The 106,858-nt window shown below is 62.0% G+C and carries 105 protein-coding genes, 2 tRNA genes and 4 pseudogenes; 68 read left to right on the forward strand and 43 right to left on the reverse strand.

Features of this window, described 5'->3' with window-relative positions:
• The 4 genes and pseudogenes from AC13QO_RS20835 to AC13QO_RS20850 all read left to right on the forward strand — a co-directional run.
• Positions 1 to 340: transposase (locus AC13QO_RS20835; protein WP_488541681.1), on the forward strand; the 340-nt coding region annotated here is incomplete at its 5' end.
• Entirely contained in the window at positions 337 to 690 is a 354-nt protein-coding gene (tnpB, locus tag AC13QO_RS20840; RefSeq protein ID WP_488541682.1) for an IS66 family insertion sequence element accessory protein TnpB, read from the forward strand. The genes AC13QO_RS20835 and tnpB (AC13QO_RS20840), both read left to right, overlap by 4 nt.
• Before the next feature lie 116 nt (positions 691 to 806).
• Positions 807 to 2,167 (forward strand): annotated as a pseudogene (tnpC, locus tag AC13QO_RS20845) (IS66 family transposase); the annotation flags it as partial.
• A gap of 42 nt (positions 2,168 to 2,209) precedes the next feature.
• Positions 2,210 to 2,305, forward strand: a complete 96-nt coding sequence (locus AC13QO_RS20850; protein ID WP_488541733.1) for a hypothetical protein — start codon at positions 2,210 to 2,212, stop codon at positions 2,303 to 2,305.
• On the opposite strand, the gene AC13QO_RS20855 is transcribed toward AC13QO_RS20850, so the two are convergent.
• Positions 2,302 to 2,745 (reverse strand): hypothetical protein, encoded by a 444-nt coding sequence (locus AC13QO_RS20855; protein WP_488541683.1) that lies wholly within the window; start codon positions 2,743 to 2,745, stop codon positions 2,302 to 2,304. The two genes, AC13QO_RS20850 and AC13QO_RS20855, sit on opposite strands and share 4 nt — an antisense overlap.
• Before the next feature lie 186 nt (positions 2,746 to 2,931).
• Between AC13QO_RS20855 and AC13QO_RS20860 the strand changes: the two are divergent.
• The 5 genes and pseudogenes from AC13QO_RS20860 to AC13QO_RS20880 all read left to right on the forward strand — a co-directional run.
• A pseudogene (locus AC13QO_RS20860) lies at positions 2,932 to 3,142 on the forward strand (IS66 family transposase); the annotation flags it as partial.
• Positions 3,143 to 3,314: 172 nt separating this feature from the next.
• Entirely contained in the window at positions 3,315 to 3,725 is a 411-nt protein-coding gene (gene tnpA, locus AC13QO_RS20865) for an IS66-like element accessory protein TnpA (RefSeq protein ID WP_488541684.1), read from the forward strand.
• Positions 3,722 to 4,069, forward strand: coding sequence for an IS66 family insertion sequence element accessory protein TnpB (gene tnpB, locus AC13QO_RS20870; RefSeq protein ID WP_221123262.1), 348 nt, complete (start codon positions 3,722 to 3,724; stop codon positions 4,067 to 4,069). The genes tnpA and tnpB (AC13QO_RS20870) overlap by 4 nt, the downstream gene beginning before the upstream one ends.
• Positions 4,070 to 4,114: 45 nt before the next feature.
• Positions 4,115 to 5,769, forward strand: a protein-coding gene (tnpC, locus tag AC13QO_RS20875) for an IS66 family transposase (RefSeq protein WP_488541685.1) whose coding sequence is annotated in 2 segments (ribosomal slippage) — positions 4,115 to 5,237 and positions 5,237 to 5,769 — 1,656 coding nt in all. Because the reading frame shifts where the segments join, the coding sequence is not laid out codon by codon here.
• 8 nt (positions 5,770 to 5,777) lie between these two features.
• Entirely contained in the window at positions 5,778 to 6,053 is a 276-nt protein-coding gene (locus tag AC13QO_RS20880) for a hypothetical protein (RefSeq protein ID WP_488541686.1), read from the forward strand.
• Positions 6,054 to 6,360: 307 nt separating this feature from the next.
• On the opposite strand, the gene AC13QO_RS20885 is transcribed toward AC13QO_RS20880, so the two are convergent.
• The gene (locus tag AC13QO_RS20885; protein WP_488541687.1) at positions 6,361 to 7,224 is read right to left on the reverse strand and encodes a hypothetical protein; all 864 of its coding nucleotides are present in this window, start codon (positions 7,222 to 7,224) and stop codon (positions 6,361 to 6,363) included.
• Positions 7,225 to 7,304: 80 nt separating this feature from the next.
• A pseudogene (locus AC13QO_RS20890) lies at positions 7,305 to 7,409 on the reverse strand (DapH/DapD/GlmU-related protein); the annotation flags it as partial.
• 672 nt (positions 7,410 to 8,081) lie between these two features.
• Here AC13QO_RS20890 and AC13QO_RS20895 point away from each other — a divergent pair.
• Positions 8,082 to 9,026: a glycosyltransferase family protein gene (locus AC13QO_RS20895; protein ID WP_488541688.1), complete on the forward strand. Its 945-nt coding sequence runs from the start codon at positions 8,082 to 8,084 to the stop codon at positions 9,024 to 9,026.
• A 57-nt stretch (positions 9,027 to 9,083) separates the two neighbouring features.
• Here the strand turns inward: AC13QO_RS20895 and AC13QO_RS20900 are convergent.
• Positions 9,084 to 9,153 (reverse strand) — tRNA-Gln (locus AC13QO_RS20900).
• 147 nt (positions 9,154 to 9,300) lie between these two features.
• On the opposite strand from AC13QO_RS20900, the gene AC13QO_RS20905 reads away from it, so the two are divergent.
• On the forward strand, positions 9,301 to 10,323 hold the full coding sequence (locus AC13QO_RS20905; protein WP_488541689.1) for a class I SAM-dependent methyltransferase: 1,023 nt from the start codon (positions 9,301 to 9,303) through the stop codon (positions 10,321 to 10,323).
• A 68-nt stretch (positions 10,324 to 10,391) separates the two neighbouring features.
• Here AC13QO_RS20905 and AC13QO_RS20910 read toward each other — a convergent pair.
• Positions 10,392 to 10,465, reverse strand: a tRNA-Gln gene (locus AC13QO_RS20910).
• A gap of 244 nt (positions 10,466 to 10,709) precedes the next feature.
• Between AC13QO_RS20910 and AC13QO_RS20915 the strand changes: the two genes are divergently transcribed.
• From AC13QO_RS20915 to AC13QO_RS20925, 3 genes are read left to right on the forward strand one after another with little or no spacing between them, the layout of a single operon-like run.
• Complete coding sequence (locus AC13QO_RS20915) at positions 10,710 to 12,266, forward strand: Ppx/GppA phosphatase family protein (protein WP_488541690.1); 1,557 nt, start codon at positions 10,710 to 10,712, stop codon at positions 12,264 to 12,266.
• Between the two features lie 10 nt (positions 12,267 to 12,276).
• The gene (locus tag AC13QO_RS20920; protein ID WP_064800779.1) at positions 12,277 to 12,996 is read left to right on the forward strand and encodes an RlmE family RNA methyltransferase; all 720 of its coding nucleotides are present in this window, start codon (positions 12,277 to 12,279) and stop codon (positions 12,994 to 12,996) included.
• Positions 12,997 to 13,027: 31 nt separating this feature from the next.
• Positions 13,028 to 13,411 (forward strand): VOC family protein, encoded by a 384-nt coding sequence (locus AC13QO_RS20925; protein ID WP_488541691.1) that lies wholly within the window; start codon positions 13,028 to 13,030, stop codon positions 13,409 to 13,411.
• A gap of 5 nt (positions 13,412 to 13,416) precedes the next feature.
• Here AC13QO_RS20925 and AC13QO_RS20930 read toward each other — a convergent pair whose 3' ends face one another.
• Positions 13,417 to 14,841: an MFS transporter gene (locus AC13QO_RS20930; RefSeq protein WP_488541692.1), complete on the reverse strand. Its 1,425-nt coding sequence runs from the start codon at positions 14,839 to 14,841 to the stop codon at positions 13,417 to 13,419.
• A gap of 239 nt (positions 14,842 to 15,080) precedes the next feature.
• Between AC13QO_RS20930 and AC13QO_RS20935 the strand changes: the two genes are divergently transcribed.
• The 3 genes from AC13QO_RS20935 (at position 15,081) to AC13QO_RS20945 (ending at position 18,390) form a co-directional block, all read left to right on the forward strand.
• Complete coding sequence (locus AC13QO_RS20935) at positions 15,081 to 16,073, forward strand: MBL fold metallo-hydrolase (RefSeq protein ID WP_221126948.1); 993 nt, start codon at positions 15,081 to 15,083, stop codon at positions 16,071 to 16,073.
• 275 nt (positions 16,074 to 16,348) lie between these two features.
• Positions 16,349 to 17,833, forward strand: coding sequence for an IMP dehydrogenase (guaB, locus tag AC13QO_RS20940; RefSeq protein ID WP_488541693.1), 1,485 nt, complete (start codon positions 16,349 to 16,351; stop codon positions 17,831 to 17,833).
• Between the two features lie 2 nt (positions 17,834 to 17,835).
• Positions 17,836 to 18,390: a hypothetical protein gene (locus AC13QO_RS20945; RefSeq protein WP_488541694.1), complete on the forward strand. Its 555-nt coding sequence runs from the start codon at positions 17,836 to 17,838 to the stop codon at positions 18,388 to 18,390.
• A 7-nt stretch (positions 18,391 to 18,397) separates the two neighbouring features.
• On the opposite strand, the gene AC13QO_RS20950 is transcribed toward AC13QO_RS20945, so the two are convergent.
• On the reverse strand, positions 18,398 to 19,315 hold the full coding sequence (locus AC13QO_RS20950; RefSeq protein WP_488541695.1) for a LysR family transcriptional regulator: 918 nt from the start codon (positions 19,313 to 19,315) through the stop codon (positions 18,398 to 18,400).
• Between the two features lie 93 nt (positions 19,316 to 19,408).
• Between AC13QO_RS20950 and AC13QO_RS20955 the strand changes: the two genes are divergently transcribed.
• The 3 genes from AC13QO_RS20955 to AC13QO_RS20965 all read left to right on the forward strand — a co-directional run bounded on the left by AC13QO_RS20955 (position 19,409) and on the right by AC13QO_RS20965 (position 21,582).
• A complete protein-coding gene (locus AC13QO_RS20955; protein WP_488541696.1) occupies positions 19,409 to 20,164 on the forward strand; it encodes an SDR family NAD(P)-dependent oxidoreductase in 756 nt (251 codons plus the stop codon).
• 105 nt (positions 20,165 to 20,269) lie between these two features.
• Positions 20,270 to 20,686 carry an MAPEG family protein gene (locus AC13QO_RS20960; protein WP_488541697.1) on the forward strand — a complete coding sequence of 139 codons (417 nt, stop codon included), beginning with the start codon at positions 20,270 to 20,272 and terminating at the stop codon, positions 20,684 to 20,686.
• Between the two features lie 263 nt (positions 20,687 to 20,949).
• Positions 20,950 to 21,582: a TetR family transcriptional regulator gene (locus AC13QO_RS20965; RefSeq protein WP_488541698.1), complete on the forward strand. Its 633-nt coding sequence runs from the start codon at positions 20,950 to 20,952 to the stop codon at positions 21,580 to 21,582.
• A gap of 6 nt (positions 21,583 to 21,588) precedes the next feature.
• Here the strand turns inward: AC13QO_RS20965 and AC13QO_RS20970 are convergent, their stop codons facing one another.
• Positions 21,589 to 22,545 (reverse strand): LysR substrate-binding domain-containing protein, encoded by a 957-nt coding sequence (locus tag AC13QO_RS20970; protein ID WP_488541699.1) that lies wholly within the window; start codon positions 22,543 to 22,545, stop codon positions 21,589 to 21,591.
• A 307-nt stretch (positions 22,546 to 22,852) separates the two neighbouring features.
• On the opposite strand from AC13QO_RS20970, the gene AC13QO_RS20975 reads away from it, so the two are divergent.
• Positions 22,853 to 23,152, forward strand: a complete 300-nt coding sequence (locus tag AC13QO_RS20975) for a DUF1127 domain-containing protein (protein WP_097597819.1) — start codon at positions 22,853 to 22,855, stop codon at positions 23,150 to 23,152.
• Positions 23,153 to 23,273: 121 nt separating this feature from the next.
• Here AC13QO_RS20975 and AC13QO_RS20980 read toward each other — a convergent pair whose 3' ends face one another.
• The 5 genes from AC13QO_RS20980 to AC13QO_RS21000 all read right to left on the reverse strand — a co-directional run bounded on the left by AC13QO_RS20980 (position 23,274) and on the right by AC13QO_RS21000 (position 28,635).
• Positions 23,274 to 24,137, reverse strand: a complete 864-nt coding sequence (locus AC13QO_RS20980; RefSeq protein ID WP_097597818.1) for a DUF937 domain-containing protein — start codon at positions 24,135 to 24,137, stop codon at positions 23,274 to 23,276.
• A gap of 151 nt (positions 24,138 to 24,288) precedes the next feature.
• Positions 24,289 to 25,662 (reverse strand): glutamate--cysteine ligase, encoded by a 1,374-nt coding sequence (locus AC13QO_RS20985; protein ID WP_285194815.1) that lies wholly within the window; start codon positions 25,660 to 25,662, stop codon positions 24,289 to 24,291.
• Between the two features lie 144 nt (positions 25,663 to 25,806).
• Entirely contained in the window at positions 25,807 to 26,544 is a 738-nt protein-coding gene (locus AC13QO_RS20990; protein WP_085777081.1) for a 16S rRNA (uracil(1498)-N(3))-methyltransferase, read from the reverse strand.
• Positions 26,545 to 26,561: 17 nt separating this feature from the next.
• Positions 26,562 to 28,058, reverse strand: a complete 1,497-nt coding sequence (locus AC13QO_RS20995) for an inorganic phosphate transporter (protein WP_488541700.1) — start codon at positions 28,056 to 28,058, stop codon at positions 26,562 to 26,564.
• A gap of 64 nt (positions 28,059 to 28,122) precedes the next feature.
• Complete coding sequence (locus tag AC13QO_RS21000; RefSeq protein ID WP_285194812.1) at positions 28,123 to 28,635, reverse strand: NUDIX hydrolase; 513 nt, start codon at positions 28,633 to 28,635, stop codon at positions 28,123 to 28,125.
• 261 nt (positions 28,636 to 28,896) lie between these two features.
• Here AC13QO_RS21000 and AC13QO_RS21005 point away from each other — a divergent pair, with 261 nt between their 5' ends.
• Positions 28,897 to 29,775, forward strand: a complete 879-nt coding sequence (locus AC13QO_RS21005) for a LysR substrate-binding domain-containing protein (RefSeq protein ID WP_085777084.1) — start codon at positions 28,897 to 28,899, stop codon at positions 29,773 to 29,775.
• A 97-nt stretch (positions 29,776 to 29,872) separates the two neighbouring features.
• Positions 29,873 to 31,030 carry an adenosylhomocysteinase gene (locus tag AC13QO_RS21010; RefSeq protein ID WP_488541701.1) on the forward strand — a complete coding sequence of 386 codons (1,158 nt, stop codon included), beginning with the start codon at positions 29,873 to 29,875 and terminating at the stop codon, positions 31,028 to 31,030.
• 87 nt (positions 31,031 to 31,117) lie between these two features.
• Here the strand turns inward: AC13QO_RS21010 and AC13QO_RS21015 are convergent, their stop codons facing one another.
• Positions 31,118 to 32,014 carry a LysR family transcriptional regulator gene (locus AC13QO_RS21015; RefSeq protein WP_085777086.1) on the reverse strand — a complete coding sequence of 299 codons (897 nt, stop codon included), beginning with the start codon at positions 32,012 to 32,014 and terminating at the stop codon, positions 31,118 to 31,120.
• Positions 32,015 to 32,171: 157 nt separating this feature from the next.
• Here AC13QO_RS21015 and AC13QO_RS21020 point away from each other — a divergent pair, with 157 nt between their 5' ends.
• The 4 genes from AC13QO_RS21020 to AC13QO_RS21035 all read left to right on the forward strand — a co-directional run bounded on the left by AC13QO_RS21020 (position 32,172) and on the right by AC13QO_RS21035 (position 36,870).
• Positions 32,172 to 33,611, forward strand: coding sequence for an FAD-linked oxidase C-terminal domain-containing protein (locus AC13QO_RS21020; RefSeq protein ID WP_285194809.1), 1,440 nt, complete (start codon positions 32,172 to 32,174; stop codon positions 33,609 to 33,611).
• Positions 33,608 to 34,807, forward strand: coding sequence for a glycolate oxidase subunit GlcE (glcE, locus tag AC13QO_RS21025; protein ID WP_488541702.1), 1,200 nt, complete (start codon positions 33,608 to 33,610; stop codon positions 34,805 to 34,807). Before AC13QO_RS21020 ends, glcE begins: the two co-directional genes overlap by 4 nt.
• A gap of 271 nt (positions 34,808 to 35,078) precedes the next feature.
• On the forward strand, positions 35,079 to 36,389 hold the full coding sequence (gene glcF, locus AC13QO_RS21030) for a glycolate oxidase subunit GlcF (protein ID WP_488541703.1): 1,311 nt from the start codon (positions 35,079 to 35,081) through the stop codon (positions 36,387 to 36,389).
• A 43-nt stretch (positions 36,390 to 36,432) separates the two neighbouring features.
• Positions 36,433 to 36,870, forward strand: coding sequence for a hypothetical protein (locus tag AC13QO_RS21035; protein ID WP_488541704.1), 438 nt, complete (start codon positions 36,433 to 36,435; stop codon positions 36,868 to 36,870).
• 143 nt (positions 36,871 to 37,013) lie between these two features.
• On the opposite strand, the gene AC13QO_RS21040 is transcribed toward AC13QO_RS21035, so the two are convergent.
• The 3 genes from AC13QO_RS21040 to AC13QO_RS21050 all read right to left on the reverse strand — a co-directional run bounded on the left by AC13QO_RS21040 (position 37,014) and on the right by AC13QO_RS21050 (position 39,483).
• The gene (locus AC13QO_RS21040) at positions 37,014 to 37,688 is read right to left on the reverse strand and encodes an outer membrane protein (protein ID WP_085777091.1); all 675 of its coding nucleotides are present in this window, start codon (positions 37,686 to 37,688) and stop codon (positions 37,014 to 37,016) included.
• A 121-nt stretch (positions 37,689 to 37,809) separates the two neighbouring features.
• Entirely contained in the window at positions 37,810 to 38,502 is a 693-nt protein-coding gene (locus AC13QO_RS21045; RefSeq protein ID WP_085777092.1) for a L,D-transpeptidase, read from the reverse strand.
• A 234-nt stretch (positions 38,503 to 38,736) separates the two neighbouring features.
• Positions 38,737 to 39,483: a L,D-transpeptidase gene (locus AC13QO_RS21050; RefSeq protein ID WP_488541705.1), complete on the reverse strand. Its 747-nt coding sequence runs from the start codon at positions 39,481 to 39,483 to the stop codon at positions 38,737 to 38,739.
• Positions 39,484 to 39,711: 228 nt separating this feature from the next.
• Here AC13QO_RS21050 and AC13QO_RS21055 point away from each other — a divergent pair, with 228 nt between their 5' ends.
• On the forward strand, positions 39,712 to 40,341 hold the full coding sequence (locus AC13QO_RS21055) for a DNA-3-methyladenine glycosylase I (RefSeq protein ID WP_097597804.1): 630 nt from the start codon (positions 39,712 to 39,714) through the stop codon (positions 40,339 to 40,341).
• Positions 40,338 to 40,838, forward strand: coding sequence for a hypothetical protein (locus tag AC13QO_RS21060; RefSeq protein ID WP_085777095.1), 501 nt, complete (start codon positions 40,338 to 40,340; stop codon positions 40,836 to 40,838). Before AC13QO_RS21055 ends, AC13QO_RS21060 begins: the two co-directional genes overlap by 4 nt.
• A gap of 12 nt (positions 40,839 to 40,850) precedes the next feature.
• Here the strand turns inward: AC13QO_RS21060 and AC13QO_RS21065 are convergent, their stop codons facing one another.
• Positions 40,851 to 41,555: an HAD family hydrolase gene (locus AC13QO_RS21065; protein WP_183702912.1), complete on the reverse strand. Its 705-nt coding sequence runs from the start codon at positions 41,553 to 41,555 to the stop codon at positions 40,851 to 40,853.
• A gap of 255 nt (positions 41,556 to 41,810) precedes the next feature.
• Between AC13QO_RS21065 and AC13QO_RS21070 the strand changes: the two genes are divergently transcribed.
• The gene (locus AC13QO_RS21070; protein WP_488541706.1) at positions 41,811 to 42,860 is read left to right on the forward strand and encodes an aldo/keto reductase; all 1,050 of its coding nucleotides are present in this window, start codon (positions 41,811 to 41,813) and stop codon (positions 42,858 to 42,860) included.
• A gap of 71 nt (positions 42,861 to 42,931) precedes the next feature.
• Here the strand turns inward: AC13QO_RS21070 and copM are convergent, their stop codons facing one another.
• From copM to AC13QO_RS21085, 3 genes are all read right to left on the reverse strand, one after another.
• Positions 42,932 to 43,291: a CopM family metallochaperone gene (gene copM / locus AC13QO_RS21075; protein ID WP_488541707.1), complete on the reverse strand. Its 360-nt coding sequence runs from the start codon at positions 43,289 to 43,291 to the stop codon at positions 42,932 to 42,934.
• A gap of 75 nt (positions 43,292 to 43,366) precedes the next feature.
• Positions 43,367 to 43,735 carry a hypothetical protein gene (locus tag AC13QO_RS21080; protein ID WP_488541734.1) on the reverse strand — a complete coding sequence of 123 codons (369 nt, stop codon included), beginning with the start codon at positions 43,733 to 43,735 and terminating at the stop codon, positions 43,367 to 43,369.
• 79 nt (positions 43,736 to 43,814) lie between these two features.
• Entirely contained in the window at positions 43,815 to 44,579 is a 765-nt protein-coding gene (locus tag AC13QO_RS21085; protein ID WP_488541708.1) for a hypothetical protein, read from the reverse strand.
• Positions 44,580 to 44,707: 128 nt separating this feature from the next.
• On the opposite strand from AC13QO_RS21085, the gene hisS reads away from it, so the two are divergent.
• From hisS to hisG, 3 genes are all read left to right on the forward strand, one after another.
• Positions 44,708 to 46,279: a histidine--tRNA ligase gene (hisS, locus tag AC13QO_RS21090; protein WP_488541709.1), complete on the forward strand. Its 1,572-nt coding sequence runs from the start codon at positions 44,708 to 44,710 to the stop codon at positions 46,277 to 46,279.
• Between the two features lie 180 nt (positions 46,280 to 46,459).
• Complete coding sequence (locus AC13QO_RS21095) at positions 46,460 to 47,581, forward strand: ATP phosphoribosyltransferase regulatory subunit (RefSeq protein ID WP_085777102.1); 1,122 nt, start codon at positions 46,460 to 46,462, stop codon at positions 47,579 to 47,581.
• Positions 47,578 to 48,273, forward strand: coding sequence for an ATP phosphoribosyltransferase (gene hisG / locus AC13QO_RS21100; protein ID WP_488541710.1), 696 nt, complete (start codon positions 47,578 to 47,580; stop codon positions 48,271 to 48,273). The genes AC13QO_RS21095 and hisG overlap by 4 nt, the downstream gene beginning before the upstream one ends.
• Before the next feature lie 77 nt (positions 48,274 to 48,350).
• On the opposite strand, the gene AC13QO_RS21105 is transcribed toward hisG, so the two are convergent.
• Positions 48,351 to 48,770: a DoxX family protein gene (locus tag AC13QO_RS21105; RefSeq protein WP_085777104.1), complete on the reverse strand. Its 420-nt coding sequence runs from the start codon at positions 48,768 to 48,770 to the stop codon at positions 48,351 to 48,353.
• A 202-nt stretch (positions 48,771 to 48,972) separates the two neighbouring features.
• On the opposite strand from AC13QO_RS21105, the gene AC13QO_RS21110 reads away from it, so the two are divergent.
• The 3 genes and pseudogenes from AC13QO_RS21110 (at position 48,973) to AC13QO_RS21120 (ending at position 51,777) form a co-directional block, all read left to right on the forward strand.
• Positions 48,973 to 49,683, forward strand: a complete 711-nt coding sequence (locus AC13QO_RS21110; RefSeq protein WP_488541711.1) for a glutathione binding-like protein — start codon at positions 48,973 to 48,975, stop codon at positions 49,681 to 49,683.
• A gap of 446 nt (positions 49,684 to 50,129) precedes the next feature.
• Positions 50,130 to 50,873 (forward strand): SDR family NAD(P)-dependent oxidoreductase, encoded by a 744-nt coding sequence (locus AC13QO_RS21115; RefSeq protein ID WP_488541712.1) that lies wholly within the window; start codon positions 50,130 to 50,132, stop codon positions 50,871 to 50,873.
• Positions 50,870 to 51,777, forward strand: a pseudogene (locus tag AC13QO_RS21120) (sigma-70 family RNA polymerase sigma factor). Before AC13QO_RS21115 ends, AC13QO_RS21120 begins: the two are co-directional and overlap by 4 nt.
• A 316-nt stretch (positions 51,778 to 52,093) precedes the next feature.
• Here the strand turns inward: AC13QO_RS21120 and AC13QO_RS21125 are convergent.
• From AC13QO_RS21125 to groES, 3 genes are all read right to left on the reverse strand, one after another.
• Positions 52,094 to 52,540: a hypothetical protein gene (locus AC13QO_RS21125; RefSeq protein ID WP_488541713.1), complete on the reverse strand. Its 447-nt coding sequence runs from the start codon at positions 52,538 to 52,540 to the stop codon at positions 52,094 to 52,096.
• A gap of 588 nt (positions 52,541 to 53,128) precedes the next feature.
• Positions 53,129 to 54,766: a chaperonin GroEL gene (groL, locus tag AC13QO_RS21130; protein ID WP_085777109.1), complete on the reverse strand. Its 1,638-nt coding sequence runs from the start codon at positions 54,764 to 54,766 to the stop codon at positions 53,129 to 53,131.
• Between the two features lie 72 nt (positions 54,767 to 54,838).
• The gene (groES, locus tag AC13QO_RS21135; protein WP_004675403.1) at positions 54,839 to 55,135 is read right to left on the reverse strand and encodes a co-chaperone GroES; all 297 of its coding nucleotides are present in this window, start codon (positions 55,133 to 55,135) and stop codon (positions 54,839 to 54,841) included.
• 341 nt (positions 55,136 to 55,476) lie between these two features.
• On the opposite strand from groES, the gene AC13QO_RS21140 reads away from it, so the two are divergent.
• The 4 genes from AC13QO_RS21140 (at position 55,477) to AC13QO_RS21155 (ending at position 61,276) form a co-directional block, all read left to right on the forward strand.
• Positions 55,477 to 56,325 carry a TIGR01459 family HAD-type hydrolase gene (locus AC13QO_RS21140; protein WP_488541714.1) on the forward strand — a complete coding sequence of 283 codons (849 nt, stop codon included), beginning with the start codon at positions 55,477 to 55,479 and terminating at the stop codon, positions 56,323 to 56,325.
• 14 nt (positions 56,326 to 56,339) lie between these two features.
• Positions 56,340 to 57,323, forward strand: coding sequence for a bifunctional riboflavin kinase/FAD synthetase (locus AC13QO_RS21145; RefSeq protein WP_085779972.1), 984 nt, complete (start codon positions 56,340 to 56,342; stop codon positions 57,321 to 57,323).
• Positions 57,324 to 57,608: 285 nt separating this feature from the next.
• Entirely contained in the window at positions 57,609 to 60,515 is a 2,907-nt protein-coding gene (gene ileS, locus AC13QO_RS21150) for an isoleucine--tRNA ligase (RefSeq protein WP_488541715.1), read from the forward strand.
• 131 nt (positions 60,516 to 60,646) lie between these two features.
• Positions 60,647 to 61,276 (forward strand): hypothetical protein, encoded by a 630-nt coding sequence (locus AC13QO_RS21155; protein ID WP_085777111.1) that lies wholly within the window; start codon positions 60,647 to 60,649, stop codon positions 61,274 to 61,276.
• A gap of 112 nt (positions 61,277 to 61,388) precedes the next feature.
• Here the strand turns inward: AC13QO_RS21155 and AC13QO_RS21160 are convergent, their stop codons facing one another.
• Complete coding sequence (locus AC13QO_RS21160; protein WP_097597863.1) at positions 61,389 to 61,826, reverse strand: nucleoside deaminase; 438 nt, start codon at positions 61,824 to 61,826, stop codon at positions 61,389 to 61,391.
• A 90-nt stretch (positions 61,827 to 61,916) separates the two neighbouring features.
• On the opposite strand from AC13QO_RS21160, the gene AC13QO_RS21165 reads away from it, so the two are divergent.
• From AC13QO_RS21165 to AC13QO_RS21175, 3 genes are read left to right on the forward strand one after another with little or no spacing between them, the layout of a single operon-like run.
• Positions 61,917 to 63,752 carry a pseudouridine synthase gene (locus AC13QO_RS21165; protein ID WP_488541716.1) on the forward strand — a complete coding sequence of 612 codons (1,836 nt, stop codon included), beginning with the start codon at positions 61,917 to 61,919 and terminating at the stop codon, positions 63,750 to 63,752.
• On the forward strand, positions 63,733 to 64,293 hold the full coding sequence (rsmD, locus tag AC13QO_RS21170) for a 16S rRNA (guanine(966)-N(2))-methyltransferase RsmD (RefSeq protein ID WP_285194786.1): 561 nt from the start codon (positions 63,733 to 63,735) through the stop codon (positions 64,291 to 64,293). The genes AC13QO_RS21165 and rsmD overlap by 20 nt, the downstream gene beginning before the upstream one ends.
• 15 nt (positions 64,294 to 64,308) lie before the next feature.
• Positions 64,309 to 65,190, forward strand: a complete 882-nt coding sequence (locus AC13QO_RS21175; RefSeq protein ID WP_488541717.1) for a patatin-like phospholipase family protein — start codon at positions 64,309 to 64,311, stop codon at positions 65,188 to 65,190.
• On the opposite strand, the gene AC13QO_RS21180 is transcribed toward AC13QO_RS21175, so the two are convergent.
• From AC13QO_RS21180 to AC13QO_RS21190, 3 genes are all read right to left on the reverse strand, one after another.
• Positions 65,179 to 65,658, reverse strand: a complete 480-nt coding sequence (locus tag AC13QO_RS21180) for an EVE domain-containing protein (RefSeq protein WP_488541718.1) — start codon at positions 65,656 to 65,658, stop codon at positions 65,179 to 65,181. The genes AC13QO_RS21175 and AC13QO_RS21180 overlap by 12 nt on opposite strands.
• 3 nt (positions 65,659 to 65,661) lie before the next feature.
• Positions 65,662 to 66,033 carry a VOC family protein gene (locus AC13QO_RS21185; RefSeq protein WP_085777117.1) on the reverse strand — a complete coding sequence of 124 codons (372 nt, stop codon included), beginning with the start codon at positions 66,031 to 66,033 and terminating at the stop codon, positions 65,662 to 65,664.
• Between the two features lie 112 nt (positions 66,034 to 66,145).
• On the reverse strand, positions 66,146 to 67,960 hold the full coding sequence (locus AC13QO_RS21190; protein WP_085777118.1) for a monovalent cation:proton antiporter-2 (CPA2) family protein: 1,815 nt from the start codon (positions 67,958 to 67,960) through the stop codon (positions 66,146 to 66,148).
• 119 nt (positions 67,961 to 68,079) lie between these two features.
• On the opposite strand from AC13QO_RS21190, the gene AC13QO_RS21195 reads away from it, so the two are divergent.
• The 6 genes from AC13QO_RS21195 (at position 68,080) to lpxK (ending at position 73,916) form a co-directional block, all read left to right on the forward strand.
• Positions 68,080 to 69,426 carry a TldD/PmbA family protein gene (locus tag AC13QO_RS21195; RefSeq protein WP_085777119.1) on the forward strand — a complete coding sequence of 449 codons (1,347 nt, stop codon included), beginning with the start codon at positions 68,080 to 68,082 and terminating at the stop codon, positions 69,424 to 69,426.
• A 25-nt stretch (positions 69,427 to 69,451) separates the two neighbouring features.
• A complete protein-coding gene (locus tag AC13QO_RS21200) occupies positions 69,452 to 70,261 on the forward strand; it encodes a 3'(2'),5'-bisphosphate nucleotidase CysQ (protein WP_085777120.1) in 810 nt (269 codons plus the stop codon).
• Between the two features lie 62 nt (positions 70,262 to 70,323).
• Positions 70,324 to 70,572, forward strand: coding sequence for a DUF4170 domain-containing protein (locus AC13QO_RS21205; RefSeq protein ID WP_085777121.1), 249 nt, complete (start codon positions 70,324 to 70,326; stop codon positions 70,570 to 70,572).
• Between the two features lie 159 nt (positions 70,573 to 70,731).
• Positions 70,732 to 72,051 (forward strand): lipid IV(A) 3-deoxy-D-manno-octulosonic acid transferase, encoded by a 1,320-nt coding sequence (waaA, locus tag AC13QO_RS21210; RefSeq protein ID WP_085777122.1) that lies wholly within the window; start codon positions 70,732 to 70,734, stop codon positions 72,049 to 72,051.
• A 9-nt stretch (positions 72,052 to 72,060) separates the two neighbouring features.
• Entirely contained in the window at positions 72,061 to 72,783 is a 723-nt protein-coding gene (locus AC13QO_RS21215) for an HAD family hydrolase (protein WP_085777123.1), read from the forward strand.
• An 89-nt stretch (positions 72,784 to 72,872) separates the two neighbouring features.
• Positions 72,873 to 73,916 carry a tetraacyldisaccharide 4'-kinase gene (lpxK, locus tag AC13QO_RS21220; RefSeq protein WP_085777124.1) on the forward strand — a complete coding sequence of 348 codons (1,044 nt, stop codon included), beginning with the start codon at positions 72,873 to 72,875 and terminating at the stop codon, positions 73,914 to 73,916.
• On the opposite strand, the gene AC13QO_RS21225 is transcribed toward lpxK, so the two are convergent.
• Positions 73,913 to 74,143, reverse strand: a complete 231-nt coding sequence (locus tag AC13QO_RS21225; protein WP_010010632.1) for a DUF2093 domain-containing protein — start codon at positions 74,141 to 74,143, stop codon at positions 73,913 to 73,915. The two genes, lpxK and AC13QO_RS21225, sit on opposite strands and share 4 nt — an antisense overlap.
• A 67-nt stretch (positions 74,144 to 74,210) precedes the next feature.
• Entirely contained in the window at positions 74,211 to 76,013 is a 1,803-nt protein-coding gene (gene mutL, locus AC13QO_RS21230; RefSeq protein ID WP_488541719.1) for a DNA mismatch repair endonuclease MutL, read from the reverse strand.
• A 183-nt stretch (positions 76,014 to 76,196) separates the two neighbouring features.
• On the opposite strand from mutL, the gene AC13QO_RS21235 reads away from it, so the two are divergent.
• Together AC13QO_RS21235 and AC13QO_RS21240 are read left to right on the forward strand one after the other, a co-directional pair.
• Entirely contained in the window at positions 76,197 to 77,927 is a 1,731-nt protein-coding gene (locus tag AC13QO_RS21235) for a response regulator (RefSeq protein ID WP_488541720.1), read from the forward strand.
• A gap of 138 nt (positions 77,928 to 78,065) precedes the next feature.
• The gene (locus tag AC13QO_RS21240; RefSeq protein WP_488541721.1) at positions 78,066 to 79,430 is read left to right on the forward strand and encodes a putative bifunctional diguanylate cyclase/phosphodiesterase; all 1,365 of its coding nucleotides are present in this window, start codon (positions 78,066 to 78,068) and stop codon (positions 79,428 to 79,430) included.
• 98 nt (positions 79,431 to 79,528) lie between these two features.
• On the opposite strand, the gene AC13QO_RS21245 is transcribed toward AC13QO_RS21240, so the two are convergent.
• The 5 genes from AC13QO_RS21245 to AC13QO_RS21265 form a co-directional block, all read right to left on the reverse strand.
• Positions 79,529 to 80,134, reverse strand: coding sequence for a PRC-barrel domain-containing protein (locus AC13QO_RS21245; RefSeq protein WP_488541722.1), 606 nt, complete (start codon positions 80,132 to 80,134; stop codon positions 79,529 to 79,531).
• A 213-nt stretch (positions 80,135 to 80,347) separates the two neighbouring features.
• Positions 80,348 to 81,235 (reverse strand): SMP-30/gluconolactonase/LRE family protein, encoded by an 888-nt coding sequence (locus tag AC13QO_RS21250; protein WP_183702987.1) that lies wholly within the window; start codon positions 81,233 to 81,235, stop codon positions 80,348 to 80,350.
• 4 nt (positions 81,236 to 81,239) lie between these two features.
• Positions 81,240 to 81,872, reverse strand: coding sequence for a 2-dehydro-3-deoxy-6-phosphogalactonate aldolase (locus tag AC13QO_RS21255; RefSeq protein WP_488541735.1), 633 nt, complete (start codon positions 81,870 to 81,872; stop codon positions 81,240 to 81,242).
• A 13-nt stretch (positions 81,873 to 81,885) separates the two neighbouring features.
• Positions 81,886 to 82,803 (reverse strand): 2-dehydro-3-deoxygalactonokinase, encoded by a 918-nt coding sequence (locus AC13QO_RS21260; RefSeq protein ID WP_488541723.1) that lies wholly within the window; start codon positions 82,801 to 82,803, stop codon positions 81,886 to 81,888.
• The gene (locus AC13QO_RS21265) at positions 82,803 to 83,573 is read right to left on the reverse strand and encodes an SDR family NAD(P)-dependent oxidoreductase (RefSeq protein WP_488541724.1); all 771 of its coding nucleotides are present in this window, start codon (positions 83,571 to 83,573) and stop codon (positions 82,803 to 82,805) included. Before AC13QO_RS21265 ends, AC13QO_RS21260 begins: the two co-directional genes overlap by 1 nt.
• 129 nt (positions 83,574 to 83,702) lie before the next feature.
• Between AC13QO_RS21265 and AC13QO_RS21270 the strand changes: the two genes are divergently transcribed.
• The 11 genes from AC13QO_RS21270 (at position 83,703) to AC13QO_RS21320 (ending at position 95,045) form a co-directional block, all read left to right on the forward strand.
• Positions 83,703 to 84,497: an IclR family transcriptional regulator gene (locus AC13QO_RS21270; RefSeq protein ID WP_183702993.1), complete on the forward strand. Its 795-nt coding sequence runs from the start codon at positions 83,703 to 83,705 to the stop codon at positions 84,495 to 84,497.
• Between the two features lie 221 nt (positions 84,498 to 84,718).
• A complete protein-coding gene (locus AC13QO_RS21275) occupies positions 84,719 to 85,453 on the forward strand; it encodes a LuxR family transcriptional regulator (protein WP_183703084.1) in 735 nt (244 codons plus the stop codon).
• A gap of 615 nt (positions 85,454 to 86,068) precedes the next feature.
• On the forward strand, positions 86,069 to 87,238 hold the full coding sequence (locus AC13QO_RS21280; RefSeq protein ID WP_285194767.1) for an Mrp/NBP35 family ATP-binding protein: 1,170 nt from the start codon (positions 86,069 to 86,071) through the stop codon (positions 87,236 to 87,238).
• A gap of 450 nt (positions 87,239 to 87,688) precedes the next feature.
• Positions 87,689 to 88,663: a magnesium transporter CorA family protein gene (locus AC13QO_RS21285; protein WP_488541725.1), complete on the forward strand. Its 975-nt coding sequence runs from the start codon at positions 87,689 to 87,691 to the stop codon at positions 88,661 to 88,663.
• Positions 88,664 to 88,681: 18 nt separating this feature from the next.
• On the forward strand, positions 88,682 to 90,580 hold the full coding sequence (locus AC13QO_RS21290) for a potassium transporter Kup (RefSeq protein WP_085777138.1): 1,899 nt from the start codon (positions 88,682 to 88,684) through the stop codon (positions 90,578 to 90,580).
• 337 nt (positions 90,581 to 90,917) lie between these two features.
• A complete protein-coding gene (locus AC13QO_RS21295) occupies positions 90,918 to 92,129 on the forward strand; it encodes a cell wall hydrolase (protein WP_488541726.1) in 1,212 nt (403 codons plus the stop codon).
• A 272-nt stretch (positions 92,130 to 92,401) separates the two neighbouring features.
• Complete coding sequence (locus AC13QO_RS21300; RefSeq protein WP_085777140.1) at positions 92,402 to 92,737, forward strand: AtpZ/AtpI family protein; 336 nt, start codon at positions 92,402 to 92,404, stop codon at positions 92,735 to 92,737.
• 63 nt (positions 92,738 to 92,800) lie between these two features.
• Positions 92,801 to 93,553 (forward strand): F0F1 ATP synthase subunit A, encoded by a 753-nt coding sequence (locus tag AC13QO_RS21305; RefSeq protein ID WP_085777141.1) that lies wholly within the window; start codon positions 92,801 to 92,803, stop codon positions 93,551 to 93,553.
• 68 nt (positions 93,554 to 93,621) lie between these two features.
• Positions 93,622 to 93,849: a F0F1 ATP synthase subunit C gene (locus tag AC13QO_RS21310; protein ID WP_003588243.1), complete on the forward strand. Its 228-nt coding sequence runs from the start codon at positions 93,622 to 93,624 to the stop codon at positions 93,847 to 93,849.
• A 77-nt stretch (positions 93,850 to 93,926) separates the two neighbouring features.
• Positions 93,927 to 94,550 carry a F0F1 ATP synthase subunit B gene (locus AC13QO_RS21315; RefSeq protein ID WP_085777142.1) on the forward strand — a complete coding sequence of 208 codons (624 nt, stop codon included), beginning with the start codon at positions 93,927 to 93,929 and terminating at the stop codon, positions 94,548 to 94,550.
• A gap of 3 nt (positions 94,551 to 94,553) precedes the next feature.
• Positions 94,554 to 95,045 carry a F0F1 ATP synthase subunit B gene (locus AC13QO_RS21320; RefSeq protein WP_085777143.1) on the forward strand — a complete coding sequence of 164 codons (492 nt, stop codon included), beginning with the start codon at positions 94,554 to 94,556 and terminating at the stop codon, positions 95,043 to 95,045.
• A 148-nt stretch (positions 95,046 to 95,193) separates the two neighbouring features.
• On the opposite strand, the gene rnhB is transcribed toward AC13QO_RS21320, so the two are convergent.
• Positions 95,194 to 95,883 carry a ribonuclease HII gene (rnhB, locus tag AC13QO_RS21325; RefSeq protein WP_183703011.1) on the reverse strand — a complete coding sequence of 230 codons (690 nt, stop codon included), beginning with the start codon at positions 95,881 to 95,883 and terminating at the stop codon, positions 95,194 to 95,196.
• A 167-nt stretch (positions 95,884 to 96,050) separates the two neighbouring features.
• Positions 96,051 to 97,208, reverse strand: a complete 1,158-nt coding sequence (locus AC13QO_RS21330; RefSeq protein ID WP_488541727.1) for a PA0069 family radical SAM protein — start codon at positions 97,206 to 97,208, stop codon at positions 96,051 to 96,053.
• 140 nt (positions 97,209 to 97,348) lie between these two features.
• Between AC13QO_RS21330 and AC13QO_RS21335 the strand changes: the two genes are divergently transcribed.
• Positions 97,349 to 97,867: a glycosyltransferase family protein gene (locus AC13QO_RS21335; RefSeq protein ID WP_285194735.1), complete on the forward strand. Its 519-nt coding sequence runs from the start codon at positions 97,349 to 97,351 to the stop codon at positions 97,865 to 97,867.
• A gap of 394 nt (positions 97,868 to 98,261) precedes the next feature.
• A complete protein-coding gene (locus tag AC13QO_RS21340; protein ID WP_488541736.1) occupies positions 98,262 to 98,594 on the forward strand; it encodes a hypothetical protein in 333 nt (110 codons plus the stop codon).
• An 80-nt stretch (positions 98,595 to 98,674) separates the two neighbouring features.
• Here AC13QO_RS21340 and moaB read toward each other — a convergent pair whose 3' ends face one another.
• The 4 genes from moaB to AC13QO_RS21360 all read right to left on the reverse strand — a co-directional run bounded on the left by moaB (position 98,675) and on the right by AC13QO_RS21360 (position 103,099).
• Positions 98,675 to 99,226 (reverse strand): molybdenum cofactor biosynthesis protein B, encoded by a 552-nt coding sequence (gene moaB / locus AC13QO_RS21345; RefSeq protein ID WP_097597764.1) that lies wholly within the window; start codon positions 99,224 to 99,226, stop codon positions 98,675 to 98,677.
• Complete coding sequence (locus AC13QO_RS21350; RefSeq protein WP_488541728.1) at positions 99,226 to 100,110, reverse strand: 4-(cytidine 5'-diphospho)-2-C-methyl-D-erythritol kinase; 885 nt, start codon at positions 100,108 to 100,110, stop codon at positions 99,226 to 99,228. Before AC13QO_RS21350 ends, moaB begins: the two co-directional genes overlap by 1 nt.
• Before the next feature lie 12 nt (positions 100,111 to 100,122).
• Positions 100,123 to 101,955, reverse strand: coding sequence for a tetratricopeptide repeat protein (locus AC13QO_RS21355; protein ID WP_488541729.1), 1,833 nt, complete (start codon positions 101,953 to 101,955; stop codon positions 100,123 to 100,125).
• Between the two features lie 127 nt (positions 101,956 to 102,082).
• Positions 102,083 to 103,099, reverse strand: a complete 1,017-nt coding sequence (locus AC13QO_RS21360; RefSeq protein WP_285194730.1) for a polyprenyl synthetase family protein — start codon at positions 103,097 to 103,099, stop codon at positions 102,083 to 102,085.
• Between the two features lie 108 nt (positions 103,100 to 103,207).
• Here AC13QO_RS21360 and AC13QO_RS21365 point away from each other — a divergent pair, with 108 nt between their 5' ends.
• Positions 103,208 to 103,435 carry a putative signal transducing protein gene (locus AC13QO_RS21365; RefSeq protein WP_085777151.1) on the forward strand — a complete coding sequence of 76 codons (228 nt, stop codon included), beginning with the start codon at positions 103,208 to 103,210 and terminating at the stop codon, positions 103,433 to 103,435.
• A gap of 7 nt (positions 103,436 to 103,442) precedes the next feature.
• A complete protein-coding gene (locus AC13QO_RS21370; RefSeq protein ID WP_488541730.1) occupies positions 103,443 to 104,234 on the forward strand; it encodes a tRNA1(Val) (adenine(37)-N6)-methyltransferase in 792 nt (263 codons plus the stop codon).
• Here AC13QO_RS21370 and AC13QO_RS21375 read toward each other — a convergent pair.
• Positions 104,224 to 105,564, reverse strand: coding sequence for an Nramp family divalent metal transporter (locus tag AC13QO_RS21375; protein WP_430957119.1), 1,341 nt, complete (start codon positions 105,562 to 105,564; stop codon positions 104,224 to 104,226). The two genes, AC13QO_RS21370 and AC13QO_RS21375, sit on opposite strands and share 11 nt — an antisense overlap.
• A gap of 182 nt (positions 105,565 to 105,746) precedes the next feature.
• Between AC13QO_RS21375 and AC13QO_RS21380 the strand changes: the two genes are divergently transcribed.
• Together AC13QO_RS21380 and AC13QO_RS21385 are read left to right on the forward strand one after the other, a co-directional pair.
• On the forward strand, positions 105,747 to 106,607 hold the full coding sequence (locus tag AC13QO_RS21380; RefSeq protein WP_488541731.1) for a S49 family peptidase: 861 nt from the start codon (positions 105,747 to 105,749) through the stop codon (positions 106,605 to 106,607).
• Between the two features lie 18 nt (positions 106,608 to 106,625).
• Entirely contained in the window at positions 106,626 to 106,817 is a 192-nt protein-coding gene (locus tag AC13QO_RS21385; protein ID WP_488541732.1) for a hypothetical protein, read from the forward strand.
• Positions 106,818 to 106,858: the final 41 nt, after the last annotated feature.

Raw genomic sequence — 106,858 nt, forward strand, 5'->3', positions numbered from 1 at the left:
GGTGCATCGGCAATGGCCAGATGAGGTGAAGGCGCAAATCGTTTCGGAGAGCCTTCGACCAGGTGCGATAGTGAGTGAAGTCGCCGAGCGCTACGGCTTAAAGCCGAACCATCTGTCGACTTGGCGAACCATGGCGCGGCAGGGCAAGCTAGTTCTGCCTGCTCCGGAGGATACGGTCGAATTCGCAGCGATGATTGTTGATCCACGCGTCCCGGAACCGCCGATCAAGAAAGTCAGTCGCCCCGAGATCATCGTCGGGTCCGTCATTATCCGTCTGGAAGAAGGCGCATCTGCCGTCCGCATCGCCGCTGTCGCTCGTGCCTGCGCGGTCCCAGCATGATCTTTCCGTCGAACCGGGTTCGGATCATGGTGGCCACCAAGCCTGTCGACTTCCGCAAGGGCCATGATGGTCTAGCGGCGCTGGTTAAGAACGAGCTGCATAAAGACCCTTTTACTGGAACCGTCTTTGTCTTCCGGTCTCGGAAAGCAGACCGATTGAAGCTGATCTACTGGGATGGCAGCGGCCTGGTGATGGCCTACAAGCGGCTGGAAGAGCACACCTTCACCTGGCCGGGCATCAAGGACGGCCTGATGAGCTTGGGCCATGCACAATTCGAGGCGTTGTTTGCTGGCCTCGACTGGCGGCGAGTCCGGTCCGTAGAGGCAAGACCGCCGGATGCCATCGAATAGATGCGGCACGATGACTCGGGCGGTGGATTCTTCCCGCAGAGCGTGACGAGGTTTGATAGACTTCGAGCATGTTGGATGTCACCGATCTTCCCGACGATATTGCTACCCTGAAGGCGATGCTGGTCGCGGCGCAAGCACGTGAAGTCCGCAAGGATGACCGGATCGAGCGACTGGAGAAGCTGGTCGCCGCTTTCAAGCAAGCAGCCTTCGGCCGCAAATCCGAGAAGGCCGATCCTGAACAATTCGATCTCGCATTGGAGGACCTGGAAGCGGCCATCGCGGCCATCCACGTTGAGGACGAGGCCGATAGCCCCTCTGGGAAGCCGCAGCCTAAACCCCGTGCCACCAATCGCGGCTCTCTGCCCGCTCATCTTCCTCGTGTCGAGGAAATTATCGAACCAGAAAGCTTGATCTGCACCTGCGGCGGCGGCCTGCATTGCATCGGCGAGGACGTCTCCGAGCGGCTGGATGTCATCCCAGCGCAATTCCGCGTTGTCGTCACGCGTCGTCCCAAATATGCCTGCCGTGCCCGCACTGACGGCGTTGTCCAGGCTCCCGCACCCGCCAGACTGATCCACGCCGGATTGCCGACGGAGGCGACCATCGCGCATGTGCTGGTCTCCAAATATGCCGATCACCTGCCGCTTTACCGACAGGCCCAGATCATGAGCCGCCAGGGCGTTGATCTCGACCGCTCCACGCTCGCCGACTGGGTCGGCCGGGCGGCATTCGAGCTTCGCCCGGTCTTCGACGCTCTCATCGCCGACCTAAAGCGGTCCACCAAGCTGTTCATGGACGAGACCCGTGCACCGGTGCTCGATCCCGGTTCGCGCAAGACCAAGACCGGGTACTTCTGGGCGCTGGCCCGCGATGACCGACCGTGGGGCGGAGGTGCTCCACCCGGCGTAGCCTTTACCTACGCTCCAGGGCGTGGCGGGCAGCATGCCGAACGGATATTGCAAGGGTTTCGGGCGTGCTTCAGGTCGACGGCTACGCCGGATATAATCGGCTAATTGCGCCGGATCGTGTCGGTCCTGACATCCAGCTAGCCTATTGTTGGGCACATGCTCGGCGCAAGCTGGTCGAGATCACCCGTACCGGCAAAGCGCCGATTGCCGAGGAAGGGGTGAAGCGGATCGGCGAACTCTATCGCATCGAAGCAGAAGTGCGCGGTCTCGACGCCGACGGTCGCCTCGCTGGGAGGCAAGCACGGTCAGCGCCGTTGATCGCCGACATACGGACTTGGCTCACGCATCATCGTGCCCGCGTCGCTGGCAAGTCGCCCCTCGGCGAAGCGCTCGCCTATGTCGCTAAATACTGGGATGGGCTCTGCGCCTACCTGATCGACGGTCGCGTCGAGATCGATAACAATTCCGTCGAACGAACCATCAGGCCAATTGCCCTCAATCGCAAGAACGCTCTCTTCGCCGGACACGACGCCGGAGCGGAGAACTGGGCTGCCATCGCGTCGCTGATAGGAACCTGCAAACTCAACGCCATCGATCCACTGACCTATCTGATCGACACTCTCACCAGCATTGTGAAGGGCCACAAGCAAAGCCAGATCGAGGAACTATTGCCGTGGAATTGGGTGAGCAAGATAGCTCAAAATTAGCGCCCTTTTTGGTTTGAAGGGCCAAATCTCGCTGTTCTTCGCCGCTCAATGACGGGGTCGTGCGGCCGAACAGTTATGTTGCGTTCGCTCCGGTAAACCCTGCCGAGATCAGAAACGATTTTAATTTCGCAAGTCGCTTTTGATGGGGCGACAATCGAAACCTTTATGGTCCCGTCCGCAAACCACGCGTGCGGCATCGCATTCGCCTCCATCATTCGAAAAACTGCGCCTCGATAATACTTCGCAGCGATGGCAACGCCAGGACCTTCAGGCTCCACAGTTGTGTCCCCTAACATCAACAGTATTTGACGTTTGCCGACGCGGTCGAGAAACGCGACGTATTGGCCCAAAGCCCAATAACCATCGAGATCATTGTACCGGCTAACGAATGTTTCGATGATGTCGTGACAAATCCCTCTAAATTGCGTTCTTCTGGACATCTGGAATCTAATGTTGTCGCCTGCTCATAGCAGGATATCGGGCAACGCCGCGATAGCAACGCCCATGCCCGTCTTTTGTCTTACAAGGTTACCCGATGTTGAGCAGCAGGCTTAATTCGCTTCAGGTTGGAAGCCGGTTACAGAGCAAGGCGGCCAAGCCAACGTGGGAGCCAAACACCGGTTACGGCGGACGCCAGCCAGGACGAATTGGCCGCTGAACTGGCGGCACGATCCTCGACGGGTCCGAGCCTTCGAGCGCAAGCGTCCATCGCGTAAGCAGGTTCCCGAGCACCTGCCGCGCGAACGTGTCGTCATTGCCCCGCCAACAAGCTGCCGATGCTGCGGCTCGGCCAAGCTGGCAAAGCTGGGCGAGGACATCACCGAGACATTGGAAGTGGAAATACTCTGCCCAGCATCAACAGTGCCAGATGGGGTCTGTTTGCCGCTTACATAAATGCTGGCATCGCTGACACCGTGCTGGCGGAAAGCTCGTAAGCGTCCGGTGAGGGTCGCCTTGCGAGGTTGATGCGAACATCGGAAGTCCTAGTGCAAACACTAGGAGTAGTCCTATGACCAAGCATCCAATTGAAGTCATCACGTCTGTGGGGCGCCGGCGGCGCTGGTCTCGAGAGGACAAGGAGCGGCTTGTGGCAGCATGCCTTGAGCCAGATGCTGTTCTCTCGGAGATCGCGCGGTCGGCCGGTATTCATGTGAGCCAGCTCTTTCGGTGGCGCAAGGAGCTTTGCAAATTTGAGGAACCGAGGACCGAGGCGGCGAACACATTGGTGCCCGTGATCGTGTCGGAGGCCGTCCCAACAGCCCAGCCCGCTGCTTCGGAAGCGGCGGCCTCATCGCATCCTCGCCGGAAGCGCAGTGATGTGATGATTGAGCTGGGCCGTGGTCGTCGCATCCGGGTGGACAGTGATATCGACACGGACGCGCTCGGCCGCATTCTCGATTGTGTCCTGGGACGGCGATGATCCCTGTTCCTGCTGGTGTGAAGGTCTGGCTAGCGACCGGCCATACGGACATGCGCAAAGGCTTTCCCGGCCTGTCTCTGATGGTGCAAGAGACACTGAAGCGCGATCCGATGTGTGGACATCTATTCGTATTCCGCGGGCGTGGTGGCGGTCTGATCAAGGTCATCTGGCATGATGGCCAGGGAGCTTGCCTGTTTACGAAGAAGCTGGAACGAGGACGCTTCATATGGCCGTCAGCGGCCGATGGTACCGTTATTATCACGCCTGCGCAGCTCGGTTATTTGCTGGAAGGTATCGACTGGCGGATGCCGCAAAAGACCTGGCGACCAACCTCGGCCGGATGAGCAAAAACACTGGAATGGCGGGAGCGAATACGATTCCATCTCGCCATGAACAACCCCGCCGAACAGCTACCGGACGACCTTGCGAGTGCGCTGACGCTGCTGGCCGAAGAGCGTGCGCGGCGTGTTGCTGCCGAGGTGGAAGCGGCGACGGCCAAGGCGGAAGCTGCCAGCGCAAAGGCGCTCGTGTCACATTCCGAGGCGCTGATTGCACGGTTGAAGCTGGAGATCGAGAAGGTCCGTCGGGAGCTTTACGGCAGCCGCTCTGAGCGCAAGGCGCGGCTTCTCGAACAGATGGAACTGCAACTCGAAGAACTCGAAGCTGACGCAGGCGAAGACGAGCTTGCGGCGGAGATGATTGCCAAAGGCTCGACCGTCAGGGCCTTCGAGCGCAAGCGTCCATCACGCAAGCCCTTTCCTGAACACCTGCCGCGCGACCGTGTCGTTATTGCCGCCCCAGCCAGTTGCCCCTGCTGTGGATCGGCCAAGCTGTCGAAGCTCGGCGAGGATGTCACCGAGACCTCGGAGGCCATCCCGCGTCAGTGGAAGGTCATTCAGACCGTTCGGGAGAAGTTCTCCTGCCGTGAGTGCGAGAAGATCACGCAGCCGCCGGCACCCTTCCATGTGACACCCCGCGGCCTTGCCGGTCCGAACCTTCTGGCAATGATCCTGTTCGAGAAGTTCGCCCAGCATCAGCCGCTCAATCGCCAAAGCGAACGCTATGCCCGAGAGGGTATCGACCTTAGCTTGTCGACGCTGGCCGACCAGGTCGGCTCGTGTGCTGCAGCCCTCAAGCCAATTCATTCGCTGATCGAGGCCCATGTCCTGGCGGCCGAGCGACTGCATGGCGATGACACGACCGTGCCGATCCTAGCGAAGGGAAAGACCGATAGCGGCCGCATCTGGACTTACGTTCGGGACGATCGGCCGTTCGGCGGACAGTCACCGCCCGCCGCTCTCTACTATGCCTCGCGAGACCGGCGTCAGGAGCATCCCGAGCGCCATCTGAAGACCTTTGCCGGCATTCTGAAGGCGGATGCCTATGGCGGCTACAATCCGCTGTTCAAAGTTGATCGCGATCCCGCGCCTCTGACGCAGGCACTGTGCTGGGCACATTCGCGCCGCAAGTTCTTCGTGCTGGCCGATATCACCACGAACGCCAAACGTGGAGCAAAGCCGCGCCGATCTCACCGACGGCATTGGAGGCCGTCAAACGGATCGATGCCTTGTTCGACATCGAACGTGAAATCAACGGACTTGCGGCCGACCAGCGTTTGGAGCACCGCCGAAGGGACAGCCAGCCACTCGTCGGAGAACCGCGTGATTGGCTCCAAAGCGAGCGGGCGAAGCTGTCGCGCAGTTCTCCCGTCGCCGAGGCAATCGACTACATGCTGAAGCGCTGGGATGGCTTCACGTCGTTCCTCGATGACGGCAGGATTTGCCTGACGAACAATGCTGCCGAGCGCGCACTGAGAGACTTTGCTCTCGGAAGGAAGTCATGGCTCTTCGCCGGCTCGGATCGCGGTGCTGATCATGCCGCCTTCATGGCGACGCTCATCATGACCGCCAAGCTGAACGACATAGACCCGCAGGCTTGGCTTGCCGACGTTCTCGCCAACATTGCGGACACGCAGCTCAGCAGGCTGGAGCGATTGCTGCCGTGGAACTGGACACCGACGCAAACAGCAGCCGTTGCGGCATAGGATCAGCGATGGCTCGCAAAGCCAACCGAACTATCATTCAGAAAATATTGCTTACCGAGTGGGATCCCATCGGGGTGTCGGACATTCCTGAAGCGCAGGACGAATATGATGCCTATGCCGATACCGTCTCCGGTATGATGGCCAATCAAACCGCCTCAGTTGATGCCATCAGGCAGTATCTCTTTAAGATCGCAACCGAGCATATGGGGCTTTCATACCCAGGACTTGCTGAGCGTTGCGACAAGGCTGCAAGAGCTGTCGCGGCACTTCAGTCAGACCGCTGAACCTGCACACCACTAGCGCCAGGTGCGGTAATCACCGGATGCTTACGAAAGCTCCGAGACCTGCGTGCTTCTTCAAAATGCCGATGATCTGTTCGTCTGCGAAACGATTGCGCTCATTCCCTAGTCCTCTCAATGGGCAGAGCTTACGAGCTTACTTCAAAGTGGATTATTTCGACGGCACAAGGTCAATGGAAATCGAGCAGGCGCGACGTCGAGACATTGAAGCGGATCTTACATCAAATTTAGCCATCATCGCCGGTAGCCTGGATGAGATCCGGGCAGGTGTGGGGAACGGAGCAGGTCACCACTACAGAGTGACAGTTTCACCCGTCGCCACGTTCACGACGGGGAGCCTGTTCAGTAAAGCTTTAGCCTCGCTGTATGTTTTGAAGGCGAGGCTACCGTCCTGATTGCGAACCTCTCGCATGCGGCATGGCCATTCGTGACGCCGTGACAGCATGTTTTCGAGCCTGTGGGAGTAGCGATTATCTATAAAGAAAGCGTTCGTTCCAGCCCTGTTGGTGCCGACGAATTCATAATCCCGGCCTTCCAAAAGATGCCTGAATGCTGCCAGGGAGGCGCCCCAATACATCCCAGAATAATGCTTGTTCAACCTCACGAACGATGGATCGTATGGGACACTGAGGGGCGCCTCGCCAAAGGCATGGTTGTATTCGACGATAATGATCGCTGCCCTCTGAGGGATTGTTTCCAGCACCCAATAATCAACGCCGTCGATATCGACACTTAGAATTCCGAGGTCACCTTCATATCCTGCCGACGAGATCAACTCTGCGATATTGTCACGGTCGATAAATGCCGTTTTGGTCTGAAGGTCATACTTATAAGCGATATCATCAGAGCGGACGGAGGCAATGTTGGTTTCCGAGCCGTCAATGATGAGCCCCGACCAATAGCGCGACATGAGCAGGAACCGAGTATTGCTCTCTCGGTAGTCCTCAACGCCGAACTCGACGAATGTCGTTGCAGCTGGCTGGATGGTGTCGACCAGCCATGAAATAATCCCGTCCTCTCCCCATTGCGAAAACACGGAGAACTCGGCGTCGGCCAACGTGTCCAGCGTTCCCTGCAGCACGATCTGGTGGGCGCGACTCTCCCCTTGCAATACCAGCAATTTTTCTAACCCGACCAGCCGGCGCGTCTGAAACATGAAATTTCGGAATTTTCGGCGGAGGCGGGTCTTCATCCATTCGGCTCGCTGATCGGGGAGGGCACAAAGCCATCCGCGGGGACATCGGTTCTGACAACTGATCGCGCACCAATAATCGCGCGATCGCCAATTGTCACGCCCTTCATTATGATGGCGCCCATGCCAATCCACACATCATTTCCGATGCGTACCGGCTTCGTCTTTACGCCCGGATTTTCTCGGGGGTGGCCCGAAGTGAGGATTTGCTTCGTCTGTCCGAAGCGCAGATGAGGGTCGGTCGGGTGGCTGTCGCTGTCATGGATCGCAACTGAATGTGATATCAGAACCCGATCGCCAATGGTGATTTCGCTGGCCGACCATATCGTTGAAAGTGGGCCCAGATAAAACCAATTCCCCACCTCAATTCGTCCGCCAAAGCCGAAAGTCAGCAACTCCCCACGGATGATGCCGTTCTCGCCGACCAGGATCGCGGCCTTGTCGTTGCGAATATTGAAGACCCGGCCTTCCGAGCTGAGTTTCGTGGAAATCGCTATGGAGGCGTCATGCCTAGCGGCGGACGTCGCAAGGCTTGCGAGCACCCTCTCACGGACTTTTAGGATAAATTTTGCCAGCACTCTGCCGCCCTTTGCCGTCAAACTAGAACTATCATTGTCGCCAGCGCTCGATTTTAGTAATACGCGACTTCCAACTGCGAGCCACCAAATGGTCATATGATGCGCGTATTTCAGAATTTTGGCCTATACCCCGCTTACATGCGAAGACTCAATAAACTTGCGTCATCGGCAAGCTCTTTTTCTGAAAGGCGGCAAATTTTCCTGTCGGATTCTTTCGGAGCTTGCCACCTGCTGAAGCCCGTAATGGATGGTGACCGCGACGCATTCTTCACAACTGGCGATGATCAGCTCACGCAGCGATTTTGGGCCCAGGAACAGGGGATGCCAGCGTCAACGACGCTAGAGCAGATTCTCTTAAGCCAGGTAGAGCACCATAGGACTGAGATTTTTTACAATTTGGATCCAATGCGCTACGGTAACGAGTTTCTCAAGAACTTGCCGGGATCGGTGAAGAAATCGATCGCGTGGCGAGCTGCGCCATCTGGCGATATTGATTTTGGTGCGTACGACCTTCTCGTTTGTAATTTCCCTACGATTCTAGAGAGCTACAGAAGCCGTGGGTGGAAGGCGGAATATTTTGCACCGGGCCACGACCCTGCAATGGACGCATACGCTGCGAACGATGGTCGACCCATCGATGTTCTTTTCGTCGGCGGTTATAGTCGCCATCATCGCAAGCGCGCGGAAATCCTGGAGGCGGTCTCTGAGCTCCGCAACGATTTTCGGATTGCCTATCATCTGGATCGCTCGCGTCTTACGCGTCTCGCCGAAAGCCCCATCGGCTGGCTCGTGCCGCTGAGGGAGCACCGACGTCCAAAGGGCATCAGAGCGGTCAGTCGGCCGCCGATCTTCGGACAGGACCTGTATGACGCTATCTCCAAGTCAAAGATAGTGCTCAACGGAGCTGTTGATATGGCTGGGTCAGATCGCGGCAACATGCGTTGCTGGGAGGCGCTGGGCTGCGGAGCGCTTATGGTTTCCGATGTCGGCAACTACCCCGAAGGCATGACAAGCGAAAACAGCATCGTGACATACGAGGACGCGAGATCCGCCGCCGCATCAATCCGCAACATTCTAGGGGATGAAGACAAGCTTCGCCGTATCGCTCGTGCTGGGAACGAGATGGTCAGAAACCTATATAGCAAAGATGCGCAGTGGCGAAGATTTACTCAGCTAGCAGGGGCGTGAAGACGTTCTCCCATTGCGGCACCCATATCCCGGCAAATCACATCAGGGGGCAAGGTCATGGGGAACATGGATTCGAACCAAGATCCACGGAGGCAGAGTCCGATGTCTACCATTGGACTATTCCCCAGCAAACGGATCGGCAGCACAACCTGGTGATCATGGCGGGGAACCCGATGGGGTTAGCGCGGGGAGTATTGTAGAATATGCGGATCTAAGCATAATTCTGCGGCTGGCGCGCTGCCAGGCACGATCGGACGAGGCTCTGGGGGATTCCATGGAAACAATCGTCGAGGACGCCGGCGCTGGCGTCGTGTCGCCCGAACTCGTGGTCGATGCCCTGTTTGCATGCCGAAAGACGGCAGCGATCAGGGCGGCCATCGAGCTTGATCTCTTTACTCACATCGGCGAGGGCAAAACGGCGGCAGGGCTGGCGTCGGCAACAAGCGCCTCGGAGCGAGGGGTGCGCATCCTCTGCAACTATCTCGTGGTCCACGGCTTCCTGACCAAGGACGGCGGACAGTACCAAATGACGCCCTCGACCAGAATGTTCCTCGATCGCAATTCGCCGGCCTTTATGGGCTCTGCCGTCGAGTTTACCGCTGCACCCGAAGTACTGGATAATTTTCTGCGCGATCCGGCCGCCGTCGTGCGAAACGGCGGTTCGCCCGGCCTTGCGAATATGTCGCCGGATAATCCCGTCTGGTTGAAGTTTGCCCGCGGCATGGGCTCTTTCACCGGCCTCAGCGCCAAAATACTGGCTGACGAAATCTCCGGCTGGCCGAGATCTCCCAAAAAGGTCTTGGACATCGCGGCAGGTCCGGGCCTCTTCGGGATCGAAATTGCCAGGGCCTTTGCATCGGCGGAGATTGTCGCCGTCGACTGGGGCGCCGTCTTGGAGCTGTCGAGGCAGAATGCGGAAAAATCAGGCGTGGCGGACCGCTACCGGACGATCGCCGGCAGCGCCTTCGACGTTGACTGGGGCACGGATTATGATCTCGTCCTGCTCCCGAATTTTCTGCATCATTTCGATTTGCCGACATGTGCTGAGCTGCTGCGAAAGATCACCGCGAGCCTTGCAAAGGGTGGCCGGATCGTCGCGGTCGATTTCGTGCCGAACGAAGATGGCGTATCGCCGCCTTTTCCAGCGGCCTTCTCCTGGGAGATGCTCGCCAGCACGCCGGCGGGCCAGGCCTATAGCCAAAGCGAGCTGACCGAGATGGCAAAACTGGCCGGCCTCGCCGGCGTCACGGTCAAACCGATGCCGCCGACGCCGGCAAGCATCATTCTCTTTGAATAGCCGCAGCAAAAATCCCTCTGTCAAATTTCGTCGACAGAACCGAACTGATCTGAGTTTTTAAGAATAATTGGCTGGGGAACCTGGATTCGAACCAAGATCGACGGAGTCAGAGTCCGCTGTTCTACCATTGAACTATTCCCCAGCAAGCGAACCGGCGGGCGGTTCGGCTGATGTGCGGCGCTTATAAACAAAAGCCCGGCGATTGCAAATACCTGTTTTGAAAAAAATCGGTCGTACCTGCCGGGGCTGAAACTCTTCGGCAAAGTCCTCTGTCAAAAAAGAATTTGGTGATTTTGGCGGGCGCTGATATTCTTGCGGCAACGCAAAAATCGAATGAGCGCCTGCTGCATATCTCAAGGACTTGCGCGGCGCGGTGGAAAAACAACGTGGAAGACCCCGAAGGCGGCGCGAAGCCGCAATTTGACGGGGCGACGGCGGCAGGGCGCAGGGACGGCAAGAAGTCCAGGCGTCGCAAGGGCAAGCGCGGCGGGCAAACCCGCAGCGCAGCTCAAGCCGCTCCGCATGAGCTCTCCGGCAGTGCCGGGCAGCCGGCGCGCCCCATGGACGATGCGGCCGGACATCCGGCTCGCAAGCGAAAGCGCCGCCGTCGCGGCGGTCAAGGTGTTTCGCAGGACGGTTCGCTTCAAGCCCAGGCGATCGAACAGACAGGCGCGGCAGCCAGTGCCGCCCGGTCCGATGGCGAACAGGCATCGAGCCGGCGCAACCGCCGCAAGCATCGCGGCAAGCGCGGGCTGCAGGGCCGGCCGCTGTCGTCGGCAAAGCCTTCCCATGTCACGCTGCAGGAAATCCGCGTCGAAGAGACGGCGCGCAGTGCCATCCTGCGCGAGATGCAGAACGGCGCGGCCGCCGGCCGCAAAGGTCGCCAGGAGAGCAACGGTCACCAGGGGGATCGCCAGGCTGGCGAGCACGCATGGCCGGAAGAACTCTATGCCGCGCTCGATCTCGGCACCAATAATTGCCGCCTGCTCATTGCCCAGCCGACCCGGCCGGGTCAGTTCCGCGTCGTCGATGCCTTTTCCCGCATCGTACGTCTCGGCGAGGGTCTTGCCGCCAGCGGCCGTCTCTCTGACGAGGCGATGGAAAGGGCGATCGAGGCGCTGAGGATCTGCGCCGGCAAGCTCAGGAACCGGGAGATCCGCCGCATGCGGCTGATCGCCACCGAAGCCTGCCGTCAGGCGGTCAATGGTGCGGAATTCCTCGGACGCGTCGTTGCCGAAACCGGCCTCGAGCTTGAGATCATCGACCGGGAAACCGAGGCGCGGCTTGCGGTCTCCGGCTGCTCCTCGCTTGTCGGCCGCGAGACCCGTTCCGTCGTCCTCTTCGATATTGGCGGCGGCTCATCGGAGATCGCCGTCATCCGTATCGGCGATAGTCGCTTCAGCCGGCTCGCCAATCACATCACCCACTGGACCTCGCTGCCGGTCGGCGTTGTGACGCTGTCGGAACGTCACGGCGGGCGCGACGTCACGCCGGAACTATTCGAAGGCATGGTGCGCGAGGTCGAGGCCATGCTCGGATGCTTCGATTGCCCGGAGATCGAGATCGCTGAGACCGGCGATTTTCACCTCATCGGCACGTCGGGCACGGTGACGACGCTTGCGGGCGTCCATCTCGACCTGCCGCGTTACGACCGGCGCAAGGTCGATGGCATCTGGCTCTCGGATGACGAGGTTTCCGCCATGCAGGCAAAGCTCCTCTCGTGGGATTTCGAAAGCCGCGCCGCCAATCCCTGCATCGGGCCGGACCGGGCCGATCTCGTGCTGGCTGGTTGCGCCATCCTCGAGGCGATCCGCCGCCGCTGGCCGAGCCCGCGCATGCGCGTTGCCGATCGCGGCTTGAGGGAAGGCCTGCTCACCGACATGATGGCCGACGACGGCGTGTGGCGGCGAAACCGCAACCGCCGGGGCCAGCGGGCGAAATAAGGGGAAGGGCATGACAAAGGCACCGATCGCGGGAAACCGCACCGGCCGCAAGCTCGGTCAGCGCGTCAAGAACAAGAAGATGAAGGCATCCTCCCGCCAATGGCTGCAGCGCCACATCAACGATCCCTATGTGCAGCGCGCCCAGCTCGAAGGCTATCGCGCCCGCGCCGCCTTCAAGCTCCTCGAGATCGACGAGAAATACCACATCCTGCGCGGCGCCAGGCGAATCATCGACCTGGGGGCGGCTCCCGGCAGCTGGTCGCAGATCGCCGCCAAAGTCACCGGTTCGACGGATGAGGACGTGCGTGTGGCCGCGATCGATTTCCTCGAAATGGCCCAGCTTCCCGGCGTCAAGATCCTGCAGCTCGATTTCCTCGACCCCAGTGCGCCGGAAAAGCTGATGGAGGCTGTCGGCGGCACGCCCGATCTCGTCATTTCCGATATGGCTGCGCCGACCACTGGCCACCATCGCACCGATCACCTGCGCACCATGCATTTGTGCGAAGTCGCGGCCCATTTCGCCATCGAGGTGCTTGGGGAAGGCGGGCATTTCCTCACCAAGACCTTCCAGGGCGGTACCGAGCGTGATCTGCTTGCCATGCTGAAGCAGAACTTCCGCCAGGTCGTCCATGTCAAGCCGAACTCGTCACGCGCCGAATCTGTCGAGATGTTCCTGCTCGCCAAGGGCTTCAAAGGCCGAAAGGCGGAAGCTGACGCAGAGCAAGCTTGATCTCGGGGCGATCCCGACCGATGATGATCCCATGCTTCTTTACGTCACCCTCGGAACCAACGACCTCGACCGCGCCGGGCATTTTTACGATGCCGTTCTGTCGGTGCTCGGCTATCGTCGCCAGCATTTTTCGCAGGAGGAAATCGGCTATTCCGCCGCGGGCGATACGCGCTGCCGCTTCTGGGTGGTGACGCCCTTCAATCGCCGGCGGGCCACATCAGGCAATGGCGCCATGGTCGCATTCACAGCCGAAACGCGGGCAGCCGTCGATGCCTTCCATGCGGCGGCTATTGCGGCAGGCGCCGCTGATGAAGGCGGGCCGGGTCTGCGCTCCTACCATGCCCATTTCTACGCCGCCTATGTCCGCGATCTCGACGGCAACAAACTCTCTGCCGTCTGCGAGAGCCCTGAATAGGAAGCTCATTTCACTGCTTGCTGCTCGGCCTCGATCGCAGATGCCGCCACGCGTCTCGAGCGGTGGCCGGAAACGAGCGCGCCTGCATTGCGATCCATGCGGATGAAGGGAATGGTCGCAATCACCGTCAGTCCGGCAATGATATAGAAAGCCAGGTGGAAATCGGCCACATCAAGCGCCTCGCCCCTGACATAGATCGAGGTCTCCAATATTGCGGCCGCCACCGCGACGCCGAGCGCCAAGCTGACCTGCTGCATGACGGAGCTCATCGATGTCGCCTGGCTGGCTTCGGCATCGTTGATATCGGCGAAGGCAAGCGCATTGACGCCGGTGAACATGAAGGAGCGGGAGAAGCCGCCGAGAAGCAGCACGCCGATAATGACGAGATGCGGCGTTGCCGGCGTGAAGAGGCCGGTGACGATAGTCACGAGCGTCGTCACCATGGCGGCGCCGATCAGCGTCGTGCGAAAGCCGGTGGCGGCGAAAACGCGCTTGGCCATGAACTTTGTGGTGATCGCCCCGATCGCTCCGGCAAAGGTGATGAGACCGGATTGGAACGGCGTCAGCCCGAAGCCGAGCTGCAGCATCAGCGGTGTCAGGAACGGCATGGCGCCGACGCAGATTCGAAAGAGATTGCCGCCCATGGTCGAAGCCCGGAACGTCGGATTTTTGAACAGATTGAGGTTGAGGATCGGCGCCGGGTGGCGCTTCGCATGGCTGATGTAGAGGACGCCGCAGCCAAGGCCGACCAAGGTCGCGCTGATGCCGATGATCGGCGGCAGGGCCGGCAGGCTGACCACCGACAGGCCGAAGACGACGCCCGCGGCTGAAAGCGAGGTCAGCACGAAGCCCGTGAAATCGAGCTTCGGCGGCGCCATTGCTTCCACCTCCGGCAGGAAGATCGTCGCAAGCCATATACCGGCGATGCCGACCGGCACGTTGATCAGGAAGATCCAGTGCCAGCTGAAATAGGTGGTGATGAAGCCGCCGAGCGGCGGGCCGGTGAGCGGGCCGACAAGGGCGGGAATGGTGAGCAGCGCCATGGCGGAGACAAGGTCGCTGCGCTGCGTGGTGCGCACCAGGACGAGACGGCCGACCGGCGTCATCATCGCGCCGCCCATGCCCTGCAGGAACCGGGCGAAAACGAATTCGACGAGATTGGAGGAGACGGCGCAGAAGATCGAGCCAATGACGAAGACCGAGATGGCAAGGCGGAAGATCTTCTTGGCGCCGAACCTGTCGGCCATCCAGCCGCTGACCGGGATGAACACCGCCAGCGCCACCATGTAGGAGGTCAGCGCCAGCTTCAGCGTGATCGCCCCGACATTGAGATCCCTGGCGATTGCCGGGAGCGCGGTCGAAATCACGGTGGAGTCCATCTGCTCCATGAAGAGAGCGAAGGCAAGGATCAGCGGGACGATGCGGTTCATAGGCGGGAGCCTTGATAGGCTGCGGATCGGAGCAGGAAAGGCACTTGCTGTGTAGACCCAGTTCCAGGGCCTGCCAATCCTTCAATCTGCTTCGATCGCACGTTTGGTTCACGTCTGCGTGAGATGGCTTGCACGAAAACCTTCCCTATCAAGATTGGCAGATGTTCCGGACAGAAAATCCGGGCAGACACATCGTCGGGGCAGCGCGGCGGCACACTGCGCATCAAAGGGGAGTGGATATGGCAATCTCAACGCATATAAAGCGGCGCACGCTTTTTGTCGCAAGCCTCGGACTCTTGGCGGCGCCGATGATTTTAAGAGAGAAGGCCGAAGCGGCCGTGACTGGAGAAAGCAGCACTATGGATGCAGCGCCTTTGCCCGAAATCGATCAATTCAAGCTTGGTTCCTACAAGGTTACCGTCGTGCGCGACGGCATCAACATCTCCGAAAAGCCCCATGAAACCTTCGGCACCAATCAGGACCCCGAAACGGTCAAGGCATTGCTGACCGCAAACTTCCTGCCGGCAGATAAATTTCTCAACGGATATTCGCCTGCCCTCATCGATACCGGCTCGGATGTCATTCTTGTCGATACCGGCTTCGGTGCAGCCGGGCGGGTGCGCGGCGCCGGCCGCCTTGCCGAAGGCTTGAAAGCCGCAGGATATTCAGCCGACGACGTCACCGTCGTGGCGCTCACCCATCTGCACGGCGATCATATCGGCGGCCTGACGGAAAATGCCGCAGCTGCCTTCAAGAATGCCCGCTATGTCATCGGCCAGGCGGAATATGACTTTTGGTCGAACAAATCACGCGAAGGTACGCCCGCCGAAGGCGGCCACAAAGCCGTGCTCGCCAACGTGACGCCGCTCGTCGAAAAAGCCACCTTCATCAAAGACGGTGACAGCGTTGCGCCCGGCATGACAGCGATGCTGGCAGCCGGTCACAGCCCGGGCCACATGGTGTTCCATGTTGAATCCGAGGGTAAACGCCTGGTGCTGACCGGCGATACGGCCAACCATTATATTCTGTCGCTGCTGCGCCCGGATTGGGAAGTGCGCTTCGATATGGACAAGGCACAAGCGGCAGCCAGCCGCCGCAAGGTTTTCGACATGATCGCCACCGAGAAGATCGCCTTCCTCGGTTACCACATGCCTTTCCCGGCGGTCGGTTTCGCCGAGAAGCAGGATGGCGGCTATCGTTTCGTGCCGAAGACCTATCAGTTCGACATTTGATCCAGGGCGGTTCAGCTTTCACCGAAGGAGGAACCGCTCGATCCCCTTGTTTGGCGCGATTTCCGGCAAACCTGCTTCGCGATTTAGCTGGGAATTGCTCTCCGTGCATGGCACCCATGACGAGCCCGGCCGATGTACCGGGCTTTTTGCTATTTCCTTCCTGTCATAGACGTGTTACCAGCCCTCGCCAACTTCCAAGCAACTCATGCACACCGCCGGGGCGGACGATTCGTTTCCGGGGCCGGTTGCATTTTCTTAAACGAAGGAATTTGGCCATGGCACGCATCATTGAAACGGCAACCGGCGCGGACGCGCTTACCTTCGACGACGTGCTGCTGCAGCCGGGGCACTCCGAGGTCATGCCCGGCCAGACGAACATCGCCACCCGCATCGCCCGCGACTTCGATCTCAACATCCCGATCCTCTCTTCAGCCATGGATACCGTCACCGAAAGCCGGCTGGCGATTGCCATGGCCCAGGCGGGCGGCCTCGGCGTCATCCACCGCAACCTGACGCCGATCGAGCAGGCCGAAGAGGTCCGCCAGGTGAAGAAGTTCGAAAGCGGCATGGTGGTCAACCCCGTCACCATCGGCCCGGAAGCGAAGCTTGCCGAAGCGCTCTCCCTGATGAAATCGCATGGCATCTCCGGCATCCCGGTCGTCGAGAAGTCCGGCCGCCTCGTCGGCATCCTCACCAACCGCGACGTCCGCTTCGCCTCGGATCCGGAGCAGAAGATCCATGAACTGATGACCAAGGACAATCTGGTCACCGTCAAGGAGAGCGTCGATCAGCAGGAGGCCAAGCGCCTGCTGCATTCGCATCGCATCGAGAAGCTGCTGGTCGTCGACGCCGAAGGCCGCTGCGTCGGCCTCATCACCGTCAAGGATATCGAGAAGTCGCAGCTGAACCCGAACGCCTCCAAGGATGCGCAGGGCCGGCTTCGCGCCGCCGCCGCCATCAGCGTCGGCGACGACGGCTTGGAGCGCGCCGAACGGCTGATCGAGGCCGGCGTCGACCTCCTGGTCGTCGATACCGCCCATGGCCATTCGCAGCGCGTCCTCGATGCCGTGACCCGCGTCAAGAAGCTTTCCAACTCGGTCAGGATCATGGCCGGCAACGTCGCAACCTATGACGGCACCAGGGCGCTGATCGATGCCGGTGCGGACGCCGTCAAGGTTGGCATCGGCCCGGGTTCGATCTGCACGACGCGCATTGTCGCCGGCGTCGGCGTTCCCCAACTCGCCGCCATTATGTCGGCCGTCCAGGCCGCCCAGGATCAGGATGTGCCCGTTATCGCCGATGGCGGCATCAAATTCTCCGGAGACCTTGCCAAGGCAATCGCCGCCGGCGCCTCCGCCGTCATGATCGGCTCGCTGCTCGCCGGCACCGATGAGAGCCCGGGCGAGGTCTATCTTTACCAGGGCCGTTCCTTCAAGGCCTATCGCGGCATGGGCTCCGTCGGCGCCATGGCCCGTGGCTCGGCTGACCGCTATTTCCAGGCTGAGGTGCGCGACACGCTGAAGCTCGTCCCGGAGGGCATCGAGGGTCAGGTGCCCTACAAGGGACCGGTCTCGGCCGTCGTCCACCAGCTCGCCGGCGGTCTCAAGGCCGCCATGGGTTATGTCGGCGGCAAGGACCTGAAGGATTTCCAAGAGCGCGCCACCTTCGTGCGCATCTCCGGCGCCGGCCTTCGCGAAAGCCACGCCCATGACGTGACGATCACCCGCGAGAGCCCGAACTATCCGGGCGCCGGCCTCTGATCATGAAGGCGGGCAGCGCAATTCCGCTCTGGATCGTTGCGCTGCTCGCCGCCCTTTGTCTTGCCGTGCTCGCCTGGACGACCTTCGGCTTCGTCGTGCCTTTCAAGCACGAAACCGGGCAGGCGGTACTCGACACCTATTTCGCCGGTTACGACGAATCGGCCGTCTTCCACATGCAGAAGCTGCTCGATGAAAACGAGACGGCGGCCAAATTGCTCAGCGCCATGTATTTCGGGCCGGAGCTGATGTTTCCGGCATTGCTCACGACGCTGCTGTTCCTTGTCTTCGTGAGGCTCGGCCCCGTCGGCTCGTGGTTCGGCCGGTCACTTCATCCGCTCATAGCCAAGGCGATCTATCTGCTGCCTTTCATCTACGGCATCTCGGACTACGGCGAGAACATTTCCAGCCTGATTGCTTTCGGCAACGGCGCATCTGCAGGTCCTGCAATGCACGTGCTGCCGTGGATGACGCGGTTGAAATTCGCAAGCCTCGCTATCTGCTTCATCGTCGCCGCCCGGCTTGCCGTCGCCCGTTGGCTGTCGACAGGCCAGGACTGAAGCGGCATCAGCTCTTTCGCCGCCAAACCGGATTTGACAGTCTCGCCATCATGAAATCGGAAAGGACCTCGACCTTCGCTGGCCGGTTGCGAGCAGAAGGTGTGACGAAATACACTGCGCCTGTTGGCAGCGTCCAGCCGGGAAGGATCGGCTTCAGCCGGCCGTCTATGAGATAGTCATGTGCGAGAAACTCGGGTAGCTCGATGATCCCGAGGCCGCGTAGCGCCATTGGCACCAAAGCTTGCGAATTGGTGGCCTTGAGAGAGCCACTTGGTACGATGACCTCCTCCTTACCTTCACTGTTGCGCAGGCGCCAGACATCCTGCCGCGCCCTGTAGGAGTATCCGAGGCAATGATGAGCCGCTAGTTCGCTCGGATGTTCCGGCACGCCGTACCGATCGAGATATGCGGGTGCAGCGAGAATGAAGCGATCCACCGGCGTCAGCCTGCGCGCGACCAATGACGAATCCGGCAGCACCGCGATTCTGAGCGCCGCATCAAAGCCTTCTCCTACGATATCGACGACGGCATCGCTCATGTGCAGGTCGATCGAAATCTCCGGAAAGAGCTCGAAAAACTCAGGCAGGACCGGCGCCAGCCAGCGTGTCCCGAAGGCCATCGGTGCGGCAAGCCTGATGAGCCCCTTCGGCCGGGTGGCAATCTCCCTGGCAGTGTCCTCTGCCATCTCGGCTTCCGCATAGATTCGTGCGGCGCTGTCGACCAGTCGCAGGCCGAATTCAGTCAACGCGAGCTGCCGAGAGGTGCGGTTAAAGAGCCTTGCCCCCAGCCTGTGCTCAAGACGGCTCACGGCGCGCGAAACGGTCGGCACTGACACGCCGAGCGTCTGTGCAGCCCGAAGGAAAGAACGCTCTTCGGCGACCTTCGCAAACATCGCCAGACCCTCGAAATCGGGAAACTTGTTCATTTCATTCCTGAAACAATAGCTTTCAATTCTTTCTATTCCGAAAGAATGCCCCCGTCCATATCTCAGCTTCAGTCGAACCAAAGGAGACGACAAATGACCCAACGATTGAATGCGAAGATTGCGGTTATCACCGGCGCCACGTCTGGCATTGGCCTTGCAACGGCCAGGCGCTTCGTCGCTGAGGGCGCACGGGTTTTCATCACGGGCCGTCGCAAGGACGTTCTCGATGCGGCAGTCGCTGAGATCGGCGGCGGGGTTGTGGGAATTCAGGCTGACTCAGCCAATCCATCCGACCTCGACCGCCTCTATGAACGGGTGAAGGCAGAAGCTGGGAAAGTCGACGTGCTCTTCGTCAACGCGGGTGGCGGCTCCATGTTGCCCCTCGGCGAAATTACCGAAGAGCAGTATGACGACACGTTCGATCGGAACGTGAAGGGAGTTCTCTTTACGGTGCAGAAGGCCTTGCCACTGCTTTCGGCAGGATCATCGATCATCCTGACAGGATCGACAGCAGGCTCGACCGGGACACCTGCCTTCAGCGTTTACGCTGCATCGAAAGCCGCTCTGCGCAGTTTTGCGCGCAACTGGATCCTCGACTTGAAGGATCGCGGGATTCGGGTCAACACGCTTAGCCCTGGCCCGACGGAAACGACCGGACTGGTCGAATTGGCGGGTAAGGACCCAGTGCAACAGCAGGGCCTGCTTGACGTCCTGGCGGCCCAGGTGCCAATGGGCAGGGTCGGCCGTGCCGAGGAAGTTGCCGCTGCCGCACTCTTCCTCGCTTCGGAGGATTCCAGCTTCGTCACCGGTGCCGAACTCTTCGTCGATGGCGGCAGCGCCCAGGTGTGAAGACGATATCGGGTTTGCGGATGCCGGCGGCGAGCCGCTGGCACCCGCTTATCCTTTCCGCTAATGCTGCCGATGACATACGAAAGTGGAAAGGAAGTGGCGATCATGACCAGCTATGAAATCTTCTGGCCACTCCTTGCCCATGTGGCCCTGGTCTATGGTCTCTACGGGCTTCTTGGCTTGAGGCGAAAGAAAATGGTCCGAGCCGGAAAAGTCGCTCGGTCGGATTACCGAGAAAATCGCGGCGAGCCGGTCGAAAGCCTCGTTGTGAAGAACGCTCTCGCCAACCAGTTCGAACTGCCGGTGCTCTTCTATGCCTGCAGCATTCTCCTTTATATCACGCAGGCCGACAACATCTTCACCGTCAGTCTTGCGTGGATCTTCGTCGCGCTGCGTTATGCTCACGCCGCCGTTCACGTCACCAGCAATGAAATGCGCTATCGCAGTCCTCTTTTTGCGGCAGGCTACCTTGTGCTCGCTGTCCTGTGGGTCTGGCTCGCTGTGTGGATGGCGATGGACTGACTTGCGTCGATCGCACCTGACCGAACGCGCGCCTGTACCAAGGTAGGTCCGCCGCTTATCCCTGTTCTCACACAACCTTTCGAAGTCTTTTCAATCCCCGTCAATTAGCGCGATATGCTGCGAGGGCTTGATTTCACAGGCTTTTGCCGGTCGTTAAAATGTGAACTTTTCCATTTACCGCTGATGAAGGCCTGCAATGTCATATCCGCTCGATGCGGTGGTGGCAGATAGCTCCTCCGCGAAACAATAAGAATGGGAACGACATGGGCGCGGAAAGCATGGATCGCATCGGCTTGCGCAGGCAGCCGAAGCAGGAGCGCAGTATCCAGAGGCTGGATCTTATCCTCGCCGCCGCCGCCAAGATCATCGCCAAAAAGGGCGTCAGCGCCATGCGGATGACGGAACTCGCGATCGCCGCCAAGGTGCCGATCGGCTCGGTTTACCAGTATTTTCCCGAGAAGGCGGCGATCGTAAAAGCCCTGTTCGACCAGCACGCTTCGGCGATCCAGGCGAAGACGGCGGCGATGTTCAGCGATGTGCAGTCACTCGATCAGGCCCTCGATCGCGTCTGCGCCACCATCGACTGGTATTACGAATCTTATCGCGACGATCCCGTCTATCGCGGCGTCTGGATGGGAACCGAAACCGATCAGGATCTGCTTCGGCTGAACATCGAGCATAGCGGTCGCGTCGCCGGTATCTTTCATGACGCCGTAAGCAGGTTGGCTCCCGACCTTTGCGACGAGGAAATGTTCGCGCGCACTTACCTTTTCAGCCACCTGATCGGCGCCGTCGTCCGGCTTGCCGCTGTCAGCGAAGAGACCATAGCGCGGCGCATGCTCGGCGAGTGGAAGCGCGTCATCCGCGCCTCCCTTTTTGCAGCCAGCGCCGCCTGAGCCTTTCTACCAGCTCGGCACCATGTTGGCGGCCCTCGGCCGCGGGTAAAGCCGCGCCTGAGCCGATTTGACATCCGCGTCCAGACCGTCGTCGACGACAGCCGGCGTGATGTTGTCGAGGCAGGCAGTGATATGCGCCGTAATCGCGTTCATCAGCGACAGCGAGACGCCTGGCCGCTTCATGATGCCGATCTGCACCGGCGGCAGCGCCGGGAAACCGTCGGCCTGGCTTAGCACCTTCATGCCCGTCCGCAGCGCCGATTCCGGCATGACCGAGACCGCCATGCCGGCCAGCACCGCCGCGGCGACGACGGTGCAGGACCAGCTGGTGAACAGGATCTGGTGCTCGCGGCCGACGGCATCGAGAGCCGAGCAGGCGAGCTGGCGCCATTGGCAGTCGCGGCGGCCGACGGCAAGCGGCACCGGCGCGTCGTCGCGGATCGGATGGTTGGCCGAGCCGACCCAGCAGAGCGGCTCGGTTCTCACCACATCGGACATGCGCTCGCGCGGATTGTGGGTGACGAGCGCGATGTCGAGCTCACCCTTGTGCATGCGCTCGGCGAGATCCACCGAGGGCTCGCAGACGATGTAGAGCTCGACGTTCGGATGGGTCTTGGCAAAGCGGCCGATGATTTCAGGCATATAGCGGTCGGCATAATCATCCGGCGTACCGATGCGCAGCGTCCCCTCCAGCCTGTTGTCGTCGAAGGCGGCGATCGCCTCATTGTTGAGGCGGATGATGCGGCGGGCGTAATTGAGCAGTTTTTCCCCCTCGACCGTCAGCCGGTTACCGCGGCCGTCCTTGATGAACAGCTGCTTGCCGATGCGCTCTTCGAGACGGCGCATCTGCATGGAGACGGCGGATTGGGTCTTGTAGACCCTGTCGGCGGCCTTGGTGAAGCTGCCGGAATCGACGATGGCGATGAAAGTCTGCAACTGGTCGAGATCAAGAGGCGCGGACATGGGTTCACCTATAAAGATAGCTGATGATAATCATTAGAAACATTCGTTGGACTGATCAATAGGTCTTTGGCATCTTCGAGATGCAAATCAAGCAAAGTGAAGGACAGACACCCTGCCTGTCCTACAGCGCCGCGCGTCTTTTCAGACGCGCAAAAGGACGCTGTAGCATTTTGAGTGGCTGCATAATTTTATCCTTAAATCAATTCCGATTTAAGGAATTAAGCAGTGCCGAATCCAGCCTGCTCCCTTCCGCACGACCTCGCGGCAGGGGTGGGTTGTTGCGTGCCCCGAAAGAAAGGAGAGTTCGATGCACACGACAGACCGGACACTAGAACTCGACTGCGGTAAGCTTACCCCGACGTTTTACCAGCGTCTGGCGGCAGGCCTTGCGCCGTTGACCTTCCTCTTTCGCGTGTTCCGCAATCGCATGGAGATCAACGCGCTGCATGATCTGAACGACGCGCAGCTGAGGGACATCGGCCTCACTCGGGCCGACCTGACCTCGGCGTTCCTGGCCTCGACTTTTTTTGAGGACCCGTCGGAACATCTGACGCGCTCGGCGCGTAATCGTTGGCGCCTGCAGTTCTTCCGCTCCTCCGACGAGTAGGAGCGCGAGTTTCCCCGCAGGGTGATAGCCAATAGCCCTGCCGCTTGACCCGGTGATCGGCTTTCCCAGCCATCGCCGGGTCTTTTTATGCGTGCCGGATGTTGGCTGGACGCGACGCGCGTTAGGTCTCTGACGAAGGCTTCGGCCGGTAGGTTTCGAAGATCGCCTCCAGATTCCTCTGATAGCTCTTCTGCACCTCCAGCCCGCTGTCGAACATGGCGTTCAGCATTTCGGCATAGCTCTCGGCATTGAGTTTTTGCTCTTCCTTCGGCGCTGCCTGCGTCTTCGCTGCCGGCTTTTGGGCCGCCGGCTGCTGGCTGAGGCCGGCCATCATCTCCTGGAAAGCCTTGGCGAAGGGATTGTCGAGGAAGGGGTTGGGTTGAGGCGCCGGTTCGGGCTTCGGTGCCGAAAACATCGTCTGCATCGCTTGCGTGAACGGGTTGTCGAAGATGCTGGCTTCAGGAGCAGTCTTTGGCTTCGGTGCGAAGCCCGTGCTTTCCAGCCATTTCTGGATGGTCTCGCCCATCGCCGTGTTGACGAAGGGATTGACGGGCGCGGCCATCTGACCGGTCGTTTGCTTGAAGAGCCCGCCCATCAGCGTATCTGCCAGCACCGGCAGCATCTGTTTGTAGATTTCCTGCCCGATCCCGGTCATCTGGGCGGCCTGGGCTGCGATCGCCCGCGAAACCTCTTTGGAGCCGAAGAGCTGGGCGAGGATATTGTTGCCGTCGGAAATGCCCTCGGGCGTGAAAGCCCGGCTCATATCTTCGAAATAACGTGCGTAATTGCCGGAGGCGACGGCCTGCATCAATCCGACGAAATCGTAAGGATTACTGGTGCTGCGCTTCAGGCCGGCGGAAAAGGCCGGCATCAGCGCCGCCATGGCCTTCGTTGCCTGCTCCTGCGCCAGGTTGAATTGACGGGCGACCGCTTCCATCGCTGCGCCGTTCTGCGCCTGCATCATCATGTCGAAGAGTGGCAGCATGGAGGTCCCTTTCCCCGAGTCGTGACGCGTGTAACGCCACTATATCCGGAAAAGGTAATGTGCAAACGGCTTTTTGCCATAAGAACTTAAAGCTGTTCCGGCAAAGGCGCGGAGTGAGGTATCCGAGCTGGAGAGTGCCGGTGCGGCAAACCTAATACTGGTAGTCCTCGAAGACCGGCTCGACGGAAAGCTGCCAGCGGCCGTGATAGAGCGACAGCAGATCCTCGGCGAGCGTTGCCTTCTTGGCGAGCACTTCGTCGAGCGGCGCCAGGAAGATGCTCTCGTCCTGCCCTTCGCCGTTGAGCTTGCCGCGGGCTTTGAGGCCGGCCCTCGATATGCCCAACACCTCGCGCGCCGTCTCGAGAAGCGAGTGCCCGTGAAATTCAGCCTGCAGCCCTTCGGCCGGAACGGCGTTGCGCAGGGCGCTGACCTCGGCAAAGCTCCAATCCTTGGTCAGCTGGTCGGCTGCCTCGAGGGCTGCATCTTCATAGAGCAGGCCGACCCAGAAGGCCGGCAGTGCACAGATGCGCCGCCACGGGCCGCCGTCGGCACCGCGCATTTCGAGGAAACGTTTCAGCCGCACGTCGGGGAAGAGCGTCGAAAGATGGTTCGTCCAGTCGCCCATCGTCGGCTCCGGATCGGCGACCTCGCCCTTCAATGCACCATTCATGAACTGACGGAAGGTGACGTGCGTACAGTCGTGATAGCGCCCGTTGCGGACGATGAAATACATCGGCACGTCGAGCGCCCATTCGGCGTAATCGCGGAAACCGAAGTCGTCGCGGAAGGTGAAGTCGAGCAGGCCGGCGCGTCGGTTGTCGACATCGCGCCAGATATCGCCACGCCAGGAAAGCAAACCGTTCGGCTTGCCTTCCGTGAAGGGCGAGGAGGCAAACAGCGCAGTCGCCAGCGATTGCAGCTTCATCGAGACACGCATCTTCTTGCGCATGTCGTCTTCCGAGGAGAAATCGAGATTCACCTGGATCGTGCAGGTGCGATACATCATGTCGAGACCCTTGGTGCCGACCTTCGGCATATAGCGGGTCATGATCTCGTAGCGCGATTTCGGCATCTGCGGAGTCTCGGCATAGGTCCATTTCGGACTGCCGCCGATGCCGAGGAAGCGGATGCCCATCGGCTCGGCGATCTCGCGCAGCGTCGCCAGGTGCTGGTTCGATTCCTTGCAGGTCTGGTGGATCGTTTCCAGCGGCGCGCCGGAGAGTTCGAACTGGCCGCCGGGTTCGATCGAGATCGCGCCCATGCCGTTCTGTTCGGCAAGGCCGATGATGTTGCCGCCGTCCACGATCGGCTCCCAGCCGCTCTTTTTCTGCAGGCCGGTGAGCAGGGCAGAAATGCTCGCATCGCCAAAATAGGGAACCGGGCTGTTGTCGGCGCGGAAGAAGGCGAACTTCTCATGTTCGGTGCCGATCCGGAAGCGCTCCCGCGGCTTGTTGCCCGCGGCGATGTAATCGGTCAGATCCTGAACCGAAGAGAGCGGCGTCTGGTCGGTAGTGTCGCGGGCCATGCGGGGTACCTGTATTCAAGAAAGCGCCCAGGGGGCGGGCAATTGGAAGGTGATTAGGACCCAAGCCACGTTTGTTGCAAGTGAAATTCTTTCAACGACGCATCAAAAAAACAGCAGTGATTTCCCCTTCAACCGTTTTCCCGGTCACGTCCAGTCGCCGATCGCCGCCTGGACCACCGCCAGCGCCGCAACGGCCGCCGTATCTGCCCTGAGGATGCGCGGCCCGAGCGGAATGGCGGTGACGAAATCGAGGCTTCGAAGCCGCGCCCGCTCTTCTTCCGAAAAGCCGCCTTCCGGCCCGACGAGCAGAGCGAGATGCCTTTCCTGGATGGCTGCCAGCACCGGCAGCGGGTTTTGCCCGGCATCGCCCTCGTCGCAATAGATGATGCGCCGCTCGCTCGGCCAATGGTCGAGCAGATCGAAAAGTCTCACTGGTTCCGCCACATCAGGGATGCCGAGAACGCCGCATTGCTCCGCCGCCTCGACGACATTGGCACGCAGTTTGTCGAGATTGGTGATTTTGCCCTGCACGTGCTGGGTCATGACGGGCTGCAGCAAGCCGGCGCCCATTTCGACAGCCTTCTGCACGAGATAATCCATGCGGCCGACTTTGAGCGGCGCGAACAGATAATGCAGGTCGCAAGGCGCCGGCTGTGGCCGCGTCTGCTCGATCGCCGTCAGCTGGATGCGTTTGCGCGTGGGGAAGGAAAGGGAGGCCTTCCACTCGCCGTCCCGGCCGTTGAAGAGCAGGATCTCCGCAGCGTTCTCCATTCTCAGCACATTGGCGAGATAGTTGAACTGATCGGCATTCGCCTCCACGACGGCGCCGCTGGAAAGGGGCGCGTCGACGAAAAGCCGTTGCATGCGGAAATTGGCGCGCATTCGAAAAACCTGGAGCCTCAGATGAAGAGCGCGAACATAACCCAATAAATCATCGCCGCAAGCGCCCCCGATACCGGGACGGTGATGATCCAGGCCGCGATGATCGTCATGAAATGTGAGCGGCGCACAAGGTAGCGCCGCCGCCGTTCATGAATATTCGGCTCCTCCGGTTCATCCAGTTCCCAGCTCTCGGCCTTGCGCCTGATATAGGCGATGCGGCGCTTGGAACGGCGGGTGTACCATTCGCGGAAGAAGCCGACGCCGAAGACGGCGCCGACGGCAATATGCGTGGTGCTGACCGGCAGGCCGAGCCAGGAGGCGACTATGACGGTGAAGGCGGTCGACAGCGCGACGCAATAGGCGCGCATCGGGTTGAGCTTGGTGATCTCTTCGCCGACGAGGCGGATGAGGCGCGGCCCGAAGAGCAGCAGGCCGACGGAGATGCCGAAGGCGCCGATCAGCATTACCCAGAGGGGCGGATGGCCGACGCCGTCGCCGCCGATACCCACCGAATGGACGATCGCCGAAAGCGGCCCGACTGCGTTGGAAACGTCGTTTGCGCCATGCGCGAATGACAGCAGCGCCGCCGAGCCGATCAGCGGCAGCCGGAACAGCACCCGCAGTGAGCTGTTGCGGTTTTCGAGATCCCGCGCCTGGGCGAGGACGAGCGGCCGAACGGCAAGCCAGCTCACCAGCCCCATGCCGATTCCGATCAGAATGACGGTGAAGGGCGGAAATCTGCCGATCGGCGACAGCTGCAGCAGCATATAGGCCATGAAGCCGCCGGCCATCGTCGCGACCAACACCGGCACCCAGCGCCGCGCCGCTGCGATTTTGTCGTCGCGATAGATGATGAGGGTCTTGACGAGATAGAGCAGACCGGCCGCGATCAGTCCGCCGAGCAGCGGCGAGGTGATCCAGCTCGAGGTGATCTCAAACATCACCCGCCAATTCACCGCCTCCGGCCCCACAGCTGAGATGCCGGCCCCGATCACTGCGCCGACGATCGCATGCGTGGTGGAAACCGGCGCATTCATCCAGGTTGCAAGGTTGATCCAAAGGGCTGCGGCGGTCAGCGCCGCCATCATGATCCAGCCGAGCACCGCCGGCGACACCTGGCCGGCATCGACGATGTCGGAGGAAATCGTCTTGACCACTTCGCCGCCCGCGATCGTAGCGCCTAAGACCTCGAAGATCGCAGCGATGACAAGCGCCTGGCCCATCGTCATGGCGCGTGCGCCTACGGCCGCACCGACATTGTTGGTCACGTCATTGGCGCCGATATTCATCGCCATGTAGCCGGCAAGGGCCGCTGCCGCCACGACGAGCACGGCGCCCGGACGGTCGAAGACGTAGACGCCTGCAAAGAGCATGACGATGCCGACGAAAATCAGCCCGAGCCCAGGCGCCACCAGCCGCCGCGCAACATGCTTCGCCGCGTCCTCGACATAGGTAATCTTATCGAGGTCCTTGTCGAGCGTGCGTTTCGTCAGAACTGCGGGACGGGGCGGCATTCATTTTCCTGAAGGATGAAATCTGCTTCTACGCTGCTTTCCTAGCAGTGCAAGATGGCAGGATTCATTCCACCGGAATTTGTTTCGTCGCCTTGGCCGAGAGTCTGTCGGTCATCTTTTGCTTGAAGGCGAGGAAGAGATTGCGAAGTTCTGGTTCGCGGACGCGGCTGGCCGCCTCGTCGCATGAGACCCATTCGATGGTGCGCTCGCCCTTTTCCTTGAAGTTCTTCGCCAAGTCGGTAACCTCAAGCGGATAGACCTGCACCTTGCAGACGACCTGCACCCCGTCACGCAGCACCTTCTGATAGGTGTAGAAACCCAGCGTTTCCGCCTCGGCCGCGCCGCGTACGCCGGCTTCTTCCAAGGCTTCCTGCGCGGCGACCTCATGAGCGCACTTACCGTTCATCGGCCAGCCCTTGGGAATGACCCAGCGGCCGGTGTCGCGGCTCGTCATCAGCAGAACTTCGACCTCAGCGCTTTTCTTCTTCACCCGGTAACAGATGGCACCATATTGCTGTCGCGGCGGGCGCCGGAACATCAGTTGCACATCGGATGCCAATCGGGCGAGAAGAGTCAATTGTCGGGTCACCTTTGCATGGTTGTTAGGAATCACTCATATACGTGTATCACGGAACCCTGACGCAATCCAAAGCCGCGGGCGATCCAAAACATGATTAGCCGCCGTTTTTAGGGGAAATCGAGCTGGGGCAGGCTCAGAAATCCGTCGCGGCCTGTTTCGAATGCGTCATATTGCACAGGTGTACAGTATGAGTCGGTCCGGACCCCTAATCAATGCCGGGACGAATTGTTCCCCTATCATTTTGCCAATGTGGTAATTATGCGTCTCCCGCCCCTCAATGCCGTCCGCGCCTTCGTGTCCGTCTGCCGCCATGGTAGCATTCTGAAGGCTTCCGAGGAGCTGAACGTGGTGCGCGGCGCCGTGCGCCAGCAGATTGCCACGCTGGAGAATCACTTCGGCCGGAAGCTTTTCACGCGCGACGGCCGCAGGCTGGTCCCGACACCAGAGGCGAGCGCGTTCGCCGAGGCTGCGAGCGCGGCTTTCGATATTCTGCAGCGGGCCGCTTTGGATTTCGAGGGTGCCGCACCTGGCCGTATTCGCCTCGGCGTGCCTTCCGCCTTCGCGGTCTGGTGGCTGATGCCGCGCGTTGCGGATATGCAGGCAAGCCTCGGCGATACTCTGATTGACATCGTGCCGATGGCCGTGGCCGAGCCGCTGCAGATGCACCCGGAACTGGATGCGGTGATCATGGGCGGCGAATACCGGCCGGCTGCAGGAATTGTCGCGCTGCGCTTCATGGAGGACGAATTCGGTCCCGTCGCCATCCCGGCGCTTGCCGCGACATTGTCCGCAGGACTCGGCGCGATGGGCGCTCTGACGCAACTCGTCAGCCGCAGCGTTCCGCGGTTATGGGACGACTGGTTCGCCGAAAGCGGCACGCCGCCGGTCAGCTTTTCCCGCCGGCAGGAATTCGAGGATCTGCTGCTGGCGCTCGCCGCTGCCCGCTCCGGGCTCGGCATCGCGCTTGCGCCGCGCGCCTCGATAGAGGACGACCTCGCACGTGGGCAACTGGCCGCGCCCTTCGGCTTCATTTCCCGGCCGTCGGGTTACAGTCTCTGCTGCCGCACGCCGGATGCCAAGCGGCCGGCCTTAGCGGCCTTGTCCGCCTGGCTGCTTCGCTGCGGAACACCGGCCTGAAAGGGCAGTTTTTCTGCTCCAGCGCCAGAATTACGTCCATGTCCGCCTTACTGCCGCTGCGCTAATACAGGCGCGGAAACGGAAAAAGGAAGAGAAGATGGAAAGCACCGCAACCCGCATCGACTGGATCGGCAGCGTCTGTCGGCTGCTCAAGGCAACAGCGGCGGAATTCGAGCGCACGCGCCCTTTCGATGGCCTGTCGATCGGCACCGGCATCCATCTGGAGCCGAAGACGGTGGCGCTTCTCATGACGCTTCGTGCCGGCGGAGCGCGCCTCGTTTGCACCGGCAATCTCAACAGCACCCAGCCCTCGACGGTCGAGTTCCTGCGCGCACAGGGCATCACTGTCTTTGCGACCCTGACGACCGATGCCGCGGCCCATCACCAGAGCCTGGAAGCTGTGATCGCCGAAAGGCCGGATCTGCTGCTCGATAATGGCGGCGATCTTTTCGCCATCGCCGTGGAAAAGCCTTTCGCCAATCTTCTCGGCGGCACCGAGGAGACGACGTCCGGCCGCACGCGGCTGTTGCCGATGCGCGCACGCCTGAACATGCCGATCCTCGTCATCAACGACAGCCCGATCAAGCAGTTTGCCGAGAACCGGCATGCGGTCGGTCAGAGCCTGTTCGAGAGCTTTCTTCGCTTCACCAATCGCTCCACCAATGGCAAACGGGTGACGGTTTTCGGCTATGGCGCCTGTGGCAAGGGCACGGCCGCCTGTTTTCGCAATGCTTTTTCCACCGTCAGCGTTGTCGACATCGATCCGGTGACGACGCTCGAAGCCCATCTCGACGGTTTCGTGACGCCCTTGCGCGACGCCGCGATCCGCTCGGCCGATATCCTCATCACCGTCACCGGTTTTCCCGCTATTGTGACGGCGGCCGATCTGCCGCTTCTCAAGGATGGCGCGATCCTGATGAATGGCGGCCATTTTCCGCTGGAGATCGATGTCGAAGCCTTTCGGCGCCATCCCGATGTCGCCGGCATCGACCGATATGAGGCCGAGCATATCGAGACCTTCCATCTGAAGGATGGCCGTTCGTTCCACGTGCTTGGCCGTGGCCATATGGCCAACCTTGCCGGTCCCCGGCCGCTCGGCAATTCCGCCGAGTCGATGGACCTCGGCTTCACGCTTCAGGCCCGCTGCCTGGAGCGGATCGCGAAAGGCGAGGCCGGTGCCGAAGCCTGCGTGGTGCCGGTGCCCTCCGATATCGATGCGATGGTGGCGAGCGCCTATCTCGATCTCTGGCGTTAGAGCATGTCGGGAAATCAAGACTGAAAGCGTGGGCCGAGCGGATCTAGAAGATCGCGGCGCGCTTTAAGCCGAGGCAGCGGATCTGCGTCAGAGCTCCCAATAAGGGACGGGACCATAAAGCTCGGCCAGATAGTCGATGAACAGCCGCACTTTGGCCGGCAGGAACTGGCGGCTGGGATAGACGGCCGACAGGCCGACATTCTGTGAGCCCTCATAGGCCGGCAGCACCTGCACCAGTCGGCCGGACTTGAGTTCCTTGCCGATATCCCACGTCGAGCGCAGGGCAATTCCAAGGCCTGCGATCACCGCTTCGCGGATCACTTCGCTGGAATTGGTGATCAGCATGCCCTCCGGTCGCAGGCTGAGCGCACCCTCCGGCCCGATCAGCCGCCACGTGTCGTTGTTGTGCGCCGGAAGGCATCGGTGGTGTTTCAGATCCTCGATGTCCCCCGGTTGGCCATGCGCAGCGAGATAGTCCGACGAGGCACAGAGCACCCGTCGCACCGGCGCCAGCCGCCGGGCAACGAGGCTCGAATCCGTCAACTCGGCGATGCGGATCGCCAGATCGAAGCCGCCTCCGACGATGTCTGAGAATTCGTCCGTCAGCACCAGGTTAATGGCAAGCTCTGGATGCGCCTCCATGAAATTCTTCAAATGCGGCGCGATATGCATACGGCCGAAGGAGGTCGGCGCCGAGATCTTCAGCGTGCCGTGCATCTGCGCCGAGCGGCCGGAAATGTAAAATTCAGCCTCCTCCAACCCGGCGAGAATACCGAGGACACGGTCGTAAAAACCCTGTCCGGCTTCCGTCAGCGAGATCTGCCGCGTCGTGCGCTGCAGAAGCCGGGTGCCGAGCCGGTCCTCCAGCCGTTTGATCCGCTTGGAGACGACCGCGGGCGAAAAGCCGAGGGCCCGCCCGGCGAGCGACATGCTGCCCGTCGAAACGACCTTGGCAAAGATTTCGAGATCACCCAGATTGGTCATAAGGTTTTCAGACTTTTTCCCTTTTGACATAAGTGCTTAGCATTTGCGCCACTTTCGGGAAAGTGCTAAGCCGGTTCACCGGCGGCAGAGGCTGGCGGCCCGTCCCGCTGTCATCTTGCCGCTGCGATTTCCGGTCGTCAGGGTCAGGGAGGACACCATGTCCGACGCCATTCCGTTTCTCGCCCCGCGCGCCGATGTGCTGGCGCGCCGCGCCCGGATCGTTGCCGATCTCGCCGATCTTCTGCCGCCGGAATGCCTGGTTCATGAGGCGCGCGAGCTGGTGCCGTTCGAAACCGACGCCTTCGTGTCCTATCGCCGCCTGCCGCTCGCCGTCGCCCTGCCGCGCACCACGGCCGAGGTCGCGGCCATCATGCGCTATTGCCACCGCTACGGCATTCCCGTCGTGCCGCGCGGCGCCGGCACTTCGCTTTCCGGCGGCGCCATTCCGCAGGAGGATGCCGTCGTGCTCGGCCTGTCGAAGATGAACAGCATTCTCGAAATCGATCTGCCGAACCGTGTCGCCGTCGTTCAGGCGGGTGTCACCAATCTCAACATTTCCGAATCCGTCTCGGCCGACGGCTTCTTCTACGCGCCTGATCCGAGTTCGCAGCTCGCCTGCACCATCGGCGGCAATATCGGCATGAATTCCGGCGGCGCCCATTGCCTGAAATATGGCGTTACCACCAACAATCTGCTCGGCGTCAGAATGGTGCTTGTCGACGGCACGGTGATCGAGCTCGGCGGCAAGGCGCTGGATGCGGCCGGTTACGACCTGCTCGGCCTCGTCTGCGGCCACGAAGGCCAGCTCGGCATAGTCACCGAGGCAACGGTGCGGCTGATCGCCAAGCCGGAAGGTGCCCGTCCCGTGCTCTTCGGCTTCGAAAGCTCGGAAGAGGCCGGCGCCTGCGTTGCCGATATCATCGCCGCCGGCATCATCCCGGTTGCCATCGAATTCATGGACAAGCCGGCAATCGAAATCTGCGAGGCCTTCGCCCATGCCGGCTATCCCCTCGATGTCGGGGCGCTGCTGATCGTCGAGGTCGAGGGTTCGGAAGCCGAAATGGACGCCACCCTGAAGGATATCGTCGAGATCGCCCGCCGCCATGCTGTGAAGACCGTACGCGAATGTCAGTCGGCCACCGAGGCCGCGCTGATCTGGAAAGGGCGCAAATCCGCCTTCGGCGCCACCGGCCGCATCGCCGACTATATCTGCATGGACGGCACCGTGCCGCTCAGCCAGCTTTCCCATGTGCTGAAGAAGACCACGGAGATCGTCGATCATTACGGCCTGCGGGTTGCCAACGTCTTTCATGCCGGCGACGGCAACATGCATCCGCTGATCCTCTTCAATGCCAACGACCCCGAGGATGCCGCCCGCGCCGAAGCCGCCGGCAACGATATCCTCAAGCTCTGCGTCGACGCCGGCGGCTGCCTCACCGGCGAGCATGGCGTCGGCATCGAAAAGCGCGACCTGATGCGCCATCAATATTCGGAGGCCGATCTCGCCCAGCAGATGGCGGTGCGCGCCGCCTTCGATCCGGGCTGGCTCCTCAACCCATCGAAGGTCTTCCCGCTCGAAGGGCGCCCGTCCCAATGATCGATCTGATGCCCACAAGCGAGGAACAGGCGGCGGCGATCGTCCTCACACATGCGGAGACGAACCGGCCGCTCGCTATCTGTGGCGGTGATACGCGCTCGGGTTTCGGCAACGCCGTTGCATCGGAAGACCGGCTGCGATCGACCAGGCTTTCCGGCATCATCGCCTACAATCCCGGCGAGATGGTCATGACGGTCCGCTCGGGTACGCCGCTTGCCGAGGTCGAGGCGGCACTGTCCGAAGGCGGCCAGATGCTTGCCTTCGAGCCAATGGATCATCGGCCAATCATGCGCAGATCGGGCGAGCCGACGATCGGCGGCGTCTTTGCCGCCAATGTCTCCGGCCCGCGCCGCCTCATTGCGGGGGCTGCCCGCGACAGCCTGCTCGGCGTGCGCTTCGTCAACGGCAGGGGCGAGATCATCAAGGCCGGCGGCCGGGTGATGAAGAATGTGACCGGCCTCGATCTCGTCAAGCTGATCGCCGGCTCGCACGGCACGCTGGGTTTCATCACCGAACTGACCTTCCGCGTGCCGCCGCGCCCGAAGACGGAACAGACGCTGGTGCTCTCCGGCCTCAACGATGCCGAAGCGGCCAATGCCATGGCGGCGGCGATGGCGCTGCCGGTCGAGATCTCCGGTGCTGCCCATCTGCCGCTGACGGTGACCTGGAAATTCCTTGCCGGCAAATTGCCCGAGGGCGAGGCGACGGTTCTGCGCGTCGAAGGCTTGCCCGGTTCGGTCGACGTGCGCATCGAGAAGCTTGCGGCCGCGATGTCGGCCTTTGCCACGGTGACGCGGCTGGATGAGCCGGAAAGCCGCAGACTCTGGCGAGAAATCCGTGATGTATTACCCTATGCCGACGGCACGACGCGGCCGGTCTGGCGCGTTTCGGTTGCGCCGGGGACCGGCCATCAACTGGTCTCGGCACTCCGCCTCGAAGCCGGCGTCGACGCCTTCTACGACTGGCAGGGCGGTCTCGTCTGGATGAGGATGGAGGCGGATCCTGAAGCAGATCTGGTCCGCCGCTTCATCAAGGCGCTCGGCGGCGGCCATGCGACACTGATCCGTGCATCGGAGGCAGCGAGGGCGGCAACGGCGGCGTTCCATCCGGAGCCGGAGGCGGTGGCGATGCTGTCGCGGCGGGTGAGGGAAAAGTTCGATCCAGCTGGGATTTTTAATCCGGGGAAGATGGGGTGAGAAGATGAGTCTGTGCGCGGGTCACCCCCCTCTGTCCTGCCGGACATCTCCCCCACAAGGGGTGAGATCGGATCGGGGCGACGGCTTCCCCAAACAACGGGGGCACTGCCGGTCGAACACGGCAGAGAGGGACCGATGGCCGATCGTCTTGCCGATCTCCCCCCTTGTGGGGGTCCGAAGGACGGGTCGAGACCTGTGGCTCGACCCCGGGTCCGGCAGGACAGAGGGGGGTGCCCCAGGCACAGCGCCCCCTAAGCGGAGGCCCCGCTAGATGCAAACCAATTTCACCCCGGCCCAGCTCGCCGATCCCCATGTCGCCGAATCGGAGCAGATCCTGCGCAAATGCGTTCATTGCGGTTTCTGCACCGCCACCTGTCCCACCTATGTGACGCTCGGCAACGAGCTCGATAGCCCGCGCGGCCGCATCTATCTCATCAAGGACATGCTGGAAAACGGCCGGCCCGCCGATGCCGAGGTCGTCACCCATATCGACCGCTGTCTCTCCTGCCTTTCCTGCGTCACCACCTGTCCCTCGGGCGTCGACTATATGCATCTGGTCGATCACGCCCGCGCCCATATCGAAAAGACTTACAGACGGCCGTTCATGAACCGGCTGACGCGCGCCATTCTCGCGGCCGTGCTGCCCTTTCCCGGCCGGTTCCGGCTGGCGCTCCATCTCGCCCGTCTCGGCCGCCCCTTTGCCGCACTGATGCGGGGGGCAGCGCTGAAACCCTTTGCCGCCATGCTGGCGCTTGCACCGCGCCGCGTTCCCGCGCCTTCAGATTTTTCAAAACCCGGCACATATCGGCCCGAGGCGGAGCGGCGCGGCCGGGTGGCGATCCTGTCCGGCTGCGCCCAGCCGGTGCTCGATCCCGGCATCAACGCGGCGGCGATCGGGCTGCTGACGCGGTTCGGCGTCGAGGTCGTGGCGCCGGAAGGCGAGGTTTGCTGCGGTTCGCTGGTCCACCATATGGGCCGGGCCGAGCAGGCGCTCGCAAGCGCCCGCACCAACGTCGATATCTGGACGCGCGAGATCGAGAGTCATGGCCTCGATGCGATCATCATCACCGCTTCGGGCTGCGGCACGACGATCAAGGACTACGGTCACATGCTGCGCCTCGACCCCGCCTATGCAGCAAAGGCGGCCAGGGTTTCGGCGCTGGCAAAGGACATTAGCGAACATCTGGCGACCCTCGACCTGCCGGCCCATATGCCGAGGGGCATCACGGTCGCCTATCATTCCGCCTGTTCGATGCAGCACGGCCAGCGCATCACCCTTCAGCCGAAGCAACTGCTGAAGGCGGCGGGCTTCACCGTGCGCGATCCGGCCGAAGGCCATCTCTGCTGCGGCTCGGCCGGCACCTACAACATCCTGCAGCCGGAGATTTCGGCGGCGCTGAAGGCGCGTAAGGTCAAAAACATCGAAGCCACCAAGGCCGATATCATCGCCACCGGCAATATCGGCTGCATCACCCAGATCGCCACCGGAACCGAGATCCCGATCCTGCATACGGTCGAACTTCTCGATTGGGCCTATGGCGGCGCTATGCCGGAAAAATTAACCGGTTTGCCGTTAGGCTGAAGGGAATGCGGGCCCATTCGGGCCGCTCCCGGGAGGTTGGGCGATGTGGCGGGGAATGATTGTACTTGCGGGACTGCTCGGTGCGGCAGGCGCGGCCCGTGCCGACAGCCGCCTATTTTGTTCCGCCGATGACGCGCAGGCGCGCTTCACCCTCGAGAGCGGTTTCGCAAGCGATGCCGGCCACAGGCTCAACCATTTCCGCGGCGCGCTTATTGTCAAGGATCACGCACAAGCGGCCTTTGCAAAACGTGTGTTCGAATCACAGCATCTGAGCAATCACTGGTCGCGCGATGGCGAACTGCTCCTGGAAGTCTTCGACGGCGGCGGTGACGATACCGGCGGCGCAACGCTGGATCTGGTGGTGGTCGCCGGCGCGCGTGGAAAGCCGGCGGCGAATTTCAGCGGCACCTATTCCCTGGCCATCGATGGCGGCAGCAAACCTTACGCCGCCGAGGGCAAGGTCAGTTGCGGCACGAAATAGCGCCGGGGCAATTCAAACTGTCCTCGCGTCCTTTGCGCCTCTGAAAGGCGTGCAGCGTTGCAGCGGACCGAAATCGGAACGAAAAAACAATAAAAGCGCCGCGCCTCCTACCGGGTTCGCGGCGCTCTGTTTCTCTTATTCTGTTACCAGTGGAACGATACGCCGACGTTGACGGCATTCGTGAAGATGTTGGTCTTCAGGTCCACACCGCTATCGATCGGAACGTCGACGCGCGAATAGGTGCCCTTGTATTCGACGAAGGTCGACCAGCGGTCGGTCACCTTGAAGTCGACGCCGGCCTGGGCCTGCAGCGTCACGCCGCCGAATTCATAAGCCCAGGTCTTGCCCTCGGGGCGAATTACTTCGACATGCGGGATGTTGACGCCGATGCCGGCGCCGAGATAGGGCGTCCAGCGGCGGGTGGGATCCTGGAAGCGATAGAGACCGTTAATGGTTAGCAGGTTGAGGCCGTCGGTGAATTCGAAATGCGACCAGCCGGTCTTTTCGAGGGTGTCGTCGTCGGCATAGACCTTGTCATGGGTGTAATCGAGCGAGATACCCCAGTTCGGCTTGTTGAAGTTTTCGAGCCACCAGGTGACGCGGCCGCCGTAATAGGGCGGGCTTCCGAAGGATTTGCCTTCCCAACCGGCGGTGAAATGCGTGCCGTCGGAAAGGTCAACACCACTGTGCGGCGCGGTCTGGTAGCCGCCATAGATGGAGAATTCCAGATCTTCCGCTGAAGCCGAGGCGGCTGAAAAGATGGTGAAAAATGCGATGCCCGCAAGAAGGGAGGCGGAGGAGCGCAGCGCAGACGTCATTGAATAACCCCAAATTGCAATATGTCGACTCTGAGGCAGCTTTGGCAGTTTTCCGCCGCAATGTCTAAGCAAAACAAAGGGCGCCTCCAATGGCGCCTTTCGTTTTTTTCTAAAGTGTTGCTCAGCCGCCGAACATCGTGCGCAAAACGTCGATGCCTCTGTCTTCGAACGCCACGTTGCCCTGCTTGTTGCCGGGACCGATGACGATCACCTTGGTGCCGACGGGGGCGCGATCGTAAAGATGCATCACGTCCTCGTTCATCATGCGGATGCAGCCGGAAGACATGTTGAGGCCGATCGTCCAAGGCTGGTTGGTGCCGTGGATGCGGAAGATGGTGTCGCGGCCGCCCTGATAGAGATACATGGCGCGGGCGCCGAGCGGATTGTCCTCGCCGCCTTCCTGGTAGGCGGGGATGATGTGGCCTTTGGCGGCTTCGCGGCGGCGCATTTCGGCCGGCGGCGTCCAGGCCGGCCATTCGGCCTTGCGGCCGATCTTAACGATGCCCGACCAGCCGAAGCCGTCGCGGCCGACGCCGATGCCGTAGCGGGTGGCGCGGTTGTTGCCTTCGACCAGGTAGAGATATTTGTTGTTGGTATCGATGATGACGGTGCCAGCCGCTTCCGTCGTCACCAGGCGCACTTTCTTGCGCTTGAACTGCGGCTTTACGTACTTCGGCATCTGCGCCACGCGCACAATCTGCGCCGGCTGCCGTGCATTGTCGGAAGCCGAGCCGACCGGCGCGGCGAAGGCTGATGTAGAAATCAAGGACAGGACAAGTCCGGCCGCGGCCAGTCCCGGCATCACTTTGATCATAGTCGATTCCCCTCAAGCAAGTCCGCCCGAAGCTACATGATCTTCTGCCCGATTCAAGATCGACATGGCCGGATAAAGCAATTTGGACGAGTGGAGCCGCCTGTCTTAGCGGCTTCATAGAGCATTTCCGTATTTCTCCGAAACACGAAAATGCTCCATCTCGTTGTTTTTACGGAATTCTCAACGCAAAACCGCTGAACACTCTTGCTGGTGCTCCAGCTTTTGCGTGTGCCGTTACATGACGATAACGCGGGTTCCGACGTTGACGCGGTCGTAGAGATCGACGACGTCCTCGTTGCGCAGGCGGATGCAGCCGGAAGAAACGGCGCTGCCGATTGACCAGGGCGCGTTGGTGCCATGGATGCGGTAAAGCGTCGAGCCAAGATACATGGCGCGCGCGCCAAGCGGGTTTTCCGGGCCGCCGTCCATGCGCGCCGGCAGATAATGGCCCTTGGCGGCCTCGCGGCTGATCATCTCGGAAGGCGGCGTCCAGTCCGGCCATTCCGTCTTGCGGGTGATCTTATGGACGCCCGCCCATTCGAAGCCCGGCTTGCCGACGCCGACACCGTAGCGCCGCGCCTTGCCGCCGTCCATGACCAGATAGAGAAAGCGGTTGTTGGTGTCGATGACGATGGTCCCGGGCTTTTCCGTGGTGTCGTAATCGACCATCTGCGGCAGATATTGCGGCTCGATCGGATGGCGGATCGCCGGTATGCTGGGATTGATCGCCGAAACGGTCTGAGGGGCCGGCTGCGGCGCCTGACGCATGATGCGGCGCTGGAAAAGACCACGCTGCTGCGGCTGCACCACCGGGCGCTGATAGACGACAGGCCGGACCTTGCCGCCGAGCTGATTGATCCACGGTGCGGTCAGATCGGGGCTGAGGATGATTGGCGGACGGGTGGCGTAGCGGTCGTCCGCAATGGCGGCCGTGGAGAAGATGCCGCAGAAGGCTCCGGCTAGAAAAAGGTGTTTCATCATCGGACGAACTCTCTACAAATGACCGAAAATGGACTGGCGGGACGGATCCGCTCGCACAGACGCTGCCACCCCATCCGCCAGCGAATGGTAAAGATTGATCCGTGAAAAACCGACGGGCCGAATAAACTTTTCGTCAGGGTTACCGATCGGTTTGGAAAGACGGTTTGCAAATGGTAAAGCCGGAATCATGAGTGGACAGCGAAGCGGATCCCCGAAAATGAAGCGGACATGAGCACGAATGGCATCATCATCGGCGAGGACGGCAGGAGCCGCTGCCACTGGCACGCCAACCTGCCGGACTATCTCAAGTACCACGACGAGGAATGGGGCCGGCCGGTCACCGACGATATCCGCCTGTTCGAGAAGATTTGCCTCGAAGGATTCCAGTCCGGCCTTTCCTGGCTGACCATCCTGCGCAAGCGGGAGAATTTCCGCGCCGCCTTCGCCGGTTTCGATTTCGAGAAGGTTGCCCTCTTCGGTGAGCAGGATGTGGCCCGCTGCCTGGCCGATGCCGGCATTATCCGTCATCGCGGCAAGATCGTCTCCACGATCAACAATGCCAGGCGCGCCATCGAACTTAGGGACGAATTCGGCTCGCTCGCCGGTTATTTCTGGCGCTACGAACCCGGCCACAACGAGCGGCCGGCTGTGGTCGATCGCGACCACATCGTCGCCAATCCGACGACGCCGACATCGGTCATCATTTCGAAGGATCTGAAGAAACGCGGCTGGACCTTTGTCGGCCCGACCACAATTTATGCCTTCATGCAGGCGATGGGCCTCGTCAACGATCATCTGGAGGGTTGTTTCTGCCGGCCCGAGGTGGAGGCGATGCGCGCCGTGCTGGTTCGACCATGAAAGATCTGTCCGTGAAAATATTGTTCGCTGCCCTTGCCCTGTTCTTCTTGCCGGCATTTGCCGCGGCGCAGACGCCGCAGCTCGATCCCGGCGAGAAGCTGGAGAAGCTGCAGTTTCCGGCCGTCACGATGCAACTCAAGGGATGGACGAAATTCGGCAATAGCCATGTTTACACGCTGCCGGTGCGCGCCGGTCAGCATGTGAAGATCGATTTTTCCACCAAGAGCAAGTTCGCCTTCCTGGCGATCTTCGACCTGTCGAAACCCGATGACGAAGCTTTCTTCGGCACCGATGAGGACGGCATGAGCTACCAGACGACGGTGAAGGAAAATACCACCTGGCTGCTGCGGCCCTATTACTCCAAGGTCTCGCCGCGCCGCGGCCTCGGCGCCCCCTTCAGCATCCTGATCGAGCCCTTGACCGCAGCCCCGCAGCAGCCGCCGGCTGAGCCGGAATCGCCCTCACTGTTTCCGAAGGCGCCTCCCAAGGCGAAGTGAGGCGCGGCCGCGCTATGCGAGCCCGTCAATCAGTTCGCGCAATTCGCCGAGATGGCCGATCTTGCGGAAGCGCGGCGCTTCCGTCGGTTCGTCCACATGTTCCAGCACCCAGGTGAGTTCGTGCGGCACGAAGACGCCGTAGCTGCCGGCGGCGATCGCCGGCACGATATCCGATTTCAGCGAATTGCCGACCATCATCGCTCGCTCCGGCCCGTCGCCAACCTTGGAGAAGATGCGGCGATAGGTGACGGCAGTCTTGTCGGACACGATCTCGACGGCATCGAAGAAGTCGCCGAGCCCGGATTGGGCGAGCTTACGCTCCTGGTCGAAGAGATCGCCCTTGGTGATCATGACAAGCAGATACTTGCCGGCGAGAGCCTCCAGCGTGTCGCGCGCATGCGGCATCGTCTCGACTGGATGGCTGAGCAGGTCGCGGCCAGTATCGAGAATCTTGGCGATGACGCTCGCCGGCACCTTGCCCTCGGTGATCTCGATCGCCGTCTCGATCATCGATAGGGTGAAGCCCTTGATGCCGAAGCCGTAGTGGCGAAGATTGCGTTTCTCGGCTTCCAGCAGCCGCTCGGAGATCTTCGGGCCTTCGGCGAAATCGGCAAGAAGCTCGGTAAAATGAGCTTCCGTCAGTCGGTAATATTGTTCGTTCTGCCAAAGCGTGTCATCGGCGTCGAAGCCGATCGTCGTCAGTGCTCGCGTCGTCACATGTGCACCTCTTGAACTATGGCCGGCAATCTATCGGCCGCCTGTGTCGAGACAAGGGCTAAGTCGAGACAAGGGCGTCAGCCTTCGATGCGACAAGGCCTGGCGTTGAAAAGCGCCGCCGTCGCACTACATCGAATGGGCCTCACCCAGCAGCCAGCCACGGCTGTGCCTGTCGCGCGCAGGCCAATAATCAAAAGATGAAGTTCTTCCGTTCGCAAGTCCCTCTTGCGGCAGACACAAAGGATTTTTTCGACCATGCGTTACAATCAACTCGGAAATACGGGACTTTTCGTCTCGGAAATCTGCCTGGGCACGATGACCTTCGGCGAAGCCAAAGAAGGCAGCATGTGGGGCGCCATCGCCGATGTCGACCAGAATGCCGCTGACCGGATCGTCGAGCGCTCGCTGGCAGCAGGCGTCAATTTCATTGACACGGCCGATGTCTATTCATCAGGCGAGTCCGAAAGGCTGCTCGGCCAAGCGCTGAAGAACCTCGACATCCCCCGCAAGGACGTCGTCATCGCCACCAAGGTCTATGGCGTCATGGGCGACAAGCCGAACGACCGCGGCGCCTCGCGCGGCCATATCATGGATTCGGTCGAGGCGAGCCTCAAGCGGTTGCAGACCGATCATATCGACCTCTATCAGATCCACGCGACAGATACGGTGACGCCGATCGAGGAGACGTTGCGCGCTTTCGACGATCTCGTTTCGCGTGGTCTTGTGCGCTATATCGGCGTCTCCAACTGGCAGGCCTGGCGCATTTCCAAGGCGCTCGGTCTCTCCGAACGCCGCGGCTTTGCCCGGTTCGAAACGGTGCAGGCCTATTATTCCATCGCCGGCCGTGATCTCGAACGGGACATCGTGCCGATGATGCAGGAGGAAAAGCTCGGACTGATGGTCTGGTCGCCGCTCGCCGGCGGCCTGCTCTCCGGCAAGTATGGTCCGGGCGCCCCCGGCAACGGCGAGGGCCGCCGCGCCAATTTCGACTTCCCGCCGGTCGACAAGGACAGGGCCTGGGCCTGCGTCGCCGTCATGCGCGAGATTGCCGAAAAGCATGGCGTCAGCGTCGCGACCGTTGCGCTCGCCTACATCCTCGCAAAGCCTTTCGTCACCTCGGTCATCATCGGCGCCAAGCGTGTCGATCAGCTCGACCAGAACCTCGCCGCCGTCAGGCTGAAGCTCGACGAAGTCGATATGCAGAGGCTCGACGAGGTAAGCGCGCTGGCGCCTGAATATCCGGGCTGGATGCTGGCAAGGCAGGGAGCCGGCCGACGCCCGGCCGATTTCGAGCCTAAGGACTGATCGCCGAAATCCGGTCCAGCACTTCGCAGGGACGCCGGAAAGATCCGGCGTCCCCGTTTTCAGACGATCGGTTATTTGCCGTGAGCTTTGAGCCAGGCATTCATCTCCGTAATCTCGGCTTCCTGGGCCTTGATGACGGCTTCGGCGAGTTTGCGCAGATCGGGGTCCTTTCCGTACTGGAGCTCGATCTTGGCCATGTCGATCGCTCCCTGATGGTGGGGGATCATGCTGCGGACGAAATCCGTATCGGCGTCGCCACTGTACTTGATCATCATATCCTCGTGCATCTTGTCGTTCGCCTTCTTGAACGCCTGGCTGGAGGCGTCGTGGCCGGCCATCGGTTTGCTCATGTCCATGGGTTTGTCTTCGGCAAGAGCGGGCGAAGCAAGGGCAGCGAGCACTGCGGTGATGGCGATGATTTTCAGAGACATGAGAGTTCCTTCCTCTGTCTGACAATAGGTTTTTGGGCGGCGCCTGCCGCCCGTTCGGCGTGAAAGAATCCGAGATCAGAACATTCGGGGAGGGGGCGCCGGCGGAGCAGGGCGATCGTCATCCAGGACGCGGGCAAGCGCCGGCGCGGGATAGGCGAAAACCGGCTTTACACCAGCGGCCGTCATGGCCGCCGGCGGCAGCAACAGACAGGCCGCACAAAGTGGCATTTGCGCCGCCCTGCCGGCAGCGCAGGGATCTTTCAGCGCCTGCGCCTTGCCCGTCGCTCCGGACATGCCCATCCCGGCCATCGCGTGATCCATGGTGGCGGACTTGGGGGCCGCCGGCCCGTTCATCGATGCGCATGTCGGACAGCCTGCCCATGCGGACATCGCGCTGTAGACCAGCCAGCCGAGTACCATCGTCATGAGAGCGAGCTTGCGCATGAGTTTCAATGTAGGCAAATCCCGGCGGAAGCCAAGTCAGTAACGCAAATCTCAATCGTCGACGGCGTCGACAGGCCTTTCACCAGGCGGCAATCACCTTGTGTTCGATCCGGTAATCCCTGCTCTCTTCGCCGAGCGGAGCGACCGGCCATGTCCAGACCGCTTTCGCCGGTGGCGGGGCGATGCGATGCAGCAAGTCGGCCTCCTCATGTGTTTTGCCGTTGCGGTCGATGACGGCATAGGCGATGTCGGTCACGAGGCAATGCCGGCAGGAAAGTCCCGAGAGGCCGCTGAGATGCGCAGCGACCAGCCTCTCCACAGTGTCTTCAGGCATTCGACCGGCCGCCTCTGCCTCATGGCGCCGTTTCACGCCGCGGCCGATCTGCGACAAGAGATTGGCGGAAACCACGAAATCGAGATAGGGCACGCTACGCAGGAAGCCGATCGGTTCGGCTTCTTGCCCGGCCGCGAGTTCGTCATAGCCGGAGAGATCGCGCTCGATCAGCCGGACGTTGCGATAGCCCTTGGCCGCAAGCCACAGCCGTACTGAGGCGAGATGAACGAGATCGATGAGCACGACCGTGTCGAAATCGCGTACCAGCTCGTGGATCGGCACGTCCCGCAACAGGCCGGAGCCGAGCACGACGGCGGTCCGTTTCTGACGGAGCCCGGCCGCCGCCGCACGGATCGCATTGCGGCTCTTCTCTTCGTGGTCGGCCCAATTACGGGCGCAGCGTCCAGCCCGCGACCAGAGATTGACGGAATAGCGGATGAACTTTCGATGGCGCTTACCGGTCAGCGGCAACGTCGCGGCATAGAGGAGCGCCTCGGTGATCATGAGCATATCCGCATTCTGAACAATGCCTCTCGTTCAATCGATTCCGGCAGTGCCATCAAGGCCCTTCGCCCTTGCCGCTCCCCGCCCAATCCGCTAGGACACCGCCACTGTCACAGTCAGCGGAATTCCCGGAAATGAACGACAAGCAGAAGAAACCGCAAAAGCTCAAGGCCCGCCTGCCGCGCGGCTTCGTCGACCGCTCGGCCGACGATATCCGCGCCGTCAATGAGATGACGGCAAAGATCCGGGAAGTCTACGAGCATTATGGTTTCGATCCTGTGGAAACGCCGCTGTTCGAATATACCGATGCGCTCGGCAAGTTTCTGCCCGACAGCGACCGGCCGAACGAGGGCGTCTTCTCGCTGCAGGATGATGACGAGCAGTGGATGTCGCTGCGTTACGACCTGACGGCGCCGCTCGCCCGCCACGTCGCGGAAAATTTCAACGAGATCCAGCTTCCCTACCGCACCTATCGCGCCGGCTACGTCTTCCGTAACGAGAAGCCCGGCCCCGGTCGCTTCCGCCAGTTCATGCAGTTCGATGCCGATACCGTGGGCGCGCCTGGCGTCCAGGCCGATGCCGAAATGTGCATGATGATGGCCGATACGCTGGAAGCCCTCGGCATCAAGCGCGGCGACTACGTCATCCGCGTCAACAACCGCAAGGTTCTGGACGGCGTCTTGGAGGCGATCGGCCTCGGCGGGGACGACAAGGCCGGCCAGCGGCTCAACGTTCTGCGCGCCATCGATAAGCTCGACAAGTTCGGGCCGGAAGGTGTGGCGCTGCTCCTCGGACCCGGCCGCAAGGACGAATCCGGCGACTTCACCAAGGGCGCCGGCCTCAATCAGGAGCAGATCGACAAGGTGCTCTTCTTCGTCGGCATCAAGGATTATGCCGAAAGCGCCGGCCGCCTGGCCGAACTCGTCGCGGGAACCTCGAAGGGCGGCGAAGGCGTCGAGGAGTTGAATTTCATCGGTGCACTCGTCACGAGCGCCGGCTATGGCTCCGACCGCATCAAGATCGACCCCTCGGTCGTGCGCGGCCTCGAATATTATACCGGCCCAGTCTATGAGGCCGAGCTTCTCTTCGACGTCACCAATGAAAAGGGCGAGAAGGTCGTCTTCGGCTCGGTCGGTGGCGGCGGCCGTTATGACGGCCTGGTCTCACGCTTCATGGGCCAGCCGGTGCCGGCGACCGGCTTTTCGATCGGCGTCTCGCGCCTGATGACGGCGCTGAAGAACCTCGGCAAGCTCGGAGCGAGCGCGGTGATCGAGCCGGTGCTGGTGACGGTGATGGACGGCGACGTCGAGGCGATGGGCCGCTACCAGTGGATGACCCAGCAGCTGCGCGCCGCCGGCATCCGCGCCGAGATGTTCCAGGGCAACTGGAAGAAATTCGGCAACCAGCTGAAATATGCCGACCGCCGCGGCTGCCCCATTGCCATCATCCAGGGTGGCGACGAGCGCGCCCAAGGCGTCGTGCAGATCAAGGATCTGATCGAGGGCAAGCGGCTCTCCGGCGAGATCGAGGACAATGCCAGCTGGCGCGAGGCCCGCGTGGCGCAGGAGACGGTGGCGGAAGCCGATCTCGTCGCCAAGGTGAGAGATATCCTTGCGGCGCAGGCGGAAGATCGGAAGAGGGCAGGCTCCCGCTTCGAAACTCCATATGATCCCGCTCAAGCCGGTGACACAGATGACGACATTTGAGAGAGAACTCCCCTTCTCCCCTCGGGGAGAAGGTGGCCCGAAGGGTCGGATGAGGGCGCGCCACGGCAGAAGCTGTCCTTCGCTCGCCGCTCAGGACATTCGTCGTTTACACTCCTCATCCCCCTCATCTGCCCTGTCGGGCATCTTCTCCCCGTTGGGGAGAAGAGGGAAGTCAACCCAATGCCCCTGATCAACCTCCCCGAATTCTCCAGCGAGCTGCTTGCCGAATTTGACGCCCGCAACGCGGAGCGCATCGATACGCCGGTCATTCAGCCGGCCGAGCCGTTCCTCGATATTGCCGGCGAGGATCTGCGCCGGCGCATCTTCATGACCGAGAGCGAAACCGGCGCCAGCCTCTGCCTGCGGCCCGAATTCACCATCCCCGTCTGTCTGCGCCACATCGAGACGGCGACCGGCACGCCCAAGCGTTACGCCTATCTCGGCGAGGTCTTCCGCCAGCGCCGCGACGGCGCCAATGAATTCTATCAGGCCGGCATCGAGGATCTCGGCGACATCGACATACCGGGCGCCGATGCGCGCGCCATCGGCGACGCCACCGGCATTCTCGCCCGCCTGCTGCCGGGCCGGCGCTTAGCCGTGACTTTGGGCGATCAGGCGGTGTTCGAGGCGGTCGTCCAGGCGCTCGGCCTGCCGCTCGGCTGGCAGAAGCGACTGATCCACGCTTTCGGCAACATGAGGCAGCTGGAGGCGCTGCTGGCCGGCCTCGTCAGCCCGCAATTCGTCACCGGCCTCGACGATGATATCGCCAGGATTGTTGCATCAGGCGACGATCAGGCGCTCGTCGCCCATATCGAGCACGAGATGCAGGCGACGGGTTACTCGACGAATGCCAGCCGCTCGCCTCTGGAGATCGCCCGCCGCCTCAAGGAAAAGCTCATCCTGTCCGAGACGCGTCTCGACGATGCCGCCTTCCATGTGCTGGAAGAGTTCCTGTCGCTGCACGTACCGCTCGTCAATGCGTCCGCAGCACTTGCCGGCTTTGCCGACGCTGCCGGCCTGAAGCTCGGCAATGCGCTGTCGCGCTTCAACGGCCGCGTTGCCGCCCTTGCCGATGCCGGCGTCGATCTGTCCTGCCTGGACTATCGCGCCGCTTTCGGGCGTCCGCTCGATTATTACACCGGCCTCGTCTTCGAGGTGACGGTGGAAGGTTCGAGCGCGGTTCTAGCCGGCGGCGGCCGCTTCGACCGGCTCTTAACCTTCCTCGGCGCGACGGATCGCATTCCGGCCGTCGGCTTCTCCTTCTGGCTCGACCGCATCGAAACCGAAAGGGCAGCCGCATGACCATCACGATCGCGCTTCCCTCGAAGGGCCGGATGAAGGACGACGCTTCGTCGATATTCGAGCGGGCCGGCATGCCGATTTCGGCGGTTGGCAACGACCGCTCCTATCGCGGCCGCGTCGATGGCTGGGATGATGTCGAGATCGCCTTCCTGTCGGCGTCGGAAATCTCCCGCGAACTCGGCAATGGCACCGTCGATTTCGGCATTACAGGCGAGGACCTGATGCGCGAGGGCTTTTCCGAGGTCAACAAGCGTGTCGAATTCTGCGCCCGGCTCGGCTTCGGCCACGCCGATGTCGTCGTCGCGGTGCCCGAGATCTGGCTCGATGTCGACACCATGGCCGATCTCGGCGATGTCGCCGCCGATTTCCGCGCCCGCCACGGCCGACGCCTTGCCATCGCCACCAAGTACTGGCGCCTGACCCAGCAGTTCTTTTCGAGCCAGCATGGCATCCAGCTTTATCGCATCGTCGAAAGCCTGGGTGCGACCGAGGGCGCTCCCGCCTCCGGTTCGGCCGATATCATCGTCGATATCACCTCCACCGGCTCGACGCTACGGGCCAATCATCTGAAGGTGCTCCAAGACGGTGTCATTCTGCATTCAGAGGCTTGCCTCGTGCGTGCCCGCAAGGAGAGCCACGTGGACTCGCCGGTCGTGCAGGCGATCGTCGACGCGGTGCGCGCCGCCCTCTAATCTCTACTATCAACGCGTAAGAAAACCCGCCGTCAGTTCAATGACGGCGGGTTTTGCATGCTTGGGAGGAGATGGGATTAGCGGGCGGCGACGGCCTGCAGACCACGGCGTGCGTCGATCGAATAGGCACCGGCACCGACGGTGGCGAGCAGGATGTACGCGCCGGCCAGCGTGATGTTCTTCATAACCATGATCTGGTTGAGAATGTTCACGAGTTCCGTGCCGCTAGCGTAGGGCAGATGGAAGGCAACGCCCGTAAAGACACAGAAGCCAGCGAGCAGCCAGCCGGCAATACGGACCTGGAAGCCTGCGAGAACCGCAAGGCCGGCCAGCAGTTCGAAGAGGCCTGCGACATAGGCCAACAGGGTTGCCGCCGGCAGGCCGGCACCGGCGATCATGCCCGCAGTACCGGCGGGATCGGTCAGCTTCATGAAGCCGGAAAGGATGAACATGAATGACAGAAGAATGCGGGCAATCAGGATGATGGCGTTCGACATGGACATTGTCTCCGTTTGAAGGCTCGGGAGATCTTGGTGCCCTCGGCACGCTGTGGATCTCTGATACCCCTATGTCGCCTATTTCTTCCGTCATGGAAAGATAAACAGAAGGGGACGCTTCGTTCAACAATATGGAACAATACCCTCGCTTGCCTTTCCGGAGCATCGTCTTCTATGGTCGGCCGATAATATGGAGTCTCTTATGGCAGATCTTTCCGCATTTCCGATCACCACGCGCTGGCCGGCGAAAAATCCCAATATCATCCAGCTTTATTCCCTGCAGACGCCGAACGGGGTGAAGGTATCGGTCGCCCTCGAAGAGCTCGGGCTCGCCTATGAGCCGCACTATATTTCCTTTGCCGCCAACGAGCAGAAGTCGCCGGAATTCGAATCGCTCAATCCGAACGGCCGCATTCCGGCGATCATCGATCCGAACGGGCCTGGGGGAAAGCCGATCGGGCTGTTCGAATCCGGCGCCATCCTGCTCTACCTCGCCGAAAAGACCGGAAAGCTCATCCCCGCCGATGCCGCCGGCCGCTATGAATGCATCCAGTGGGTGTTTTTCCAGATGGCCGGGATCGGCCCGATGCTCGGTCAGTTCGGCCATTTCCACAAATTCGCCGCCGACAAGGTCGCCAATAATTCCTATCCGGTGGAGCGCTACCGCGATGAATCCAAGCGGCTGCTCGGCGTGCTCGAAGGCCGGCTGAAAGGCCGCCAATGGATCATGGGTGATCAATATACGATTGCCGACATCACCACTTTCACCTGGATTCGCGGCGCAGATATCTTCTATGGCGGCCGTGAGATTCTCGAATATGCGAAATTCCCCGCCGTTTCCGATTGGCTGGAGCGCTGCATCGCGCGCCCGGCAAGCACCAGAGGCCTCAACATTCCTGTCAAACCGGAGTAACGGACGATCCGCCGGACAATGCAAAAGGCCGCCCTGCCGCCCGACCACTAGCGTGGAATCGTGAGGACCATCTTAAGCAAAACCCCAATAACCCCGGTTGTCGGGGCATTACTCATGCCGGAGATTTCCTCAGACATTCAAGGCGGCTTCGATTGCCTGTCCCTTGCGGGGAGTGAACGTCAACCTTTGCAAGAACCCGCATCGGCCGAAATTCGGGATCGCCTCAGATGTGGAGGATCGGCGCGATAGGTCAACCGGAACAAGCAACCCCGTATCAAGGGCGCGATCCGCTTCGCCTGGCGACCGCAATCACGGCGGCATTCGGTCGAGCCAGACTTTTTTGACGCTGGCTTCCACAAATCGCAGATGGCGATGACTCTTTTCACCTCCTTGAACCGTCGTTGTTGCGACCGTCGTCGAGCGGTCGAATGAACGAGGACTGAGAAATGGATCTGGAAGGAAAGCGAATTGTGGTCGTCGGCGGGAGCCGCGGCTTGGGGAGTGGGCTTGCCGAGGCATTCGTTGCTCGCGCGGCCGAAGTCACCGTGGTCGCCCGAAACGCGAGCGCTGTGCAGGGGCCGGCTGAGCAACTTGCCGTCACCGCCATATCGGCCGATGCAACTGATGCCGACGCGGCGTGGCGGATCATGGAGCAGACGCGACCTGATGTCGTCATCATGAATGCCGGTGCGAAACCGCCCATGGAACGGATCGACCGGATTGGCTGGGAGGTATTCACGACCAACTGGAATGTAGACGTCAAGGCCGCGCTGCATTGGGTACAGGCTGCCCTGACCTTGCCAATGGCGCCGGGCGGGCTCGTCGTGCTGGTCTCCAGCGGAGCCGCCGTGCAGGGGTCGCCACTATCGGGAGGTTATGCCGGCGCCAAGCGCGCGCAGTGGTTCATTGCAAAATACGCCGACGACTTGTCGGCGGAAGTCGGCCTGGGCTTGCGGTTCCGGGTCATCGTTCCCCGGCAGATGTTCGTTGGAACTGGTGTGGGCGATACCGGAATCGGGGCCTATGCTGCGAAGGCGAGTCGGACATTTGCCGAACAAGCCGCCACCTGGCCGGACATGACGCCGCGGGCTTTCGGTGATACGGTCGCCGAACTGATCGGCGATTCCGGCCTCGCTGAGGCCATGGTCTATGCCGTGCGTGGGGATACGGGTGTGACGGTCATCGAATGACGAAAGACCCAGCTCTCGGGACTGAAGAGAGGAAAACTCTGCTTGCAGACCTGGCCAGGGAAGCGGACGCGCTTCGCCCCAACTGCATCGTTACGCTGCTCGTCTGGTGGGTTCGGTGATCGACGGCGAGGACGTGATTCAGGACGCGTTTGCCAAGGTATTTGCGACGGCTGGCTCGATCCCACCTGGCACGTCGCTGCGACCGTGGCTGTTTCGCATCGTCCACAATCGAGCCATAGATTCCCTGCGCCAGCGCAGTACGCGCCGGTCGGAGCCGCTTGAGATAGCCTTTGATCTGCCCGATATCAGCGCAGTCGGCGCGGAGGACGCGCTGATCCGGCGGGACACGGTGCGGGTCGCCCTGGGTCATTTTGCAGAATTGCCGGTGCCGCAACGCAGCGCGGTAATCCTCAAGGATGTGTTGGGAGAGTCGCTTGCGGATATCGCAGCGCTGCTCGAACTGAGTGTCGACGCCGTCAAGGCCCATCTGTCGCGCGGTAGGGCGAGATTGCGTGCGATCTCCGACGTGCGGTCTGACGTTGCGCCGTTGCCAAGTCCGGAGGCCCTGAACTTTGCAGCGCTCTTCAACGCCCAAGATTGGGACGCGCTGCGTCGCTTGCTGGCCGATGACGTTCGGCTTCGCCAGGCGCGACGGCCTGAAATCTCGGGTGCCGCCGATGTCGGTCGATTTTTCACCTATTATGCCGAATATCCGCGAGTCAGGGTCGAACCTGCCTGGCTGGAAGGCAGGGAAATATTCCTGGTTTCGGCCGAACCGGCGAGCGGGCCTTCCTATTTCATGCTGCTCGAATGGCGGGGGCAAGAGATAAGCCTAATCCGCGACCATCGCTACGCGACCTATGTCATGGATGGTGCTGATGTCATGCCGGCCGCATCGCGGTGACCGATACTGGTCGAGACGTGCTTCCTCGCGGCCCCCTATGCGCCGCCACTTGCGGACGTTTCGTAAAACATGACTATTCCCGCTATGCCAAAGGGTACGCTGCGATTCCTCTTTGATTTTGCGGCCGGCGGCCGCTTGCGGACGGGTGATGAAGCTGCCCAATCCAAATTGGCCGCCGGACCGCTTGATGCGATAGTACGGATGGCTGCAATGGGCCCGTCGGTCGTGGGCTAAAAATGTGGAACCGCAAAATCTAGCGATTCCACATTTACGTTATGGCTGGGCCATGAGCGGCCTTTATCTAGGGTCGCCGGTCTTATTGCCGGCTGGTGATCTGCCTTGCGCCTTCGAGCTTGAAGCGAGGGAAGATGAAGACGCCGGTCATGCTGCCGCTGTATTTCTCCTCGAGCCCGTTCGACTCGCCCATGCAGAACAGTGGCTGGCGCAAACCGTTCGGCATGATGATTGTCGTTGAAAAGCAGAAGGAGGAGCAGTGCGTCGCCGCCTGCTCGAACAGTTCCAGCACGCGGGCTCGATCCTTGCTATCGTAGCAGCGGATCAGGTTAAGCAGCCCGCATTCCTCGGCGGAGAGGCCGTGCAGCATCGCGCTCCATTTGCCGAGACGGATCAGGCCGCTCGAAAAATCTCCGGTCCAGCTTTCGGAAACCGACAACTGCGCCAGCATCTGGTGATTTTGATGGTTGTCGTTCAGCGAGCCGGTCATCAAGGGCACGGCTCCATTGGCTTTGGCGATCTTAAACAAGGCGTTCCCCAGTTCGGATGCGGCTCCTCCGCCGCACGCTCGGCAAACACAAAGAAACAGGATCATGGGACGGCGGGCATGATGCCCGCGCCTACTTCGGCGATCGTTGCAGCCATTCGAGTCTCCGGACCTGAGCCCTTCGAACACGCATTTGTGGCATCGCCTTCCCGGCTCGTCTGACAGAGAATGATCGCCGGGCGCGCATCAATTGCAGCCGCGGATTTATAGGAGCTTTTGCACAAACGGCAACGGCTTTTTGAGCCTGTTCGGATCGGCATTATTTGTGAGAGATGTCGGCATCATCACGCTCTTCAGCCAGAAGTGACCAGTTTCGGCATTTTTCGAACGGTTTAGCATCTATTGCGTGAGAAACCTTCCCGCGGAAGCAATCTCCCGCGCACTTTTCGGCATTGGAAAAAGAGCAGCGACGCAAGCCTGACGAAAGCTTCGAGGTCGGCTGACGCGCTGCACGGGATAAAATAGTGCGCAACGGAACGAATCGCCGCGGACAAAAGAAAAGGGCGACCCGGGGGCCGCCCTTCCTGTTCCGGATGTGCCGGAATGGATGTCAGTGACGGCTTTCGCCTATCACATCATGTCCATTCCACCCATGCCGCCCATGCCGCCCGGCATAGCCGGAGCGTCCTTCTTCGGCAGCTCGGCGATCATGGCTTCGGTGGTGATCAGCAGCGATGCGACGGAAGCGGCATCCTGCAGGGCGGTGCGAACGACCTTGACAGGGTCGATGATGCCCATGCCGATCATGTCGCCATATTCGCCGGTCTGGGCGTTGTAGCCGTAGTTGTCCTGATCCTTGTCGAGGATCTTGCCGACAACGATCGAAGCTTCGTCACCAGCGTTTTCAGCGATCTGGCGGGCCGGAGCCTGCAGAGCGCGGCGAACGATGTTGATGCCGGCTTCCTGGTCGTCGTTGATACCCTTGGCGGAGATCTTGACGGAAGAACGCAGCAGGGCAACGCCGCCGCCCGGTACGATACCTTCCTGAACGGCAGCGCGCGTCGCGTTGAGGGCGTCGTCGATGCGGTCCTTCTTTTCCTTCACTTCGACTTCCGTCGAGCCGCCGACGCGGATGACGGCAACGCCGCCGGCGAGCTTGGCAAGACGTTCCTGCAGCTTCTCGCGGTCGTAGTCGGAGGTGGTTTCTTCGATCTGGGCCTTGATCTGGGCAACACGGCCTTCGATGTCGGACTTGGCGCCCGAACCGTCGACGATCGTGGTGTTTTCCTTGGAGATCGAAACCTTCTTGGCACGGCCGAGCATGTCGAGCGTGACGCTTTCGAGCTTGATGCCGAGGTCTTCGGAGATGACGGTGCCGCCGGTCAGGATGGCGATGTCTTCGAGCATGGCCTTGCGGCGGTCGCCGAAGCCAGGCGCCTTGACAGCAGCGATCTTCAGGCCACCGCGCAGCTTGTTGACGACGAGGGTCGCAAGAGCTTCGCCTTCGACGTCTTCAGCGATGATGAGGAGCGGCTTGCCGGTCTGGACGACGGCTTCGAGAACCGGGAGCATCGACTGCAGGTTCGAGAGCTTCTTCTCGTGGAGGAGAATGAAGACGTCTTCGAGGTCGGCAACCATCTTTTCCGGGTTGGTGACGAAGTAGGGGCTGAGATAGCCGCGGTCGAACTGCATGCCTTCGACGACTTCGAGTTCGGTTTCGGCGGTCTTGGCTTCTTCAACCGTGATGACGCCTTCGTTGCCGACCTTCTGCATGGCTTCGGCAATGTCGAGACCGACCTGGCGTTCGCCGTTTGCGGAGATCGTGCCGACCTGGGCGACTTCTTCCGAAGTGTTGATCTTCTTGGCCTTGGCCTGGAGATCCTTGACGACTTCGGCAACGGCGAGATCGATGCCGCGCTTCAGGTCCATCGGGTTCATGCCTGCGGCAACGGCCTTGGCGCCTTCGCGAACGATCGCCTGGGCAAGAACGGTTGCAGTCGTGGTGCCGTCACCGGCGATGTCGTTGGTCTTCGAAGCGACTTCGCGGACCATCTGGGCGCCCATGTTTTCGAACTTGTCTTCAAGTTCGATTTCCTTGGCGACGGAAACGCCGTCCTTGGTGATGCGCGGAGCGCCGAAGGACTTGTCGATGATGACGTTACGGCCCTTCGGGCCGAGCGTGACCTTCACTGCATCGGCGAGAATGTCGACGCCGCGCAGCATCTTTTCGCGCGCGGTGCGGCCAAACTTGATTTCTTTAGCTGCCATGTTTGTGTCTCCTGAATTCGATTTGTTCGGGCAAAAAGCCCGTCAGCCATTTCGGGAAAGCGGATCGGCCGATCAGCCGATGATGCCCATGATGTCGGCTTCCTTCATGATCAGAAGGTCTTCGCCGTTGATCTTGACTTCAGTGCCGGACCACTTGCCGAACAGAACGCGGTCGCCAGCCTTGACGTCGAGAGCGACGACCTTGCCGGACTCATCACGAGCGCCGGAGCCGACGGCGACGATTTCGCCTTCCTGCGGCTTCTCCTTGGCGGTGTCGGGAATGATGATGCCGCCCTTAGTCTTTTCTTCGGACTCGACGCGACGAACGACGACGCGGTCGTGAAGCGGACGGAAATTGGTGCTTGCCATTGTCTAATCCCTCGATCGAATGACATTCGCGGGCCGGAGCGGTCCGCATGGATAAGTGTTAGCACTCCTCTCTGGTGAGTGCTAGCGCTCGAGCATTTAGGGATGGCTCCGAGAGGAGTCAATGAGAGCAATCACGAATTTTTGTGCCGGAATTGTGAAGAGGCGGCGAATTATCGGAGGTTACCGCCGAAATCTTGTCTGGCATAGCAACGTTGCCAGATCTTGCCGTCCCCTCCCGCCGGGATTGCCGACGATCTTGTCTGCCAGGTGAAGAAAATTCCTTGCCATCGCCTTGCGCCTTTGCAATGTCACCGGTGACTGAAGCAAATCGGGAAATTGGAATGGCCAGGCGGATAGGAAACTTCTCGGAGATCACAGATCGCTATGACGTGGTGCTCTGCGACGTCTGGGGCGTCGTTCATAACGGCGTGGATCCGTTTCCGAAGGCCGCCGCCGCCCTTCAATCCGCGCGTGAGAGCGGCCTTGCCGTCGTCCTCATCACCAATTCGCCGCGCCTTTCCTGGCAGGTGGTCGAGCAGCTGCGCCATATCGGCGTTCCCGACGGTGCCTATGACCGGATCGTCACCTCGGGGGACGTCACCCGCGGGCTGATTTCCGAGGGGCCGAAGACGGTCTTTCTGCTCGGCCCCGAGCGCGACAAGGCGCTTCTCGAAGGCATCGGCGTCGAGCGCCGGCCGGCCGGTGAAGCGCAATCGCTCGTCTGCACTGGCTTTTTCGACGACGAGACCGAAAAGCCCGAGGACTACACCAACATGCTCCTCGATTTCCAGGCGCGCGACGTGCCGATGATCTGCGCCAATCCCGACCTCGTCGTCGAACGCGGCCATCGCATCATCCCCTGTGCCGGCGCCATGGCTGCCTATTACGAGCAGCTCGGCGGTAAAACCCGCATTGCCGGCAAGCCGCACCGGCCGATTTACGAGGCGACACTTTCGGCCGCCCGCGAGCTTCGCGGCGATTTTTCCACCGACCGTGTGCTGGCGATCGGCGACGGTATGCCGACGGATGTGCGCGGCGCCTTGAATTTCGGCCTGGATCTTCTCTACATCAGCGGCGGGATCCATGCCAAGGAATACACCTTGAACGGCGAGACCGACGAGGCGATCCTCAACGCCTATCTCGAGCGGGAGAAGGCCGCGCCGAAGTGGTGGATGCCGCGCCTTGCATGAAGAGAAGCCAGCCGATGACCGTTTTCCACCGCAATGAAACCCGCGAAGCCTTGCCTGCCCATCTGAAGGGCGGGGTCATTGCCATCGGCAATTTCGACGGCGTGCATCGCGGCCATCAATCGGTGCTGAACCGCGCGCTTGAAATAGCGAAGGCGCGCGGTATTCCTGCCCTGGTGCTGACCTTCGAGCCGCATCCGCGCACGGTGTTCCGGCCGCAGACACCGGTCTTCCGGCTGACACCCGCGCCGCTCAAGGCCCGGATTCTGGAAACGCTCGGTTTCAACGCAGTCATCGAATATCCTTTCGACTACGAATTTTCGCAGCGCTCGGCCGACGATTTCATCCATTCGATCCTCAAGGATTGGCTAGGCGCCACCGAAGTCGTCACCGGCTTCGATTTCCATTTCGGCCGCGGCCGCGAAGGCGGGCCTGCCTTCCTGATGAATGCCGGCCAGACCTATGGTTTCGGCGTCACCCTGATCGACGCCTTCCGCGACGAGAACGCCGATGTCGTCTCGTCGAGCCATATCCGGGCGCTGCTGAAGGACGGCAATGTCAGCGAAGCCGCTGGCATGCTCGGCTACCGCTATACGGTCGAAGCCGAGGTGATCGACGGCGAAAAGCTCGGCAGGCAACTCGGTTTTCCTACCGCCAATATGCGCCTGCCGCCCGAGGCCGAACTTGCCGCCGGCATCTACGCCGTTCGCTTCCGCCGCCGGGACGGAACGCTCCACGATGCCGTCGCGAGCTACGGCCGCCGCCCGACGGTGACGGAAAACGGCGCGCCGCTGCTCGAAACCTATCTGTTCGATTTTCACGGCGATCTCTACGGCCAGCTCTGCGCCGTCTCCTTCTTCGGCTATCTTAGACCCGAACTGAAATTCGATGGCCTCGATGCGCTTGTCGTCCAGATCAAACGCGACGAGGAAGAGGCGAGGGCGCTGTTGGCGGGCGTGGCGCCATTGGGCGAACTCGATCGCAAGCTTTGCTTCTCCTGAGAGTGCACTGGTCGGAATGTTCCGGGTGCATGCCGGATTCGGCAGTGCCTCGCGATCGTAGGCAGGCAATTTCCTCTCTTCCTTTTCCCGGCAAAAACGCCTATGAACCGGCGCTATGACGAAACTTCGGCTGGCAATGACGATACGAATTATCGGCCCGGCCTTCCGCGCGCGCTAAGCGGCCGGGAGGTCCGGGTTTTCGGCGCTTGCGAGCAGGCGCTTCCGCCGCCACCTATTTTCACGTCCGTCGCGCCCTCACGGGGCTGCCAGAAACGATTGTCACACATGACCGAAACAGCCGAAAAGATCGATTACTCGAAGACCCTCTATCTGCCTGAAACCGATTTCCCGATGCGCGCCGGTCTGCCGCAGAAGGAACCGGAGCTTGTTGCCCGCTGGCAGCAGATGGATCTCTATAAGAAACTGCGCGCCTCCGCCGCCGGCCGCGAGAAATTCGTCCTGCACGACGGCCCGCCCTATGCCAATGGCAACATCCATATCGGCCATGCGCTGAACAAGATCCTCAAGGACGTCATCAACCGTTCGTTCCAGATGCGCGGCTATGACGCCAACTACGTGCCCGGCTGGGATTGCCACGGCCTGCCGATCGAATGGAAGATCGAGGAAGAGAACTATCGCGCCAAGGGAAAGGCGAAGCCTGACCTGAGCGAGCCGGCGGCGATGATCGGCTTCCGCCGCGAGTGCCGCGCCTATGCCGAGAAGTGGATCAAGGTCCAGGGTGACGAGTTCCAGCGCCTCGGCATCGTGGGCGACTTCGAAAACCCGTATCTGACGATGAACTTCCATGCGGAAAGCCGCATCGCTGGTGAGCTCCTGAAGATCGCCGCTAGCGGCCAACTCTACCGCGGCTCCAAGCCGATTATGTGGTCGGTGGTCGAGCGCACCGCGCTGGCGGAAGCCGAGGTCGAGTACCACGACTATGAAAGCGACACGATCTGGGTGAAATTCCCCATCGCGAAAGGCCCCGACAGCGTCAAGGATGCCTTCGTCGTCATCTGGACGACCACGCCATGGACGATCCCCGGCAACCGCGCGGTCGCCTATTCCTCACGTGTCGCCTACGGCCTTTACGAGGTCACGGCTGCCGAGAATGATTTCGGCCCGCGTCCGGGCGAGAAGCTTGTTTTCGCCGACAAGTTGGCCGAGGAATCCTTTGCCAAGGCGAAGCTGCAGTACCGGCGCCTAGCCGATGTCACGGCTGCCGATCTCGCCGGCATGGCCTGCGCACATCCCCTCCGAGGCCTGGAAGGCGGTTACGAATTTGTCGTGCCGCTGCTCGAGGGCGATCATGTCACCGACGATGCCGGCACCGGTTTCGTGCACACCGCACCCAGCCACGGCCGCGAAGACTTTGACGTCTGGATGGCGCATGCCCGTGAGATCGAGGCGCGCGGCATCGAGACCAAGATCCCGTTCCCGGTCGACGACGGCGGCTTCTACACGGCGGATGCTCCCGGTCTGGAAGGCGCACGCGTCATCGACGACAACGGCAAGAAGGGCGATGCCAATGATCGCGTCATCAAGGCGCTGATCGAGCGCAATGCGCTCTTTGCCCGCGGTCGGCTGAAGCACCAGTATCCGCATTCCTGGCGCTCGAAGAAGCCGGTGATCTTCCGCAATACGCCACAGTGGTTCGTCTATATGGACAAGACGCTGCCGGATGGAACGACGCTGCGCAGCCGGGCCCTCGGCGCGATCGACGACACCCGTTTTGTGCCGGCCGCCGGCCAGAACCGTCTGCGTGCGATGATCGAGCAGCGCCCGGACTGGGTTCTTTCCCGTCAAAGAGCGTGGGGCGTGCCGATCTGCGTCTTCGTGAATGAGCAGGGCGAAGTTCTGAAAGACGAGGCCGTCAACCAGCGCATCCTCAATGCCTTCGATGTCGAGGGCGCCGACGCCTGGTTTGCCGAAGGCGCCAAGGAACGGTTTCTTGGTAACGAGCACGACCCGGCCAAGTGGACACAGGTCATGGATATCCTCGACGTCTGGTTCGACTCGGGCTCGACGCACACCTTCACGCTGGAGGATCGCCCCGACCTGAAATGGCCGGCCGACCTTTATCTCGAAGGGTCCGACCAGCATCGCGGCTGGTTCCATTCTTCGCTCTTGGAATCGGCTGCCACCCGCGGCCGCGCGCCTTATAACGCCGTCCTCACCCATGGTTTCACCATGGACGAGAAGGGCGAGAAGATGTCGAAGTCGAAGGGCAACGTCACCTCGCCGCAGGAGGTGATGAAGGATGCCGGCGCCGACATCCTGCGTCTCTGGGTCATGACCTCGGACTACGCCGATGATCTCCGCGTCGGCAAGACGATCATCCAGACCAATGTCGATGCCTATCGCAAGCTGCGCAATACCATCCGCTGGATGCTCGGCACGCTCGCTCACGACAAGGGGGAGGTCATCGCGCTTGCCGATCTGCCGGAGCTGGAGCAGCTGATGCTGCACCGTCTCTCCGAGCTCGATCAGCTCGTGCGCGAGAATTATGATGCCTTCGATTTCAAGAAGATCGCCCGCGCATTGATCGACTTTGCCAATGTCGAGCTCTCGGCCTTCTACTTCGACGTCCGCAAGGATGCGCTCTATTGCGATGCGCCATCCAGCCTCCGCCGTCGCTCGGCGCTCTATGCCATCCGCATGATCTTCGATTGCGTGGTGACCTGGCTTGCGCCGATGCTGCCGTTTACGACGGAAGAGGCATGGCTCTCACGCAATCCCTCGGCTATCTCGGTGCATCTGGAGCAGTTCGCTCCGGTCGCCAAGGAATGGCGCAACGATGCGCTGGCCGAAAAGTGGAGGAAGATCCGCGCGATCCGCAGCGTCGTGACCGGCGCTCTCGAAATCGAGCGCAAGGACAAGCGCATCGGTTCCTCGCTCGAGGCGGCGCCCGTTGTCTATGTCGCCGATGCGGCGCTTCGCAAGGCGCTCGAGGGCCAGGATTTCAGCGAAGTCTGCATCACCTCTGGCATCACGATCAAGTCAGATGCCGGCCCGGCCGACGCTTTCCGCTTGGCCGAGGTGCCTGACGTCGCCGTCGTGTCGAAGCCTGCCGAAGGCGTCAAATGCGCCCGTTCCTGGCGCATCACCACCGATGTCGGTTCTGATCCGGACTATCCCGACGTCTCGGCGCGCGACGCCGCCGCCTTGCGCGAACTCGGCATCCGCGCCTGAAGATATTTGCCGGGTGAATTGCCATTGCGGCGTTCATCCGGTAAAAGCTGCCTGAAAATGGCCGGATTTTTGCGTCAGGGGGACGGTTGTCCGGTAGGGCGACGATTGCACCGGTGGCTGGAAGGGTTTTCATGTTCGCAACGCATTGGTTCCGTATTGGCGCCTGCCTGTCTGTTGTCATGGCGGGATGCTCCCTTGTGTCCGGCTGCGCCAGCAGCCCGACCTACGGCACCGACAAGACCGCCATGGAGCAGCTGACCGACGATCTTGGCCAGTCCGTGTCTCTGACCGGACCGGAACCGAAGAACAAGGGCGTCAAATACACGCCGCGCCCGACGCTGGTGCTGCCGGCTGAGGGCCAGCGAGAGACCCTCGTCGCGCCGCAGCCGACGGTGGCCAACAAGGACAATCCGCAATGGCTTGAATCGCCGGAGGAGACCCGCGCCCGCCTCGTCTCCGAGGCTGACGCCAATTCGGACAATCCGAATTACCGCTCGCCGCTGGCAAGCTCCGCCATCGAAGGCGGCCGGCGCACGACCGAAGCCCAGACCCAGGCCTATCGCGAGGCCCGCGCTCTGCAGAAGGGCTCCTACGTCGATCAGCGTCGCTACATTTCCGATCCGCCGCCCGGTTACCGCACCGTCGACGACCCGGCCAAGCTCGATGACGTCGGCGAGCCGGAGCTCAAGAAGCAGAAGAAGCGCAAGAAGGACGCGGCAATCGCCAATTCCGGCAAGCAGTGGTGGAACTTCCTGCAGTAGCAGCTTTTACCGGCCTCTAGCCCATGCTTGTCGGTTGGTTCGAGTTCATCGATATCACCGGACCGGCCCCTCATCCGCCTGCCGGGATGACGGTGTTGTGCAGGCCCTGAGATTACGGCGCCTCTCTTCGTTCCGCAAAGAATCGCCGCAAAATCTCGGCCGACTGCACCTCATTGATTCCCGAATAGACTTCCGGCGCGTGATGGCAGGTCGGTTGCGCATAGAATCGCACGCCATTGTCGACGGCGCCGCCCTTCGGATCCTCGGCGCCGTAATAGAGCCTGCGGATGCGCGCAAACGAGATGGCTGCCGCGCACATGGTGCAAGGCTCCAGCGTCACATAGAGATCGGCGCCGGTAAGGCGCTCCTGCCCAAGTGCCTCGCAGGCGAGCCGGATTGCGGCGATTTCGGCGTGCGCGGTAACGTCGTTGAGCTCGCGCGTGCGGTTTCCCGAGCGTGAAACAGCAATATCGTCGACAACGACGACCGCGCCGATCGGCACCTCGCCGCGTTCTCCGGCGGCGCGCGCTTCTTCAAGCGCCATCTCCATGAAACGATTTGTCTTCACGATCGCAAGAATTTCCACTTAACCGCAGATGCGTGACCTGATAGACAGGCCCAAAAGGCAGGCAAACAGCAAATGACACCCAAAGACAAGCCAAAACGCCCGGGCGCAAAGCCCCTTTCACGGGATAACAGGCCGAAGGCGGGCGGTGCGAAGCCGGCGAAGGCCGCAACCGCGCGCTCGGCGGCGGCGGAAGCCGACAGCGACACCAAGGCCGAACGCATTTCCAAGGTGATGGCGCGTGCAGGCGTCGCCTCCCGCCGCGACATCGAGCGCATGATCATGGAAGGCCGTGTGACGCTGAACGGCACGGTTCTCGAAACCCCCGTCGTCAACGTCACCCTTGCCGACCGCATCGAGGTCGACGGCGTGCCGATCCGCGGCATCGAGCGAACCAGGCTCTGGCTCTATCACAAGCCGGCGGGCCTCGTGACCACCAATGCCGATCCGGAAGGCCGTTCGACCGTCTTCGACAACCTGCCGGAAGAACTGCCGCGCGTCATGTCGATCGGACGCCTCGACATCAACACCGAGGGCCTGCTGCTGTTGACCAATGACGGCGGCCTCGCCCGGGCCCTCGAACTGCCGGCGACCGGTTGGCTGAGGCGCTACCGCGTTCGCGCCCATGGGGAGATCGATCAGGAAGCGCTCGACAAATTGAAGGACGGCATCGCCGTCGACGGCGTGCTCTATGGATCGATCGAGGCGACCCTCGACCGCACCCAGGGCTCGAATGTCTGGATCACCATGGGCCTTCGCGAAGGCAAGAACCGCGAAATCAAAAATGTGCTCGGCGCGCTCGGTCTCGATGTCAACCGTCTGATCCGCATTTCCTATGGGCCGTTCCAGCTCGGTGACTTGCCGGAAGGCCATGTCGTCGAGGTGCGCGGCCGCACATTGCGTGACCAACTCGGCCCGCGCCTGATCGAGGAAGCCAAGGCGAATTTCGACGCGCCGATCTACAATGCGCCCGCCGTCGCTGCCGAAGAAGAGGAAGAGGCTTCGGCACCGGCCGCACCGGCAAAGCGCGAGCGGCCGCGACGCGAGGAGGATAAGCGCGAACGGGCGCTGAGCCGCCTCGACACCAAGCGCGACGATCGCCCCGGCGGGCGCAGAGACGACGATCGCCGCGGCGGCCGCAGGGATGAAGACAAGCCCAAGCGCGCCCAGCCGCTCGGCCAGCGCCGCAGCGCCAATGTCTGGATGGCGCCCGGCGCCCGGCCCCTCGGCGAGAAGGCGGCAGCCAAGGCCGCCAAGAATGCGCAGACCGCGCGCCGGCGCGGCGAACAGCCGGCGGCAAAGACCAATGCTTTCGATCGCATCGAGGATCGTCCGCGCACGCCGATCAACCGTGTGCGCGAAGAGGACGGCGAATGGATTCGTTCGAGCGAGCAGCCCCGCCGCAAGGATGAGGCCGAGGGCTTTGGCCGCAAGCGGTCCTTCGGGGATCGCCCCGCTCGCGAAGGCCCCAGCTTCGGCGATCGCAAGCCGCGTGCTGATCGTGACGAGCGTCCTCGTGCCGCCAGAGCCTCCACCGGCGAGGGCCGTTCTGAGCGTCCCCGCAGCGACCGCCCCTTCGGCGACCGTCCGTCGCGTGGCGAACGTAAGCCGCGCGAGGAGGGTGACGAGCGCCCGCGGACAGCCAGAAGCTTTGCCGGCGAGGGGCGCTCCGAGCGTCCGCGCGGCGAAAGGTCGTTCGGCGACAAGGCTGTGAGCGGCAAGCCTTCGGGCGATAAGCCGCGCGGCAAGGGCTTTGCTGGCAAGCCCGGTGGACCCAAGAATTTTTCCGGCAAACCTAAGGGCGCCAAGCCAGGCGGTGAAAGGCCGGCCGGGGACAGGCCGGCGGGCGGTCCGTCCAGAGGTGGTGCTCGAGGAAAGGGAATGACGCGCGGTGCGGATCGTCGGCGGTGAGTTTCGCGGACGGCCTCTCGCCGTGCCAAAATCCAACGATATCCGGCCGACTGCCGACCGGACGCGCGAGAGTCTGTTCAATATTTTGAGCCATGCCTATCCGGAATGTGTCGACGGCACCCGGATCCTCGATCTTTTTGCCGGAACCGGCGCCGTCGGCCTCGAAGCCGTCTCGCGCGGCTGTCGTCACGCGCTCTTCGTCGAAAACAGTGTCGAGGGCCGGGCGCTGCTCTGGGAAAACATCGATGCGCTCGGCCTGCACGGCCGTACCCGCATCCTGCGCCGCGATGCGACCGATCTTGGCAGCGTCGGCAATCTCGAGCCTTTCGACGTTCTCTTTGCCGATCCGCCCTATGGCAAAGGCCTGGGCGAGAAGGCGATGGCGGCCGCCGCCGTTGGCGGCTGGCTGCGGCCGGGGGCGATCGCGGTGCTCGAAGAACGCGCCGACATTGTCGTTTCGGTCGACCCTTCCTATGTTTTCCTCGAAAGCCGCATCTTTGGCGATACGAGGGTGCATTTCTTCCGGTATCAGCCGCAATAGGCGCAGGGGCGGGGCGTGCAGCAGGCAGAGATCATCAGTCCGAAACTGCCTGCGATCAGCGATTTGCCGACGGTCGCTGTCGCCTTCGGCGGCGGCGGCGCGCGCGGCCTGTCCCATATCCATGTCATTGAAACCCTCGACGAACTTGGCATCCGCCCTGTGGCGATTGCAGGTTCGTCGATCGGCGCGATCATGGGGGCGGGCATGGCCGCCGGCATGTCCGGCGCCGAAATCCGCGAACATGCGCTGGCAACCGTCGGCAACAAGACCGCCGTCGTCGCCCGCATCTGGGGCATGAGGCCGACGACAGTGCGCGATGCCGTGGCCAAGGGCATCCGCATCGGCCAGTTCAACCTGGAGCGGATCCTCAAAGCTTTCCTGCCGTCGGAGCTGCCGGCCCGCTTTGCGGATCTGCTGGTGCCGATGAAGGTCATCACCACAGATTATTACGGGCAGAACGAGGTGATCATCGAAGAGGGCGAGCTGTTTCCCGCACTTGCCGCCTCGTCCTCCATCCCCGCCGTTTTCATGCCGGTGCGCCTGCGCGGCCGCGTGATGATCGATGGCGGCATCAGCAATCCTGTGCCTTATGAGTGCCTGATGGATCTTGCCGACATCGTCGTCGGCGTCGATGTCGTCGGCGCTCCCGAGGGCGACGGCACCCACATCCCGAACCGCATGGAGAGCATCTTCGGTTCCGGACAGCTGATGATGCAGACGGCGATCTCGCTGAAGCTGAAGCTTTGCCAGCCGCACATCTTCCTGCGCCCAACGGTCGGCCGCACCGGCGTCATGGATTTCCTCAAGGCTCGCGAAGTGCTGGCTATGTCCGTCGGCGTCAAGGACGATCTGAAATTCGCCCTCGACCGCGAGATCGAAGCGCGGCTAAAACGCTAAGGAACCTTGCACGGGCGCCGTTGCCGGCGTCCGCGAGACATGCGCCAGCGGTTCAGCGAGCATCGCTTCGGCTATGAGCTCGGCATCGTCATTGTCGATTTCGAAGAGACCAAAGCGCAGTCGATAGCCCCAGCCTGTCCGATCGCTCGTGAAAGATAGCCGACCGAGCAGCGGCCGGATGGGCGTTTCAATGGCCCGCCACCAGACGACATCCCGCCTCCAAGGGCGGAAGCCGGGGTGAACCTCCACTTGATATGCCGCCGTTTCCTCGACCACGCCGATGGCCGTGAAAGCCTGCAGGCGATCCTTGCCGCCGAACGTCTCAGTCGGCGAATAGTAAATCACGCGGTCCCCTGGCGCGCTCCGCTTGAGCGGAGCGGCCTTGCCGTGACAGACTTGCATGAACCCGGCTGCGCGCCCGATGCGGACGTGGTTTGCTGATGCGACGGCAATCCAGCTGCGGGACATGGTTCAGTCCTCCGCGACATTGTAGACGCGCAAGCGATGCCCGTCCGGATCGGCAGCAACAAAGCTACGGCCGAAATCGAGGTCGGTCGGCGGCAGAAGGATCGCCGCGCTCTTGCCCTGCCATTCGATATGGAGCCTATCGACCATGTCCGCTGTCGCGACTTTGAAACCGACCTCGCAGCCGCCGCCCGCAGCAGCCGGCGCCGGCTGGACGCCCGTCCGGCCCCACAGTCCGAGCGCCAGGCCCGAAGGCAGAATGAACATTGCGAAGGTCGGGCTGGCCTCCACAGGATCTTGCCCGAGCAGCCGCGCATAAAAGCTGGCGCTCTTCGGCGCGTCGGTTACGAAAAGTAGAATGCTGTTGCTGTCGAACACGATAAACCTCCTGTATGTCGGGCAGGAGAATGTTTAGAGAGACATGCTGACAGATTCTGGCAGTAGCCCACTGTTTTCGAACTGCTCGACCGTCGCAGCTCCGGCAACAGGTTTATGCGTCCGCCGTCACATCCGCGGTGCTTGCCAGCGGATTATCCTCGAAACGATCGGCGGAGCGTTTCGGCTTGACCAGCGGTTCGGGCCGCACCGGGTGGGAAAACAGCATGTCGCGCCCCGCCTGCAGCCCTTCGGAGACCTGCAGCACCAGCCGCGCCTCGTCGCGCTTGCGGATATCCTCGCCGATTTCATAGGCATCGACCTCCGAGACGCCGAGCGCCTCCAGCGTCCGCCGTCCAAACAGCAGGCCCGATTCCAGCGTTTCGCGCAGCTCGTAATCAATCCCCTTGTTGCGCAGTTCGATCGAATGGATTCGGTCATAGGAGCGTACGTAAAGGCGCGTTTGCGGATAGTCCGCTTGCACCAGTTCTACCACCTTGTCAGTGATCTCCTTCTTCTGTGTGCAGACGAGCACGATCTTCGCCCGGTCGATCCCGGCCGAGCGCAGCACGTCCTTGCGGGTGCCGTCGCCGAAATAGATGCGGAAGCCGAAGGAGGAGGCCTGGCGGATGCGGTCGGCGGAAAAATCGATGACGGTGACGCTGCGCCCGCCGGCAAGCAGGATCTGGGCGGCTATCTGGCCGAAACGTGAGAAGCCGACCATCAGCACGTCGGCGCCCGCACCTTCGAAATCCTCGTCGAGCTCCTCCTGTTCATCGCGATTGAGCAGCCGCTTCGACAGCGCCGCGCCGATCGGCGTCAGCGCCATGGACAGCGTGACGATCGCCACCAGCAGCGACGCCGTGCTCGTCGACATCAAGCCGACGACGCCCGCAGTGGTGAACAGCACGAAGCCGAATTCGCCGCCTTGCGGCAAGAGGAAGGCGATGCGGATCGCGTCATTGTGCGGAGATCCCGATATCCGGCAGAGACCATAGATGATGATCGCCTTGACGGCCATGACGATCGGCACCGTGACGATGACGAAGAGTGCGTTGTCGACGAGCACGCCGAGCTCCAGCGACAGGCCGACGGCGATGAAGAAGATGGCGAGCAGCACGCCGCGGAAAGGCTCGATGTCGGCCTCCAGCTCGTGCCGGTAGGAGGATTCGGCCAGCATCACCCCCGACAGGAAGGCGCCCATCGCCATCGACAGTCCGGCAAGCTGCATCAGGCTTGCCGATCCCATGACGACAAAAAGGGCGGCCGCGATCATCGCTTCGCGTGCGCCGGTGCGGGCGATGATCTGGAAGAGCGGCGTCAACAGATAGCGCCCGGCGACGATCATCGCCGCCACGGCGCCGACGGCCACGGCAAAATCGGTGAGCGGCGTATTGCTGCCCTTGCCGCTGCCGTCGAGTACGGTAATCAGCGCCAGGAGCGGCACGATCGCCAGGTCCTGGAATAGCAGCATCGAGAAGGAACGCTGCCCGTATCTCGTGTTGACGTCGCCATCGCCCTCAAGGATCTGCATGGCGAAGGCCGTCGAGGACAGCGCAAGGCCGAAGCCGGCGACTATGCTGCCGCGCCAATCGAGAACTTCGGAAAACCAGGAGAGCGCGGTCAGCGCCAGCCCGGTCACCAGCACCTGCGCCGTGCCGAGGCCGAAGATGTCGCGCCGCATCTGCCAGAGGCGGCTTGGCTTCAGCTCCAGTCCGATGATGAAGAGCAGGAAGACGACGCCGAGCTCGGCGACGGCAAGGATCTGTTCGCCGTCGGTGATGCCGTGGAAGACCGGGCCGATGACGATGCCGGCGGCGAGATAACCGAGCACCGTGCCAAGCCCCAGCTTCTTGAAGATCGGAGCGGCGACCACCGCGCCGCCGAGCAGCAGGATCGTTTCGGAGAAAAGGTCGTTGGGCGCTGACATGCTGGCAATTTCTTTCGACGGCGGGAAACATACTGGCAGCCCCGGCAAAGAATCGGCGGCGGCGGCCTTGATGCCAGGGAGAGTGCACAATAAATGGAAGCCGAAGGAAAGGCCAAATCATGTCCTCTGAAATCGATTCCTCGACACTTCTTTCCCGCGCAAGTCAATTGATCGATCTGGCAAGGAAGGCAGGCGCCGACGCTGCCGACGCCGTGATCGTTCGCTCTCGCTCGCAATCCGTCAGCGTCCGGCTTGGCAAGGTCGAGGGAACGGAATCGTCGGAAAGCGACGATTTTTCGCTCCGCGTCTTCATCGGCAAGCGTGTCGCCAGCGTTTCGGCCAATCCGGGCTTCGATCTCCAGGCGCTGGCCGAACGTGCCGTCGCCATGGCCAAGGTTTCCCCGGAAGACCCCTTCGCGTGCCTGGCGGACGAGGCGAACCTCGCCAGGTCCTATCCCGACCTGCAATTGCTCGATGCCACCGACGTGTCCTCCGAGATGCTGCGCGAGGCGGCTCTTGCCGCCGAGACGGCCGCGCTTGCGGTCAAGGGCGTCACCAATTCCTCCGGCGCCGGCGCGTCGGCCGGCCTGGGCGGTCTTGTTCTCGCCACGTCGCACGGTTTCCAAGGCAGCTACATGGCCTCCCGTTTCGGCAATTCCGTCAGCGTCATCGCAGGCGAAGGCACGGGCATGGAGCGCGACTATGATTTCGACAGCCGGCTTTATTACGCCGAGCTCGACGATCCCGCCGAAATCGGCCGCCGCGCCGGCGAACGGGTGGTCAAGCGCGTCAATCCGCGCCAGGTGCCGACCGGCAAGAACGTCACCGTCGTCTTCGATCCGCGCGTCGCCCGCGGTTTTGTCGGCCATATCGCCGGTGCGATCAACGGTGCCGCCGTCGCCCGAAAGACCAGCTTCCTGCGCGACAGGATGGGTCAGCAGGTGCTGAAGTCGGGCCTTTCGATCACCGACGATCCTCTGATCGTGCGCGGGCCTTCCTCGCGTCCCTTCGACGGTGAGGGCGTGTCCGGCGAGCGGCTTGTCATGATCGAAGACGGTGTCCTGAAGCACTGGTTCCTCTCGACCTCGACGGCCCGCGAGCTCGGCCTGCAGACTAATGGCCGCGGCGTGCGCGGCGGCAGCGCCGTCACGCCGTCTTCCACCAACCTCGCCTTGGAGCCGGGCGAGATCTCGCCGGAGGAACTGATCCACAGCATCGGCAACGGTTTTTACGTCACCGAACTAATCGGCCACGGCGTCAACATGATCACCGGCGAATACAGCCGCGGCGCCACCGGCTTCTGGATCGAGAACGGCGAACTCACTTTCCCAGTATCCGAGGTGACGATCGCCTCGAACCTCAAGGAGATGTTCATGCGCCTGACGCCGGCAAACGACATCGACCGCAAGTTCGGCGTCGCGGCTCCGACCCTCGCGATCGAAGGCATGACGCTCGCCGGGCAGTAAAAACGGGCAGGAATGGAATGACGGGATGAGCGATAGGGAAAAGCTCCGCTGGCAGAACGATCTCGCCTTGATCGCCGATGCTGCTAAGGAGGCCGGCGCGGTCGCCTACGGCTTCTTCAACCAGTCTCCCGAGGTCTGGTGGAAGAACGGCGACCGCTCTCCAGTCAGCGCCGCCGATTTCGCCGCCAATAAGACGCTTGAAACGATCCTGCGCAAGGCGCGGCCGGATTATGGCTGGCTGTCTGAGGAAACCGAGGACGATGAAGACCGCCTGTCGCGCGAGACGCTTTTCATCGTCGATCCGATCGACGGCACGCGGGCCTTCCTCGGCGGGCAGCATGTCTGGTGTGTCAGCGTCGCGGTCGTGCATCGCGGCCGCCCGGTCGCCGGCGTGCTCTATGCACCGGCGCTCGAAGAGCTCTACGAGGCCGTCGACGGCGGCGTGGCGCTGAAGAACGGCACGCCCTTCACCGTTTCCGCCGCCGGGCCGGACGAGATGAGCCGGCTTGCGATCGGCGAAGACCTGTTGAAGACCTTTCCGCCGGCGTTCCGTGACCGGGTGAGACGCGAAAAATATGTCCCCTCGCTGGCCTATCGCATCGCCATGGTGGCAGATGGCCGTCTGGAAGCCACCTTCGTCAAGGGCAATTCGCATGACTGGGACCTTGCCGCCGCCGATCTCGTTCTGGCCTGCGCCGGCGGCGGGCTTGTAGACCTCGACGGCAAGTCGATTGTCTATAACAGGGCCGACGTCACCCATAAGGTCCTCTGTGCGGCGCCAGCGCCCCGTATCGATGAGTTCCTCGCGGCCTTCGCCGGGCGACGAGACAGTTGACGTTTCCGTCAAAATCCCGCAGATGAGGTGGCGGAGGAACTAGGCAGAAAGAGAACAAGAAAATGACTGACTCCGGTGACAAGAAACAGCTTTTGCACCTCGTTTTCGGCGGCGAACTCGAAAGCCTCGAAGATGTCCAGTTCCGTGATCTGGACGGCCTCGATATCGTCGGCATTTTTCCCGACTATGCCTCGGCGCTGACGGCCTGGAAGGCGAAAGCGCAGCAGACGGTCGACAACGCACATATGCGCTATTTCATCGTCCACATGCACCGTCTGCTCGATCCGCAGCAAAAGGCTGGGGGCAACTGACCTCGGCAGCCGCAGCCAGCCGAACGGGCCTTCGTGCATCGGGCGCCCGTCGATCCGGATCGTTTGACGCATTCTGAACAAATTGATCGGCCATTCCGGCCGCAACGATAATAAGGGAATGGGTTTGATGTCGATCGTCTTGGGTCGGAGGCTGGCGCGATGAGCTCTCGGATGGCGCGGCTCGGTCTGAGCACATACCGTCTGGCGGGGACCGTGGCTTCCCCGGTCGTCGGCCTCTATCTGACCTACCGCACGGCCAAGGGCAAGGAAGACCGTGCGCGCCGCCTGGAACGCTTCGGCTATCCGAGCGCCAATCGGCCCCAGGGCCCGCTCGTCTGGTTCCACGCCGCAAGTGTCGGCGAAACCAATGCGGTCATACCGCTGATCCGCGAAATTCGCCGCCGCGACATTCATGTCATCCTAACCACCGGCACCATCACCTCCGCCAGGCTCGCCGCCGAGCGCCTCGGCCAGGAGGCGATTCATCAATATGTGCCGCTGGATCTGAAGCCATCCGTCAGCCGCTTCCTCGATTATTGGCAGCCCGATTGCGCCATCATCGCCGAATCCGAAATCTGGCCGGCGACGGTGCTGGAACTCGGCCGTCGCCGCATCCCGCAAATCCTGGTAAATGCCCGCATGTCGGACCGCTCCTTTGCCCGTTGGCGCGGCCGCCCGTCGATTGCTGAGGCCCTGTTCGAGAACCTCGCTCTCGTCATCGCCCAATCCGATGTCGATGCCGAGCGTTTTCGCGATCTTGGTGCCGTTCCCGTCATCACTTCGGGCAATCTGAAGGTCGATACCGATGCGCCGCCTTATGACAGCGCTGTCTTCGCCCGCTACAAGAAGCAGATCGGCGATCGCAAGACCTGGGCGGCGATCTCCACTTTTGACGGCGAGGAAAATGCCGCCGGCATCGTCCATCGCGCCCTGAAGGAGCGCGATCGTCAATTGACGATCATCGTGCCCCGCCATCCCGAGCGCAGCGACGAGATCGAGGCGGCGCTCGTCAAGCAGGGGCTGAAAGTCGCCCGCCGCACACGCGACGATGTCCTCTCCGCCGATGTCGATATCTTTCTCGGCGATACGATCGGCGAAATGGGGCTTTATCTCCGTCTGACCGAAATCGCCTTCGTCGGCCGCTCGCTCTTTGCCGAGGGTGGTCAGAACCCGCTGGAGCCTGCCATGCTCGGCTGCGCCATCCTCTCCGGCGGCAATGTGCAGAATTTCCGTGAGGCCTATCAGAAGCTCGCCCGCAGCGGCAGCGCCCGAATGGTGCGCGATACCGAAATGCTGGCCAAGGGCGTGCATTACCTGCTGACCAACGATGAAGCCCGCCGTAACATGATCGAGGCCGGCGTCGCCACCGTGCACGAGATGCGTGGCGCACTGTCGGCGACAGTGAAGGGGCTCGAACCCTATATCAATCCGCTGACGGTCAAGGCGCGTTTGTTGCCCAGGACCGCGGCCCAGGTTTGAGGAGACGCGATGTCCGGCCCGGCGCATATCAAAGGCATCCTCTTCGACAAGGACGGCACGCTGCTCGACTATGATGAGAGCTGGCTGCCGGTCAATCGCGAGCTTGCCCGCATCGCCGCTGAGGGCGACCCGCTTTTGGCCGACCGGCTGCTGTCCGCCTGCGGCATGGATCCGGTGAGCGGCCATATCGTCCCCGACAGCCTGCTCGCCGCCGGCAATACAAGGCAGATCGCCGAGGGACTCGTTGCCGCCGGGTCGATGGTGGACATCGACGAATTGACGATCCGTCTCGACGACCTCTTTTCCGGCGCCGCTGAATTTTCCGTGCCGGTGACTGACCTTGCCGGCTTCTTCGCAAGGCTGCATCGGCGTGGTTTCAAGCTCGGTGTCGCCTCCAGCGACAATGAGCGCTCCATCCGCCAGACGGCGGAGCGCTTCGGTTTCGCCCACTTTGTCGATTATATCGCCGGCTACGACAGCGGCTTCGGCGTCAAGCCGGAGCCGGGCATGGTGCTCGGCTTCTGCGCTGCGACCGGTCTTCTGCCTGAAGAGGTCGCCATGGTCGGCGACAACAATCACGATCTGCACATGGGCCTAAATGCCGGCGCGGGACTGAGGATCGCCGTGTTGACGGGAACCGGCTCGCGCGATTCACTTGCTGCGGCTGCCGATCATGTGCTCGACGATATCACCGCCCTCGAGACGCTGCTGCCTGATCTGCAGCCGGCCTGATCGGTAAAGGCTTGCATTTTCATCGATTTTAATCTCTCAATCCGGCCGGGAAGACGAAATTCTCTAGCCGGCGGGGAGCGGACGGCAAAATGATTTCAGAAGCGCCGCCGTTCTGGTGGAGGAAAGCCGATTGGCGGGCCTGGCTGCTGGCGCCGCTTTCCTTTGTCTACGGCCGTGTCGCCGGCCATCGCATGGCCCATGCGCGCCGCGCCTCGGTTTCCGTTCCCGTTATCTGCGTCGGCAATTTCACAGTCGGCGGCGCCGGCAAGACGCCGACGGCGTTGACGCTCGCCCGCGCCGCCAAGGCGAAAGGCCTGAAACCCGGCTTTCTCAGCAGAGGTTACGGCGGCTCGCTCGACGTGACGACCGTGGTCGATCCCCATCATCACCGGGCGGTCGCCGTCGGCGATGAACCGCTGTTGCTCGCCCAGGAGGCGCTGACGGTGATTTCCCGCCGGCGCGTCGACGGTGCTCGGCGTCTGGTGGCGGAAGGCGCCGATCTCATCATCATGGATGATGGTTTTCAGAGCGCCCGGCTGGCGATCGACTATGCGCTGCTCGTCATCGACGCGACGCGCGGCCTTGGCAATGGCCATATCGTGCCGGCCGGCCCGGTGCGTGCGCCGATCCGCCAGCAGCTGCGTTCGGCGACGGCGCTGCTGAAGGTCGGCGGCGGCAATGCTGCCGACGCGATCGTCCGCATGGCGGCACGCGCGGCAAAGCCCTATTTCACCGCATCGCTGAAGGTGCGCGGCGACGACCGGCTTGCCGGCATCAAGGTGCTCGCCTTCGCTGGCATCGCCGATCCCGCCAAATTCTTCCGCACCGTCGAATCGCGCGGCGCCGAAATAGCCCTCGCCAAGAGCTTCGGCGACCACGAGCATCTGACCGAGGAGGAGATCGACGACATCCTGACGACCGCCGAACGCCAGGATCTCCTGATTGTCACCACGTCAAAGGATTTCGTTCGTCTCTCCGGCCATCACGGCAAGGCGGAGCAACTGGCGAAAAAATGCCGGGTGATCGAAGTCGACATGGTCTTCGAGGATCATCTCGCCCCGAGCCTGATCATCGACCGGGCGATCGTCGCCTGTCGCGAGCGGCGTTTAAGGGAAATGAAAGTTAAGAGCTAACGCCGCTGGTTCGGCAGCACGCCGGCACGTTTGTCGGCTTCGATTGCAGAAATAACGTCGGCATAGGGCTCCTGGCGGGCGACGCTCCAGTAGCGCAGTTCGTCGAGCGGGATGTTTTTTCCGGTCATCGCACAGACGACATAGGAGCCGGGCGAGAGAATCTGGAAATCGCCGTCGAGATAACGGATCTTCGCCTCGCGGTTTCCGTGCCCTTCGAACAAATTCATGCGCTCCGTTCCCTGCAACTTGTCATCCGTCTGCCTTACTCCCGCAAAGGCGGCTTTGCCAGCTTTTTCAGCTTCTGCCGAAAAGCCGCTCAATGTCGCTGAGCTTCAATTCGATATGGGTCGGCCGGCCGTGATTGCACTGGCCGGAGCCGGGCGTCACTTCCATTTCCCTCAGCAGCGCGTTCATTTCCTCCGGCCGCAGCCGCCGGCCGGAGCGAACCGATCCATGGCAGGCCATAGTCGCCGCCACATATTCGAGCTTGGCCGACAGGCCCGACGCCGTATCCCATTCTGCAATCTCGTCGGCGAGCTGGCGGATCAGGCCATGGACGTCGACCTCGCCGAGCATGGCCGGCGTTTCGCGCACCGCGATCGCCCCGGGACCGAAGCGCTCGATCGCCAGACCGAGTTCGGCAAACTCTGCCGCATGCAGCATCAGCCGGTCGCAATCCTCTTCCGGAATGTCGACGATCTCGGGGATCAGCAGCACCTGCGAGGCCAGCCGCTTTGAATGCAGCGCCTTGCGCATCGCCTCGAACACCAGCCGCTCATGCGCCGCATGCTGGTCGACGATGACGAGCCCGTCCTCGGTCTGGGCGACAATATAATTGGCGTGGATCTGGGCCCGCGCCGCGCCGAGCGGATAACGCCCGGCCGGTTCAGGCGCAGCAGGCTGTGGCGAAGACTGCGTCTCGGCCCGCGCTGTCGGCATCGAAAGTGCGTCGAAAGCGGCTTGGGATCGTTCGCTGAAACCCGTTGCCGGCTGATAGGGGCGGGAGGGCGAGGTCTCCGCCGACCATGGCGCCTGCGAGCGTTGGGCAAACGGCTGGAAACCGGGGCGGAAGGCGCGCAGCATATCGCTCGCGCCGGTCGTTGCCGCCCGGCTGCCGTCGCGCGCGAGCGCCTCGCGAATGGCGCCGACGATCAGGCCGCGCACCAGGCCTGGATCGCGGAACCGCACGTCGGATTTGGCCGGATGCACGTTGACGTCGACGAGGGCAGGATCGAGAGCGATCGACAGCACCGCCACCGGATAGCGCCCGGACGGGATCGTCTCGGCATAGGCGCCGCGGATCGCCGAGAGGATCAGCTTGTCCTGCACCGGGCGGCCGTTGACGAAGGCATATTGATGGGCGGAGTTGCCGCGATTGAAGGTCGGCACGCCGGCAAAGCCGGTCAGCGTGATCTCCTCGCGTACCGCGTCGAGCGCAATGGCGTTGTCGCTGAAGTCTTTGCCGAGCACCTGCGCCATGCGCGCCAGATGATCGTCGCCCGTTGCCGGAAATTCGAGCGTCGCACGATCGGAGCCGGACAGCACGAAGCGCACGGCGGGAAAAGCGATCGCCATGCGTTTGACGATCTCGGTAATCGCACCCGCCTCGGCCTTTTCCGTCTTCAGGAATTTGAGCCGCGCCGGCGTGGCGAAGAACAGGTCGCGGACTTCGACGATGGTGCCGGGATTGGCGGCGGCCGGCCTCAGATGCAAGACCTTGCCGCCGGCAATGGCGATCTCGTGGCCGCCGGCGCTGTCGCGCTTGCGGCTTGCGATGCTGAGCCTCGCCACGGACCCGATCGAAGGCAGTGCCTCGCCGCGGAAGCCGAGCGTTCTAATATCCTCGAGCGTTTCGGAGATCTTCGAGGTGCAGTGGCGCCTGATCGCCAGTTCCAGATCGGCCGCGTCCATGCCGCAGCCGTTATCGCTGACCCGCAGCAGCGCCTTGCCGCCGCCTGCCGTGGCGATCTCGATGCGCGTCGCTCCGGCATCCAGCGCGTTCTCGATCAATTCCTTGGCAGCGCTCGCCGGCCGTTCGATGACTTCGCCGGCGGCGATCTGGTTGATGAGCGTTTCGGAAAGCTGTCTGATGGCCATGAGCTATTTTCGAGGATTCGCGGGCGGGAGGGAAGGGGTTTCCGATCGCTTGGTGGAACTGTGATCCGCGGCTCCCCCGCATTCGGGGATCGGTAGTGTTAAGCCGGTTTTAACAGAAAAATGGCATTTTTAATCACACACCTCCAGAAGCCGCGAAATCGAACAGATGTGGGACGAAATGGAATGAGTGCCGGCTTCGAAAAGGCGGACACATCATCAGAGACCGACGGGACGCTCGCCGGGGCAGATCTGCAGACGTCGCTCTTCGATGCGGTGTGCGACAGCCTATCGGCAGCGTTCATCATCTACGACAAGAACGATCATCTGATCTTCGCAAGCCGCCAGATTGTCGAATTCTTCCCCTTGCCGCCCGAGATGCTGAAGCCGGGCATCCGGCTGCGCGATTTCCTGGGCGCGATCTACGATACCGGCGTTCGCCAGCAATATGATATCAGGCAGAGCGGCTCGCTGAGCCGCGAGGACTGGCTGTCGCAGAAAATCGCCTCGCATTGGCGCGAGCGCTTCGAATCCGTCGAGCGACATGGCGCCGACAACTGGGTCCGCTTCGTCAAGCGCAGGCTGCCGAGCGGTTACGGCGTCACCGTGGTTTCCGATATCTCCGAGGACAAGAAGCGCGAGGCGCAGTGGCGCTCGGACCTGGAGCGGGTGCAGCTCACCGAAGACATTCTCGATAACCTGCCGTTCCCGCTTTTCGTCAAGGATCGCAACCTCACCTATGTTGCGGTGAACCTCGCCTTTTGTGAGAAATATCAGAGGAGCGCCGACGAGGTGCTCGGGCGCAAGAGCGGCGATCTCTTCTCACCTGAGATCGCCAAGCGCTTCGAAGAAAGCGATCGTCACGTGCTGGAAACCGGCGAGATGTCGATCTCCCGCCAGCGGCAGATCTCCCGCGACGGCATCGAGCGCGACATCGTCAGCCGCAAACACCGTATCGGCAAGCCCGGCCGCTATTTCCTGGTGTCGACCATGCAGGATCTGCCGCGCGACGGCGCCGATCTCGAGGAGTTTGACCGCGCCTCGGCGATCACTGCCTCCGCCAATCAGAGTTATCGCCGCGCCTATGTGCCGGTGCCGAGCGCGGTGGAGCGCCGCGAGCCGGCGGCGATGGAGGCGATCGTCCCGGAGAATTTCTCCGGCCGCAAGATCCTCGTGGTCACCGCCGACCTTGCCGCCGAGGCCGCCGCTCTGCGGACGCTGTCGAAATATGGTTTCGAATCCTGCTCGGTGGGTGGTGAGGATGAAGAGGAACGATTCCTGGAAATCGCCACCTCCTCCGGCATCTCGCTCGATCTCTTGATCATCGACAACCAGATGGGCATGCGCTGCCTCGAGCTTTCCGAGCAATACGGCATCCCGGCGCTCGTCATGGACGGCTTCCAGATCGCCAACGAGCTCACCTTCCAGATCGCCCGCCACTTCAATCGCAACAGCCGCAACAACGGTGCCGGCGCCGATGCGGATTGGGAAATCAGCACGTCCGACGAGATGGTCGGCCTGCAGGTTCTCGTCGCCGAGGACAACGATATCAACCAGATCGTGTTTTCACAGATACTCGAGGGCCTTGGCTATCGCCATATGATCGCCGCGACCGGCGACGAGGTCGTGCGACTTTGGGCCGAGCACAGGCCGCAGGTGGTGCTGATGGACATTTCGCTCCCGGGTTTCAACGGCTTCGAGGCCGCGCGCCTGATCCGCCAGATGGAGGAAGCCGGCGGCGCAGCCCGCACCCCGATCATCGGCGTGCTCACGCAGGCCTTCGAGCGCGATCGCGCCGAATGCGCCAAATCAGGAATGGACGACGTCATCATGAAACCCGTCAGCCCCGACATGCTCGAGGCGATATTCCAGAAATACCTGATGGAAGACGCTGCACGGGTCCGAGCGAGCGGATGATACCGGTATCCGGCGGCGCGTGTCGTCAATTCCCCAATTTTGGGGCGAATCAGGCTGCCGACGCCGCTGATTTACTAGCGACTTGTTAAGAAATCCCGGTCATTCTTTGCCCGGCTGCGGAGGAAAGCTCGGATTTGGATGATGAGATCGGCGGAAACGGCTTCCTTGGCCGTGAGTCATAATGAGCTTCAAGCGATGGCCTATACCGATCCGCTGACCGGATTGGGAAACCGCAATCGCATGCGCGAAAAGGTCCTGCAGATCTCCGCCGAACGTGCCAGCGATCCGGCCCCTTTCACCATCGGCATCGCCAATCTCGACAGCTTCAAGCCGATCAACGATCTCTTCGGCTCCTCGGCCGGCGATGAGATCCTCTGCCAGGTCGCCCATCGGCTGAGGGCCTGCATTCCGGACGGGGCGCTGGTCACCCGCCACGACGGCGACGAATTCGCCTTCGTGCTGCCGTTGATTTTCGAACGGGCGAGCGCCGAGAAGTTCGGCCAGATGATCCGCGAGGTGTTGTCGGCGCCCTATGATCTCGGCGACCGCAACGTCCGCCTCTCCGCCTCCTTCGGCTTTGCCATCTACCCCTTCGCCGGCGAGGACTGCGAAGAACTGCTAAAGAGCGCCGACACCGCCCTCTATCGCTCCAAGCGCCGCGGTCGCGGCCAGATAACCGTCTATTCGCGGGAAATCGCCCAGGAGATGAAACGCGCAACACAGCTGGAGCAGGCGCTCAGAAACGCCATCATCTCCGACACCATCGACGTTCACTTCCAGCCGATCGTCTCGCTCGCCAACAATCAGGTCGTCGGCTTCGAGGCGCTCGCCCGCTGGAACGACCCCGATCTCGGTTTCGTGGCGCCCGGCGTCTTCGTGCCGCTCGCCGAAGAGCGTGGTTTCATCGACGCTCTGTCAGAGGCCCTGCTTCGCAAGGCTGCTGAAGCAGCCTTGTCCTGGCCGCGTGAACTATTTCTGTCGTTCAATCTCTCTTCGGCGCAGCTGATGGATCCCGGCACGAGCGGCAGCATCCTGTCGATCCTCGGTCGCGTCGGCTTCGATCCGCACCGCCTGGAACTGGAAATCACCGAGACGGCGGTGATGGGTTCGGCCGACACCGCCCACCGCATCATCGCCGATCTGCGTGCAGCCGGCGTTCGCATCTCGCTCGACGACTTCGGCACGGGCCAGTCGAGCCTCGGTCGTCTGCGCGACTTCATCTTCGACAAGATCAAGATCGACCGCGCCTTCGTCTCGCGCATCAATTCCGACCGCGCCTCCGAACACATCATCAAGGCGATCCTTTCCATGTGCGAAGGCCTGGAACTGGAAGTCGTGGCCGAAGGCATCGAAGATTATGCCGAAGCCGTGAAGCTGCGCACGCTCGGCTGCGGCATGGGCCAGGGCTACCATTTCGGCCGCCCGGCCGATGGCATCGCCACGCTGCGCTTCCTGCACGAGAACTATTACGATATGGTGCCCGCCGAGCGCGTCAGCGCATAAGGCAATTCGCCTCCGCAACACGCGAAGCAGCCAGCAAACAGACAAAGTAATGGCGCCCCTAGGAGCGCCATCACCTACACTATACTACCGCGCACGGATTACTTGGGTGTGGTCGAGCCGGTTGCCGTCGTATCGGTACCGGTTGCGGCCGGGGCCTTCTCTGCAGACTGCATTGCCAGCGTCTTGAACTCGGGCGCAGCCTTCAGCGATTCAGCGGTTTCGGTTGTTGTCAGCTTGAGACTGCCGTCCTGAGTGTTCTGGGCGATGCTGATTTTTTCGATCGGAACGGCGACGTCCTTTTCGCCGATGCCGAGGAAGCCGCCCACGCCGACGATCGCAGCAACGATGCCGCCATCTTTCTTCATGATCAGGTCGTTGATGCTACCGATGCTTTCATTGTTGGCGTTGTAGACCGACTGACCGATATAAGTGTTGGCGCTGATCTGGTCCGGAGCCTGCTCCGTCAGATAGGTACCCTGGGCTACATCCGTGCTCGGTTTTGCAGCCGGAGCCTGTGCAGCGTCGCCCGCGGGCTTAGTGACATCAGGGGTGACGGGCTTGGGGGCAGCCGGATCGGCCGGCGCTGCCTGATTGGTCGCGGCGGGATCGGCAGGCTGCGGCGCCGTCTGCGAAAATGCCGCCGGTGCGAAAGCCGTGGCAAACAGCGCGCCAGCGGCAACGGTCGTCAAAAGTTTGCGTGTCATTTCGAACCTACTTTCATTTCCCTAGAGTGATCGCTGACCCGGCAATGCATCATCCTTGCCGCGCCGGTTCGAAGGGAAAATGAGTGGTGCGCCGATTGGTTCCGGTTGAAAACACGGAAAATTTCTCGATTATCACGGAACTTTTATTAGCGAACGGCCCCGGAAACGAAAAAGACGCCCACTCGGGAGCGCCTTGCATTGGCCGAACTGCTGTCAGAGCACATAGACGGGATCGAACACGCCCTTGACCTCGATGCCGAGTTCCAGAAGCGCGCCGGCGCTCGGCTGGGCCGAACGGGCGTCCTCGTCAAGACCTTCCCAGGCCGTCGTCACCGCCAGTCGGTCGGCATTGGCGCCGATGAAGGCCGGGCAGGAGGGCTGGACGGCGGGAACCTTGTAGCGCGAGATACGCAAGCCATCGGGATTGTAGCGATCGACGACGCCGGCGCCCCAGCGAGCATTCCAGATATAGCCATCGGCATCCACCACCGAACCGTCAATGTCGCCGGGCTCGTTCATGCTGTCGACGAGCACGATCGGCTCGCCCGAGGGCAGGCCGGTCTGCGGATCGACCATGACGCGCATCAGCCGGTTGATGCGGGAATCCGTGTAGTAGCCGATGGTGCCATCCGGGGAAAAGCAGATCGAATTCGGAATGCTGATGCCGTTGAAGATCTTTGTCACCTTGCCGCCGGCGACATGGTAGATGGCGCCGGCCTGGTTTTCCGCTCGCTTGCTCATGGTGCCGATCCAGAGCGCCCCCGACGGATGGGTGCGGCCATCATTCGAGCGGTTTTCCGGCCTGTCGTTCTCGAGCGCCGCATAGAAGGTGAGGTTGCCGCTCGCCACATCACGCACGAAAAGCCCTTCCTCCGTCGCGATCAGCTGCCGTCCGGCGTCGATGCGGGCCAGCACGCTTGCCATCACGGGCAGCGGATGGACCTTTTTCTCCCCTGTTGCGAGTCTGAGCTCGTGCAGCTCTTTGCCGAGGATGTTGAACCACCAGACGATATCGCTGTCCGGATCATAGGTCGGACCTTCGCCGAGAACGGAATTGGTGTTGCAAAGGGTCTTGCCTTCGAACTCGTAAATGTCGGTCATACGTTCACGCTCCCATGGCTGCATCATAGGCGTAAATGGTCGCCTTGGCGCGCTCGGCAACCTCTGCCGCGGTCATTCCGGGCTTGTAGAGGCTGGTGCCGAGGCCGAAGGCTGAGATGCCGGCCCTGGTGTAATCGGCGAAATTCTTGTCCGACACGCCGCCGACGGCGGCAATCGTCAGTTCCGGCGGCAGGATCGCGCGGATCGCCGTGATGCCGGAAGGGCCAAGCACGCTCGCCGGGAAGAATTTGAGACCGGTGGCGCCGGCGCGTGCGGCCGCTAAGGCCTCCGTCGGCGTAAAGACCCCCGGCATCGTCACCATACCATATTCGCGCGCCCGGATGATCACGTCCGGTTCGACATTCGGGGTCACCAGCAGCTTGCCGCCGGCCGCATTCAGGTTGTCGACAGCCTCGACCGTCAGCACCGTACCGGCGCCGATCAGCGCCTCGGCCGGCGCCATCTTCGCGGCGATCTCGATGGATTTGAACGGCTCCGGCGAATTGAGCGGAATCTCGATGGCCGTCAGGCCATTTTCGATCAGGGCGCCGACGATGCTCTCGGTCTCGTCGGGCCGGATGCCGCGCAGGATGGCGATCAGCGGGCGCTTCATGTCGGGGAAGGGGATACGGTTCATCATGTCAGCTTTCTCATTTCGGCCAGATGGCTTCGGCGGCTGCCGATAGGCCGCGGCGCACGGCCGCGTCGGCGTCGATGGCGGTGAAGGCAAGGGAGAGGGTGTTGAAGGCCTGCTCATAGAGCGCCTGCAGGCGTCCGGAGGCGACGAGGGTGATGCCAGTGCCGTTGGCGGCATCCTGCAGCGCGCCGGCAATTTCGAGGCCGATCAGCGTGCCGGAGAGCCGGGCCTGCGCGGCCGCGGCGGAGATCCCGTGCAGCAGCTGGCCCGAACGGGCGGCAAACAGCAGATTGGAGGCAAGTGCGGGATGCGCAAAGGCCGCCGACACGGCCGCTTCGAAGGCAGCCGCATCCGCCGGCTGTTGTTCGGCACCTGCCACGGCATGCGACAGGATCGTGTTTTTGCTGATCACGTCGAAAAGTTCGCCGGTCATGAAAGTCGAAAAGCCGGCGACCTTGCCGTCCGCGACATGCACCCATTTCGAATGCGTGCCGGGCATGCAGACTGCCTGCGCCGCGGAGTTCGCGCGGCCGAGCGCGCCGAGAAGCTGGGTCTCCTCGCCGCGCATGACATCTGGCCTCGCCACATCCCGCTGGGCAAGGCCCGGCAGGATGCGGATGTCACGGCTTTCACCCGGCACGCGGACCGCCGCGGTGAGGATCGAGGCGAGCGGCGCGGGCACGTCGATATACCCGGCTTCGACCCAGCCCTGCCTTGCGCCGGCCATGCCGCAAACGATGACAGGCAGACCTTGCGGCGCTTCGACAGCGGTGAGATGGCCCGACAGCACCTGGGAAAAGCCGATCTTAGCCGCGCTCGTCATGCCTTCGCCGCTGCGGCGTTCGGCAAGGATGCCGCCGTCCCTGTCGATCAGCCAGAGCCGGAAACTGCTGGTGCCCCAGTCCACCGCGACGTAAGCGGGATTAGCCATTACAAAACGCCTCCATCGACGATCAGGGACTGAGCGGTCATCGCAGCCGCGCAGTCGGATGCAAGAAACAGGCAGGGACCGACGATGGCATCCGCCTTGAGCGGGAATTTCAGGCATTGCTGCTCGACCGAGCGGGCGACGCTTTCCTCGGTGAGCCACAGCTGCATCTGCCGTTCGGTGACGACCATGCCGGGCAGAATGCAGTTCACCCGGATATTTTCCGGCCCGAGCCGGCCGGCCATGCTCTTCGTCAGTCCGACGACCGCCGCCTTCGCCGCCGCATAGGAAGGAAAGCCGCCCATGTTCAGCTTGAAGGCGATCGATGACATATTCACGATCGCGCCGCCGCCGGCTGCCCGCATCGACGGCGCCACCGCCTGCGAGGTGAAGAACACATGCCGCAGATTGACCGCCTGATTGTTGTCCCAATAGGCCTCGGTCACCGCGTCGAATTCGTGGCGGTCATCCCACGCTGCATTGTTGACAAGCACGCGGATCGGCCCGGATGTCTGAACGACGACATCGACCGTGCGCCGGATCGCCTCGATGTCGCGCAGATCGGCATAGTAGAACAGCACCGGATGCGCCGTTTCCCGCGACAGTCTTTCCGCGAGTTCGCTGCCGGCCGTCTCGGCAATGTCGATGAAGGAGACCTTAGCGCCCTGGCGTGCGAAACCTTCGACGATCGCGGCACCGATGCCCGATCCGCCGCCGGTCACGAGCACGGCGCGATCTTTGAACTCGGGAAATTGTGCTGCCACTGCGCTCACCGCTTCCTTCCTCCCAGATGTTCCATTATTCGGAACTTAATTTGACTATGTGGAATTATCGGATTATGCTGGTCTTCCTGTCAAGGGCGCACGCTTGCCGGCGCGGATCGATTCGATGGCACATAGACAATGACTTCAAGCGACGGCATGGCCCAGGCCCGCGAGACCGGCACCCTCGGCAAATTGATGGTTCTCCTCGATCTCGTCACCCATGCGGATACGCCACTACGCTTCACCGATATCCTGACGCTCGCCGGCCAGCCGCGCGGCACGCTGCATCGCCAGCTCAGCCACCTGGTGGAGGAGGGGTTGCTGGAGCTCGATGGTGACGGCTGTTATGCGCCGGGCCTGCGCCTGCTCGATTTCGCCGCGCGCAGCTGGGCGCGCAACGAATTCCGTCTGGTTGCCGAACCGCACCTGAGCGAACTCCAGCAGGCGACCGGCGAGACGGTGCATCTCGGCGTTCTCCGGGGACAGTCGATCATCTATCTCGACAAGGTCGAAGGCCGTCAGCCGGTGCGCATGTATTCGCAGATCGGCAACGCCTCGCCCTGCTACTGCACCGGCGTCGGCAAGGCCGCTCTTTCGCTGCTTCCGCCCGAAACTCTTGCCGATCTCCTCGCCGGCCTGAACTTCACCAGCTTTACCGCCTCGACACATGCTTCGCCCGAGACGCTTGCCGCCGAAATCCGCGAGATTGCCGAACAGGGCTATGCTTTCGACCTCGAGGAGCACGAGGCCGGCATCCGCTGCGTCGCCGCGCCCGTCTGGTCGGAGGATCGCACCTTCATCGGCGGCATTTCGGTCACGGGCCCGGCCTACCGGCTGTCGATGGAACTTCTGCGTCAGTGGGCCGTTCCCGTACAGCTGGCGGCTGCGAGGATTATGGAGGGCATGCGCGTCCGCCTCGGCCCGCGCCGGTGACGGTATCGCTACCACCTTTGCTGGACGGCTCGCTAAGCATGCTTATGATGAGCGAAATATTGAGATTTGCGGGCGAATCACGCCAAGTGGAATGACCCGCGAATCTACAACCACGCATTGGCTGAAGCCTGTCTGCCGAGACCGCTTCCACCTAATCCAATTCACGCTCGTCACGCCTCGATGCAACCGAACCGGCCGCGGCGCCGAAGATGAAAACTGTGATGGTACCCTTGTCGCAAACCTCCACGGAAGAAGACGATTATATCAACGAAATCGCCGGCCTGAAGACGCAGTTCGATATTTTCCGTTTCTTGAAACGCGTCACGGAAGCCTATCGCAGTCGCGCCTTCATGGTTCTCAACCTGCCGCCGATCACCTCTCTCGACCTGCAGGCCAACACCGTCATCACCAGTTGGCCGGCCGAGCTTCTGGCGCTCTACGACCAGGAAGCGCTGATGGTGAACAGCCCGGTTTTGAGGCGGCTTAGAACATCGACGCGGCCTTTCTTTTACGACATGTCGCGGGAGGCCTGGGCGCGGGACGACGGCAAGTCCGTCCTGGTCACGGGGTTGTTCGAGCGTTTCAGGATGATACGCGGCGCCTATTTCCCAACCCACGAGGCCTCCGGCCTGCGCGGTGCCGTCTCCTTCTCCGGCGACCGCGAACCCTTCAGCGCCGCCGAAATGCGCGAGCTTTGTTATATCGCCATCCATGTCTTTGACAGGCTTGCCGAAATCCGCAACCTCGATACGCGCATGACGGATTCGCTAACCGACCGAGAGATCGACTGCCTCAACTGGACGGCGGCCGGTAAGACCAGCGCCGAGATTGCCGAAATCCTCGCGCTGTCGGAGCATACGGTCAATCATTACCTCAACCGCGCCACCAAGAAGCTCGACACGGTCAATCGCACCCAGGCGGTCGCCAAGGCACTGCGGATCGGCCTGATCAAATAAGTCGCAAAGGTGGTGGCGCGCCGTGGCCGTCCGCTCAGCTCTTAGGCAGAACCGGGATGTTGCCGCAGCGCTTCTCGGCGCTTTTCCCGATTTTTTCATCTGGCACGCTTTCTGCATCTCCTTTGCCAGAGGTCCAGAGGGGACTTTGATGACCAGCGCCAGGAAATGGCGCGGCCGACACACCGCTGCCCGACGCCGACGCCGCTTCTCTCCCGGCCTTCGGCGTCGGTGGCGGTTGTTGCCTTTTGGCACCGCTTCTTGGGCAGCTGTTTACGATTTCCTCTTCCCGGTCACTTTTCACTGGCCTTTTTTTCGGCTTGCGCTAATTCGCCCCGCATTGCGCCGGTTCTTGGGGAGAGAGACCGTTGCGGCCATCAGGGCGAGAAGCCCGGCGGACTTGATGGCCGCAGCGGATTCGCGGGGTCCCCGCCGGCGTTTTTCGCAGCCGGCAAATTGATTTTCCTTCCGATGATTTTGTTTGGCGAAGACGTGCGGCTCCACTATCTCTACCGCATGATTTCATGCCTTGGTCGGAATTGGCCGAGGCTAAAATCACGTGCGCGCCTTGAAAGACGCGTGGCGCCGTAGTCTGCGAGAAGAAGCAATGAGGGTGGAATGACCGACGTCACCAAGGAACAGGTTCTCGAAACGCTGAAGACCGTGCGCGGACCGGATCTCGAACACGACATCGTCTCGCTCGGCATGGTCTCCGATGTCTTCATCTCCGACGGCAAGGTCTATTTTTCCATCACCGTTCCGGCCGAACGCGCCAAGGAGCTGGAGCCGATGCGGCTCGCCGCCGAGCGCGTCATCAAGGAGATGCCGGGTGTCAAGGGTGCGCTCGTCACGCTGACGGCGGACAAGAAGGCGGCCGCCGCGGCGCCCGCTGCCCGCCCGGCGCCGAACCCGCCCCACGGTCATGCCGGTCATGATCATGGGGGCCACGCGCATGCGCCGCAGCAACAGCCGCCGCGCGCCGGCAAGATCGGTGTCCCCGGTATCGGCGCCATCATTGCCGTCGCCTCCGGCAAGGGCGGTGTCGGCAAGTCCACCACCGCCGTCAACCTGGCGCTCGGCCTGCTCGCCAACGGTCTCCGGGTCGGCATTCTCGATGCCGATATTTACGGCCCGTCGATGCCGCGGCTCTTGAAGATCTCCGGCCGCCCGACGCAGATCGATGGCCGTATCATCAATCCGATGGAGAATTACGGCCTCAAGGTCATGTCGATGGGTTTCCTCGTCGACGAGGAGACGGCGATGATCTGGCGCGGGCCGATGGTCCAGTCTGCCCTGATGCAGATGCTGCGCGAAGTGGCATGGGGCGAGCTCGACGTTCTCGTCGTCGACATGCCGCCCGGCACCGGCGATGCGCAATTGACGATGGCCCAGCAGGTGCCGCTTGCCGGCGCCGTCATCGTTTCCACGCCGCAGGATCTCGCCCTGATCGATGCCCGCAAGGGCCTCAACATGTTCCGCAAGGTCGAGGTGCCGGTTCTCGGCATCGTTGAAAACATGAGCTATTTCATAGCACCCGACACCGGCACCCGCTACGACATTTTCGGTCATGGCGGCGCTCGCAAGGAGGCCGAGCGCATCGGCGTGCCCTTCCTCGGTGAAGTGCCGCTGACGATGAACATCCGCGAAACGTCCGATGCCGGCACGCCGCTCGTCGCCTCCGATCCGAACGGCGTCGTCGCCGGCATCTATCGCGGCATCGCCGCCAAGGTGTGGCAGCAGCTCGGCGGCCAGCCCCAGCGCTCGGCGCCGGCGATCGTCTTTGAATGACGTCTCGGGTTATGGGCAGGACTTCCGGGCCGGAGCGCATCACAGCAAAGCGCTGAAGCGCCGAATCACCGTTGCGACCACCCCGAATTGTGCGGAAATGTGGTGAAAAGCCGCGCTTCACGGAAGATGTCTTGATTATTTCACGGCTTTGCTTCATATGCCGCGGCGCCATGATTGCATTGCTGCAGATGCTCAATGACGGCCGTCTTCGTTTCGAAGGTCCCGGACCGCCTGCAAGGTCGAAGGGATTGGTAACTGCGATGCGGTGGAGCACAATGCGCATGCTGGCTTTCGAGGCCTGATGCAGCCGGAGTTGTATGAACTTTCTTGATCCGCTTCCGTTTGGGCCTCGAACGAGCCACCCTCGCATTGCCGCGATGGCGGACGGATGGAAAGGCTTGCAATGAAGATGATGACCACGAAGCGTCGTGAGCATCGGAGACGCTGCCGGTGATCACCGCTTACCGTTCCAATTGCAAATCGGTCGAGATCCGCGATCTCTCGCAGCCGGCATCCTTTCCCGAGGATGTCGTCTGGATCGATATGCTCGAGCCGAGCCGCGAGGAGGAGCTTTATGTCGAGAAGGTTCTCGGCATCGAGGTCCCGACTCGCGACGATCTCAAGGACATCGAACCGTCGGCTCGCCTTTATATCGAAAACGACGCCGTCTTCATGACCGCTTCCCTCGTCTGGAAGGCGGACACCGACGCGCCGACGCTGACCGATGTCGCTTTCATCCTGGCCGGAGACCGCCTGGTCACCATCCGCTACGCCCAACCGAAATCCTTTGCGCTGTTCATCGCCGCCCTTCACCGGCTGCCGGAAAACTGGCGCAGCGGCCCGGCCCTTCTCGCCAAGCTGCTGGAGACGATCGTCGACCGGACCGCCGAAATCCTCGAAACCTCCGTCTCGCGCATCGACATCTTGTCGACGCATGTCTTCGGCAGGGCGAATAAGGTCCGCAAGCCTTCGAACTACCTCGAGCAGAAATTGCGCGATATCGCCGGTCATCACCGCATGATCAGCAAGCTGCGCGACAGTCTCGGCTCGCTTTCCCGGCTTCTGACGTTCTTTTACACGGTCCCGGCGATCCAGCAGGACCACGAGGCGAAGGAGCTGTGCCGCACCGTCTCGCGCGATATTCAATCGCTGTCGGAGCATGCCTCCTTTGTCGCCGGCAACATCACCTTCCTGCTCGACGCCTCACTCGGCCTCATCAACATCGAACAGAACTCGATCATCAAGATTTTCTCGATCGCCTCCGTAGTGTTCCTGCCGCCGACATTGGTCGCTTCCATCTATGGCATGAATTTTCAGGTCATGCCGGAACTGGCCTGGGCGGCGGGTTATCCCTATTCGCTGGCCTTGATGGTAATATCAGCCGTCATCCCCTTTTTCTTTTTTCGCTGGAAAGGCTGGCTCTGAAGAGCCTGTTGAAATTTCATGTCCGAAGAGAGCGATCCGCACGAACGCCACATGACGCCGCGCAAGCTGTTCTATCTCGCGCTCGGTTCCGTTGGTGTCGTGTACGGCGATATCGGCACGAGCCCGCTCTACGCATTTCGCGAAGCGCTGAAGCCCGTCGCCCATGACGGCGTCACCCGTTTCGAGATCATCAGTCTTATTTCCCTGATGATCTGGGCGCTGACCATTATCGTCACCATCAAATACGTCCTCTTCCTGCTGCGCGCCGACAACGACGGTGAGGGCGGCACGCTGTCGCTGCTCGCCCTTCTGATGAAGACCGCCAACGGCCATACCGCACTGCTGATGCTGCTCGGACTGATGGGCGCTGCCCTGTTCCTCGGCGATGCGATGATCACGCCGGCACTTTCGGTGCTGTCGGCGGTCGAAGGTCTGAAACTCGTCACGCCCAGCCTGGCGGAATATATCGTGCCGATCTCGGTGGTGATCCTGGCGCTGCTCTTCGTCGTGCAATCGCGCGGCACCGGTGCCGTCGCCAAGTTCTTCGGGCCGATCACTGCTCTCTGGTTCCTCGTCATGGCCGCCGCCGGGATCTCCCATATCTCGGACGATTTCGGCATCCTCGCCGCCTTCAACCCCTATTATGCTGTCAGCTTCCTGCTGCATGAGGGCTTTTACGGCGTCGTCGTGCTCGGTGCCGTCTTCCTGACCGTAACGGGCGCCGAGGCGCTTTATGCCGACCTTGGCCATTTCGGCCGCCGCCCGATTCAATGGGCCTGGTTCCTGCTGGTGTTTCCGGCGCTGACGCTGAATTATCTCGGGCAGGGTGCGCTCGTCCTCGGCAATCCGATGACGATGTCCGACCCCTTCTATCTGATGTATCCGCAATGGGCGTTGCTGCCGGTCGTCATCCTGGCGACGGCGGCGACGATCATCGCCAGCCAGGCCGTCATAACGGGCGCCTTTTCGCTGGTGCGCCAGGGCATCAACCTCGGCTTCCTGCCGCGCATGGAAATCCTTTTCACCTCAGAAACCAACACGGGACAGATCTTCGTGCCGTCGGTCAACGCCGTGCTGTTCTTCGGCGTCATCTTCCTGGTGCTGAGCTTCAAGACCTCGGACGCATTGGCGACCGCCTACGGCATCTCAGTCACCGGCGCCATGGTCGTCACCTCGATCATGGCCTTCGAATTCGTCCGCGCCCGCTGGAACTGGTCGCTGCCGGTCGCCGTGATCGCGCTCGCGCCGCTCGTCGTGCTGGAAATGATCTTCCTCGGCGCCAACCTTCTGAAGATCCACGATGGCGGCTATATCCCGATCCTGATCGCCACCGCCTTTACCGTCGTCATGTGGACCTGGCGCCGCGGCACCGCGATCCTGATGGAGAAGACCCGGCACACCGATATTCCGCTCGCCTCCTTCGTCAGTTCCATCGAGCGCAAGAGCGAGCATTCGCCGGCCCAGGTTCCGGGCACGGCGATCTTCCTGACCAGCGATCCGGAATCGGCCCCCGCCGCCCTGCTGCACAATCTCAAGCACAACCACGTGCTTCACGACCGCAACGTCATCCTGACGATCCGCACCGTCAATAAGCCGCGGGTGGCGAGCCAGGACCGCTACAAGGTCGAGCAGATTTCCCCGCGTTTCTCCCGTGTCGAACTGCTGTTCGGTTTCATGGAATCGCAGAACGTCTCGCAGGCGCTCGCGACGCTGCGCAAGACCGGACTGAAGTTCGACATCATGTCGACCTCCTTCTATCTCGGCCGTCGCAAGCTGGTGCCGGATGCCAAGTCGGGCATGCCCTACTGGCAGGACCGGCTCTACATCGCGCTGGCCAACGCCGCCGCCAACCCCTCGGACTATTTCCGCCTGCCGGCCAACCGGGTGGTGGAGCTGGGCTCGCACGTTATTATTTGATGGATGGGAAGTGATTGCTGACGTCAGCGCCCGCGCTTTGGATTTGCCCTTCCGCCACCTAAGCTCCGTCATGCTCGGCCTTGAGCCGAGCACCCGCACCGCACCCACCAGCAGCTGAGGCATGGGCACTCGGCTCAAGGCCGAGGACGACGGAGATTGGGGATTCGTTTCCGTCGAACTCGCCCCGCAGGTTCAGGTCAACAGGCATAGCGCCACCAGGAGCGCAGCGGCTCCTGGTGGACGAAGTTATCAGCCATATTAGAACATCCAAAAACTCACACTGCTACTTTCCGGCACGCCTCGTTAACCAGGCATCAAGGTTAATGAGAGATTTTCGATGGCATGTTCCCGCGTTCCATGCCCGGAGTTCGTGTTGCGTCGAAAGAGCCCTTCCCGTAGCAAGCTGCGTCTTCTTCCCGAGAACTGGGTGTCGCCCGTCATCTTCGGACTTGCCGGCTGGCTGATCTTCCCGAGCGTTGCCTCCCACGCCGATCTCGCCACCATGCTTGCCGGTCTCGACCGTGAGGGGGAGAGCTGGCGCATGGTGCTGACCAATTCGCCGGCCGGCTCCATCCATCAGGCCGAGCTCGCCTTCTCCGATCCGGCAGCGACCGGCTCGATCGCCTCAGGCGCCGGCATGGTTCTGCCCGACGGCCGCAAGGTGGCTTTTACGGCCAAGGACAAGGGGCACGAGGACACGCCGGACGAGGACCGGGTCATTCGCGGCACGAAGAAGGGCCGCGTCGTCGCCATCGAGAAGATGCAGCCGCCGAAAGACTTTTCCGCCGGCTCCATTCTTGAGCGCACCAAGATGCTGTTCACTCCGAATTTCGATCTTAAGGACAGGTCGGCTTTCGTCAAGCCGAAGATCCAGGGTAGGGAAATCGAGATCGCCACCTCTTTCTATAGGAAACAGCCGGTGAGGCCGGAGGTCGGCGTGCCGGCGATGCTCGCAAGCCTCGTCACCAGCAACAAGGCCGACGTGCTTGCCACCGCCTATGCGCCGGCGGCACCGGATTATGCCCGCCACTCGCCGTTCGATTCGATCCTGACCGAACCGGAAAGCGGCCGCTTCGTCCCCCAGATCGGTCCGGGCGACCACGCCTGGGCCGCAAGCGTGCTGCCGCCGAGCGTCTTTTCCGCCCGCGAGCAGCAATGCCTTGCCTCAGGCATCTATTTCGAGGCGCGCGGGGAATCGGTGAAGGGCCAGGCGGCCGTCGCCCAGGTCATACTCAACCGCGTTCGCAACCCCGCCTATCCCAAGAGCATCTGCGGCGTCGTCTACCAGAACGAGGATTGGCGCAACCGCTGCCAGTTTTCCTTCGCCTGCGACGCCATCAAGGACCGGGTGAATTCGCAATATCACTGGCGGGTCGCTCGCGACGTGGCCATGGCGGTGACATCAGGCAGGATCTGGCTGCCGCAGGTGGGGTCGGCGACGCACTACCATGCCGTTTACGTCCGCCCGAAATGGGCAAAGACCATGGAAAAGGTCGGGCGCATCGGTCTTCACGTCTTCTATCGCACCTATGGCGGCGGCTGGAGCTGAGAGAAAGCGTTGGGGCGATGCCGATTTTTCGCCCCCAAAAGCGGATTCTTTCCGTCGAATTTGCGAGCTCGACCGGAAATCGACTTATCCATTTGATTTCATAAATTTATTTTCTCGCTGGACAGAAGCCGTCTACGCCTTGACTATACCAAGCCCTAAAACTATGTTGCGCGCGACTTCAGAACGGGCCGGAAGGGTCTCAACCTTCGCGTCCGGGGTCCGAATAACCGGGGTAGCGGGAGTGCGGGCGACGGACAGGCGAGGAGAGATCCATGGCGGACGACCGCGAGGAAAGTCTTGAGAAGCGCCGTGCGCAGCTGGAAGCGGAACTCGCGACCAAGCGCGTAGAGGCGAAAGTGGAAGAGGCAAGCGAAGCCCGCGCCGAGGAAAGCCGCAAAGGTTATGCCCAGGCGATGAAGCTTTCCAGCGAGTTCATTTCCGCGATCGTCGTCGGCGCCGTCCTTGGCTATCTTCTCGACCGTTTTGTTGGCACGGCGCCTTGGGGGTTGATTGTTCTTCTGCTTCTCGGATTCTGTGCCGGCGTTCTGAACGTGCTGCGTTCTGCGGGGGTGGTGGCCCACCCTCTGGACAAGGACGACAAGAAATAGGGGGCCGGTCCCGGTCCAGTGCAATGACCCCGCGTCCTGCGGGCCAAAGAGAGAGAACAAGCGGTGTCTAACGATCCGACTCATCAGTTCCTGATCCAGAAGATTGTGCCGATCGAAATCGGCGGAATTGATTTTTCGTTCACCAACGCATCGCTCTTCATGGTCGCTTCGGCAGCCGTTGCCGCAGGCTTCCTTTATTTCTCGACCTCGAACCGCGCCATCGTGCCGGGCCGTTCGCAGTCGGTCGCGGAAATGTCCTATGAATTCATCGCCAATATGCTGAAAGAGGGCGCGGGCAAGCAGGGGATGAAGTTCTTCCCGCTGGTCTTTTCGCTCTTCATGTTCGTGCTGACGGCGAACCTGCTCGGCATGTTCCCCTATTTCTTCACGATCACCAGCCAGATCATCGTCACCTTCGCGCTGGCGATTCTCGTCATCGGTACGGTGCTCGCCTACGGTTTCTATAAGCACGGCTTCCACTTCCTGAATGTCTTCGTGCCCTCGGGCGTGCCCGGCATATTGCTGCCGCTGGTCGTCTCGATCGAAATCATTTCCTTCCTGTCCCGTCCGATTTCGCTCTCCGTTCGTCTTTTCGCCAACATGCTCGCCGGTCACATCACGCTGAAGGTGTTCGCAGGCTTCGTCGCCTCGCTTGGAACCCTCGGTGCGGTCGGTGTCGGCGGCGCCGTTCTTCCTCTCATCATGACCGTCGCCCTGACCGGTCTCGAGTTCCTCGTCGCCTTCCTTCAGGCTTACGTCTTCGCGGTGCTGACTTGCATGTACCTCAACGACGCAATCCATCCGGGCGGGCACTAAGGATAACGACAACGACGTCTCCAGGGCGTCAGTCATTCGCCGCAACAACCATTTCAAAGGAGTTCAACATGGAAGCGGAAGCAGCAAAGTTCATCGGTGCAGGCCTGGCTTGCTTTGGTATGGCCGGTACGGCTCTCGGCCTCGGCAATATCTTCGGCAGCTACCTCTCCGGCGCTCTGCGCAATCCGTCTGCCGCTGACAGCCAGTTCGGCCGTCTGGTATTCGGCTTCGCCGTTACGGAAGCTCTGGGCATCTTCTCGCTGCTCGTCGCTCTCCTCCTCCTCTTCGCTGTCTGATATCGGCGAATAGATGGATCACGGCCTGCGACCGCAAGCCGTGATCCTTTGCATTTGCAGTCCACCTGGAGGTGAGCATGTTTTTTGTGACCCCGGCTTACGCTGAAGAAGCACCGGCGGCAGCGACCGGCACGGATGCGCATGCCGCTCCGGCCGCAGGCGAGGTCCATACCGAGACCGGTGTTGCCGAAGGCGAACACGCCCGCGGCCCGTTCCCGCCTTTCGATTCGACGACCTACGCATCCCAGCTGCTCTGGCTGGTGATTACGTTCGGCGTCTTCTACCTCCTTATGCAAAAGGTCATTGCGCCGCGCATCGGGGCCATCCTCGACCAGCGCCACACGCGCATCTCCCAGGACCTGGAAGAAGCAGGCCGCCTGAAGGCGGAAGCCGATGCCGCCGTCGAGACCTATGAAGGCGAACTGGCCGCTGCCCGCGCCAAATCCCACGCGATCGGTTCCGCCGCCCGCGACGCCGCCAAGGTCAAGGCCGAAGAGGATCGCCGCACCGTCGAGGCCAGCCTGTCGGAAAAGATCAAGGCTGCGGAAGCCCGGATCGCCGACATCAAGGCCAAGGCCTTCGCCGACGTCGGCACCATTGCCGAGGAAACGGCAGCCGCCGTCGTCGAACAGCTGATCGGCAGCAGCGCTGCGCAGGCAGATGTCGCCGCCGCCGTCGCGGCCGCCAAGAAGGAGGCTTGATCGATGGAATTTCATTTCGACGCGACTTTCTTCGCCTTTGTCGGCCTCGTCCTCTTTCTGGCGCTGGTCGTCTATCTGAAGGTTCCGGGCATGATGGCACGCTCGCTCGACGACCGCGCCGACCAGATCCGCAATGAATTGGCCGAAGCCAAGCGCCTGCGCGAGGAAGCCCAGCATCTGCTCGCTGAATACCAGCGCAAGCGCAAGGAAGCGGAAGCGGAAGCAGCCCATATCGTTGCCGCCGCTGAGCGCGAAGCCGAGATGCTGACCGCCGAGGCGAAAAAGAAGACGGAAGAATTCGTCGCCAACCGCACGGCGCTATCCGAGCAGAAGATCAAGCAGGCCGAGGCCGATGCGATGAAGGCGGTGCGTTCCGCCGCCGTCGACCTGGCCATCGCGGCCGCAGAAACGGTGCTCGCCAAGAAGGCCGACGGCAAGGTCCAGTCCGAGCTCTTCGGCAACGCCGTCGGACAGGTCAAGACACGGCTCAACTGAGCGGTATCGAATGGAATGAAGGAAGGCCGGGCATGTCCCGGCCTTTTTCTTGTTGATAGATCTTTCTTTTGTCTGGCCTCTTGCGGAGCCGTTCCTGATCCGGCGTGCACCCCTCTAAAGGCGGAATATGCCGATCTTTTTTCGGCGACTATTCCGAGAGCAGTTCGTCCATCTCAGGCTCGTCGCCGTCCTTCCGCAGTGGCCGAAAGCTCATTCGGTGCAGGGAGCAGGGGCCGTGCTGTTCAATGCCGGCGCGGTGCTGCGCCGTGCCATAGCCGGCGTGGGCCGCAAAACCGTAATCGGGAAATACATGATGCGCCCGCGCCATCATCCGATCGCGCGTCACCTTGGCGACGATAGAGGCGGCGGCGATGGAAACCGAGCGGGCGTCACCCTTGACCACGGCCTGTCCTGGGCAATCGAGGCCGGGCGGCACATCAAGCCCATCTGTCAGGACGTAGCTTGCGGGAATGGCGAGGCTGCAGATGGCGCGGCGCATCGCGTCAAGGCTTGCCTTGCGTATGTCCGTTTCGTCGATCCGGGTCGAGCTGGAGGAGGCGATGGAAACCGTCGCCGTCGCCAGGATCTGCGCGAAGAGTTCTTCGCGCCGCTGGGCCGAGAGCTGCTTGGAATCGTTGAGGCCTTCAGGGATGCGCTTCGGATCGAGGATGACCGCAGCGGCCACCACGGGCCCCGCCAGCGGCCCGCGGCCTGCCTCGTCGGCGCCGGCGACCGGCCAGTGGCCGGCCTTGCGGGCTTTGAGCTCAAGCTTGAAATCCGGCACGAGAGGGACCGTGTCGAAAAGCAGGGGAGAATCGGGTGGCGTGCGACGTTTCATGCGGCTGAACCTCGCACGCCAACCCGATTTCCCGCAAGTCCCCGGATCAGGGCGGCGGCCGGGGACGGTCCTGCGGATGGAGGCGGTCAGGGCCATCCGCGGAAATTGCGCTCGGGGCTCGAAAACAGGGCGGATTTTCTGAGCAGCCGATGCGCAACCTTAAAAAATCAGAGCAGCGACAGCTGTACGCCGCTGCCATCCGGTGGCACGAACAGATCGTCGCGCAACGGCACGCTGCGGCGTGTCAGCTCGAAGCGTCTCGCCGCCATTTCGAAGCGCCGGGCGATCTGCCAGGCATAGGGGCCGGCGCCCTTCATGCGCTTGCCGAAATCTGCGTCGTAATCCTTGCCGCCGCGCATCGAGCGCACCAGCGACATCACGTGCCGGTAACGATCGGGATAGTGCTGCAGCAACCAGTCGCGAAAGAGCGGGCTGACTTCAAGCGGCAGCCTGAGGATGACATAACTCGCCTCGGTTGCGCCGGCAGCCTTCGCCGATTCCAGAATGCGTTCCAATTCGTGATCGTTCAGCGCCGGGATCAGCGGCGCGGCCATGACGGCAGTCTGGATCCCTGCCTCAGAGAGCGCATGAATGGTCTCCAGCCGTCGCGGCGGCGTGGCGGCGCGCGGTTCCATCGCCCGGGCAAGCTTGCGGTCGAGCGTGGTGACCGAGATGCCGACGCGCACCAGGTTTTTGCCGGCCATCTCCTGCAGAATGTCGAGATCGCGCAGGATCATCGCCGACTTGGTGACGATCGACACCGGATGGTTCGCCTTGTTCAGCACCTCGAGGATGCCGCGCATGATGCGCCACTCCTTCTCGATCGGTTGATAGGGGTCGGTATTTGTGCCGATCGCGATCACCCTCACCTTGTACCCCGGCTTGGCGAGCTCCCGCTCCAAGAGCTTCGCCGCATCGGGCTTGGCGAAGAGCTTCGTCTCGAAATCGAGCCCCGCCGAAAGCCCCATATAGGCGTGCGTCGGGCGGGCGAAACAATAGATGCAGCCGTGCTCGCAGCCGCGATAGGGATTGATCGAGCGGTCGAAGGAAAGGTCCGGCGATTCATTGCGTGTAATCGCCGTGCGCGGCTTTTCGATCTGAACCACGGTCTTGAACGGTGGCAGTTCTTCCAGCGTCTGCCAACCGTCGTCGAAGGTCTCCCGCTGCAGCGCTTCGAAGCGGCCTGTTGGGTTCAGTCCTGCTCCACGCCCGCGCCGCCGGTCAACCTCGACCCGAAGACCGGAGGACACGATCATCGCATCGGCAATATCTGCCGTATTGGCAGGCGCGAATGCGGCCTGCCCTGCCAGGGACTGCTCTCTCATCGGATTCTCCCGCAGCGGAAAGCCGTTGTCTCCGCCCGTTTGTGATGATTAAATTCCTATCGGTAAAATGAGAACAATGCAAGAACAAAATACGCAAAACGGTGCTGGCAAAAAATTGTGCGGCGCATTATGAATAATCGATGTTGACGGTTGTTCTCGAATGCCAGGATCAGGAATCCGAACTGGCGCAGACCTTATCGGTATTGGTGGCAGGCGCGGTGGAAGGACTCGTCAGCGATGTGATCGTGCTTGATCACGGCTCGCGCGACGGAACCTCGCGGGTCGCCGACGCCGCTGGCTGCCGTTTCCATTCACAGTGGGATATCAAGGACATCGTGCGCTCCGCCCGAGGCGAATGGCTGCTCTTTATCGAGCCGGGCGCCAGGCCGCAGGCCGGCTGGATCGATGAGATCGCCGAATATGTGGCGCTGAATAAGACACCAGCGCGCTTTGCCGCGTCGCGCGGCTATCGACGCCCGTTCTTCCAGCGCGTTGCCCGCGGTCGACCGCCGCTGGAGCTTGGCTTGTTGATGCCGAAGAACCTGGCGCTCGCCGCCGCCAGAAGCGGGATGCCTGTTGGCGACTTCGCCAAGGGCCAGAAGCCGCGCAAGCTTGCAAGTGAATTGATTCCTTCCTGGGTGGCGCGTGCCACGCGGTAGAATGCCCATCGCTACATCGAGCCTGTCTGAGAGATTGTCCCTCACCTAACCCTCTCCCCGCAAAAGCGGGGCGAGGGGACGTGCCCAGTGCAACGTCGAGATGGAGGAATCCGGCGCGGCATATCCCCTTCGCCCGCAAGCGGGAAAGTGGCGGCAGCCGGATGGCTGGTCTCGTCGCAAGCGCGCTTTGGTGATTACTCCCGCCATGGCGCAAAGATGGCGCCCGGTCGGATTTCGCGTTATAATTCACCTATGGCGCCGCCGGAAGCGCCGCGCTTCGCAACGGGTGCCGTGGAATGCCGGTGAACGGCAGAACAGGTCGGCGAAAAATCTCCTCTTCTGCCGGGTTTCCGGCGAAAGGAGGTGCGTCATGCCAAGCGGTAGGATTTACCGCATGCGCGGTAGGATCTGCGGCGTACGCGGTAGGATCTTCGGCCTGCTGGCCGTCATATTGCCGACATTGGTGATCGCGCATCCGCATTTGGCAGCATCGCAGACGATGCTCAGTTGCGCAGGCCGATCCGACGTCGTCAGTTTCCTCGACAGGAACTTCGGTGAGAAGCTTACCGCCGTCGGCCTGGTCAACCAGAACGCCGTTCTCGAGGTCTATGCCGCCAAAAGCGGCACCTGGACGCTCGTCGTCACGGATGTCCACGGCATAAGTTGCATTCTGCTGTCCGGTGATAGCTGGGATTCGATGCCGGCTCTGCCGGGCATTGCCACATAACAAAGGCCAGCGCGTCGGCCTCGAAAGTCTAAATCGGGTTTTCGACGGCGCGACCGCGGCATTGTAACGGCAGCGCCAGTCTATTTCTTTGCGCCGCGTTTCAGATGCTCGTCGAGGCGCGGCATGATCTCGACGAAATTGCAAGGCACGCTGCGATAGTCGAGCTGTGCTTTCAATATGCCGTCCCAGGCGTCCCGGCAGGCACCGGGCGAGCCGGGCAGGGCGAAGATGAAGGTGGAGTTGGCAACGCCCGCGGTGGCGCGCGACTGGATGGTCGCCGTGCCGATCTTGTCATAGGAGATACGGTGGAAGACAGCGGAAAAGCCATCCATGCGCTTTTCGAACAGCGGCTCCAGCGCCTCGGGCGTCACGTCTCGGCCGGTAAAGCCGGTGCCGCCCGTGGTGATAACGACATCGATCTCATCCCGCTCGGTCCAGGCTTTGACCTGAGCGGCGATTTTCTCCCGGTCATCGGGCACGATCGCCCGCTCGACCAGCCTGTGGCCGGCCTCGGCGATCCGCACCGCCAGCGTATCGCCGGACTTGTCCGTCTCCGGCGTGCGCGTATCCGAGACGGTGAGGACGGCTATGCCGACGGCGATGAAGGGCCGTTTTTCGTCCAAACCTGCCATCACATGCCTCCCGAAACCGTTTCCGTCGCCTGGAAATACCAGTCGGGCCGCGCCTCGTGAAGAGCTGCCGTCGCATGGCGCGCGGCGGCCATATCGGCGAAGATCCCGAAGCAGGTGGCGCCGGAGCCGGACATGCGGGCAAGAAGAGCGCCCTCAGCCTGCAGCATCGCCGAGATCGCCGCGATTTCGGGCACGGCTTCGCGCGCCGGGGTCTCCAGGTCGTTGCGAGCCGCGCCGATCGCCGCAAGCCAGCCTTCGGTGTGTGCGAGCGTCAGGGGTGAATTGTTCTTTGCCGTGAGCCGGCGGAAAACCTCCGGCGTCGAAACCCCCTTCAGCGGGTTGGCCAGCACCATGGCAAAGGCCGGCAGATTGGGCACGGCTTCGATCTCCTCCCCGATGCCGCGGGCAATCAGCGGCCGGCTCTCGAGGCACATGGGCACGTCGGCGCCGAGCTTCAGCGCCAGCGCCGCCAGCGTCTCCACCGGCAATCGCAAGCCCCAGAGGCGCATCAGCCCCCGCAGGGTCGCCGCCGCATCGGCCGAGCCGCCGCCGATGCCGGAGGCAATGGGCAGGTTCTTCTGGAGATGGATGTGAACAGGGAAGGCAAGGGCGCCGACAGCCTCGCGCAGGAGATCGCGCGCTCTGATTACAAGGTTGGTGTCGCCGTCGCCGGCAAGCGTCTCTCCGAAGCGGCCCGACAGGGTGAAGGCGTCGGCCTGCGCGGGCAGGAAGCCCAGCCGGTCGCCGCAACCTGCGAAGGTCACCAGCATATCGAGCATGTGATAGCCGTCCGGCCGTTGGCCCGTCACATGCAGGGCGAGATTGATCTTCGCGCGCGCCTCTTCGGTGACGCCGAAAGCGTCGGCCAAGCCCTGCTCAGGCATCGGTCGCGCCCGTCAGGACTTCTTGTCGACCGGCGGCGGCATGATCGGCGCCGGATCCGGCTGCTTCTTGTCGGCCGCCTTGGCATCGTCGCTAGCGGGCAGGCCGTTTGCGATCTTTTCCTTGATCTTCGGAATTTCGGCCGCTTCAGGCTCGGAGGCGAGCGCCCGGTTCCACTGGTAGACTGCTTCGAGCTTGCGCCCGACCCGCCAGTAGGCATCGCCGAGATGGTCGTTGATCGTCGCGTCGCCGGCCTTGATCTGCGCAGCCCGCTCCAGCTCGTCGACGGCGTCGTCGAAGCGGTTAAGGCGGAAATAGGCCCAGCCGAGCGAATCGATGATGTAGCCGTCGTCAGGGCGAAGATCGACAGCCTTCTTGATCATGGCGAGGCCTTCGTCGAGATTCCGGTTCATGTCGATCCAGGAATAGCCGAGATAGTTCAGCACCTGCGGCTGGTCGGGGTTGAGCTCCAGGGCTTTTCGGAAATTCGGTTCGGCCTGGTCCCACTTCTTCAGCCGCTCATAGGCAATGCCGCGCTGGAAGAAGACGCTCCAGTTGGCGCGGCCGGGGATTGGGCCGATCACTTCGACCGCCTTGTCGTAATTGGCGGCCATCGCCTCGTAGTCCTTGGCGTCGGAGAGCACGCTGCCATAGGCGAGGTAGCTGCGGATATCCTTCGGATCGGAGGCGATCAGCGCCTGCAGGTGCTTGCGCGCCTCGTCGACCTTGCCGCCCTGGGCAAGGGCGAGGCCGAGTTGAAGCTCGGAGATGCGCCGCATCGGCGAATCTTCCGGCACCTTCTTATAGAGGGAGATGGCGCGGTCCATCTGGTTCTGCTTTTCGGCGATGCCGCCGAGCAGCACCAGTGTATCGGCGCTGTTGGGATCGAGCGCCTTCGCGGTCTGCAGATAGAGCGAGACGATGTCCTCGGCGCCATCGCGGTTCAGAGCACCGCCGACGGAGAAGAGCACGCCGGCGGCGCCTTCTTCGGCCGTCTTGACCTGCTGCTCCTGCTTCTCACCCTTCTCGATGCTGTCGCGCAGCGCATTCAGCGGCGCGTAGTTCGGCAGCAGGTTATCGCCGACGGAAACCGCATCGAGCGCCTTCTGCTTGTTGCCCTGCGCCGCCTCCAGGCGGGCAAGCGCCATCACCGCGCGCATGAAGGTGTCGGGCGCCGTCGCCCCGCCTTCCTTGTCGAGCACGGCGTCGTTGAGATGCTGGCGGGCCGACTTCACATCGCCGGTAACGACGGCGATCGCGCCGGCATTGTAGTTCTGAAAGATGCGGAACCAGTCCGGCCCCTTCATCTTCTCGACCATGGCGAGCGCTTCCTTGCCGCGGCCGGCGCCGACGCGAGCCCAGGCGAGCAGCAGGTCGTTCATCATCCGGTCGAGATCGTTCGGACCCTTATATTTCAGGATCGACTCGGCTGTCTTGTAGTCGTCGCGGCGCACGGCATCCATGGCGCGCACGATCGTGGTGATACGCTCGACCGAAGGATCGCTCTTCAGATCATTGGCGTATTTGACGCCTTCCTTGATGTCGCCGTTGAGCAGCAGCGAGATCATCAGCCGCTGACGGATCTCGGGGTTGCCGGGCTCGATCTGCAGCGCCTTCTTGTAGAGCGCGATCGCGGTCTCGTAATCGTGATCGACATCGGCTGTGCGCGCGGCGAGGAAGGCGCCTGAGAACGTGGTGACGTTATCGGCATCGAAGAAGCTCTCGGCTTTGCCGGCATCGCCCGCCTTGGCCGCATCTTCGGCACTCACGCCGGCAACGCCGCCAAGCGAAAGGACAGCCGCCAGCGCTGCGCTCGTAAGAAGACGGATGGCAATTCTCTGCCGCATTAGAAAACCTTTCTTCGAGAGCGTCCGGCCGCTGCCGGTCGCAAATCAGTCGTCATCACTGAGTCATAACAGGATGGCTTTTTTGGAGCGGCGCTGCAAGAAAATCAGCTTCGATCGCGGCGTTCGATCAATTGACGCGCTCGATGCAGAAGTCGATCACTTCCATCAGAGCGGATTTCCATACCGTATCGGGTAGCGGCGCCAGCGCGTCCCGCGCGATCGTGCCGTAATGGACCGCCCGGCCGATCGTGTCGCTCAGCGTGCCGTATTTGGTGATCAGCCCGAGCGCTTTTTCCAGGTTGGCGTCGCTGCTATTGCCGGCCTCGATCGCATCGCGCCAGAAGGCGCGCTCTTCCGTCGTGCCGCGGCGATAGGCGAGGATGACGGGCAGCGTGATCTTGCCTTCGCGGAAATCGTCACCGACATTCTTGCCGAGATCGGCGGCCTTGCCGCCATAGTCGAGCGCGTCGTCGACGAGCTGAAAGGCGAGGCCGAGATTCATGCCGTAGGATTTCAGCGCATTGCGGCCGGAGCGGCCGGCATCGGCAACGATCGGCCCGACTTCGGCGGCAGCCGCAAAGAGAGCCGCCGTCTTGGCGCGGATGACGGAGAGATAATCGTCCTCCGTCGTCTCCATGTTCTTGGCGACGGAAAGCTGCAGCACTTCACCTTCGGCAATCACGCAGGCCGCGGAAGACAGGACGTCGAGCGCATCGAGCGAGCCGACATCGACCATCATGCGGAAGGCCTGGCCGAGCAGGAAGTCGCCGACCAGCACGCTTGCCTGGTTGCCCCAGATCATCCGCGCAGTCGATTTGCCGCGGCGCAGGTCGCTTTCGTCGACGACGTCGTCATGCAGCAGCGTCGCCGTATGCATGAATTCGACCGAGGTGGCGAGCTTGATGTGGTTTTCGCCGCGATAGTCGAACAGTGAGGCGGCCGCCAGCGTCAGCATCGGCCGCAGCCGCTTGCCGCCTGATGAGATCAGATGGTTCGCCACTTCGGGGATCATCTGCACGTCGGAGCCGGCCTTGGACAGAATGAGCTGGTTCACCCGCTCCATGTCAGCCCGGGTGAGATCGACCAGCGGCTTGATGGATGCCAGTTTGTTTTTGCTTTCTTCAAGCGGTATGACCACGCCCAACGACCCGGACTCCTGTTCACTCATTGCATCTGACAATAGAAAGGGGCGATGGACGCGGCAAGGGGTGAATTGTCGCGCCAGCCGAAATTGGAAGGAAAAAGACGGCAAATGCATGAACTTATCCGCGCCAACGATCCCGTTCTGCTCTCCTTCGCCGAGAGCCTGATGAAGGATGCCGGAATTCACTGCTTCATCGCCGATCAGGGCATGAGCGTGCTGGAAGGCTCGCTCGGCATGCTGCCGCGCCGCCTGCTGGTGGATGAGGACATGGCCGACCGGGCCCGCCGCATTCTGATCGATGCCGGCCTCGGCGGCGAGCTGCGCGACAGGACGTGAGCGGACGATGACCGGCGGACCGGCTGAAACCATCGATGCCTTCCATCGCGGCGCCTTTCATCTGGTGCAGCCGAAGGGCAGGGGTCATCGCGCCGGCATGGATGCGATGCTGCTGGCCGCCCTCGTCGCCGACGATCGCGCGATCAGGGTGGCCGATCTCGGCGCCGGCGCCGGTGCCGCCGGCCTTGCCGTCGCCTCGCGCCTTCCTAAGGCGCAAGTGGTGCTCTTCGAACGCTCTGCCGAGATGGCCGAATATGCCCGCCGCAGCATCCTGTTGCCGGAAAACGCCCATCTCGCCGCCCGCCTCAGTGTCGTCGAGGCCGATGTAGCGCTGACCGCCAAGGCGCGCAACGATGCCGGCCTTGCCGATGAAAGCTTCCATCACGTGATCATGAACCCGCCCTTCAACGATGCCGGCGACCGGCGCACGCCCGATGCGCTGAAGGCCGAAGCTCATGCGATGACCGACGGTCTGTTCGAAAGCTGGATCCGCACGGCCGGCGCCATCATGATCCCGGGCGGGCAATTGTCGCTGATCGCCAGACCCCAATCGATCGCCGAGATCATCGCTGCCTGCGGCCGGCGCTTCGGCGGCATCGAAGTGACAGCCATCCATCCGCGCCCCGGAGAAAATGCCGTCCGCATTCTGGTAACCGCCATCAAAGGATCGCGGGCGCGACTGACACTGCGCGCGGCCCTCATCATGCACGAAGAGGGGAGCCACAAGTTCTCCCCTCTGGTCGACGATTTCAACAATGGCCGGGCGGCCTATCCCAGGCTTCGAACCTCTAGCCGGTGACGAAGTCGAAGAGCAGCTTGACGTTCAGCCCGGCGATCACGACGGCGATCACATAGGCGATGCCGCTCAGCCAGCGCGGCGCCACGAGTTCGCCCATCTTGGCCCGGCTGGCGGTGAACATCACCAGCGGGAAGACGGCGAAGGAAAGCTGCAGGCTGAGCACGACCTGCGTGAGGATCAGCAGTTCAGCCGTGCCCTGGTTGCCGTACCAGATGGTGACGACCGCCGCCGGCACGATGGCGATAGCGCGGGTGATCAGCCGGCGCACCCAGGGTTTCAGCCGGATCTTGAGGAAGCCTTCCATGACGATCTGGCCGGCAAGCGTTGCCGTCACTGTCGAGTTGAGGCCGCAGCAGAGAAGCGCGATACCGAAGAGCGTCGGGGCGATGGCGAGGCCAAGCAGCGGCGACAGCAGCGCATAGGCGTTGCCGAGCTCGACGACATCGGTCTTGCCATTGGCATTGAAGGCGGCGGCGGCAAGGATCAGGATCGAGGCATTGATCAGAAGCGCGAAACAGAGCGCGACGGTGGAGTCGATCGTCGCATAGGTCAGCGCCTCTTTCTTCTCGGGGATCGTGTGACCATAGGCCCGCGTCTGCACGATGCCGGAGTGCAGATAGAGATTGTGCGGCATGACGGTCGCACCGAGGATGCCGAGCGCCAGATAGAGCATTTCCGGGTTGGTGACGATCTCGGTCGTCGGGAAGAAGCCGGTGATGACGGCGCCCCATTGCGGATCGGCAAGGAAGATCTGCACGCCGAAGCAGAGCGCGATTACCCCAAGCAACGCAATGATGAAGGCTTCCACCCAGCGGAAGCCGAGCCTCTGCAGGAAGAGGATCAGAAAGACATCGAGGGCGGTGATGAGAACGCCGAGCTCAAGCGGAATGCCGAACAGCAGATTGAGACCGATTGCCGTGCCGATCACCTCGGCAATGTCGGTAGCGATGATGGCGATTTCCGCAAAGGCCCAGAGCGGCACCGAAACCCATTTGGGAAAGGCGTCGCGGCAGGCCTGTGCGAGGTCGCGGCCGGAGGCGATCGCCAGGCGCGCGCAGAGTGATTGCAGCACGATTGCCATCAGGTTGGAAAGCAGGGCGACGGTGAGCAGTGCATAGCCGAATTTCGAGCCGCCGGCGAGCGAGGTCGCCCAGTTGCCCGGGTCCATGTAGCCGACGGCGACCATGTAGCCCGGCCCGGCAAAGGCCGCCGCCCGGCGCCACATCGAGCTGTGACGTCCGGTTCCGACAGTGCGGTAGACATCTGACAGCGACGCCTCGCCGCGTTCGTGCCGCCAGCCGCTGTTTGCATTGGGATTGAGAGCGTCCATGCCATTTCCACCTAGTTATCGTCCGTGCACTATGACCGATTAGAATGATAATGCAAGTCATTCGCAACAAGAAAATCAATCGGGTGTTTTTCAGGAACGCGGGCATTGCGTTTGTCGTTCCAGCGCATACATGGATGCGATTGCGAAATGACGATCGTGCGACCCGAAGCGAAGGATGGGAAATGGCCGGATTCTTGAGAAAGCTGCTGCCGAAACGGTTCCGCAAGGAGGGCCTCACCATTCCCGTCGTCAGGCTGCAGGGTGCGATCATCAGCGGCGGTGGCCAGTTCCGCGCCACCCTCAATCTCGCCAATGTCGCCCCGGTCCTGGAAAAGGCCTTCGCCATGAAGGAGGCGCCGGCCGTTGCCATTTCCATCAATTCGCCGGGCGGCTCGCCGGTCCAGTCCCGACTGATCTTCACCCGCATCCGCGAGCTCGCCCGCGAAAAGCAGAAGAAGGTGCTGGTCTTCGTCGAGGATGTCGCCGCTTCCGGCGGTTACATGATCGCGCTTGCCGGCGACGAGATCATCGCCGACGCCACCTCGATCGTCGGCTCGATCGGCGTCGTCTCCGGCGGTTTCGGCTTTCCCGAACTCCTGAAGAAGATCGGCGTCGAGCGCCGCGTCTATACGGCCGGCGAAAACAAGGTGATCCTCGATCCGTTCCAGCCGGAAAAGGAAAAGGATATCGAGTACCTCAAGAGCCTGCAGCTCGAAATCCACCAGGTCTTCATCGCAATGGTGCGCGAGCGCCGCGCCGGCAAGCTGACGGATGATGCGACGGTGTTTTCCGGCTTGTTCTGGAGCGGCACCCGCGGCCTCGAGCTTGGCCTCATCGATGGCCTCGGCGACATGCGCCAGGAATTGAAGCGGCGCTACGGCCAGAAGACCCGGCTGGAACTCGTCACCGCCGGCCGCGGCCTCTTCGGCCGCCGCATTCCCGGCGTATCGCCTGTTACACTCGAAGGCGCGGGGGCGGGTCTCGCAACAGGACTTGTCGAAGCGGCGGAAGAGAGAGCATTGTGGAGCCGCTTCGGACTTTGAGAGGAGCAAGAGAGGGGCATGGCACAGCTTATCACGATCCTGATCCTGGTGTTCTCAGCCTGGTGGCTCTACCGCCGCTTCGTCTCCGATGCCCGCAAGCTCGCCGAAAAATCGCGCCGCGCCGAAAAGGAACGCCAGACCGGCGCGGTCGGCACGCTGGTCAAGGACCCCGTGACCGGGGAGTACCGGCTGAAGCGGGATGAGGAATAGCCCGTTTCCCCTTCTCCCCAGCGGGGAGAAAGGTGCCGGCA

This window comes from Rhizobium sp. CNPSo 3670, assembly GCF_057784555.1.

Coding starts and splice junctions, on each gene's coding strand:
- AC13QO_RS21315 (WP_085777142.1), top strand. CDS start 93,927: ATGTTTTTTGTGACCCCGGCTTACGCTGAAGAAGCACCGGCGGCAGCG.
- AC13QO_RS21260 (WP_488541723.1), bottom strand. CDS start 82,803: ATGGCTAATCCCGCTTACGTCGCGGTGGACTGGGGCACCAGCAGTTTC.
- lpxK (WP_085777124.1), top strand. CDS start 72,873: ATGATTTCAGAAGCGCCGCCGTTCTGGTGGAGGAAAGCCGATTGGCGG.
- AC13QO_RS21060 (WP_085777095.1), top strand. CDS start 40,338: ATGAAAGATCTGTCCGTGAAAATATTGTTCGCTGCCCTTGCCCTGTTC.
- AC13QO_RS20965 (WP_488541698.1), top strand. CDS start 20,950: ATGGGCGCGGAAAGCATGGATCGCATCGGCTTGCGCAGGCAGCCGAAG.
- mutL (WP_488541719.1), bottom strand. CDS start 76,013: ATGGCCATCAGACAGCTTTCCGAAACGCTCATCAACCAGATCGCCGCC.
- AC13QO_RS21335 (WP_285194735.1), top strand. CDS start 97,349: ATGTTGACGGTTGTTCTCGAATGCCAGGATCAGGAATCCGAACTGGCG.
- AC13QO_RS21050 (WP_488541705.1), bottom strand. CDS start 39,483: ATGATGAAACACCTTTTTCTAGCCGGAGCCTTCTGCGGCATCTTCTCC.
- AC13QO_RS21275 (WP_183703084.1), top strand. CDS start 84,719: ATGGTACCCTTGTCGCAAACCTCCACGGAAGAAGACGATTATATCAAC.
- ileS (WP_488541715.1), top strand. CDS start 57,609: ATGACCGAAACAGCCGAAAAGATCGATTACTCGAAGACCCTCTATCTG.
- AC13QO_RS21035 (WP_488541704.1), top strand. CDS start 36,433: ATGTGGCGGGGAATGATTGTACTTGCGGGACTGCTCGGTGCGGCAGGC.
- AC13QO_RS21385 (WP_488541732.1), top strand. CDS start 106,626: ATGGCACAGCTTATCACGATCCTGATCCTGGTGTTCTCAGCCTGGTGG.
- glcF (WP_488541703.1), top strand. CDS start 35,079: ATGCAAACCAATTTCACCCCGGCCCAGCTCGCCGATCCCCATGTCGCC.
- hisS (WP_488541709.1), top strand. CDS start 44,708: ATGAACGACAAGCAGAAGAAACCGCAAAAGCTCAAGGCCCGCCTGCCG.
- AC13QO_RS21115 (WP_488541712.1), top strand. CDS start 50,130: ATGGATCTGGAAGGAAAGCGAATTGTGGTCGTCGGCGGGAGCCGCGGC.
- AC13QO_RS21380 (WP_488541731.1), top strand. CDS start 105,747: ATGGCCGGATTCTTGAGAAAGCTGCTGCCGAAACGGTTCCGCAAGGAG.
- AC13QO_RS20935 (WP_221126948.1), top strand. CDS start 15,081: ATGGCAATCTCAACGCATATAAAGCGGCGCACGCTTTTTGTCGCAAGC.
- AC13QO_RS21160 (WP_097597863.1), bottom strand. CDS start 61,826: ATGGAGATGGCGCTTGAAGAAGCGCGCGCCGCCGGAGAACGCGGCGAG.
- AC13QO_RS20855 (WP_488541683.1), bottom strand. CDS start 2,745: ATGTCCAGAAGAACGCAATTTAGAGGGATTTGTCACGACATCATCGAA.
- AC13QO_RS21040 (WP_085777091.1), bottom strand. CDS start 37,688: ATGACGTCTGCGCTGCGCTCCTCCGCCTCCCTTCTTGCGGGCATCGCA.
- groES (WP_004675403.1), bottom strand. CDS start 55,135: ATGGCAAGCACCAATTTCCGTCCGCTTCACGACCGCGTCGTCGTTCGT.
- AC13QO_RS21250 (WP_183702987.1), bottom strand. CDS start 81,235: ATGACCGACATTTACGAGTTCGAAGGCAAGACCCTTTGCAACACCAAT.
- AC13QO_RS20930 (WP_488541692.1), bottom strand. CDS start 14,841: ATGAACCGCATCGTCCCGCTGATCCTTGCCTTCGCTCTCTTCATGGAG.
- AC13QO_RS21195 (WP_085777119.1), top strand. CDS start 68,080: ATGTCCTCTGAAATCGATTCCTCGACACTTCTTTCCCGCGCAAGTCAA.
- AC13QO_RS21070 (WP_488541706.1), top strand. CDS start 41,811: ATGCGTTACAATCAACTCGGAAATACGGGACTTTTCGTCTCGGAAATC.
- AC13QO_RS21190 (WP_085777118.1), bottom strand. CDS start 67,960: ATGTCAGCGCCCAACGACCTTTTCTCCGAAACGATCCTGCTGCTCGGC.
- tnpB (WP_221123262.1), top strand. CDS start 3,722: ATGATCCCTGTTCCTGCTGGTGTGAAGGTCTGGCTAGCGACCGGCCAT.
- AC13QO_RS20920 (WP_064800779.1), top strand. CDS start 12,277: ATGACAAAGGCACCGATCGCGGGAAACCGCACCGGCCGCAAGCTCGGT.
- AC13QO_RS21240 (WP_488541721.1), top strand. CDS start 78,066: ATGATGAGATCGGCGGAAACGGCTTCCTTGGCCGTGAGTCATAATGAG.
- AC13QO_RS21270 (WP_183702993.1), top strand. CDS start 83,703: ATGACTTCAAGCGACGGCATGGCCCAGGCCCGCGAGACCGGCACCCTC.
- AC13QO_RS21215 (WP_085777123.1), top strand. CDS start 72,061: ATGTCCGGCCCGGCGCATATCAAAGGCATCCTCTTCGACAAGGACGGC.
- AC13QO_RS21370 (WP_488541730.1), top strand. CDS start 103,443: ATGACCGGCGGACCGGCTGAAACCATCGATGCCTTCCATCGCGGCGCC.
- glcE (WP_488541702.1), top strand. CDS start 33,608: ATGATCGATCTGATGCCCACAAGCGAGGAACAGGCGGCGGCGATCGTC.
- AC13QO_RS21355 (WP_488541729.1), bottom strand. CDS start 101,955: ATGCGGCAGAGAATTGCCATCCGTCTTCTTACGAGCGCAGCGCTGGCG.
- AC13QO_RS21205 (WP_085777121.1), top strand. CDS start 70,324: ATGACTGACTCCGGTGACAAGAAACAGCTTTTGCACCTCGTTTTCGGC.
- AC13QO_RS20980 (WP_097597818.1), bottom strand. CDS start 24,137: ATGCTGCCACTCTTCGACATGATGATGCAGGCGCAGAACGGCGCAGCG.
- AC13QO_RS21155 (WP_085777111.1), top strand. CDS start 60,647: ATGTTCGCAACGCATTGGTTCCGTATTGGCGCCTGCCTGTCTGTTGTC.
- AC13QO_RS21080 (WP_488541734.1), bottom strand. CDS start 43,735: ATGCGCAAGCTCGCTCTCATGACGATGGTACTCGGCTGGCTGGTCTAC.
- AC13QO_RS21015 (WP_085777086.1), bottom strand. CDS start 32,014: ATGACCAATCTGGGTGATCTCGAAATCTTTGCCAAGGTCGTTTCGACG.
- AC13QO_RS21165 (WP_488541716.1), top strand. CDS start 61,917: ATGACACCCAAAGACAAGCCAAAACGCCCGGGCGCAAAGCCCCTTTCA.
- AC13QO_RS21005 (WP_085777084.1), top strand. CDS start 28,897: ATGCGTCTCCCGCCCCTCAATGCCGTCCGCGCCTTCGTGTCCGTCTGC.
- AC13QO_RS21365 (WP_085777151.1), top strand. CDS start 103,208: ATGCATGAACTTATCCGCGCCAACGATCCCGTTCTGCTCTCCTTCGCC.
- AC13QO_RS21375 (WP_430957119.1), bottom strand. CDS start 105,564: ATGGACGCTCTCAATCCCAATGCAAACAGCGGCTGGCGGCACGAACGC.
- tnpB (WP_488541682.1), top strand. CDS start 337: ATGATCTTTCCGTCGAACCGGGTTCGGATCATGGTGGCCACCAAGCCT.
- AC13QO_RS21235 (WP_488541720.1), top strand. CDS start 76,197: ATGAGTGCCGGCTTCGAAAAGGCGGACACATCATCAGAGACCGACGGG.
- AC13QO_RS20985 (WP_285194815.1), bottom strand. CDS start 25,662: ATGGCCCGCGACACTACCGACCAGACGCCGCTCTCTTCGGTTCAGGAT.
- AC13QO_RS21225 (WP_010010632.1), bottom strand. CDS start 74,143: ATGAATTTGTTCGAAGGGCACGGAAACCGCGAGGCGAAGATCCGTTAT.
- AC13QO_RS21145 (WP_085779972.1), top strand. CDS start 56,340: ATGACCGTTTTCCACCGCAATGAAACCCGCGAAGCCTTGCCTGCCCAT.
- AC13QO_RS20970 (WP_488541699.1), bottom strand. CDS start 22,545: ATGTCCGCGCCTCTTGATCTCGACCAGTTGCAGACTTTCATCGCCATC.
- AC13QO_RS21200 (WP_085777120.1), top strand. CDS start 69,452: ATGAGCGATAGGGAAAAGCTCCGCTGGCAGAACGATCTCGCCTTGATC.
- copM (WP_488541707.1), bottom strand. CDS start 43,291: ATGTCTCTGAAAATCATCGCCATCACCGCAGTGCTCGCTGCCCTTGCT.
- AC13QO_RS21350 (WP_488541728.1), bottom strand. CDS start 100,110: ATGCCTGAGCAGGGCTTGGCCGACGCTTTCGGCGTCACCGAAGAGGCG.
- AC13QO_RS20880 (WP_488541686.1), top strand. CDS start 5,778: ATGGCTCGCAAAGCCAACCGAACTATCATTCAGAAAATATTGCTTACC.
- AC13QO_RS20990 (WP_085777081.1), bottom strand. CDS start 26,544: ATGCGCGCCAATTTCCGCATGCAACGGCTTTTCGTCGACGCGCCCCTT.
- AC13QO_RS21340 (WP_488541736.1), top strand. CDS start 98,262: ATGCGCGGTAGGATCTGCGGCGTACGCGGTAGGATCTTCGGCCTGCTG.
- AC13QO_RS21095 (WP_085777102.1), top strand. CDS start 46,460: ATGCCCCTGATCAACCTCCCCGAATTCTCCAGCGAGCTGCTTGCCGAA.
- AC13QO_RS20885 (WP_488541687.1), bottom strand. CDS start 7,224: ATGTTTCAGACGCGCCGGCTGGTCGGGTTAGAAAAATTGCTGGTATTG.
- AC13QO_RS21255 (WP_488541735.1), bottom strand. CDS start 81,872: ATGAACCGTATCCCCTTCCCCGACATGAAGCGCCCGCTGATCGCCATC.
- AC13QO_RS21105 (WP_085777104.1), bottom strand. CDS start 48,770: ATGTCGAACGCCATCATCCTGATTGCCCGCATTCTTCTGTCATTCATG.
- AC13QO_RS21320 (WP_085777143.1), top strand. CDS start 94,554: ATGGAATTTCATTTCGACGCGACTTTCTTCGCCTTTGTCGGCCTCGTC.
- AC13QO_RS21110 (WP_488541711.1), top strand. CDS start 48,973: ATGGCAGATCTTTCCGCATTTCCGATCACCACGCGCTGGCCGGCGAAA.
- waaA (WP_085777122.1), top strand. CDS start 70,732: ATGAGCTCTCGGATGGCGCGGCTCGGTCTGAGCACATACCGTCTGGCG.
- AC13QO_RS21330 (WP_488541727.1), bottom strand. CDS start 97,208: ATGAGAGAGCAGTCCCTGGCAGGGCAGGCCGCATTCGCGCCTGCCAAT.
- AC13QO_RS20925 (WP_488541691.1), top strand. CDS start 13,028: ATGCTTCTTTACGTCACCCTCGGAACCAACGACCTCGACCGCGCCGGG.
- moaB (WP_097597764.1), bottom strand. CDS start 99,226: ATGGCAGGTTTGGACGAAAAACGGCCCTTCATCGCCGTCGGCATAGCC.
- tnpA (WP_488541684.1), top strand. CDS start 3,315: ATGACCAAGCATCCAATTGAAGTCATCACGTCTGTGGGGCGCCGGCGG.
- AC13QO_RS20950 (WP_488541695.1), bottom strand. CDS start 19,315: ATGAACAAGTTTCCCGATTTCGAGGGTCTGGCGATGTTTGCGAAGGTC.
- AC13QO_RS20905 (WP_488541689.1), top strand. CDS start 9,301: ATGGAAACAATCGTCGAGGACGCCGGCGCTGGCGTCGTGTCGCCCGAA.
- AC13QO_RS20975 (WP_097597819.1), top strand. CDS start 22,853: ATGCACACGACAGACCGGACACTAGAACTCGACTGCGGTAAGCTTACC.
- AC13QO_RS20995 (WP_488541700.1), bottom strand. CDS start 28,058: ATGCCGCCCCGTCCCGCAGTTCTGACGAAACGCACGCTCGACAAGGAC.
- rnhB (WP_183703011.1), bottom strand. CDS start 95,883: ATGAAACGTCGCACGCCACCCGATTCTCCCCTGCTTTTCGACACGGTC.
- hisG (WP_488541710.1), top strand. CDS start 47,578: ATGACCATCACGATCGCGCTTCCCTCGAAGGGCCGGATGAAGGACGAC.
- groL (WP_085777109.1), bottom strand. CDS start 54,766: ATGGCAGCTAAAGAAATCAAGTTTGGCCGCACCGCGCGCGAAAAGATG.
- AC13QO_RS21085 (WP_488541708.1), bottom strand. CDS start 44,579: ATGCTCATGATCACCGAGGCGCTCCTCTATGCCGCGACGTTGCCGCTG.
- AC13QO_RS21295 (WP_488541726.1), top strand. CDS start 90,918: ATGGCATGTTCCCGCGTTCCATGCCCGGAGTTCGTGTTGCGTCGAAAG.
- AC13QO_RS21010 (WP_488541701.1), top strand. CDS start 29,873: ATGGAAAGCACCGCAACCCGCATCGACTGGATCGGCAGCGTCTGTCGG.
- AC13QO_RS20895 (WP_488541688.1), top strand. CDS start 8,082: ATGGATGGTGACCGCGACGCATTCTTCACAACTGGCGATGATCAGCTC.
- AC13QO_RS20960 (WP_488541697.1), top strand. CDS start 20,270: ATGACCAGCTATGAAATCTTCTGGCCACTCCTTGCCCATGTGGCCCTG.
- AC13QO_RS20945 (WP_488541694.1), top strand. CDS start 17,836: ATGAAGGCGGGCAGCGCAATTCCGCTCTGGATCGTTGCGCTGCTCGCC.
- AC13QO_RS21055 (WP_097597804.1), top strand. CDS start 39,712: ATGAGCACGAATGGCATCATCATCGGCGAGGACGGCAGGAGCCGCTGC.
- AC13QO_RS21245 (WP_488541722.1), bottom strand. CDS start 80,134: ATGACACGCAAACTTTTGACGACCGTTGCCGCTGGCGCGCTGTTTGCC.
- AC13QO_RS20955 (WP_488541696.1), top strand. CDS start 19,409: ATGACCCAACGATTGAATGCGAAGATTGCGGTTATCACCGGCGCCACG.
- AC13QO_RS21290 (WP_085777138.1), top strand. CDS start 88,682: ATGTCCGAAGAGAGCGATCCGCACGAACGCCACATGACGCCGCGCAAG.
- AC13QO_RS21310 (WP_003588243.1), top strand. CDS start 93,622: ATGGAAGCGGAAGCAGCAAAGTTCATCGGTGCAGGCCTGGCTTGCTTT.
- AC13QO_RS21180 (WP_488541718.1), bottom strand. CDS start 65,658: ATGTCCCGCAGCTGGATTGCCGTCGCATCAGCAAACCACGTCCGCATC.
- AC13QO_RS21020 (WP_285194809.1), top strand. CDS start 32,172: ATGTCCGACGCCATTCCGTTTCTCGCCCCGCGCGCCGATGTGCTGGCG.
- AC13QO_RS21280 (WP_285194767.1), top strand. CDS start 86,069: ATGACCGACGTCACCAAGGAACAGGTTCTCGAAACGCTGAAGACCGTG.
- AC13QO_RS21140 (WP_488541714.1), top strand. CDS start 55,477: ATGGCCAGGCGGATAGGAAACTTCTCGGAGATCACAGATCGCTATGAC.
- guaB (WP_488541693.1), top strand. CDS start 16,349: ATGGCACGCATCATTGAAACGGCAACCGGCGCGGACGCGCTTACCTTC.
- AC13QO_RS21045 (WP_085777092.1), bottom strand. CDS start 38,502: ATGATCAAAGTGATGCCGGGACTGGCCGCGGCCGGACTTGTCCTGTCC.
- AC13QO_RS21300 (WP_085777140.1), top strand. CDS start 92,402: ATGGCGGACGACCGCGAGGAAAGTCTTGAGAAGCGCCGTGCGCAGCTG.